Source organism: Bradyrhizobium sp. B117, from assembly GCF_038969555.1.
GTDB lineage: Bacteria > Pseudomonadota > Alphaproteobacteria > Rhizobiales > Xanthobacteraceae > Bradyrhizobium.
In genome coordinates, this window is the sequence record NZ_CP152414.1 from 6,479,697 (window position 1) to 6,593,719 (window position 114,023).

The 114,023-nt window shown below is 64.4% G+C and carries 104 protein-coding genes and 1 pseudogene (2 of these 105 cut by a window edge); 38 read left to right on the forward strand and 67 right to left on the reverse strand.

The window, feature by feature from the left end; all coding sequences use genetic code 11:
* The 10 genes from mqo to AAFG16_RS31645 form a co-directional block, all read right to left on the reverse strand.
* Positions 1-1,301: the 5' portion of a malate dehydrogenase (quinone) gene (gene mqo / locus AAFG16_RS31600; RefSeq protein ID WP_283080382.1), read on the reverse strand. It extends 238 nt beyond the left edge of the window; only the first 1,301 of its 1,539 coding nucleotides appear in the window; the start codon lies at positions 1,299-1,301; the stop codon falls past the left edge of the window.
* 42 nt (positions 1,302-1,343) lie between these two features.
* Positions 1,344-1,748 carry a hypothetical protein gene (locus tag AAFG16_RS31605; RefSeq protein ID WP_342731575.1) on the reverse strand — a complete coding sequence of 135 codons (405 nt, stop codon included), beginning with the start codon at positions 1,746-1,748 and terminating at the stop codon, positions 1,344-1,346.
* A 68-nt stretch (positions 1,749-1,816) separates the two neighbouring features.
* Positions 1,817-3,253, reverse strand: a complete 1,437-nt coding sequence (gene fumC / locus AAFG16_RS31610; RefSeq protein WP_342731577.1) for a class II fumarate hydratase — start codon at positions 3,251-3,253, stop codon at positions 1,817-1,819.
* A gap of 179 nt (positions 3,254-3,432) precedes the next feature.
* The gene (locus AAFG16_RS31615) at positions 3,433-4,095 is read right to left on the reverse strand and encodes a YoaK family protein (RefSeq protein ID WP_342731579.1); all 663 of its coding nucleotides are present in this window, start codon (positions 4,093-4,095) and stop codon (positions 3,433-3,435) included.
* 15 nt (positions 4,096-4,110) lie between these two features.
* The gene (fdhD, locus tag AAFG16_RS31620; protein WP_342731581.1) at positions 4,111-4,947 is read right to left on the reverse strand and encodes a formate dehydrogenase accessory sulfurtransferase FdhD; all 837 of its coding nucleotides are present in this window, start codon (positions 4,945-4,947) and stop codon (positions 4,111-4,113) included.
* A gap of 3 nt (positions 4,948-4,950) precedes the next feature.
* Positions 4,951-5,550: an HdeD family acid-resistance protein gene (locus AAFG16_RS31625; protein ID WP_342731583.1), complete on the reverse strand. Its 600-nt coding sequence runs from the start codon at positions 5,548-5,550 to the stop codon at positions 4,951-4,953.
* A gap of 227 nt (positions 5,551-5,777) precedes the next feature.
* A complete protein-coding gene (locus tag AAFG16_RS31630; RefSeq protein ID WP_283080388.1) occupies positions 5,778-6,278 on the reverse strand; it encodes a DNA starvation/stationary phase protection protein in 501 nt (166 codons plus the stop codon).
* A gap of 60 nt (positions 6,279-6,338) precedes the next feature.
* The gene (locus AAFG16_RS31635; RefSeq protein ID WP_342731586.1) at positions 6,339-6,902 is read right to left on the reverse strand and encodes a cytochrome b/b6 domain-containing protein; all 564 of its coding nucleotides are present in this window, start codon (positions 6,900-6,902) and stop codon (positions 6,339-6,341) included.
* Positions 6,899-7,954 carry a catalase family peroxidase gene (locus AAFG16_RS31640; protein ID WP_342731588.1) on the reverse strand — a complete coding sequence of 352 codons (1,056 nt, stop codon included), beginning with the start codon at positions 7,952-7,954 and terminating at the stop codon, positions 6,899-6,901. Before AAFG16_RS31640 ends, AAFG16_RS31635 begins: the two co-directional genes overlap by 4 nt.
* Positions 7,954-8,175 (reverse strand): hypothetical protein, encoded by a 222-nt coding sequence (locus tag AAFG16_RS31645; RefSeq protein WP_342731589.1) that lies wholly within the window; start codon positions 8,173-8,175, stop codon positions 7,954-7,956. The genes AAFG16_RS31640 and AAFG16_RS31645 overlap by 1 nt, the downstream gene beginning before the upstream one ends.
* A gap of 132 nt (positions 8,176-8,307) precedes the next feature.
* Between AAFG16_RS31645 and AAFG16_RS31650 the strand changes: the two genes are divergently transcribed.
* Both AAFG16_RS31650 and AAFG16_RS31655 read left to right on the forward strand, forming a co-directional pair.
* Entirely contained in the window at positions 8,308-9,189 is an 882-nt protein-coding gene (locus tag AAFG16_RS31650; RefSeq protein ID WP_342741003.1) for an SDR family oxidoreductase, read from the forward strand.
* A gap of 249 nt (positions 9,190-9,438) precedes the next feature.
* Positions 9,439-12,312, forward strand: a complete 2,874-nt coding sequence (locus tag AAFG16_RS31655; RefSeq protein WP_342731591.1) for a winged helix-turn-helix domain-containing protein — start codon at positions 9,439-9,441, stop codon at positions 12,310-12,312.
* A 220-nt stretch (positions 12,313-12,532) separates the two neighbouring features.
* Here the strand turns inward: AAFG16_RS31655 and AAFG16_RS31660 are convergent, their stop codons facing one another.
* Both AAFG16_RS31660 and AAFG16_RS31665 read right to left on the reverse strand, forming a co-directional pair.
* Positions 12,533-15,412, reverse strand: a complete 2,880-nt coding sequence (locus tag AAFG16_RS31660; protein ID WP_342731593.1) for a winged helix-turn-helix domain-containing protein — start codon at positions 15,410-15,412, stop codon at positions 12,533-12,535.
* 88 nt (positions 15,413-15,500) lie between these two features.
* Positions 15,501-15,710, reverse strand: a complete 210-nt coding sequence (locus AAFG16_RS31665; RefSeq protein ID WP_283080393.1) for a hypothetical protein — start codon at positions 15,708-15,710, stop codon at positions 15,501-15,503.
* Positions 15,711-15,937: 227 nt separating this feature from the next.
* On the opposite strand from AAFG16_RS31665, the gene AAFG16_RS31670 reads away from it, so the two are divergent.
* The 3 genes from AAFG16_RS31670 (at position 15,938) to AAFG16_RS31680 (ending at position 20,157) form a co-directional block, all read left to right on the forward strand.
* Entirely contained in the window at positions 15,938-16,276 is a 339-nt protein-coding gene (locus AAFG16_RS31670) for a hypothetical protein (RefSeq protein ID WP_342731596.1), read from the forward strand.
* A 327-nt stretch (positions 16,277-16,603) separates the two neighbouring features.
* Positions 16,604-16,831 (forward strand): hypothetical protein, encoded by a 228-nt coding sequence (locus AAFG16_RS31675; RefSeq protein WP_235547499.1) that lies wholly within the window; start codon positions 16,604-16,606, stop codon positions 16,829-16,831.
* Between the two features lie 428 nt (positions 16,832-17,259).
* On the forward strand, positions 17,260-20,157 hold the full coding sequence (locus AAFG16_RS31680) for a winged helix-turn-helix domain-containing protein (RefSeq protein ID WP_342731599.1): 2,898 nt from the start codon (positions 17,260-17,262) through the stop codon (positions 20,155-20,157).
* 26 nt (positions 20,158-20,183) lie between these two features.
* Here the strand turns inward: AAFG16_RS31680 and AAFG16_RS31685 are convergent, their stop codons facing one another.
* The 6 genes from AAFG16_RS31685 to AAFG16_RS31710 form a co-directional block, all read right to left on the reverse strand.
* Positions 20,184-20,885, reverse strand: a complete 702-nt coding sequence (locus AAFG16_RS31685) for a hypothetical protein (RefSeq protein ID WP_342731601.1) — start codon at positions 20,883-20,885, stop codon at positions 20,184-20,186.
* An 11-nt stretch (positions 20,886-20,896) separates the two neighbouring features.
* The gene (locus tag AAFG16_RS31690; RefSeq protein WP_342731603.1) at positions 20,897-22,168 is read right to left on the reverse strand and encodes an efflux RND transporter periplasmic adaptor subunit; all 1,272 of its coding nucleotides are present in this window, start codon (positions 22,166-22,168) and stop codon (positions 20,897-20,899) included.
* On the reverse strand, positions 22,165-25,347 hold the full coding sequence (locus tag AAFG16_RS31695; RefSeq protein ID WP_342731605.1) for an efflux RND transporter permease subunit: 3,183 nt from the start codon (positions 25,345-25,347) through the stop codon (positions 22,165-22,167). The genes AAFG16_RS31690 and AAFG16_RS31695 overlap by 4 nt, the downstream gene beginning before the upstream one ends.
* A gap of 79 nt (positions 25,348-25,426) precedes the next feature.
* A complete protein-coding gene (gene rpoH, locus AAFG16_RS31700) occupies positions 25,427-26,350 on the reverse strand; it encodes an RNA polymerase sigma factor RpoH (protein WP_283080399.1) in 924 nt (307 codons plus the stop codon).
* Positions 26,340-27,836, reverse strand: a complete 1,497-nt coding sequence (locus tag AAFG16_RS31705) for an ATP-binding protein (RefSeq protein ID WP_342731607.1) — start codon at positions 27,834-27,836, stop codon at positions 26,340-26,342. Before AAFG16_RS31705 ends, rpoH begins: the two co-directional genes overlap by 11 nt.
* Before the next feature lie 10 nt (positions 27,837-27,846).
* Positions 27,847-28,527, reverse strand: coding sequence for a response regulator transcription factor (locus AAFG16_RS31710; protein WP_283080401.1), 681 nt, complete (start codon positions 28,525-28,527; stop codon positions 27,847-27,849).
* 491 nt (positions 28,528-29,018) lie between these two features.
* Here AAFG16_RS31710 and AAFG16_RS31715 point away from each other — a divergent pair, with 491 nt between their 5' ends.
* Both AAFG16_RS31715 and AAFG16_RS31720 read left to right on the forward strand, forming a co-directional pair.
* Entirely contained in the window at positions 29,019-29,264 is a 246-nt protein-coding gene (locus AAFG16_RS31715; RefSeq protein ID WP_342731609.1) for a hypothetical protein, read from the forward strand.
* 286 nt (positions 29,265-29,550) lie between these two features.
* Positions 29,551-29,922, forward strand: a complete 372-nt coding sequence (locus AAFG16_RS31720) for a hypothetical protein (RefSeq protein WP_342731611.1) — start codon at positions 29,551-29,553, stop codon at positions 29,920-29,922.
* A gap of 93 nt (positions 29,923-30,015) precedes the next feature.
* On the opposite strand, the gene AAFG16_RS31725 is transcribed toward AAFG16_RS31720, so the two are convergent.
* The 8 genes from AAFG16_RS31725 to AAFG16_RS31760 form a co-directional block, all read right to left on the reverse strand.
* Complete coding sequence (locus AAFG16_RS31725; protein ID WP_342731613.1) at positions 30,016-31,140, reverse strand: mandelate racemase/muconate lactonizing enzyme family protein; 1,125 nt, start codon at positions 31,138-31,140, stop codon at positions 30,016-30,018.
* 39 nt (positions 31,141-31,179) lie between these two features.
* Positions 31,180-32,217 (reverse strand): tagatose 1,6-diphosphate aldolase, encoded by a 1,038-nt coding sequence (locus AAFG16_RS31730; RefSeq protein ID WP_342731615.1) that lies wholly within the window; start codon positions 32,215-32,217, stop codon positions 31,180-31,182.
* On the reverse strand, positions 32,214-33,173 hold the full coding sequence (locus AAFG16_RS31735; RefSeq protein ID WP_342731617.1) for a sugar kinase: 960 nt from the start codon (positions 33,171-33,173) through the stop codon (positions 32,214-32,216). Before AAFG16_RS31735 ends, AAFG16_RS31730 begins: the two co-directional genes overlap by 4 nt.
* Entirely contained in the window at positions 33,170-34,234 is a 1,065-nt protein-coding gene (ugpC, locus tag AAFG16_RS31740; protein WP_342731619.1) for a sn-glycerol-3-phosphate ABC transporter ATP-binding protein UgpC, read from the reverse strand. The genes AAFG16_RS31735 and ugpC overlap by 4 nt, the downstream gene beginning before the upstream one ends.
* Before the next feature lie 6 nt (positions 34,235-34,240).
* The gene (locus AAFG16_RS31745) at positions 34,241-35,245 is read right to left on the reverse strand and encodes a zinc-binding dehydrogenase (protein ID WP_342731621.1); all 1,005 of its coding nucleotides are present in this window, start codon (positions 35,243-35,245) and stop codon (positions 34,241-34,243) included.
* A gap of 7 nt (positions 35,246-35,252) precedes the next feature.
* Positions 35,253-36,080, reverse strand: coding sequence for a carbohydrate ABC transporter permease (locus AAFG16_RS31750; RefSeq protein WP_283080410.1), 828 nt, complete (start codon positions 36,078-36,080; stop codon positions 35,253-35,255).
* A 4-nt stretch (positions 36,081-36,084) separates the two neighbouring features.
* The gene (locus tag AAFG16_RS31755) at positions 36,085-36,972 is read right to left on the reverse strand and encodes a sugar ABC transporter permease (RefSeq protein ID WP_342731624.1); all 888 of its coding nucleotides are present in this window, start codon (positions 36,970-36,972) and stop codon (positions 36,085-36,087) included.
* Between the two features lie 61 nt (positions 36,973-37,033).
* Positions 37,034-38,332: a sugar ABC transporter substrate-binding protein gene (locus AAFG16_RS31760; protein WP_283080412.1), complete on the reverse strand. Its 1,299-nt coding sequence runs from the start codon at positions 38,330-38,332 to the stop codon at positions 37,034-37,036.
* A gap of 184 nt (positions 38,333-38,516) precedes the next feature.
* Between AAFG16_RS31760 and AAFG16_RS31765 the strand changes: the two genes are divergently transcribed.
* The gene (locus tag AAFG16_RS31765) at positions 38,517-39,551 is read left to right on the forward strand and encodes a LacI family DNA-binding transcriptional regulator (protein ID WP_342731627.1); all 1,035 of its coding nucleotides are present in this window, start codon (positions 38,517-38,519) and stop codon (positions 39,549-39,551) included.
* 15 nt (positions 39,552-39,566) lie between these two features.
* Positions 39,567-40,301, forward strand: a complete 735-nt coding sequence (locus tag AAFG16_RS31770) for an SDR family oxidoreductase (protein ID WP_342731629.1) — start codon at positions 39,567-39,569, stop codon at positions 40,299-40,301.
* 1 nt (position 40,302) lies between these two features.
* Here AAFG16_RS31770 and AAFG16_RS31775 read toward each other — a convergent pair whose 3' ends face one another.
* The 9 genes and pseudogenes from AAFG16_RS31775 to AAFG16_RS31815 form a co-directional block, all read right to left on the reverse strand.
* Entirely contained in the window at positions 40,303-41,748 is a 1,446-nt protein-coding gene (locus AAFG16_RS31775; protein WP_342731631.1) for a GntP family permease, read from the reverse strand.
* Between the two features lie 46 nt (positions 41,749-41,794).
* Complete coding sequence (yut, locus tag AAFG16_RS31780) at positions 41,795-42,811, reverse strand: urea transporter (protein ID WP_342731633.1); 1,017 nt, start codon at positions 42,809-42,811, stop codon at positions 41,795-41,797.
* A 48-nt stretch (positions 42,812-42,859) separates the two neighbouring features.
* Positions 42,860-43,810 (reverse strand): urease accessory protein UreD, encoded by a 951-nt coding sequence (locus AAFG16_RS31785; RefSeq protein ID WP_283080417.1) that lies wholly within the window; start codon positions 43,808-43,810, stop codon positions 42,860-42,862.
* Positions 43,807-44,451, reverse strand: coding sequence for an urease accessory protein UreG (gene ureG, locus AAFG16_RS31790; protein ID WP_283080418.1), 645 nt, complete (start codon positions 44,449-44,451; stop codon positions 43,807-43,809). Before ureG ends, AAFG16_RS31785 begins: the two co-directional genes overlap by 4 nt.
* A gap of 19 nt (positions 44,452-44,470) precedes the next feature.
* Positions 44,471-45,112 (reverse strand): urease accessory UreF family protein, encoded by a 642-nt coding sequence (locus AAFG16_RS31795; RefSeq protein ID WP_283080419.1) that lies wholly within the window; start codon positions 45,110-45,112, stop codon positions 44,471-44,473.
* 184 nt (positions 45,113-45,296) lie between these two features.
* Positions 45,297-45,866 (reverse strand): annotated as a pseudogene (ureE, locus tag AAFG16_RS31800) (urease accessory protein UreE); the annotation flags it as partial.
* 9 nt (positions 45,867-45,875) lie between these two features.
* Entirely contained in the window at positions 45,876-47,597 is a 1,722-nt protein-coding gene (locus tag AAFG16_RS31805) for an urease subunit alpha (protein WP_283080421.1), read from the reverse strand.
* 28 nt (positions 47,598-47,625) lie between these two features.
* A complete protein-coding gene (locus AAFG16_RS31810) occupies positions 47,626-48,075 on the reverse strand; it encodes an urease subunit beta (protein WP_283080422.1) in 450 nt (149 codons plus the stop codon).
* Positions 48,076-48,094: 19 nt separating this feature from the next.
* Complete coding sequence (locus tag AAFG16_RS31815; protein WP_342731639.1) at positions 48,095-48,397, reverse strand: urease subunit gamma; 303 nt, start codon at positions 48,395-48,397, stop codon at positions 48,095-48,097.
* A 183-nt stretch (positions 48,398-48,580) separates the two neighbouring features.
* Here AAFG16_RS31815 and AAFG16_RS31820 point away from each other — a divergent pair, with 183 nt between their 5' ends.
* Positions 48,581-49,675, forward strand: a complete 1,095-nt coding sequence (locus AAFG16_RS31820) for a HoxN/HupN/NixA family nickel/cobalt transporter (RefSeq protein ID WP_342731641.1) — start codon at positions 48,581-48,583, stop codon at positions 49,673-49,675.
* 5 nt (positions 49,676-49,680) lie between these two features.
* Here the strand turns inward: AAFG16_RS31820 and AAFG16_RS31825 are convergent, their stop codons facing one another.
* The 3 genes from AAFG16_RS31825 to AAFG16_RS31835 form a co-directional block, all read right to left on the reverse strand.
* Positions 49,681-50,316, reverse strand: coding sequence for a response regulator transcription factor (locus tag AAFG16_RS31825; protein WP_342731643.1), 636 nt, complete (start codon positions 50,314-50,316; stop codon positions 49,681-49,683).
* Positions 50,317-50,464: 148 nt separating this feature from the next.
* Positions 50,465-51,094: a response regulator transcription factor gene (locus AAFG16_RS31830; protein WP_342731645.1), complete on the reverse strand. Its 630-nt coding sequence runs from the start codon at positions 51,092-51,094 to the stop codon at positions 50,465-50,467.
* Between the two features lie 65 nt (positions 51,095-51,159).
* Positions 51,160-52,365, reverse strand: coding sequence for an ATP-binding protein (locus tag AAFG16_RS31835; RefSeq protein WP_342731647.1), 1,206 nt, complete (start codon positions 52,363-52,365; stop codon positions 51,160-51,162).
* 449 nt (positions 52,366-52,814) lie between these two features.
* Between AAFG16_RS31835 and AAFG16_RS31840 the strand changes: the two genes are divergently transcribed.
* Positions 52,815-53,318 carry a DUF1269 domain-containing protein gene (locus AAFG16_RS31840; RefSeq protein ID WP_283080428.1) on the forward strand — a complete coding sequence of 168 codons (504 nt, stop codon included), beginning with the start codon at positions 52,815-52,817 and terminating at the stop codon, positions 53,316-53,318.
* A 20-nt stretch (positions 53,319-53,338) separates the two neighbouring features.
* On the opposite strand, the gene AAFG16_RS31845 is transcribed toward AAFG16_RS31840, so the two are convergent.
* The gene (locus AAFG16_RS31845) at positions 53,339-54,049 is read right to left on the reverse strand and encodes a Bax inhibitor-1/YccA family protein (RefSeq protein WP_283080429.1); all 711 of its coding nucleotides are present in this window, start codon (positions 54,047-54,049) and stop codon (positions 53,339-53,341) included.
* A gap of 246 nt (positions 54,050-54,295) precedes the next feature.
* On the opposite strand from AAFG16_RS31845, the gene AAFG16_RS31850 reads away from it, so the two are divergent.
* The 12 genes from AAFG16_RS31850 (at position 54,296) to AAFG16_RS31905 (ending at position 67,944) form a co-directional block, all read left to right on the forward strand.
* Positions 54,296-54,487, forward strand: a complete 192-nt coding sequence (locus AAFG16_RS31850) for a hypothetical protein (RefSeq protein WP_342731650.1) — start codon at positions 54,296-54,298, stop codon at positions 54,485-54,487.
* A gap of 190 nt (positions 54,488-54,677) precedes the next feature.
* Positions 54,678-54,914, forward strand: coding sequence for a hypothetical protein (locus AAFG16_RS31855; RefSeq protein ID WP_342731652.1), 237 nt, complete (start codon positions 54,678-54,680; stop codon positions 54,912-54,914).
* Between the two features lie 69 nt (positions 54,915-54,983).
* Positions 54,984-56,108 carry an AI-2E family transporter gene (locus AAFG16_RS31860; protein WP_283080432.1) on the forward strand — a complete coding sequence of 375 codons (1,125 nt, stop codon included), beginning with the start codon at positions 54,984-54,986 and terminating at the stop codon, positions 56,106-56,108.
* On the forward strand, positions 56,105-56,704 hold the full coding sequence (locus tag AAFG16_RS31865; protein WP_342731654.1) for a hypothetical protein: 600 nt from the start codon (positions 56,105-56,107) through the stop codon (positions 56,702-56,704). Before AAFG16_RS31860 ends, AAFG16_RS31865 begins: the two co-directional genes overlap by 4 nt.
* A complete protein-coding gene (locus AAFG16_RS31870) occupies positions 56,705-57,190 on the forward strand; it encodes a DUF992 domain-containing protein (RefSeq protein ID WP_342731656.1) in 486 nt (161 codons plus the stop codon).
* An 81-nt stretch (positions 57,191-57,271) separates the two neighbouring features.
* Positions 57,272-58,342: an HlyD family efflux transporter periplasmic adaptor subunit gene (locus AAFG16_RS31875; protein ID WP_283080435.1), complete on the forward strand. Its 1,071-nt coding sequence runs from the start codon at positions 57,272-57,274 to the stop codon at positions 58,340-58,342.
* Entirely contained in the window at positions 58,339-61,089 is a 2,751-nt protein-coding gene (gene rbbA / locus AAFG16_RS31880; RefSeq protein ID WP_342731659.1) for a ribosome-associated ATPase/putative transporter RbbA, read from the forward strand. The genes AAFG16_RS31875 and rbbA overlap by 4 nt, the downstream gene beginning before the upstream one ends.
* Positions 61,090-62,202 (forward strand): ABC transporter permease, encoded by a 1,113-nt coding sequence (locus tag AAFG16_RS31885; protein ID WP_342731661.1) that lies wholly within the window; start codon positions 61,090-61,092, stop codon positions 62,200-62,202.
* A gap of 135 nt (positions 62,203-62,337) precedes the next feature.
* A complete protein-coding gene (locus AAFG16_RS31890; protein WP_342731663.1) occupies positions 62,338-62,895 on the forward strand; it encodes an HdeD family acid-resistance protein in 558 nt (185 codons plus the stop codon).
* A 338-nt stretch (positions 62,896-63,233) separates the two neighbouring features.
* Complete coding sequence (locus AAFG16_RS31895) at positions 63,234-63,488, forward strand: hypothetical protein (protein WP_283087016.1); 255 nt, start codon at positions 63,234-63,236, stop codon at positions 63,486-63,488.
* A gap of 59 nt (positions 63,489-63,547) precedes the next feature.
* Complete coding sequence (locus AAFG16_RS31900; protein ID WP_342731665.1) at positions 63,548-64,786, forward strand: efflux RND transporter periplasmic adaptor subunit; 1,239 nt, start codon at positions 63,548-63,550, stop codon at positions 64,784-64,786.
* Positions 64,783-67,944 carry a multidrug efflux RND transporter permease subunit gene (locus AAFG16_RS31905; RefSeq protein ID WP_342731667.1) on the forward strand — a complete coding sequence of 1,054 codons (3,162 nt, stop codon included), beginning with the start codon at positions 64,783-64,785 and terminating at the stop codon, positions 67,942-67,944. The genes AAFG16_RS31900 and AAFG16_RS31905 overlap by 4 nt, the downstream gene beginning before the upstream one ends.
* A gap of 88 nt (positions 67,945-68,032) precedes the next feature.
* Here AAFG16_RS31905 and AAFG16_RS31910 read toward each other — a convergent pair whose 3' ends face one another.
* Genes AAFG16_RS31910 through AAFG16_RS31920 form a run of 3 tightly spaced genes read right to left on the reverse strand, consistent with a single transcriptional unit; the run spans position 68,033 to position 71,792 of the window.
* Complete coding sequence (locus AAFG16_RS31910; RefSeq protein WP_283080439.1) at positions 68,033-68,383, reverse strand: phasin; 351 nt, start codon at positions 68,381-68,383, stop codon at positions 68,033-68,035.
* 28 nt (positions 68,384-68,411) lie between these two features.
* On the reverse strand, positions 68,412-69,275 hold the full coding sequence (locus tag AAFG16_RS31915; RefSeq protein ID WP_342731671.1) for an alpha/beta hydrolase: 864 nt from the start codon (positions 69,273-69,275) through the stop codon (positions 68,412-68,414).
* A gap of 9 nt (positions 69,276-69,284) precedes the next feature.
* Entirely contained in the window at positions 69,285-71,792 is a 2,508-nt protein-coding gene (locus tag AAFG16_RS31920; RefSeq protein ID WP_342731673.1) for an alpha/beta hydrolase, read from the reverse strand.
* Between the two features lie 130 nt (positions 71,793-71,922).
* Here AAFG16_RS31920 and AAFG16_RS31925 point away from each other — a divergent pair, with 130 nt between their 5' ends.
* From AAFG16_RS31925 to AAFG16_RS31945, 5 genes are all read left to right on the forward strand, one after another.
* Entirely contained in the window at positions 71,923-72,849 is a 927-nt protein-coding gene (locus AAFG16_RS31925) for an alpha/beta hydrolase (RefSeq protein WP_342731675.1), read from the forward strand.
* Positions 72,846-73,448 (forward strand): hypothetical protein, encoded by a 603-nt coding sequence (locus AAFG16_RS31930; RefSeq protein WP_342731677.1) that lies wholly within the window; start codon positions 72,846-72,848, stop codon positions 73,446-73,448. Before AAFG16_RS31925 ends, AAFG16_RS31930 begins: the two co-directional genes overlap by 4 nt.
* A gap of 101 nt (positions 73,449-73,549) precedes the next feature.
* Entirely contained in the window at positions 73,550-74,197 is a 648-nt protein-coding gene (locus AAFG16_RS31935) for a CoA transferase subunit A (protein ID WP_283080444.1), read from the forward strand.
* 3 nt (positions 74,198-74,200) lie between these two features.
* Positions 74,201-74,851 (forward strand): 3-oxoacid CoA-transferase subunit B, encoded by a 651-nt coding sequence (locus AAFG16_RS31940; protein ID WP_342731679.1) that lies wholly within the window; start codon positions 74,201-74,203, stop codon positions 74,849-74,851.
* Positions 74,852-74,862: 11 nt separating this feature from the next.
* Positions 74,863-75,321, forward strand: a complete 459-nt coding sequence (locus AAFG16_RS31945; RefSeq protein WP_283080446.1) for a MaoC family dehydratase — start codon at positions 74,863-74,865, stop codon at positions 75,319-75,321.
* A 174-nt stretch (positions 75,322-75,495) separates the two neighbouring features.
* Here the strand turns inward: AAFG16_RS31945 and fabI are convergent, their stop codons facing one another.
* Genes fabI through AAFG16_RS31965 form a run of 4 tightly spaced genes read right to left on the reverse strand, consistent with a single transcriptional unit; the run spans position 75,496 to position 80,721 of the window.
* Positions 75,496-76,284, reverse strand: a complete 789-nt coding sequence (gene fabI / locus AAFG16_RS31950; RefSeq protein WP_342731682.1) for an enoyl-ACP reductase FabI — start codon at positions 76,282-76,284, stop codon at positions 75,496-75,498.
* Entirely contained in the window at positions 76,281-77,495 is a 1,215-nt protein-coding gene (locus AAFG16_RS31955) for an acetate kinase (RefSeq protein ID WP_283080448.1), read from the reverse strand. The genes fabI and AAFG16_RS31955 overlap by 4 nt, the downstream gene beginning before the upstream one ends.
* Positions 77,496-77,500: 5 nt before the next feature.
* Complete coding sequence (locus AAFG16_RS31960; RefSeq protein ID WP_283080449.1) at positions 77,501-78,463, reverse strand: phosphate acetyltransferase; 963 nt, start codon at positions 78,461-78,463, stop codon at positions 77,501-77,503.
* A gap of 29 nt (positions 78,464-78,492) precedes the next feature.
* The gene (locus tag AAFG16_RS31965; RefSeq protein ID WP_342731685.1) at positions 78,493-80,721 is read right to left on the reverse strand and encodes a DUF3141 domain-containing protein; all 2,229 of its coding nucleotides are present in this window, start codon (positions 80,719-80,721) and stop codon (positions 78,493-78,495) included.
* Positions 80,722-80,974: 253 nt separating this feature from the next.
* On the opposite strand from AAFG16_RS31965, the gene AAFG16_RS31970 reads away from it, so the two are divergent.
* A complete protein-coding gene (locus AAFG16_RS31970) occupies positions 80,975-81,409 on the forward strand; it encodes a GNAT family N-acetyltransferase (protein WP_342731687.1) in 435 nt (144 codons plus the stop codon).
* 3 nt (positions 81,410-81,412) lie between these two features.
* On the opposite strand, the gene AAFG16_RS31975 is transcribed toward AAFG16_RS31970, so the two are convergent.
* The 8 genes from AAFG16_RS31975 to AAFG16_RS32010 form a co-directional block, all read right to left on the reverse strand.
* Positions 81,413-81,868 carry a hypothetical protein gene (locus AAFG16_RS31975; RefSeq protein ID WP_342731689.1) on the reverse strand — a complete coding sequence of 152 codons (456 nt, stop codon included), beginning with the start codon at positions 81,866-81,868 and terminating at the stop codon, positions 81,413-81,415.
* Positions 81,852-82,769: a DUF2950 domain-containing protein gene (locus tag AAFG16_RS31980; protein WP_283080453.1), complete on the reverse strand. Its 918-nt coding sequence runs from the start codon at positions 82,767-82,769 to the stop codon at positions 81,852-81,854. Before AAFG16_RS31980 ends, AAFG16_RS31975 begins: the two co-directional genes overlap by 17 nt.
* Positions 82,766-84,529, reverse strand: coding sequence for a DUF3300 domain-containing protein (locus AAFG16_RS31985; protein ID WP_342731691.1), 1,764 nt, complete (start codon positions 84,527-84,529; stop codon positions 82,766-82,768). The genes AAFG16_RS31980 and AAFG16_RS31985 overlap by 4 nt, the downstream gene beginning before the upstream one ends.
* A gap of 102 nt (positions 84,530-84,631) precedes the next feature.
* On the reverse strand, positions 84,632-85,612 hold the full coding sequence (locus AAFG16_RS31990) for an ABC transporter substrate-binding protein (RefSeq protein ID WP_342731693.1): 981 nt from the start codon (positions 85,610-85,612) through the stop codon (positions 84,632-84,634).
* A 110-nt stretch (positions 85,613-85,722) separates the two neighbouring features.
* Positions 85,723-87,618 carry a HAMP domain-containing sensor histidine kinase gene (locus tag AAFG16_RS31995; protein WP_342731695.1) on the reverse strand — a complete coding sequence of 632 codons (1,896 nt, stop codon included), beginning with the start codon at positions 87,616-87,618 and terminating at the stop codon, positions 85,723-85,725.
* A 90-nt stretch (positions 87,619-87,708) separates the two neighbouring features.
* Entirely contained in the window at positions 87,709-88,122 is a 414-nt protein-coding gene (locus tag AAFG16_RS32000; RefSeq protein WP_342731698.1) for a hypothetical protein, read from the reverse strand.
* Between the two features lie 22 nt (positions 88,123-88,144).
* Positions 88,145-89,380, reverse strand: a complete 1,236-nt coding sequence (locus AAFG16_RS32005) for a biotin/lipoyl-binding protein (protein WP_342731700.1) — start codon at positions 89,378-89,380, stop codon at positions 88,145-88,147.
* Entirely contained in the window at positions 89,373-89,789 is a 417-nt protein-coding gene (locus tag AAFG16_RS32010; RefSeq protein WP_283087017.1) for a hypothetical protein, read from the reverse strand. Before AAFG16_RS32010 ends, AAFG16_RS32005 begins: the two co-directional genes overlap by 8 nt.
* Before the next feature lie 165 nt (positions 89,790-89,954).
* On the opposite strand from AAFG16_RS32010, the gene AAFG16_RS32015 reads away from it, so the two are divergent.
* Together AAFG16_RS32015 and ppk2 are read left to right on the forward strand one after the other, a co-directional pair.
* Positions 89,955-90,410 carry a hypothetical protein gene (locus tag AAFG16_RS32015; RefSeq protein ID WP_283080459.1) on the forward strand — a complete coding sequence of 152 codons (456 nt, stop codon included), beginning with the start codon at positions 89,955-89,957 and terminating at the stop codon, positions 90,408-90,410.
* Positions 90,411-90,436: 26 nt separating this feature from the next.
* Positions 90,437-91,237 (forward strand): polyphosphate kinase 2, encoded by an 801-nt coding sequence (gene ppk2 / locus AAFG16_RS32020; RefSeq protein WP_283080460.1) that lies wholly within the window; start codon positions 90,437-90,439, stop codon positions 91,235-91,237.
* 69 nt (positions 91,238-91,306) lie between these two features.
* On the opposite strand, the gene AAFG16_RS32025 is transcribed toward ppk2, so the two are convergent.
* The 5 genes from AAFG16_RS32025 to AAFG16_RS32045 all read right to left on the reverse strand — a co-directional run bounded on the left by AAFG16_RS32025 (position 91,307) and on the right by AAFG16_RS32045 (position 98,749).
* On the reverse strand, positions 91,307-91,741 hold the full coding sequence (locus AAFG16_RS32025) for a hypothetical protein (RefSeq protein WP_283080461.1): 435 nt from the start codon (positions 91,739-91,741) through the stop codon (positions 91,307-91,309).
* A gap of 14 nt (positions 91,742-91,755) precedes the next feature.
* Positions 91,756-93,456: a transporter gene (locus tag AAFG16_RS32030; protein WP_283080462.1), complete on the reverse strand. Its 1,701-nt coding sequence runs from the start codon at positions 93,454-93,456 to the stop codon at positions 91,756-91,758.
* An 18-nt stretch (positions 93,457-93,474) separates the two neighbouring features.
* Positions 93,475-96,228, reverse strand: a complete 2,754-nt coding sequence (locus tag AAFG16_RS32035) for a decarboxylase (RefSeq protein ID WP_283080463.1) — start codon at positions 96,226-96,228, stop codon at positions 93,475-93,477.
* Between the two features lie 137 nt (positions 96,229-96,365).
* Positions 96,366-98,069 carry a SulP family inorganic anion transporter gene (locus AAFG16_RS32040; RefSeq protein WP_342731703.1) on the reverse strand — a complete coding sequence of 568 codons (1,704 nt, stop codon included), beginning with the start codon at positions 98,067-98,069 and terminating at the stop codon, positions 96,366-96,368.
* Positions 98,066-98,749 carry a YoaK family protein gene (locus tag AAFG16_RS32045; protein ID WP_342741004.1) on the reverse strand — a complete coding sequence of 228 codons (684 nt, stop codon included), beginning with the start codon at positions 98,747-98,749 and terminating at the stop codon, positions 98,066-98,068. The genes AAFG16_RS32040 and AAFG16_RS32045 overlap by 4 nt, the downstream gene beginning before the upstream one ends.
* A gap of 136 nt (positions 98,750-98,885) precedes the next feature.
* On the opposite strand from AAFG16_RS32045, the gene AAFG16_RS32050 reads away from it, so the two are divergent.
* Genes AAFG16_RS32050 through AAFG16_RS32060 form a run of 3 tightly spaced genes read left to right on the forward strand, consistent with a single transcriptional unit; the run spans position 98,886 to position 102,079 of the window.
* Positions 98,886-100,574 (forward strand): transporter, encoded by a 1,689-nt coding sequence (locus AAFG16_RS32050; RefSeq protein WP_342731705.1) that lies wholly within the window; start codon positions 98,886-98,888, stop codon positions 100,572-100,574.
* A gap of 11 nt (positions 100,575-100,585) precedes the next feature.
* Positions 100,586-101,470: a dienelactone hydrolase family protein gene (locus AAFG16_RS32055; protein ID WP_342731707.1), complete on the forward strand. Its 885-nt coding sequence runs from the start codon at positions 100,586-100,588 to the stop codon at positions 101,468-101,470.
* Positions 101,471-101,494: 24 nt separating this feature from the next.
* Complete coding sequence (locus AAFG16_RS32060; RefSeq protein WP_283080468.1) at positions 101,495-102,079, forward strand: invasion associated locus B family protein; 585 nt, start codon at positions 101,495-101,497, stop codon at positions 102,077-102,079.
* Between the two features lie 12 nt (positions 102,080-102,091).
* On the opposite strand, the gene AAFG16_RS32065 is transcribed toward AAFG16_RS32060, so the two are convergent.
* Positions 102,092-102,403 carry a response regulator gene (locus tag AAFG16_RS32065; protein WP_342731710.1) on the reverse strand — a complete coding sequence of 104 codons (312 nt, stop codon included), beginning with the start codon at positions 102,401-102,403 and terminating at the stop codon, positions 102,092-102,094.
* A gap of 246 nt (positions 102,404-102,649) precedes the next feature.
* Entirely contained in the window at positions 102,650-103,273 is a 624-nt protein-coding gene (locus AAFG16_RS32070) for a response regulator (protein ID WP_283080470.1), read from the reverse strand.
* A 293-nt stretch (positions 103,274-103,566) separates the two neighbouring features.
* On the opposite strand from AAFG16_RS32070, the gene AAFG16_RS32075 reads away from it, so the two are divergent.
* Positions 103,567-104,250 carry a helix-turn-helix domain-containing protein gene (locus AAFG16_RS32075; RefSeq protein ID WP_283080471.1) on the forward strand — a complete coding sequence of 228 codons (684 nt, stop codon included), beginning with the start codon at positions 103,567-103,569 and terminating at the stop codon, positions 104,248-104,250.
* A gap of 22 nt (positions 104,251-104,272) precedes the next feature.
* Here AAFG16_RS32075 and AAFG16_RS32080 read toward each other — a convergent pair whose 3' ends face one another.
* The 4 genes from AAFG16_RS32080 to AAFG16_RS32095 form a co-directional block, all read right to left on the reverse strand.
* Positions 104,273-104,728 carry a potassium channel family protein gene (locus AAFG16_RS32080; protein ID WP_342731713.1) on the reverse strand — a complete coding sequence of 152 codons (456 nt, stop codon included), beginning with the start codon at positions 104,726-104,728 and terminating at the stop codon, positions 104,273-104,275.
* Positions 104,725-105,870 carry an AI-2E family transporter gene (locus tag AAFG16_RS32085; protein WP_283080473.1) on the reverse strand — a complete coding sequence of 382 codons (1,146 nt, stop codon included), beginning with the start codon at positions 105,868-105,870 and terminating at the stop codon, positions 104,725-104,727. The genes AAFG16_RS32080 and AAFG16_RS32085 overlap by 4 nt, the downstream gene beginning before the upstream one ends.
* 134 nt (positions 105,871-106,004) lie before the next feature.
* On the reverse strand, positions 106,005-107,015 hold the full coding sequence (locus AAFG16_RS32090) for a glycoside hydrolase family 5 protein (protein WP_342741005.1): 1,011 nt from the start codon (positions 107,013-107,015) through the stop codon (positions 106,005-106,007).
* A 20-nt stretch (positions 107,016-107,035) separates the two neighbouring features.
* Positions 107,036-108,322 carry an O-antigen ligase family protein gene (locus AAFG16_RS32095; protein WP_283080474.1) on the reverse strand — a complete coding sequence of 429 codons (1,287 nt, stop codon included), beginning with the start codon at positions 108,320-108,322 and terminating at the stop codon, positions 107,036-107,038.
* Positions 108,323-108,541: 219 nt separating this feature from the next.
* Between AAFG16_RS32095 and AAFG16_RS32100 the strand changes: the two genes are divergently transcribed.
* Positions 108,542-109,678, forward strand: a complete 1,137-nt coding sequence (locus AAFG16_RS32100; protein WP_342731716.1) for a GNAT family N-acetyltransferase — start codon at positions 108,542-108,544, stop codon at positions 109,676-109,678.
* Between the two features lie 29 nt (positions 109,679-109,707).
* Here the strand turns inward: AAFG16_RS32100 and AAFG16_RS32105 are convergent, their stop codons facing one another.
* On the reverse strand, positions 109,708-110,928 hold the full coding sequence (locus AAFG16_RS32105; protein ID WP_342731718.1) for an NAD(P)/FAD-dependent oxidoreductase: 1,221 nt from the start codon (positions 110,926-110,928) through the stop codon (positions 109,708-109,710).
* A gap of 138 nt (positions 110,929-111,066) precedes the next feature.
* Between AAFG16_RS32105 and AAFG16_RS32110 the strand changes: the two genes are divergently transcribed.
* Positions 111,067-111,327 carry a hypothetical protein gene (locus AAFG16_RS32110; RefSeq protein WP_342731720.1) on the forward strand — a complete coding sequence of 87 codons (261 nt, stop codon included), beginning with the start codon at positions 111,067-111,069 and terminating at the stop codon, positions 111,325-111,327.
* Positions 111,328-111,407: 80 nt separating this feature from the next.
* On the forward strand, positions 111,408-112,754 hold the full coding sequence (locus tag AAFG16_RS32115; RefSeq protein WP_342731722.1) for a polysaccharide biosynthesis C-terminal domain-containing protein: 1,347 nt from the start codon (positions 111,408-111,410) through the stop codon (positions 112,752-112,754).
* Positions 112,755-112,762: 8 nt separating this feature from the next.
* Here AAFG16_RS32115 and AAFG16_RS32120 read toward each other — a convergent pair whose 3' ends face one another.
* Positions 112,763-114,023, reverse strand: partial view of a GumC family protein gene (locus AAFG16_RS32120; protein WP_342731724.1) — the 3' portion only. Its footprint extends 830 nt past the window's final position; the window shows 1,261 of its 2,091 coding nt (coding positions 831-2,091); its start codon lies off the right edge, out of view; the stop codon is at positions 112,763-112,765.

Sequence of the window (114,023 nt, forward strand, 5' to 3'; positions counted from 1 at the left end):
GGCGAAGCGCCGAGCAGCGCAACCAGCGAATGGTCGTCCGCGCCGACCAACTCGGTCCCGAACTCGAGCAGACCGCCCCGCTTCACGTCGGGCTTGATGATCTGGACGCGCTGACCCGCCACCTGCAGCCTCCAGTCCTTCGGATCGGCCTTCGGGAAGTATTCGTCGAGCGCTGCCAGACGGTGGCCCTCGGACTGCAGTACCTGCCCGACCAGATATTCGGTGAGGTCGAAATTGTCGCGCGCCACGGACAGCAGCGGCTTGACGTTCGCAGGACGAATGGACTCGAACAGGTCCAGCAGCGAGCCGTGCTTGAGGAATTTGCTCGAGAAGCCGGCATACGGACCGAACAGGAGCGAACGCTGGCCGCCGATCACGCGGGTGTCGAGATGCGGCACCGACATCGGCGGAGAGCCGACCGCGGCCTTGCCGTAGACCTTGGCATGGTGGCGCCGGTTGATCTCCGGATCGTCGCAGCGCAGCCAGATGCCGCTGACCGGGAAGCCGCCATAGCCGCGCCCCTCCGGGATGCCCGATTTCTCCAACAGCGGCAGCGCGCCGCCGCCGGCGCCGATGAAGACGAACTTCGCGCGAACCGACCGCGTCTCGCCGCTTGGGGTGTCGCGGACCTCGATCCGCCACCGACCGCCCTGCTCCCGGTCAAGTCCGGTGACGCAGCTGTTGTAGTGAACGGCACAGCCAGGCTGGCTGACGAGATGACTAACCAGCAGATGCGTCAGCGCACCGTAATCCACGTCGGTGCCGGTGATGATCCGGGTTGCTGCAACCGGCTCGTCGCCACTCCTTCCATCCATGACCAGCGGCGCCCATTCGGCAATCTTCTTGGGATCCTCGGTATGCTCCATGCCCTCATAGCAATGATGGGCCGACATCGCCTTGAACCGCTTCCGCAAGAATTCAACGTTCTCCGCGCCGTGCACGAAGCTCATATGCGGAACCGGGTGGATGAAGGCCCGCGGGTCCGCAATCGCCCCCCGCCCTACGAGGTAAGACCAGAATTGCCGCGATAGATCGAACTCGACATTGACCTGGAGCGCCTTGGAGATGTCGATGCTGCCGTCGGGGCGCTGCGGCGTATAGTTCATCTCGCAGTTCGCCGCGTGGCCAGTCCCGGCATTGTTCCAGGAATCGGAGCTTTCCTGCGCGCAATCGCCGAGCACTTCGAACATCTGGATCGACAGCGACGGCTCGAGCTCCTTAAGAAAGGAGCCGAGGGTCGCGCTCATGATGCCTGCGCCGATAAGGACAACGTCGATCTCGCGGTCAGAAGCTGCTGACATGGCTTTTTCCTTCATTGGGTGTTGTTATTCCGGATGGCTCGGTCAGGCCCGCACCGATTGCCGCGTCTTGGCGTGGAACGGCACCTCCACTCCGGGCCGCAGAATCACGTAGGCACGCCGCCAGGAGGAATCGTCGGTCAGCTTCCAGCTGTGGCCTGAACCCGCGGTGTCCTCGGCCAGCAGGACGTTACCGGGGTGGATCAGGAAGTGGTGACCGTCCCGCGTCTGGAAATCGAGCGTTCCGCTCAGCGTGATCACGAGCTGGCGGACCGGCGCGGTGTGCCAGGCGAAAGCGCCACCCGATTCCGTCTCCTGGAAGGAAACACTGGCGGCATCGATCTTGCCGGTGAGGAAGTCGCCACGCTGGCCCGGCTCTAGCTCGAGGTACCCTTCCTCGAAATGCGAGTTGTTGTCCTCTCCCGTCCATAGACGCACACAGCGGATCATGGTGTCTCTCCTTGCATTGACGTTGCTTTGCCTGCGCGGCGTCGTACAGGCCGGATCATGGTCCTCGCTCAACCGGCTTTCGCCCCGATAGCGAGCGGCACCTTGATCTCGGCAACGTAGGGCTTGACCATCTTGGCGGGATCCACGATGCGGTCGAACTCGGGTTCGGTCACGAAGCCGAGTTTCAGCGCCGCCGATTTCAAGGTGAGATCGTTGTCCATCGCGTAGTGCGCGATCCGCGATGCCTTGTCGTAGCCGATCACCGGCGCCAGCGCCGTCACGAGCATCAGCGACCTCTCGACATACTCCTGGATCTTCTTGCGGTTCGGCTCGGTCCCCTCGACAAGGAAGGTGCGGAAATTGGTGCAGCCGTCGGTGAGGATGGTGACGGACTGGGCGATGTTGTGGATGATCAGCGGCTTGTAGACGTTCATCTCCAGGTAGCCGCCGGCGCCGCCGAACCCGACGGCAACGTCGTTCGCCATCACCTGCACCGCGATCATTGTCAGCGCTTCCGCCTGGGTCGGATTGACCTTGCCCGGCATAATCGACGAGCCCGGCTCGTTCTCGGGAATGTGCAGCTCGGCAAAGCCCGCGCGCGGACCGCAGGACAAAAGGCGGATGTCGTTTGCGATCTTGTAGAGCGAGCCGGCAAGCGTACGCAGTGTACCCGAGAGCTGCACCAGCGCGTCGTGCGCGCCTTGCACGGCGAATTTGTTCGGTGCGCTGACGAAGGGCAAGCCGGTCAACCGCGCGATCTCGGCGGCGACAGCTTCAGCAAAACCCGGTGCTGCGTTGATGCCGGTGCCGACGGCCGTGCCGCCCAGCGCGAGTCGATAGACGCCCTTGAGCGCGTCATTGATGCGGGCCAGATTGTCGGCGAGCATGACGGCGTAGCCGGACCACTCCTGCCCGAGCGTCAGCGGGGTGGCATCCTGCATGTGGGTCCGACCGATCTTGACAATGTCGTCCCACTGGCTCGACTTCGCTGCGATCGCGTCGTGCAAAGCCGTGACCGCGGGAATGAGGCGCTCCGTCACGTTCAGCGCGGCCGCGACATACATGGCCGAGGGGAAGCTGTCGTTCGACGATTGCGACATGTTGACATGATCGTTCGGATGAACCGGCAGCTTGCTGCCGAGAGCGGTGCCAGCGAGCTGGCAGCACCGGTTCGAAATGACCTCGTTCACGTTCATGTTGAACTGCGTTCCGCTCCCCGTCATCCAGACGTGGAGGGGAAACATGTCGTGATGCTGCCCCGCGAGAATCTCGTCGCAGACATGGACGATCAGCTTGTGGACCTTGCCGCCGAGCCGGCCGCCGGCGACATTTGCGTTCGCGGCAGCCTTCTTCAGGATCGCGTAGGACTGGATCATCTCACGCGGCATCAGGTCGCTGCCGATGCTGAAATGCTCGAGTGAACGTTGCGTCTGCGCGCCCCAAAGCCTATCCGCGGGAACGTTCACCTCACCCAGGCTGTCTGTTTCTTTGCGAAAGTCGCTCATTCTTGCCTCTCGTGACAGTTCATGTCGGGTGCACCTGGTGGCGCTGGTGCAATTGTACGGGCCCGCACCGCGCGCACGCTTCCGCGAACGAACGTGCTTTTGCGGAATGGCATGGTGCGCACCGCGACATGCGAACGGGCCGGCTGCGAGTAAAAAAGGTTCGAAGCGTTGACGCAGATTCAGTGCCGATGGCCCGGATGCCGGCACAGCCAGAGGACGCATGCCGACAATGCGATCGGCAGAGCGAGGCTCCATGTTCCCAGCCACCTCGTCACACAACCCGCGAGGGCGGCCCCCATCAGGAACATCAGGCAAAGCGCGAGCATGGTTGCGGTACCGCGCGCTGCATCGCGATCGGACGTAGCAAAGCTCTGATCGATGGCGCGGAGCATGTTTCCGGTGACGGCGACCGAGAGATAGTTCAAGTCCCCAATCCGCCTGAAGCTCGCAGACTGCAATGCGACGCCAAAGGAGATGACGAGGATCACGATCTGATCGGGGACGTGATGAAACAACAGCATTGCCGCCGCCAGGCAGACGATCTCTCCGGCGAGACAGCGTAGCGGCGCCCGGGAGCGGACCGCCACGGCCGCGCCGAGGACGAAGGCCACGAGCGGAAGGGCATGGTGAAGCGCGCGGTGCCATTGCCCAAACTCGGCGTGGATCCCGAGGAAGACGACATTTCCGGTCTGCGAGCTCGCGAAAACGCCAAGCGACAGCCACGTAAAGGCGTCGAGGAAACCGCCCGACATGCTGAGCAGAGAGGCAACCAGCAGCGATCGTTCCGGAGCGACGGCTTCGACGCGTGTCTCGGCCAAGGGCTCGGTTGATGCGGCTTGCATCGCCATATTCGGAGGTCAGCAGCCGGCGCGCAGCGCGGCCTCTTCAGGCAGCAGAACGCGGCGCGGATGCGTGAATACGCCGTATCCGTCATCGCGGGCGACGGCGAGAAGCGTGATTCCCGCCTCATTCGCGGTCTGGATGGCGAGCGCGGTCGGCGCGGAGACGGCAACGACGACCGACGCGCCGATCATCGCGGCCTTCTGCACCATCTCTACCGAAACGCGGCTCGTCAGCAGAACGGCCCCGCCGCTGGCCGAGTTGCCATCGCGGACGATCGCACCGGCGAGCTTGTCGAGCGCGTTGTGCCGGCCAACATCCTCCCTGACCAGGGTAATGCCGCTGCGGGGATGCCAGAGGGCCGCCGCATGAACGGACCTCGTCTGTTGATTCAATGTCTGGAGAGGAGACAGCGCCTGCATGGCGTTCAGCAGGTCCCGCGCGTGGAAGGCAATACCGCGACCCTCAACCCGCGCGGGCGTACGGCGCGCCTGTTCGAGGCTTTCGATGCCGCATAGCCCGCACCCGACCGGTCCGCTGATGGTGCGGCGGCGCGCCGCCAGGGACGCGGCGCGATCGCCATCGAGCCACATCCGCACTTCCATTCCGAGCTCGTTCGAGATCAGCTCGATGCTCCTGATCTCGTTCGCGCGGTCGACGATGGCTTCGGTGAGGCTGAAGCCGACACCGAAGTCCTCCAGATCGGCCGGCGTTCCCATCATCACCGCATGGGTCGATCCGTTGTAAGTGAGCGCAATGGCGCTCTCCTCGGCAACCAGTCGCGACGTCGAGATCGTACGGCCGCCGCGCCAGGCGATCTCCTGGTGCCGGGTGAATGTCGAACCCGTCGTCATGGCTCACACAGTCGCCGGCTCGGTCGAATGCCGGGACGCCCGGTTTCTGAGCGCCAGCCCGAAAGCAATGAAGCCCCATCCCTGGAAAACCAGATCAACGACCAACATCGCACCGAGCAGCCACAAGCCGACGGCAGGCAAGACCGCAATCAGCATGACACCGACGCAGAACGTCACGACGCCGGCAGCCACGATCCAGCGCCAGCCCGCGGCAGGCCGCATATGGAAACCCGCCCAGATCCGCGTCGCGCCAGCGACGACCAGGAAAGCGCATACCACGAGCGACAACGTGAACGAAGCCAGCAGCGGATCGTAGAGGATGACGGCTCCGGCAGCGCCATAGACGATCCCGGCGAGCAGCCAGAACAGGAAGCCGCGCAGGCCGTGCACCGAAAACGCATGCACGATCTGGAAGACCCCGGCGACCGCCATGGAGGCCCCAATGACGAGCACGGAGGCGAGGCTTGCTGCCATCAGATTAGCTGAGGCAATGCCCCCAAGGATCAGTTCACCGACCCCCAGCGCAACGAACCAGCCCCATTTTCCGGTGATCGCGTGGATGGACCTTCCGAGCGACGCCTTCGAGTTCGACAAATCCGTCATGGCTTGACCCTTGTACGTATGGATGCGGTCAAGCGTACAGATATCTGCTCGGATTCATCTTTCGAGGATGCAGCAATATTGTTTGGTCCGCACGATACGGACGCGCGCGCAGCTTGATCGATCAATGACGATCAGCAAACAATAGACGGAGGCGAGGGTCGCCCTCGCCTCCGTGTCGTCGCAGCTATCGGCCGGGCTCGCATTCCGGCCGCATGACATGCCAGTGCTTACGATTCCGGGCCGCTTCGGCCGGTCTCGTAAAGGAACCAGATCCGCCGCTCGGTCTCATCGATCCAGTTCTCCAGCAGACTTGCGGTCGCGACGTCACCATATTCGTCACAGAGCTCGTGGACCCGACGCATTTCCCGCGTCAGCTGCTGATTATCGCTGCGCAGCTCGGCCAGCATATCCTGCGGATCGACATAGTCGGCGTCGTTGTCGAGAATGCGCTGCTCGCGCGAGATCTGGCCGATCGACCGGAGTGTCGTTCCGCCGATCTTGCGTGCCCGCTCGGCAATGTCGTCGGTCATGGCAAAGATCTGCTCGGCCTGCTCGTCGAGCAGGAGGTGATAGTCGCGGAAGTGCCGGCCCGATACGTGCCAGTGGAAGTTCTTGGTCTTCAGGTAAAGCGCGAAAACGTCAGCCAGCAGCGCCCTCAGCGCAGCTGGAATGTCCCGGTTCGCGTTGGCCCCGAGGTCCGTCGGGCTTTGGAGGTCTGCTTTGGTCATTGTCGTCATCCTTTGCGGTTGAAAAGCTTGAGCCGCGCGTTTCGCAGGCACGCGAAGCGCTCAATCTGCCGGCGTCGTCCTGTTGCGCCATGGAGCGAGCGCGATCGTCCCGAACACGCCGTCGCGGCGGATCAGCGCGTGGAACAGCGCTGCCGCCATGTGCAACAGCACGAGCGCAAAGAACGCGAAAGCCAGATAGTAGTGAGCATCCCACAGAAGCGTGTGCGCGCGGTCGCTCTGAGGCAGCAACGCCGGAATTCGAATTCCGCCATACAGGACAACCGGATAGGCCGCCGCCCAAAGCAAGCCGAGACCCAGCAGCGGCATGACGATCATGAGGCCATAAAGGGCTAGGTGCGACAATCTCGCTCCCAGCTTCATCGCCGGCGGAAGATCGGCCGGCAGTGGCGGTGCACCGTAACGGAGCCGCAGTGCCAGCCTGATCGCAACAAGGATCAGCAGAGTGACGCCGAGCGTCTTGTGGATCAGGATGAGCGGCAGATATGTCGGCGCCACGCTGGACACCATGCCAACGCCGATGAAGAGCATGGCAATGATGCACGCTGCCATCAGCCAGTGCAGGATCCGCTGGATCGGGGCGAAACGCCGGGGCGCGCTGTTCATGGCCTGGCCGCCTCGGTTCGCGGATAGTCGCCGGCTTCGGCCGCGCGCAAATCATAGGACTTGCGGTAGACCGACGAGCGCGCGGCCGGAAACGGATCGTCCGACACCCGGATTCCGCGCGGAAGCACGGTCGGATCGAAGTTGATGTCGCGGCAGGGCCCATCCCGCTCCGGTTCGATCCGCTGCACGACGAGCGTGCCGACCTGCACTGCGCGGCGGTCCGCGGGCCAGGCCTTGCTTGGATCCGCGGTCGGATCAGCGGGATCAGCGACAGTCGTGATCATGTTCCAGCGTTGCGGTCCGGCAACCCGGACCCGCTCCGTTATCTCCTGCTCGAGAAAATCGGGACCACGCTTTTCCAGCTCGGCTTGCGATATCGGAACGACCGCCGCGGTCGGCAGCAACGACCATCGCACCGCGTGCTCGGCGCCCTTCGCGTCCGTGAAGATGAAGCTGTTGAGCCCATGGTAAGGCTCCGCCGCATAGCTGGCGGTCCACGGCGCCGTCTTTGCCCAGGACGCGAAGGCAGCGAATTCCGGATTTGCCCCGATGAACGTTTTCATTGCCTCCGGATCCTTCTTGCCGGATGCAATCAGCAGGTCGTGAAACGCCTGCGGCGTCGACACTGCAAAGAACGGCGGATTGATCAGCGCCATTCGCCACTCTTCGCCGTCCGCCGCTGTGATCTGCAATCCCAGGCCCCGTACCCGCACTGTCGCGTCCACGGCATTCGGGTCAGCGGTGCCGAGATTGAAGCGGCCGAGCGCCGGATAGCTGCCTCGCTCGAACACCCTGGCGCGGGACAGTTCGGAGCCGTTTCCGTTGGCCTCGAACACGCCAGTAAAGCAGATTCCCTTGGCATGATTTCGCCGGTGTCCGAGCGGCGCGCCGCTCGGAGGCGTCAGCGCCGCGATCATCCGCTCCGGTGTCAGGCGCCCGGGCGAAAGCCAACCTGCCGTGTAGGCGAACGCGACAGCACCGCCTCCGAGGACGGCCGCAATCAACACGAGCGATCCCAGCCCCGAACGCGGCAGGTTACTTGACGGATTCATCACTTCTCCTTGCAGCGCGCGAACCGGTCCACCTCCGGCCACACGACCGTCCTGTCGAACGGCGCAGGTTTCTTGTAGCCGGCGGCCACAGCCGCGATCTTCTGAAATCCGCCGCCATTTTCGAGAAGGCACGCCCCGGCTTGTCCGGTCAGTACTGAGGCGAGCCCGCAGCCGCTTTCGGGCCTTCTTGAAATAATTCGTGCGAACTGAAAATCACCCACCGGGCGCGAAAGACCCGACTTGTGCCGGCGCCTATGTCAGATGCTCTTCGCGCAAGGACAGCGGTCGATCGGGGAATGATGAACGTGTCGCGCTGGCGCTCTCGCGGAAGCTGGAATGCGATTGGGAACCGAATGAGCAAAGTGATCGTCGTCACAGGAGCTTCAAACAGCATCGGACGAAACACCTGCAAGCAACTGGCACGGGCCGGCCACACGGTCTACGTGTCCATGCGGGAAATGGATCGCCACGAGGAGCGCGGCAGCGAGAAGATCAGCCAACACGGCATGGATCTCCGAGCCATCGCGCTCGATGTCGCTTCTGAAGCTTCCGTGAACTCGGCCATCGATGCCATCGTCGCCGAAAACAGCCGCCTCGACGTGATCGTGCACAATGCCCGGCAGGTCGTCTACGGTCCGGCGGAGGCCTTTACCCCAGACCAGCTCGCCGAGCTCTACGACACCAACGTGCTGGGTGCGCAACGGCTCAATCGGGCCGCGTTGCCACAGTTGCGCAAGCAGGGCCAGGGCCTGCTGATCTGGATCTCGTCGAGCAGCGCGCGTGGCGGCTCTGTTCCATTCCTGGGGGCCTACGCCTCGTCAAAGGCTGCCCTGGATGCGCTGGCGCTCGGCTATGCCGGCGAGCTCGCGCGTTGGGGCATCGAGACGACCATTGTCGTTCCGAGCGCACTCGGGCCCGGTCACTACATCCGCTCCGGCAGGCCGCTGGACACCATGCGGACCGAAGAATACGCGGATGGTCCGACGGCCGACGTGAGCGAAACCGCGCTATCGGGCCTTGCGGAGCTTCCGGCGAAGGATCAAACGCCGCGGGACGTTGCCGCCGCCATCGCCGATGTTGTCGATATGCCGTTCGGTCAGCGACCGCTGCGCGTCCATGTCGGTCCGGACGACGACGGAGCCGCAGCCGTCGACGCCGTCGCCGACAGCGTTCGCGCGGAACTGCTCCGGCGGATCGGACTGGAAGATATCCTCAAGCCCGCATCCATCGGATAGAAGGGCTTACCCTTCAAATCGAACATATCCGCGTACGAATGAGCGAGCAGCGCGAAGCGTCAGGGCGGCTCTCGCCTCGGAGACCCAGACGAAAGTGATACGGCCCAATCCTTTACCCTGATACAGCCGGATGCTACCTTTGAAGAGCCACTACGTTCACACGTCTTGGTGTGCTCCCAAGTCATCGAACGTGACGATTCGTGCGCTGGGTTGATATCTCGAATGGCCCTCCGCTGGCAAAGCAACAACATGACCGCCGTAGCTTGCCACTCCGCGCAAGACGAGTCCGCCCAGGAGATCTTCCTCTTTGGGCCGTTTCGGCTGGACCCTTCACAGCGGCGGATTGAAAGAGACGGGAGCCCGCTCCAACTGTCCAGCCGCGCATTCGACATCCTGCTCGCACTGGTGCGGCAGGCCGGCAACGTCGTCAGCAAGACGGATCTGATGGCCAAGACGTGGCCGGGCGCCGATGTCGAGGAAAACAGCCTGCGCGTCCATATCGCCGCACTCCGCAAGGCGCTCGGAGACGGCAACGGCGGCATCAGATATCTGAGCACGGTTTCCGGGCAAGGTTACTGCTTCGTCGCGGCAGTCTCGCGTCCGGATCAGAGGCCGTCTGCACCGGCGAGTCCCGCTTATGTCCACAATCTGCCAGCGCATCCCCGGCAGATGGTAGGACGCGAGCAAGCCATCCAGGACATCTCGGAAAAGCTGAGAGCCGAGCGCTTCGTCACGGTCGTCGGCCCGGGCGGCATCGGCAAGACCACGGTCGTCGTTTCCGCGGGCCATGCGCTGCTCGCGGAATTCGGCGGTCACGTCCATTTTGTCGGCCTCGGCGAGGCGGAGGACGACACTCTGGTGCCGGCGATCGTCGCATCTTCTTTCGGGCTGCAGGCGAGATCGAACGATCCCACCTACAGCCTCGCGACGTTCCTGCGCGACAGGCGCATGCTGCTCATTCTGGATTGCTGCGAGCGTGTCATCGAAGCCGCCGCGGCGCTGGCCGAACGGCTCTACCAGACAGCACCGGATCTGCACATCCTGGCAACGAGCCGGGAATTGCTGCGCGTCGAGGGCGAGTTCACATACCGTCTCCCGCCGTTGCCGAGCCCGCCGGAGAAGGTCGTTCTGACGGCTGCGAACGCCCTCGCTTTTCCTTCCGTGAAACTCTTCGTGGAGCGTGCGACCGCGGGAGGCGGCGAGTTCGCGCTGACAGATGCGAACGCATCTGATGTCGGCAACCTCTGCCGTCGGCTCGACGGCATCCCGCTTGCCATCGAGCTCACCGCCGGTCATGCGAGCACATATGGCGCGCGAGCGATGGCCCAACTCCTCGACCAGCACCTCAATTTGCTGTGGGAGGGGCGACGCACCGCACTGCCCCGGCACCGGACGCTGCGTGCTACCATCGAATGGAGCTACAATCTTCTATCCGACCCAGAACGTGAGATCCTCGGCCGGCTATCGGTGTTCGTCGGCAGCATGACGCTGGACGCCGCGCGGTCGATTGCCGCGGCCACGGAAGACGACGATACGATCCTGGCGGTCATCGACAGCCTCGTTGCCAAGTCGATGCTTGCGCTGAGCACCGGCTCGCAACCGACCCGCTACGGCCTTGCCGACTCGACCCGGGCATACGCGCAAGAGAAACTTGCCGCCAGCGGAGATACCGGCGCGATTGCGCGACGTCACGCCTGTTATTTTCTCGGTCTCCTCGAGAAAGTCGGCGATAGATCGGACCAGGACCTTGCGGCGGCGGCGGAGGAATTCGGCAACATACGCGCCGCATTGACGTGGTGCTTCTCGGATCAGGGCGACCGCAGGATCGGCGTAGCCCTCGCTGCAGCCTCGATACGGCTGTTCTTCAAGCTGTCGCTCCTGGCGGAGTGTGAACTCTGGGTGACCCGCGCGATCGATGCGCTCGACCAAACGAATGGAAGCATCAGGCACGAGCTCGCGCTTCATACAGCGCTGGGGGCCGCCCGCGTGCTCACAGGACAACTGGACGAGCTCGCTGCAAATCACCTCAACCGGGCGATCGAGCTGACAGAGGAGATCGGCGACATATCGGGACAAATCCGTCTGATCGACCAGTTGCACCTCCTGCAATTGTTCGCCGGCAAATACGACGACGCATTGCGCTCCGCCCAACGCGGCGAAGCCATTGCTCTCGCCATCAACGATTCCATGGCGGTGGCGCGCATGCGCCTGTTGCTCGGCATCTCCTGCCAGTATCTTGGCAAGTTTGGCGCTTCCCGCTCATACCTCGAAGCGGCGCTGCTGCAGCCGGGCCTGGAGGAAGAGTTCCGTGGCCGCCTCACCTTGGAATATCCCAAACGCGCTCAGATCAGCCTTGCCCGAGTCCTCTGGCTGCAGGGCTATCCCGATCAGGCGGCGCAAGTGGTGCGCCGGGCCATCTCGGACGTCATCGCGGCAAACCACCCGATCATGTTCTGCCGCGCCCTGCCATGGGCATTCGGCGTCTTCTTCTGGAATGGCGACATGGAGGATTGCGAAGACCATGTCGACAGGTTCATCGCGGAGGCTCGAAGGTACAACCTCGCCATCCTCCAGATGGTCGGCGAGGCCATGAAGGGAATTACGCTGCTGGCCCGGAACGAGACCGGTACCGGGCTCGCCATGCTGAGAGGCGCGATCGAGCAGCTGCAGAGCAAGAGCTTTGGTGCGGTGGTAGGGCTTCGCATGCCCCTTGCCGAGGCCCTGGCCGCGGCAGGTCAGAGTGAACAAGCGCTCGACACCATCGACCAGGCGATCGCCGAGGCCCGCCACCGCAACTTCATGATGGACATGCCCGACATGCTGCGCGCAAGAGCCGAAGTGCTGATGCAGCTGGACGATCCGGATCTTGCGCAAGCGGAGCTGAGCCTCATTCAGGCGCTCGACCTCGCCCGCCATCAGGGGGCGCTCGGTTATGAGCTTCGCGCGGCGATCGCGCTTGCAAGACTATGGCAGCGAGGCGATCGCCGCCAGGAGGCGCACGACATGCTTGCGTCCGTCTATCGGCGATTTAGCGAGGGCTTCCATACACGCAACCTCGTGACGGCAAGGGGCTTGCTCGCCGAGCTGAGCCTTCCGCGCTCGTGCTCTTTTGCGGCCAAATGACCGCCTACGCCGTGCAATTGCGATAGAGAGGGGCCGTCTCGAACGACGCGTGCGAACCGCCGGTCCATGCTGCGCTGGCAATGAGACGTCGGCGCGCGGCACAGGCGGCATCACGGGCGAAATTGCGGAACGTTCCAGGGCACGGGGATGCGGCGCTCACGAAGGCCGCGCCGGCATCCAATTGATGAAATCGGATGCCACTCCCCGGGGCATCCGTCGCCTACGATCCGACCTTGGTCATCATCGCGCGCGCACCGCGCAGGTCCGCTGTCTCGAAACCTTCGGTGAACTTGCCGTAGGCCGCGGCAAGAACATGGCGCGCCTCGACCGCGTGTCCTTCGCTCATCCTCAATCGCGCCACACTGATCGCAATCCTGAGCTCCCAGAACAAGGCGCCCTGGCTCCGTGCCACCTCGAACGCCCTGTCGAAGGCCTGTCCTGCGGCGATCGTCGAGCGATGCTCGCCAGGCAGCAGCAGCAATTCGCCCTTGATGCGCCAGAGCTCGGCGACATACCATCCCTCGTCCCTCGCCTCGCAACGCGCGAGCGTCTCGCCGGCGACCGCAAGCCCTTGCGACACCTCGCCCGCCTTTCCGAGACATGCCGCAAGTTCGCCGAGAGGAAGCAGAAAGCGCGGCAGGAAACGCGCCTCGCCCGCGAGCTCGAGCGCTTTGCGCAGCAGCGGCAATCCGGTCGCGAGGTCACCCTGGCGCGCGATCAGCAGGCCCCTGAAGGCGCGCGCCCATACGTTCCACAGGCGGATCGGGTGGCGCTCGGTGTGCTCGAGCAGCATCGTGCAATAGCGCTCGGCAGCATCGAGATCGCCGGCCAGGAACGCAATCGGACAGGCCCCCTGCCCGAGGACGCTGCAAAATGTGAGGGCGTGACCACTGGCCCGGCCTTCCTCTATGTTGTGCTCGACGACGCTCAAGGCCTGATCCGCCAGGCCAAGCAACCACAGGATCCGGGCCTGAAAGTAGCGGGACGAGACCCGCAGGTCGAAGCGGAAACGAATGACCTGGGGCCTTGCCGCGAGGTCCGAGAGACGAGACAGGGTTCGTCCGATGTGGTGATACGCCAGCCGCTGGTCGCCGAGAAAGTGCAGCGTGGTCGCAAGAAGCCGGTCAGCCATCATCCGGTCGACGGGATTGCCGGAATCGGCCACGAGGTCCGCGAAGCGGTGCGCGAATTCGAGCGCCCTGCGGAATTCGCCGTTGTTGAACTGATCGATGCAGAGACCCCAAAGCGCGCGCAGCAGGTAATCCCTGTCACCGAGCTGCTCGGCAAGCTGAAGGGTCTCGGCCCAGGCCGGGCCGGCCTCCCTCGCCCTGCCTACACCGTACATCAGCGACCAGCCGCGTGCGGCCGACAGCTGCATCCGAAGCCGCGGCGAGTCCGCGACCGTCGGATCGAGCCGTGAGAGGGCAAGTTCGGTCCGCTCGCGGCATTCAGCAAGGAGCGACAATTGTACCCAGAGCGGAACCGCGGCGGCGGTCAGGCCCGCCCCGACCTGCGAGTCTCCGTCGGGCGAGAAGGCCCAATCGAGGCTCGTTCGCACGTTGTCGATGTGTCGGCCGTAGAGGGTGAGCCACTCCGCCTGCGGCCTCACTTCGCTGTCGGCTTCGGCGCTGGCAAAGAACCCAGAATAGTACTTCGCCTGGCGGCCCGCCGCGGCGGGATATTCTCCGGCGGTGCGCAGCTTCTCCAATGCATAGGCGCGCGTGGTATCCAGCAGGCGATAGTGAGGGCTGTCGCCGCGAATATCCGCAAGAACGAGCGACTTTGCCACCAGCCTGGTGAGCTGGCCGGTCACGTCGCCGATGCCCGCGCCGGCGACGGCGATGACTGCGTCGAGCTGGAATTCGCCGGCGAATATGCCGAGCTGCCGGAGCAACCAGGCCTCGTCTTCCGGCAGGAGGTCATAGCTCCAGTCGAGCGTTGCACGAAGTGTTTGCTGTCTCGGCAACGCCGTGCGCCGGCCGGTGGTCAGAAATTTGAACCTGTCATCGAGCAGTGCCGCGATCTTCGGCGGGCTGAGCATGACTGCACGCGCCGCCGCAAACTCGATCGCGAGTGGAATGCCATCCAGCCGCCGGCAGATCGCTGCGATGGCGCCGATGTTCTCCTCGTCCGGCGCAAAGCGTGAACCCAGCGCCTTCGCTCTGCTCGTAAACAATTCCACCGCGCTGTACGCGGATGCGCCGGCGGGCTCTTGCCACGCTTCAGGCGGCACGCCCAAAGGAGGCACGCGATAGACATGCTCTCCCTCGATGCGCAGCGCCTCCCGGCTCGTTGCAAGGATAATCGTCCCCGAACAGCGGCCGACGACCAGTTCGGCTACCTGCGCCACGGCATCGATGACATGTTCGCAATTGTCGAGGATGAGCAACAATGGCCGAGAGCCGATCGCACGCGCGATCGCATCCGGCGAAATCTCCTCGCCCTCGAGCTTGGTGCCAAGCACGCCGGCGATAGCCGAACAGACGAGCCTGGGGTCCGACAGCGAAGCCAGTTCGACCAGCACTCGGTCAGCCGAGAAACCGGGCGGCGGCGTTCTGGCGGCTTCCAACGCCAGTGCGGTCTTTCCGATTCCGCCAGGGCCGACCAGGCTCACCACACGGTAGGCCGACAGCAGCCGCCACAAATGCGATATCGCGGTGGTCCGGCCGATCAGATCGAATGATGCGCTGGGAATGTTGATCGACGGCGGCAATTCGGTTGCGGCAGCCTGTAGCGGGGCATCCATATGCCGGTTCCGCCAAGCGCCGAGCAAACGATACCCGCGGCCAACAGTGGTTGACAGCATGTCGCGGTCAGCACCAAGCGCCTTTCGGATCGCGGCGATATGCACACGAAGTGCACTCTCCTCGACAAAGACGCCCCGCCAGACCCGCTCTGTCAGATCGTTCTTGGTGACGAGCTGGCCTTGCGCCTGAACCAATTCCGCAAGAATCTCAAAGGCGCGCCCCCCCAAAGGAATGAGTTCTCCGGCCGAGCGCAATTCGCGTCTGGCAAGATCGATTTCCCATTCCGCGCAAATATAGACGGGACGCTGGCCTGGCTCAGCCATGATTTGGACAGCCCCAAGCGGTTGCATCATTTTCTACCCAGCTTACCACCAACTCTTTCGAAAGACAGAGCTCACCGTGCCGCGCGGCCGCCGGCCTCCGTCCCGCAATGCGCGCTCTTCAGCAGCCGCGGCAGATCGATCCTTCCAGCATCTTTTCGAGTCGGGCGTCGTCCTTGTCGATGGTCGGGTCCGTGCCGAGCATCGGCCCCTTCATCGCGTGACCGCCAGTCTCCGATGAGGGAAGCGCGGTGCCCAGTGAGTTCGTTCCGGGCGTGGCGGCACTCGTACCGAACGTGCCGCCGCTCCCCATCGACATATGCGATCCCATGCCGCCTCGGGCAAACGCAGCGTCCGAGAGCACAACGCTGGCAAGGATACAAATTGCAGCAAATGATCTCATTGCTCACACTCCACATGTTCAAATGATCCGCCTCCAGAAACGGATACGAGGTGCGTTTGGCCACGCACAATCGCGCGAGGAGTCTAACAACGCTGACAGACTCTTCCCGCAAGAGTGATGCGGATTCGCCGGGACTTGCTGCACCGACGACCTACATGACTCTCATCAAAACAATCTTCGGGAACGCCATCAGCCGAGCAGCGATCGTCGCCGAGCGTCTCTCCGCACACGACAAGCAATGGAGAATCGCTATGAGTACATTCAAGATTCTGATCGCCGCCGCGCTGATCTCAACGGCAACGATTTCGTCCGCATCCGCCTCCTGGTCCTTCGCCGATCAGGAGCCGGCCGCCTTCGCATCGATGTATCCCGATCGCGACGTGCTGAATGGTGGTGCGCTGACGCCCGCCGGGCGAATGGGCCTCGAGCGGCCGGGCGGTGCCGCGCCCGTATTCGGCGCGGGTCACTTTCACAGCCGCAACTGGCATCGATGACGAACATCGCGACCCGGCATCTTGCGTCCTGTGAGGTGCAGCTGATAGCAGCGCCTTCGAACCCAAGAGTGCGACCGCGCCATGCCGCGCACCCCGCGGACCGCGAAACCCACCAATAGCCGATCCGCCAATTGCGGACCTTAACGGCGCTTCATCGGAAGTGCGTGACTGATCACGCGCTCGATCGCGTCGTGCCATCCACCGCGGCGATTTCGTGCAAAGACGAAAATGTTCGTTCGATCAACACTGCGGGTCCGACGCAGGCATGCACATGTCCGGTGAGCGGGCCGAGGCGTTCCCGGCATCGCTTTCTCAAGGAGACGTTCGATGACTACACTGAAGCTCTTGTCGGCCGGATTCGTGGTCGCAGCCATGATTGCCTCCCCCGCGATGGCTCGCGAAGGGAACGCGAAGCGCACCAATGTCGACGCCTACGCGTCGGCTCAGCGCGTCCCGGTTTCCTCCAAGCGCAGCTGCGCCCGTGCTCCCGACGTCGGCGCATACGCAACCGCTCCCTGGCGCCGGCCGCCGTGCGAGCCCACGTCGGGCTATTGAGTTCGCGGACCGGAGCAAAATTCGGTCAAGGCAAGACGGCGGCTCTCGATCGGGCCGCCGCTCTTGCGACGCGGATCGTCGGAAGCACGCGTGCTCAGGAATTCTTGCGTGGATGATGCCGAGCGATCTGCGCAAATGATGCTTCCGTTGATGGCATTAAGTTCCTACTCGTCCACTCTCATTGAGATACACGCCGAGCCGCGGTCACGAATTCGTGTGTCGAACACGCGCGCATCGGATGCCAGCATCGACGATGAACGATGCGCCGGCGACCGACCGGGCCTTCTTGACACGCCGACCAGCTCCCCTATACGACGCTTCAAGCGCATTCAGGCTTCCAAATTCTTGCCAGGGGTCGGTGATCTCAAGGACGGGCTCGTGATTTCCCTGAGATCACGGCTGCGACGTTGGTGCACGGATCTCTCTCTATGTCATCGCCGGTCGATCGAACCTACTCTTTCGGACGTTGGCTGATCGATTGCCAGCGAAGAGAGCTGCGATACAACGGCGTCACAGTGCCGATCGGAAGCCGCGCATTCGAAATTCTCGAGAAGCTGGTCGGCTCCGCCGGTCTCCTGGTCACCAAGGACGATTTGATCGGGAGCGTCTGGTCGGGCCTGACCGTCGAAGACAACACGCTTCAGGTTCATATTTCGGCGGTCCGCAAGGCGCTCGGCGAGGATCGCAATCTCCTCAAGACGGTTTCGGGACGTGGATATACGCTCGCGGGAGCCTGGCGAAGCGGGCCTTTGGATCACCCTGCAGCCGCACCTGTCACGGTGCCGGCCGAAGCGACCTTTTCCAACAACTTGCCGAGCATCCGCGCGCCTCTGATCGGTCGCGAAGATTCTCTGAGCCAATTGGCCGAATTGTTGTCCGCGTATCGGGCCGTGACCCTCGTCGGCCCCGGCGGCATCGGAAAGACGAAACTGGCAACCGAGCTCGCGCGCAGCGTCGCGGCCTCTTTCCACGATTCAGTGACCCTGGTCGAGCTCGCGACCCTACAGGATGCGTCCCTTGTCGCATCGGCGACCGCCCGCGCGCTCAAGCTGGCCTCGAATGACAAGGACGTTTCGGCCGCGAGCATAGCACAGGCGATCGGAACACGCCGTCTCCTCCTCGTCCTGGACAATTGCGAGCACGTGATCGAAGCCGCCGCGCAGATCGCGAGTGCCTTGCTGCGCTATTGCCCGAACGTCACCGTGCTTGCGACCAGCCGCGAAGGCCTCCGCATCGACGGCGAATATGTTGCGGCCGTTCCACCGCTGTCCGTCCCTCGTCCCGATATGGACGATACCGAGCTGCTGCTCCGGGAAAGCGCCGTGGAGCTGTTCGTCACGCGAATACGGGCGCTACGTACGAGCTTCGTTGCGGGCGCAGAGGAGCTTCGGAAAATAGCCGCCATCTGTCGTCGGCTCGACGGGATTCCGCTCGCATTGGAATTTGCCGCAGCCCGGGCCGCCAATCTCGGGGTCGACACCGTCTTGCTTCGGCTGGACAAGCGCTTCGAGCTCCTGAACGGCGGCCGCCGCGACCAGTTGCCGCGACACCAGACCCTGCGCGCGACACTGGATTGGAGCTATGACCTCTTGTCGCCGGGGGAGCAGAACCTGCTTTGCCGGCTCGCCGTGTTTCCGGCCGGATTCACGCTCGATGCGGCCATCGCGATGATGGACGACTCATCGTCGCGCTCGGACGTCATCGAGACCCTGTTCAATCTGGTTGGGAAATCGCTTGTGTCGCTGGACCCCTCCTTCGAGGGGCGATGGCGTCTGCTGGAGAGCACCCGTGCCTATGCCCTGGAGAAGCTGGCGGACGCGGGCGGCGTCGAGCAGGCCGCCAGACGCCATGCCGGCTTTCTCAGGCAGATCATCGCGCCGCTCGGCGACACCTCTCCCGCTCCCGACGACATCTCCCGTTTTGCCCAGGAAATCGGAAACGTGCATGCGGCGCTCGATTGGGCGTTCTCGACCGATGGAGATACCGCGCTCGGCATCGAGCTGACGGCCGGCTTCGTCCCGGTATGGATGCAATTGCTGTCCTTCGTGGAATGCTCGACGCGGATCGAGCGCGCCCTTGCGCATTTCAGTCCCGAGTTCACCTGCGTTCCGAAACTCAAGGCGCAGCTCTATGTCGCCCTGGGATTCGCACTCCTGAACACGACGGGATCGGCTGATCGCATGAAGGCGGCGCTGAGCATCGGCCTTGGACTCGCCGAGGAATTGTCCGACCTCGAGCTTCAGCTGAAGGCGGTCTGGACGTTGTGGAGCTACAATCTCAATTCGGGCCAATATGCCGCGGCCAAGGAGGTCGGCGAACGCTACCTCGCGATCGCGCTGCGCACTGAAAATCCTGCCAACGAGACGGTGGGTCGCCGCCTGATCGGCGCCGCCGCGCATTTCTTCGGCGCGCAGGAGGATGCACGGCGCGAGCTGACCCTGTCGCTTGACCATACGGTTCGCGGATTGGACGGCAGCGCAAACCAGATGTGGTTTCTGCTGAACCAGAGCGTTCTGGCCAAGGCCATGCTCGCCCGCGTCCTGCTGCTGCAGGGAAAGATCGTCCAGAGCAGATCCCTCGCCGCCGAGTGCCTCCAGGACGCCGAGCGCGAGAAGGACAAGCTTGCGGTCGCCTACGCACTCCGGAATGCCGTCTGCCCGATCGCGCTAATGACGCATGACCTCGCCGCTGCCGATCAGGCGATATCCTCCCTCCTCGAGCTCGTCACACGCGAGGGAATAGCTTTCTGGACCAGCTGGACGTCCTGCCTGAAGGGACAATTGCTGGTGCTGCACGGCAAGCATGACGAGGGAATAGCGCTGCTGCGCAACGGCTTGAAAGCGCGGACCGAGAACGGATGGTTGATGCGGAACCCCGAGTTTCTTGGATCGCTCGCCGAAGGCCTGCTCGCGAGCGGCGAGGCTGCACAAGCTCTGGCCGCGGTCGAAGAGGCCTTATCCATGTCGCGACAAGGCCGCCAGTTGTGGTGCCTTGCGGACTTGTTGCGGATCAAGGGTGAGGTTCTCCTGGCCAATGCCCCATCCAATCTGTCTCGATCCGAACTGCTGTTCGCCGAGGGACTATCCGTCGCCAGAGAGCAGCAATGCCGCTTCTACGAGCTGAAGGTTGCGGCGGCATGGGCAAGGGTCATGGCGGGATCGAACCGTAAGCGGACTGCACTTGATCTCGTCGGACCGCTCAGCGCTCTGTTCGATCAGGAGATCGATCTTCCCGCACTCGCCCTTGCCCGCGCTCTGGCTGAAATGCCGGGCATATCGCCTTCGACAAGCAACAGCGACAGGCCCGCGTCGACCGCCTGCCACTAATGACCCGACGGCCTTGCAGCTTCGCTTCAGCATCCCGGCGGCAGGATCGGCGACACTCCGGGCGTTGGCGCCGCGCCTGAGGCGTTGGCCGGCAACACCGTCGCTGGCGACGCCAGACTCATCGAGACGCCTTCCATGCAAGCCGAGCTGTTCGGGCTGGGCACGACAGCAGCATTCGGATCTATGCCTGTGCCATCGCCGCTGTTGGTGTCCGCCATGATCGTGCCGGGCGCGGGGCTAGCCGGCACCTGCGGAATCGAAAGCGGCAGAGACGCAGCGCTTACCACCTGCCCTCCCGGCGTCGAGCTGCATGCCACCGTCGCACCTGTTCCCGCCGGCGCAGCCGCGGAGATTGTCCCAATGGCGCTGCTGTTCTGTCCTATGACCGGCAGGATCGGGACTGCGATGCCTGGTGTCGGAAGTCCAGTGGACGATACTGTCGGAGTCGCCGGCACCGGCGCCGGTGATGTCGATGGCGGCGCGCAGGTGACCACCGTCCCCGGCGTCGTCGGATCCGTGGCGAGCGGGACAGGCGCCAGCGTCGTATCCGGAGTGCCCGGCACGGTACTCGCGGAAAACGGCCCCGGACTGTTGAGCGGCGAGATCACGACGGCGCCCGGCACCGTCGGCAGATCCATTGCCGTAGTGCCAGTCGTTGCGACCTGTGCCCGAACGGGAGAGCCGCCGAGCAGGAGCGCCATCACGATGGCGAACACGATCCGCATCATCTTTCCTATCCCTAACTCACTTCGGTTTTGCGAACGCTGACCTTGCTGCCCTCCGCCAGATTGACCGCAGGATTGAGCACGACCTGATCACCGGGCTGCACGCCGTCGCGCACTTCCACCGTGGTGCCGAAATCCCTGGAGATCGAGACCCGTTGAAAATGAACCGTGCCGTTCCGCACGACCACGACATGAAGACCATTCTGATCGAAGACGAGCGCGTCAGACGGGATCGTCATCGACGGCGTCCTGCGCGGGATCGACAGCTCGACCGTGCAATAGATGCCCGGACTCAGCAAACCATCGGGATTGGGGACGTCGATCTCGGTCAGCAGTGTCCGGCTCCCCGGCTGCAGCGCGGTTGCGATCCGCGTGACCTTGCCTGCAAACGTGCGCCCCGGAATCTCGGGCACGCGGATATCCGCATCGACGCCCGGGCCGACGCCGAAAGCCTCGTCCTGCGGCACGAAGACTTGGGTTCGGATCACGTTGGAATGCATCAGCGTGAACATGAAGGTCGATCCGGCTTGCACCAGGCTGCCATTGTCCACGTTGCGTTGGGTGACGACGCCGTCGAACGGCGCCACCACACGCTGATAAGCCTTCTCCTGCTCCAGGACACGGATCTGCGCTTGCTGCGCCGTGATATTCGACTGGGCGACGCCCACCGCCCCCTGCTGCGCGCGCAGGGTAAGACGGTCATTGTCGCCCTGTTGTGCCGTCAGCCAGCCCTGCTTGACGAGATTGCTGTCGCGCGAATTGGTAACGTCGGCGAGCTCCCGGCTCGCCTGCGCCTGCTGAAGCGCAGCCTGGTCCTGCGCGAGCGTCGCCTGCGCCTGCGCGATCTGCTGGTCCAGTTCGGGCGCGGTGATTTCCGCGAGGAGATCGCCCTTTTTGACCCTGTCGCCGATGTCGACATAGCGCTTTTCGATATAGCCGCTGGTCCGGGCGAAGATGTTGGCCGCCTCGAACGCCGTCGTCGTCGCCGGCAAGGTCACCTTCATGAGCTCGCCGCTGGGCCGGACCGTCGCGACCCGAACCTCGGGAACGTTGGTTCGAACCCGCTCAGTCATTGCGGCAACGTCACGCGCGGCCTCATAATGCCGCCAGCCGCCAATGGCGAGACCGCCCGCAAGCAGCAGGAGCGCACCGGCGCCAAGCAGCGCGCCGCCGTAACGGCGTCCGGATCGTTCGCCCTTGCCCGGCAGCTCCACGATCCGCAGGCTTTCCGCCCCGGGGCGGTCTTTCGCCTCCTCGTCGTCGGTTCTTGCGCGAACATCACTCATTCCGGTTGCTCCTCGAATACGCCGTGGCGAGGCTTGCCGTCGTTGCCTTTGCGCAGCATCGCGAAGAGATACGGCACGATTAGCAAGGTGGTGGGGGTCGCAAACAGCAGTCCGCCGATGACCGCCCGCGCAAGTGCGGCATTCTGCTCCTCACCCGGTCCGCCGATCGCCATCGGGATCATGCCCACGATCATCGCCGCCGCGGTCATCAGCACGGGCCGGATCCTCGTCCGGCCGGCGCTCAACGCAGCCTGGAACGCCGAGTGTCCCTTCAACTGCTCGTCCCGCGCGAAGGTCACGAGCAGGATGGAGTTTGCGGAAGCAACGCCGATCGCCATGATGGCTCCCATCAGCGACGGCACGTTCAGGGTCGTGCCGGTGATGAACAGCATCGTCACGATGCCGCAGAACGTCGCCGGCAGCGCCAGGATGACGACGAAGGGATCGCCGAAATTCTGGTAGTTCACCACCATCAGCAGGTAGACGAGGATGGCCGCGAACACCAGACCCATCCCGAGATCCCGGAACGACTGATGCATGCTCTGGATCTGTCCCAGAACCTGAATCGAATTGCCCGGCTGCAACTGCTTCTGCAGGGTCGACGTCACCTTCTCGATGTCAGCCGCAACGCTACCGAGATCGCGACCCTGCACGCTCGCATAGACGTCATACACCGGCTGGACGTTGGCCTGGTTCGAATTGGTGGGAACGGTGCCGCGCTTGAACGTCGCGACATTGCTGAGGAGGCCGGGCACCGTCTGTCCGCTTGCGGCAAGCGAGGCCGACACCGGCGTGTTGCCCAGGGCGTTCAGCGAGTTGGCCCTGTATTCGGGTGTCTGCACCGCAAGGTAATAGGGAATTCCGGACGTCGGATCCGTCCAGAAATTCGGCGACACCTGAGCGGACGAACTGAGGCTGACATTGATATTGGTCGCCACCGTGCTGGCATTGAGGCCCAGCTGTGCGGCGCGGGTGCGGTCGATGTCGGCATAGAATGCGGGAGCATCGACTTCCTGCTGCAGATGCGCATCCACGACTCCGGGGATCGCCGCGAGATTCTTCTGCAGCTCCTTGGCCACCGCCAGGTTGTTGCTGCCGTAACCGACGGTGCGGACATCGATCTGTGCCGGAAGGCCGAAGTTCAGGATTTGCGTCACGATGTCCGCAGCCTGGAAATAGAAGGTGTCCTCCGGAAACGCCGATGGCAGCACCTGTCGCAACTTCCTGATGTAGTCCGCTGTCGGCTTGTGCCCCTCCTTCAGCGACACGAGGATGGTGCCGTCGTTCACCCCGATCGTGGAACCGTCGGTGAATGCGAGATTGTAGGGACGCGCGGGGAGGCCGATATTGTCGACGATCAGTGCCCGGTCACGCTCCGGAATGACTTCGCGGATCTTGTCCTCGACCGACTGGAAGATCGCCTCCGTTCGCTCGATGCGCGTCCCCGCCGGCGCGCGAACGTGCAGCTGAATCTGGCCGCCGTCGATCAGGGGATAGAAGTCCCTGCCGACATAGAGGAACATCGTAGCCCCGAGCGCCAAGACCGCTACGGCGACGACAGGGACGATGACCCGACGCCGCAGAAGCACCAGCAGGAGATTGGAATAGCCGTCGCGCAGACGCTCGAACCCGCGCTCGAACGCGGCAGAGGCGCGCGCAAAGATGCCCGACGGGCGCTCGCCCTCGCCATGACGTCGCTCGCCCTTCAACAGCAAGCCGATGGTGATCGGCGTGAGCGTTCGCGACAATCCGTATGACGCGAGCATCGCGAACACGACCGCGAGGCCCAGCGGCGTGAACAGATATTTGGCCGGCCCCTCGAGAAACACGACCGAGGTGAACACGCAACTAATCGCGAGCGTCGAGACCAGCGTTGGAATGGCGATTTCAGCGGCGCCGTGCAGGGTCGCGTCCGGCAGCGGCATGCCTTCCTCGGTCCAGAGCCGGTGGGTGTTCTCGATCGTCACCGTCGAATCGTCGACGAGGATGCCGACCGCGAGGGCAAGCCCGCCGAGCGTCATCGTGTTGAGGGTCTCGCCGAGGAAATACAGCACGATCAGCGACGACAACATCGCCAGCGGGATCGAGATCAGGACGACCAGCGTCGATCGCCACGACCCCAGGAACACCAAGATCATCAGCGCCGTGAGGCCCGCCGCGATCGCGCCTTCGCGCAGCACGCCATCGACGGAATGGGTGACGAATATCGACTGGTCGAACAGCTCGTTGATCTTCAGCCCCGCAGGTGCCGACGCGCGGATCGACGCCAACGCCGCCTTCACGCCATTGACGACGGCAAGCGTGGAGGCATTTCCGTTCTTGATGACGCTGAGCAGGACGGCGCGATGGCCGTCCTCGCGGACGATGTTCTGCTGGACCTGGGCCCCGTCGCGGACTTGGGCGACGTCCTTCAGGAAGATCGTCGCGCCGTTCGCGAACTTGACCGGGATCATGTTGAGATCCTGGATCGTGGCCGGCGTCGCGTTGGTGCGAACGGTGTACTGGGTGTCGCCGATCTTGGTCGTGCCGGTCGGCAATGTCAGGTTCTGGGTGTTCACCGCGTTGACGATGTCGAGCGGTGTCAATCCCCGCGACAAGAGCTTATTCGGATCGATGTCGACCATGATCTGGCGGTACTTGCCGCCGGCAGGCGTGGGCAAGGTCACACCCGGCACGGGTGCCAGTTGCTGGCGGACCCGGTAGATGCCGAAATCGTAGAGTTGCTGTTCGTTCAGGGTGTTCGACTCGAGGCTGAGCTGGAGCACCGGCACGCTCGAGGCATTGAACTGCACGATGATCGGCGGCTGGATGCCGGGTGGCATCAGGGCGCGGATGGCGTTGGTCGCAGAGACGATCTGCGAGATCGCGAGATCGAGATTGACGTCCGGCTGGAAGTAGATCTTCTGAACCGACAGACCGTTGAGGGTCTGCGCCTCGATATTCTTGATCCCGCTGACATTGGCACTGATCGAATATTGGCTATAGGTGCTGACTCGCTGCTCCATCTCCGGGGTCGAAAGCCCAGTGTAGCTCCAGATGACCGTGACGACCGGGATCCGGATCTCCGGAAAAATATCGGTTGGCATCGAGCGGATCGCGATGCCGCCGAGAAACAGGATCAGGGCCGCAAGCACGTAGAATGTATGCGGAAGCCGCAGCGCGAAGCGAACAATTCCCATGGTGGTCTGCCTGAAGCAAATGACGCGAGATCGTCGGACAGGTGAGGGCGGTCGGACCTCCGTTCAAATGAAAAGGAATTCAGACGCTGCATGCGGCAGCGTGCGATGCTTCCTGCGCGGCGAGCACGACGGCGTGCTTGACCTTGGCGAACGCGCGGATCTCGATCTGTCGAACCCGTTCGCTGGAGATGGACAATTCGCGGGCAAGTTGATCGCGCGGAACAGGACATTCCGTCAGCCGCCTCGCTTCGAAGATGCGACGTTCCCGCGCAGCAAGCCCGCTCAACGCAACGCGCAAAGCCTTGGTGCGCTGCTCCGCCTGCTCGTGATCGACGAGCACCGTCTCCGCGTCGACCGCCCCATCGACCAGAAGCGCCTCCAACTCGGTTCCATTGTCCTCGTCACCGACGCGCGCGTTCAGCGACATGTCGCCATTGAGCCGCGCGTCCATCTCGATCACCTCTCGCGCCGTCACCTCCAGCTTCCCGGCGATCACCTCGGCGAGGTCAGGTGTAAGCCCCGTCATCATGCCGCCTGAGGCCTTCCTGATCTCGCTGCGGAGCTTGAAGAACAGCTTCTTCTGCGCAGCCGTCGTTCCGATCTTCACCAGGGACCAAGACCGCAGGATGTATTCGTGAATGGCAGCCTTGATCCACCAGATTGCATAGGTTGAAAAGCGCGCGCCGCGGCCGGGTTCGAAGCGTGACGCCGCGACAACGAGGCCCAAATTCGCTTCGGCGATCAGATCGACCAGCGGCAGGCCGTATCCCTGGTAGCCGCGCGCCAGCTTCGCGGCGAGCCGAAGATGGCTGGTGACGAGTGCATCCGCCGCGCCGCGGTCCCGCGTTTCCTGCCAGCTACGCGCCAGCTGCTGCTCCTGCCCCGGCTCAAGCAGGTCGAAGCGCCTGATGGCCGCAGAATAGGCGCTGAGGAACGGCGTCAACATCGCTGCGCCCGGCGCGGCAACGGGATCGCGCCTCGCAATTTCGTGGCTAGTCTGCATTCGACACTCCCACACTCATGTCCGGCTGATTAATCGCGAAAGCATCGCGCATCGTTTGGCTCGTCCTATCTGGGTCGGCGTCTCCATGCCGTGACGTCCGCGACCGGCGGGTGACGGACTTGCCCGCTCCTCGGGTCCAGGCAAGGATCTCGACGCGCCCTCCGGGCGCCGGACCGATGATCAGCCGGAAGCCATGCAGCTTGACGATGGCCGCCACCAGGCTCAACCCTAGTCCGACGCCCGGCGTATTGCGCATCCTGTCGGAGCGGTAGAACCGCCGCAGCACCGCCTCGCGTTCCTGCTCGCTGATGCCCGGACCGGTGTCACTCACGCTGACGAGCGCGGTGTCGTCCTCCGCCTCCAGGGCGAGTTCCACCCGGCCGCCTGACGGCGTGAACTTGATGGCATTGTCGACGAGATTGGCGACCGCCTCGAACAGCAGGTCGCGGTCACCCCACACCCGCACATTGCGCTCGACGACGACACCGAGCCCAATGCGCTTGTCTTCGGCGATGGGCTCGTAGACGTCGAGGACCTCCCGCAGGATCTCGTCGAGCGCGACGTCGCCGAAGCCGGCCGTGCGGCGGTTGTTCTCGATCTCGGTCAGGCGCAGCAAGGCCGTGACGATCGCCAGCGCCTGGTCGATGCCGGCGATGGCGTTATCCGTAACCTCCTGGAGCTGCTCCAGCGTTGCCGCATGCGTTCGCCCGCGCTCCAGCGCCAGGCGGACGCGCGTGAGTGGAGTTCGCAGATCATGGGCGATATCGTTGCCGACGCTGGCAAGCGCACAGATCATCGTCTCCATCTCGTCGAGCATGCCGTTGACGATCCCGGCCAGCCGCGCAAAGGAGTCGTCCGTATCGCCCTCCGGAAGCCGCTCGCGCAGCTCGCCAGCCACGATGCGCTGGACCCGCTGGTTGACCTCCTCCACGCGTCTCTGAGCACGAAGGCTCAGCCACGCACCTGCGAGCAGGCAGAGGCTGAAGGCCGGCAGCAGGCCCAGGGCCAGGGCCTCGCCCACCACGCTCGATATCTCGCGCGTTTCATCGACGTTCCGACCCATCACCAGGACATCGCCGCCCTCAAGACGCGTGCCGACCGCCCTGACGACCGGAACGTGGCCCCCCGGCTTTTCGATCAGATCGAGCCGCACGCCCTGTACCGCTCCGTCGAGCCGGAGCCCGTGCGGCACACGATCGACGTTGCCGGCAAGGCGGGCGCCGGCAGCGTCGAACAGTCCCGCGTACTGCACGCCCCTGGAATCCTGCGCGAGATGATCCGCGATCGCGCTGAGGCGGCGCGCCGGCGGCAGGTCGGCCATGAAGCGAATCTGCGTGGTGATCATGCGATCGGATCGCGCAACCAGATAGTCGTCGAGCTTGAAGTAGACAAACGCAAACAGGGCGACCACGAACACCCCGAAGGCAGCCGCCACGGCCAGCGCCCAAAGGAACGTGCCCGAGCGTATCAACTGAATCTGGTGCATCGCCCCGCCCCTATTGCCGCGAACGCAGGACGAAGCCGGAGCCGCGTACGTTGTGGATGAGCTGCACCTCTCCGGGACCGTCGACCTTGTGGCGAAGCCTGCCCATATGGACGTCGATCAGGTTCGTGGTCGCCGGCACGAACTTGTAGTTCCAGACTTCCTCGAGCAGCATCGCGCGGGTCAGCAATTGGTCGTTCCGGCGCATCATGTATTCGAGCAAGCGGAATTCGCGCGGCAGCAGGTCGAGCTCGCGCTCGCCGCGTCGTGCGGTGCGCTCGATCAGATCGAGCTCGAGCGGCCCGACATGCAGAACGGTTACGCGGCAGTCGATCGGACGGCGCAGCAAGGCCTCGATCCGCGCGACCAGCTCGACCAGCGCGAACGGCTTTGTGAGATAGTCGTCTCCGCCCATGCGCAATCCGCGCACCCGATCGTCCACCGCACCGAGCGCGCTCAGCACGAGCACGGGGGTTCTGACCTGATCCTTGCGCAGCGCTTCGATGACCGTGAGCCCGTCCATCCCCGGCAGCATCCGATCGACGATCATGGCATCGGGGCTCGACGCGCGCGCCCGGTTGAGACCGTCAACGCCGTCGCCGGCCCACTGCACCTCGAAGCCGCGATCGGCGAGCTCGGCAACGATCGGCTCGGCGGTCTCGGCGTCATCCTCGATCAGGAGAATCCGGTTCATGATCCTCGCTCCACGATTCGCGCGGCGCTTCGGCGCGCCGCGGGGAAGCTCGGACTCGGCGGCGCGCGCTGCCATGTTCAGTGCCCGCGCACATCGGACGCACGGCGTCGAAGCCGCCTGATGCGGGCCGCCCGCTGCAGCAAGAGGTAATGCTGCGGCGCGCGCGGTGCCATTAAATTGCGGTTCATGTTGTCGGCTGTGCGTGTCGCCAACAACACGAGCGCACGAATTGCGCGTGTTACAATTGTAATGATCATCTTGCGGGCTCCGCTCTGAACTGCGCTGCGTCGAACATATGTTGTCAACGCGCAAGCGGTCGTCCGGGGGGCCACGGATGTTATGGATTCGCACGATCGTGCTCGCGACGCCGCATCGGCTCACAGGCGATTGAAATGCGGTGAGCAATTCGTGCATTTGAATCGCAGCCCATCGCTCACATCTCAATGGCGGGCCGGCTTGGTTCGGCCTGGCGTCATCAATGGAGAAAGCGAATGACCACGTCCAAACTGTTGTCGATGGGATTGATTGCCGCTGCAATGCTGGGCGGACCCGTCATGGCGCGCGAGCACCATCGCGTCGTGCGGCAACCCGCGGTGGAAGCCGATACGGTCGCGACCAACGCGCAGTTCTATTATCCGGGCGAGCGCGCCTGCGTTCCCGCGCCGCGCGTCGGAGCCTTCGCGACCGCGCCGTGGACCGGAAACAACGTACCGTGCGAGCCGGGCACGGGCTACTGATCGCGCCAATGCGGCCGGCCGCCTAACTCCGCCGGACACTGCTGATGGACAGGGAGCGGGCTGCAGGATTCAGCCCGCTCCTTTCGGTGCGTCGTGGGCACGGGTCGCGCGATCACCTGCGCGAGCGTCGCGCCTCATGTCTGACGCCGAATTCAGTTGGATTACCGCGCCCCGCGCCTACCTCTCTTTCATCACTCGCTCGATCATCCGCAGCCACGCGCGCAAGGCGCGACGCGGCAGCGGGCATCACGGATGGCCGGGCAGCTCAACACGAGAGGAGTTCTCCATGACACGTACGATCATGATTCTGGCGACGGCAGCACTCGCCTCCACCCTCGCCATCGGCGCAGCCAACGCGCACGGCGGCGGTGGCGGTGGCCACGGCGGCTTTGGCGGTGGCGGTTTTGGTGGCGGACATGCGGGCTTCGGCGGCGGCGCGCATTTCGGCGGCATGGGCCATGAGGGAGGATTTGGCGGCGGCGCCCGGTTCAGCGGCGAGCACCTCGGCTTCGGCGGACATGCCGGCGGCCTCCGCCAGCACGCGTTTCACCACTTCGGCCGCTTCCATTCCGGATATGGGCTCTACGGCGCCTATCCGGATTGCTATGACTGGTACGAGTTCCATCCCGGCCAGCCGTTACCGTTGAGCTGCAGCTAACCCCGCCCGCTCAACTCCCATCGGTCCGGACCGACCGCCGCCGGCGCCAGGCGTTTGTTGCTGCCATGCAGCACCCTGGCGCTGCCGGGGCTTTCACAAACTGCGGTGACGTGCAATCGAGGCCAGATCCGGTGCCAACCCAAGCCCCGGCTCTTCGCCGAGGCTGACCGTGCCGTCCGTCACATCGGCGACGGCACCGCAGAACAGGTCGCGCAGCGGATTGTCGTTGATGTCCACCTCGAGCCAGCCGTCGCCTCCGATACCGGCCAAAAGATGCGCCGAGGCAAGCAGCCCGATGCCGCCACCGAGATAATGCGGGCAGAACGTCTTGCCCGATTTCAGGACGTCGCGCGCGAGGCCGGCGCAGGCGCTGAGTCCGCCCCATTTCGCAATGTCGGGCTGAACCACGCCGAGCACGTCTTCTGCGAGGACCTCGTCGAAGTCTTCGACCCTCGAAATGTTCTCGCCCGCCGCGATCGGCATCTTCGCGGCTATCCGCAGTCTGCGCCACTCCTCGCGCGGCCGATCGGCGCGGATGGGCTCCTCCAGCCAGCGCAGATCGAATGCGGCCAAGCGCGGCAGCATTTCCAAGGCCTGCGCAACGGACCACCCCTGATTGGCATCCGTGGCGAGCATGCCCGCGCCGACGATGGCGCGCAGCGCAGAAAGGTTGGCGAGGTCGGTTTCGGCGCCGAAGCCGATCTTCAGCTTCAACGCGCGATGGCCGCGCTTGAGCGCAGCTTCGGCCGTCTGGGCGGCGCCGCCGGGATTGATGCCGCTGGCGTAGACCTTGATCGTGCTCGACTGTCCGCCGAGCAGCCGCCACAGCGGCAAGTTCCGACGTCGCGCGAAAAGATCCCATAGTGCGAGATCAATGCCCGAGATCGCCTGCGCGAACGGGCCGGGCTCGCCGCATTGGAGCGCCAGCACTTCGGTGCCCTTGGTCAGGATCTCGAAAATCTCAGCAGGACCGTCGAATTTGCGCCCGACGAGCCCCGGCGCAAGGACCTCGTTGATGAGCCGGGCGCGATGCTCCGCGCCCGGAGCCGGAAAGTTGGACCAGGCCTCGCCCCATCCCTCGACGCCGTCTTCGTCGACGGCGCGAACGAAGACGGCGGGCCGGTTGAGCATCTTGCCGAACGAGGTGACCACCGGCGTTGCCAGCGGATAGCGATAGCAGAACGCCTCGATCGAGCGGATGGTGAAGCTGTCGGTCATATTGCAGATCCTGCGAGATTACGCGGAGCCGCTACCATCTCAGTAAGCGCGCGCGAAGTCACCTTCCTGCTTGATATCGGTGAAGACGGGAAAGCGCGCCTTCCATGGCGTGCCCTTGGCCGTGGTCAACTGGTTGAGCCGCTCCAGCACGCCGAGGCCGTCCTTGCGCAGGCTGGCCGAGACTGCTGCGCGGTCCGGAAAATTCTTCAGGACGGCATCGAGCCAGATGGTGCGGCCCGCCAGGAACCCGCTTGCACCTGCGGCATAAGAATAGTCGAGGACGCGCTCGAACTTTTCGGGGGCAGCGCCGCCCGACAGCAGCACCCAGGGGATGCTGCGTTCGCGGCAGATGTCACCGATCGCGTCGAACTCTCTCTGCGCGGCCTTGGCCTCCGCGCTGTCGTCACGGGCTGGCAGACCGTTGGCTGCAAGCGGGCTCTCCAGCTTGAGGAGATCGACGCCGTATTCCGGTTTTGCAAATTCGCGGACGCTGTCGATGACGAGACCCGGCAGCTTGCCGGGCGATTCCACGTAATCGGCCGTGTGATTGGCGCTACCGAGGAACGGATAGACCAGCAGTTCGAGAACATAGGGAATGTCGTGGCGGGCGCAGTCTTTGCCGATCTCGCGCACGAACTTCTTCTGATGCTCGTTCACCGCGGCATCGGCGTCCGGCCGGTACCAGGCCAGCACCTTGACGGCGTCGCCGCCCATGGCGCGGATCTTTTCCACGCTCCAGTTGGTGATGGCGCGCGACTTCCGGCCGCCCACGGTTTCCTCGACGCGATGCTCTTCCAGCGTCATGATCAGGCCGCAGCGCGGCGGCAACAGGTCGATCGCGGCGGGCACCGCAAAGTTCGGATCGAACAGCATCGAGCTGCAATGCGGCGCGAGGTTCTCGACCAGGAGACGCTTGGCCGCAGTGACGTCGGAATACTCGACCTGCTCCCGCGTGATGCCTTTGGCTTTCGCGATCGCATCGAACAGTGGCGGCCGCTGATCCAGCGCGACCATGCGAAAGTGGCCGTCCGCGTCAGCAAGCCGGGCCAGGCCGCGGTTCTTTCCAATCGTTCTCATGGCTTCGTCCTCATGAATACAAGACACTCGTTGATATCGGGGATTCCGTTGCGGCCGCCGGCGTGGCGGCATTTCATGGCGGCCGTGGCCGCCGAAAACGTCATGGCGGCGCGCACGTCGAGGCCAGCGCCGATCGCCAGCGCATAGGCGCCATGGAAGACGTCGCCAGCGCCTGTGGTGTCGACGACGTCGACGGCGAAGGCTGCCTGCCGATGCTGCTGGCCGTTCTCATACCAGCTCACGCCGCTCTCGCCGCGCGTCACGGCAATGACGCGGCAGCCGAAGCGCCCGAGCGCCGCCAGGGATTGATCATCGGCCGAACCTGCAAAAGATGCGAGTGCAGGCTCGGAGAAGATCGCGTGATCAGTCAGCGGCAGCAACCGCTCGAACACCTCTGCATCGGCCATGTCGCCGTCTAGCACCGTCGGGATGCCACGCGCGCGCGCCTCGCGGAACAACGTGGCGGCGCCCTCGACCCAGCGCGGATCGGCCAGCACGGACGACGCACGCGCAACCGCTTCAAGCGGAAGCCAGTCCGCGGCCTCCGGATAGAGGCCGCGGAAATTGACGATCTGCCGCTCGCCCGAGCTGTCGACAATGATGCCGGAGACCGACGAGCGGCCATTGGGAAACAGCCGGAAATTCTCGACATCGACACCTTCGGCGATGAAGGCCGACTTCATTTCATGGCCAGCGGCATCATTCCCCGCCCGTCCCCAGAACGCGACGGACGCGCCGAGCCTTGCCACCGCCACGCTCGCATTGGCGGCCATACCGCCGCCAAGCGTGCCGTACGCGACGGCCTTGATCTTCTCGCTTCCACCCGCGAACGGCCGATCGACGCGCCAGATCTGGTCGAGCGCTGATAGCCCAAGGCAGATCACGTGCACGGGCTTCGCCCTGGACGCGACGTCCGCCAGCGCTGCGAGATCACCAATGTTGGCTGGCGCGCTCACCGAAGGACCAGTCCGTTGGCAGAGTCAAACAGATGTGTCTTGCCAGGCTGCGGACGCAAACTGATGCGATCGCCGACCTTCGGCCGCAGCGCTGGGTCGACCCGCACGATGGCGGAGGCGCCGGCAAGATCGAAATGAATCAGCGTGTCCGAGCCGAGCGGCTCGACCAGCTTGACGTCGATCGCAATACCATCGGCAGCGACGGCAAAATGTTCGGGGCGAATGCCCAACACGGCCTTGCCGGCCTTACTCAGGCGGCTTGCGGTCTCGCCGTCCAGCGGCACCACCGTTCCATCTTGCGAAAGGATCGCACGCTCCTGGCGCCACTCGACTGGGAAGAAGTTCATCGCGGGCGAACCGATGAAGCCGGCGACGAACTGGTTGGCCGGCCGCTCATAGACCGCCTCGGGCGTGTCATATTGCTGGATCGTGCCGCTCTGGAGCACCACGATCCGGTCGGCCATGGTCATGGCCTCGATCTGATCATGGGTGACGAAGACCATGGTGGTCTTCAGCTCCTGCGACAGCGCCTTGATCTCGGCGCGCACCTGCCCGCGGAGCTTGGCGTCGAGATTGGACAGTGGCTCGTCAAACAGGAACGCCTTGGGGTTACGCACGATGGCGCGGCCCATGGCGACGCGCTGGCGCTGGCCGCCGGAGAGCTCCTTCGGCTTGCGGTCGAGGTAAGGCTCGATGTGGAGCAACGCGGCGGCGCGCTTTACCCGGGCGTCGATCTCCGCCTTCGGCGTGCCGCGCAGCTCCAGCGCAAACGACATGTTGTCGTAGACCTTCATGTGCGGATAGAGCGCGTAGTCCTGGAACACCATGGCGATATCGCGCTGCGCGGCCTGCACGCCGTTGACGCGTTTATCGCCTATATAGAGGTCGCCTGACGAGATCGGCTCCAGGCCCGCGATGATACGCAGCAAGGTCGACTTGCCGCAGCCGGACGGGCCGACGAACACGACGAACTCGTGGTCCGCGATCTCCAGATTGAGATCGGGGATCACGGTGAAATTGCCGTAGCGTTTGACGAGGTTGCGGATCGAGATCGAGGCCATGATCGCTCAGTCCAGCGCCAGCACAGGCTTGATCAGCTCGCCCTTGGCGAAGCGGGCAAAATTTTCGGGCAAGGCCTGTAGGCCGAACTCGCCGTCGACCAGGACGCGGTATTCGTCCTTGTACTTGCGCAGCAGCTCGACATTCGGTTCGAAATCCGAGACGGGAAAATAGAAGGTCCGGATCATGTAGAAATCCTTGCGGCGGAAGACCTTGCCTTCCTCGATGGTCCAGGGCGCCGCGTTCTCGCCGACCAGCACCAGCGCACCACGCGGCAGGACCAGCTCGATGCCGAGATTGCGCGCCGCATGCGCGCCCGAGCACTCCATGATGAGGGCAAAGCGCTTGGAGGTATCGCCGACCGGGTGCGCCTTCGCGCCGAAGGACTGCGCGATCTTCAGCCTCGCCGCGTTGGGATCGGCGACGAAGATGTCGCTATAGCCGAGCGCGCGGAGCGCCAGCACCACGCCGAGGCCGACCGGCCCTGCCCCCATGACGAGGACCGGACCTGCCTCACGCGCTGGCACCACCCGACTGACGAAGCGCACGGCGTGGCCTGATGTGCCGATGGTGTCGAGCAGCAGCGGCGCAAGGCTGTCCTCGATATCATCGGGCACCGGCAGGAGGCAGTTTTCCGGCACCGGCACATATTCGGCGTAGCCGCCCGGCCTGTTCCAGCCGATCAGGCTGGAGACTTCCAGGCACATCTGGGTGTCGCCGCGCTCGCAGGCGGCGCAACGACCGCAATGAAGCGGGATATAAACGGCGCAGCGGCGGCCATGCAGCCGGTGACCGGGCTGCTCGACGACACCAAAAATCTCGTGACCTGCGGTGAACTCGGCACCCTTGTGCCAGAGCTTGAAGTCCGAGCCGCACAGCGCGGTGCGCGAGACCCGCACCAGCACCTCGCCGGTACCGATTTCGGGCATCGCGACACGCTCGATGGTGATGCGGTCATTGCCGTGGAAGACCGCGGCCAGCATGATCGAGTTCGGACGGGGAGATACGTTCATCAGATACCTAGCCTTTCACCGCGCCGAGCGTCAGTCCGGACACCAGCCAGCGCTGAACCAGGGCCGCCAGCACCAGCGGCGGCAACGCGATCAGCGTCGCCGCGGCCATGAGGGCGCCCCATTGCGTCGAGCCTTCGCCGATGAAGTTGAAGGCCGCCGCGATCAGCGTCTTGGTGTCGCCGTTGGAGAGCACCAGCGCAAACAGGAAATAGTTCCACGAGAACACGAAGGCGAGGATCGCAGACACAGCGACGCCAGACGCCACCAGCGGCAGCGCGATGCGCCAGAGGATGCGCGTGACGCTGCACCCATCCACCTGCGCCGCCTCGAACACGCTGCGCGGAATGCCGTCGAACGACGGCAGCAGAACCCAGATCACGATCGGCAGCGTGATCACGGCATGGCTGAGGATCAGCGCGGTGTAGGAGCCGATCATGCCGATTTGCCGGAACATGACGTACCACGGCAGCAGAAACAGTGTGCCCGGCGCCATGCGCGCGGCAAGCGTCAGGATCGCCGGCCACGAAATCCGCGTCCAGGAGACGGCGAAGGCGGCGGGAATTCCAAACAGCAGTCCCAGCGCGGTCGAGCCGACCGTGACGATGAGGCTGTTGAGCGCGTAGCTGAGGAACGGCGTGGTCTTGGTCAGCTCGACATAATTCTCCAGCGTCGGCGTGAAGATCAGCGTCGGCGGATAGGCGGTGACCTCGAAGGACGGCTTGAACGAGGACAGCACCATCCAGACCGTCGGCGCCATGATGAGCACGCCGGCGAGCACGAGCTGGATGGTGTTGAGCCAGCGGATCCAGCGATCGGTGGTGGCTGCGTCGGTCATGAGGTCACCACGCCACTGCGCCGCGCAGGCGGTTGAAGGCAAGCACGGCGCCGAACACGATCGCCGTCAGCGTCAGCATCAGGGCGCTGGCATAGCCGATGTTGAAGAATTCGAAGCCGACCCGGAAGCCGTAGATGTTGAGCGTGTTCGAGGCGTTGCCCGGGCCGCCCTGGGTCGTGATGTAGATGATGTCGAAGAAGCGCAGCAGATCGACGCTGCGCAGGATCGCCGCGGTGACGATGGTCGGCAGCAGCAGCGGCAGCGTGATGCGCTGGAAGGTCTTGAATGGGGATGCGCCGTCGATCTGCGCGGCCTCGTAGACGCTCGGCGGCAGCGACTGTAGCCCGCCCAGCACGATCAGGGCGACGTAAGGCGTCCACTGCCAGCTGTCGATCAGCGCGACGGTCGGAATGACCCATATCGGCGAGGCCAGCCAGTCCGACGGCGGCAGGCCGAACAACTGCAGGATGTAGTTGGCGGCGCCCAGCGACGGGTCGAGGATCACCAGCCACATCATGCCGGCCACAACAGGCGGCATCATGAAGGGCGAGATGAACAGCGAGCGCACGATGCCCGGCAGACGCTTGGCGTGGAACAGCACCAGCGCCAGCCAGACGCCGAAGACGAGCTGGAGCACCAGGGACAGGACGAACAGCGCGATCGTCACCAAAAGCCCGTGCCAGAACTCGACGTCGGAGATCAGCTTCGAATAGTTGGCGAGGCCCGCGAAGGATTGCTTGCCGGTCGAGGAAAACGTCTGGAAGCCAAGCCACATCGTGTAGATGACCGGAAACGCGATCATCGCAACCGTGAAGATCACGGCCGGCGCCGAGAGCGCCGCCAGCTCCAGTTTCTGCCGGTCCTGCGTGAGTGTCGCAGCCGTGTCCGACATGCGTTCGTGCCCTCGATCGAGTTAGGTGCCGGCAGGCGGCTCGCCTGCCGGCATGAGGCCGTTAGTTCAGTGCGATCAGCGCATCGAGCGCCTTGTCGGCATCCGCGCAGGCCTGGTCGATCGGCTTCTGCTTCAGGATCAGATCCTGCACGGCCTGACCGATGAACTCGCGCGATTGCGGATTGGCGACGATGGGATAGCCGACTTCGGACGAGCCCTTGGTGGCGAGCACGTCGAGCGCCGCCTGCCACTCCTTCCGCACCGGCTCTTCATCGATCCACTTGCGATACTCGGGATCGTTGGCGACGGACGGACGCGGCGGCGCAATGCCCTGGAGCGCCATCTTCTTCTGCACCTCGGGGCTGGTCGCCCACTGCACGAAGTACCAGGCCGCATCCGGCTGCTTGCTGTGGGAGGAAACTGCCATTCCCCAGCCGATCGTGGTCGGCACCTGACCGGCCTCGCCGGCCGGGAACGGCAGCAGGCCGGTGTCCTTCAGGCGCGCGCCGCCTTCCATCACCGTGCGCAGCTCGTTCGACGATTCGAACGCCATCGCGGCGCGGCCGCTGCGATAGAGCGCGGAAATCTGCTGGAAGCTGTAGTTGACGACGCCGGGAGGTCCGAAGTCGCGCAGCAGCCGGCTGTAGGTGTCGAGCGCCTCCTTGCCCTTGGCGGAGCAGAGGTTCGACTTGCCGCCAGCGATGTACGTGCCGCCGATGTTGTGCAGCATGTTGCTGAAGGTGTAGGCGACCGCCGGCTTGAGGCCGCGCGAGACGAACGGCGTCACCGCGCTGTCGCAAGCCTTGATCTTCTCGGCCGCAGCCTCGACGTCCTTGATCGTCTTCGGCGCATCGAGGCCGCACTTCTTGAAGATGTCGGTGCGGTAATAGAAGATCGGCCCTTCGAGATTCATGGGCATGCTGGTGAGCTTGCCGCCAAAGGTCGCGGCCTTGAGCAGGGCCTGGCTCAACCCGCTCGGATCATAGTCTTTGGCGACCTCGTTCTTGGCCATCACGGTGAGATCGGCATACCAGCCGGCGGCGGCGAACTGCTCGCCCTCGCGCGAGGGCAGCGTCATGAACACGTCGACCTCGTCGCTGTTCGCGTTCATGACGGTGACCAGGCGCTGACGCATCTGCTGTTCCTGATAGCCGTCGACCTTCAGCGTCATGCCGGTCAGCTTCTCGAAATCGGCCTTGTAGGTCAGCAACGCCTGCGAGACCGGATTGTTGTTGGCGAGAAAGGTGACGGTCTTGCCCTTGAACTTCATCCAGTCGAAATCGGCGGCGTGCGCCTGCGCACTGGCCGCAATCGCGAGAGCGGGCAACGCGACATGCGTCGCGAGCATCCTGGCTTTCATTGAATTCTCCTCCCGGCTGGCCGCCTTAAACTGGCAGACCCTTTTTGAATACGATCTGAAAACGGTTACAACTTAAGCCACACCATCGCCGTGTCAAGCAGTGGACAACCTATGCAATCTGCGGCAGATTTACGAGATTGTTGCTATCCAGCGGCGGCCTGAGCCGAAATGTAACGTTACATTCATGCGCCTGACCAACGCCAAGTCTGTGAAACAGGGCATCCGCGCCGTGGCGGCCCGCGCCGGCGTCTCGACGGCATCGGTCTCGCGCGCCCTCAACAATCCCGACGCGGTGAGCCCATCCTTGCGCGCGCGCATCGAGCAGGCGATCGACGCGCTCGGCTACATCCCGCATGCGCCGGCGCGCATTCTCTCGTCACGCCGCTCGCGCACGCTCGGCGCGATCGTGCCGACCATCGACAACACGATGTTCGCGCGCGGCATTGCCTCGCTTCAGCAATATCTGTCCTCGGTCGGATACATGCTGTTCCTCACCACCAGCGGCTACGATCTCGACGTCGAACTGCAGCAGGCGCGCAATCTGATCAGCCGCGGTGTCGACGGTCTCGTGCTGCGCGGCGACTGCCATCACGACGGATTGCGCAAGCTCCTCGCCGACAACGCGGTGCCCTTCATCAATGTCGGCATCTACCAGCCTGACCGGCCCTACCCTTGCGTCGGCACCGACAACGAAGCGGCCGCCCATCGCGCCGCCGCGCATGTCATCGAGCTCGGCCATCGCCGGATCGGGATCGTCTCGGCACTCCAGCGCAACAATGACCGCGCCAGCGCGCGCGTCGCCGGCTTCCGCCGCGCGCTCGCCGAGAACGGTCTCGAGCTTCCCCCGCAATGGCATGTCGAGGTGCCCTATACGCTGGACGACGCGCGTGAGGCGGCCCGCCATCTCCTCAATCTCAGGGATCGCCCGACCGCCGTAGTGTGCGGCAACGACGTCATCGCCTATGGCGTGCTGCTGGAGGCGGAGCGCGACGGGTTCTCCGTGCCGCGCGATCTGTCGGTCGTCGGCTTCGACGACCTCGACTGGAGCCGCCATTTGCGGCCGAGCCTGACCACGATCCACGTTCCGACCGGGGAAACCTGGCAGCGCGCCGGCGAATATCTGGTCCGCAGCCTCGCCGGCGAGCAGACCATCATGCACCGCGAGATCGACTTCTCGCTGGTGGTCCGCGAATCGACGCTCCGCCGCCGAAATCCCTGAAGTGAGACCCTTCCGATGAACTCGAACTTCTCTCTCGCAGCCGGCTTTCATGCCGTCGTGATCGGCGGCGCCGGCGACATCGGCGCCGCGATCAGCAACCAGTTTTGCGAGCTCGGCGCCACGGTCACGGCAACAGGCGCCAACGATGCCGATCTTGGCCGCACCCTGCTCAAGCCCCGCGCGGGCCTCACACTCGCGACGCTCGACGTCACCGATGATGACGCTGTGACGTCATTCGCCCGCCAGCACAAGCGCGTCGATGCGCTTGTCAACTGCGCCGGCATTCTCGTACGCGACAAGGAATTTGAGATCGAGACCTTCATGAAGGTGCTCGACGTCAATCTCACCGGCACGTTCCGGACCTGCATGGCGTTCCGTCCACTGCTCGCGGAGAGCAAGGGCTCGATCGTCAACATCGCCTCGATGAATGCGACGTTGGCGCTGCCGCGAATCCCTGCCTATTGCGCCAGCAAGGGCGGCGTCGTGATGCTGACCAAGGCACTCGCCCTCAAGTGGGCCGAGGAGGGTATCCGCGTCAATGCGGTGGCACCCGGCTACATCGAAACCGCGATCAACGCCGCCGGCCGCACCGATCGCGCACATCATCAGCGCATCGCCGACCGCACCGCCTTCAAGCGCTGGGGACAACCAAAAGACATCGCCGGCGCAGTCGCATTCCTCTGCATGCCAGCTTCGCAATATGCGACTGGTACGGTGGTCGCGGTGGACGGCGGATTTCTTGCGGGATGAGTCAGAACGATCCGAACATCGACCCCAGGATCAGGACGACCACGAGCGCAATGATGCAGCTGACGATCACGGTCATCACCATGTCGAGATAGCTTTCACGGTGGGTGAGACCGCTGATCTGCAACAGCAGGAGCACGGTGCCGTTGTGGGGAAGCGCGTCCAGTGTGCCGGCGCTCATCGTCGTGATGCGATGCAACAAGTCCGGAGCGAGGTGATGCTCGGTTGCCAGGCGCATGAAATCGTCGCCAAATGCATTGAGCACGATGGCCATGCCGCCGGAGGCGGTCCCGGTCAGCCCCGCCAGCACATTCATCGAGACGGCCAGCGAGACGAGCGGTCCGCCTTGAATCGAGAAGACCGCGTCGCGAACCGTCGCAAATGCCGGTAATGCGGCCACGACCGCGCCGAAGCCGACAAGGCTCGCGATCATCAGCATCGGCAGGGCTGCGGAATTCGCGCCGGCGTCGAGACTTTCACGCACGGATGGCAAGCGTCGCAGGTTGACGAGAAGGACGGTCAGGTTTGCCGCAATGAGCGCGACGATCACCGACCAGACGCCGGACACGGCCCCGATCGTCGTGCCGCCCCACTGCTCCTCGGACAGAAACGAAAAATCGAGCCGCGGAAACACAACAAGCGACATCAGGAAATTCGTGCCGATGACGACGACGAGCGGCAGCACGGCCAGCGCGAAGCTAGGCCCGCTTTCAGCCGGCTTGCCGTGCGGCAGCTCGGCCGGATCGAAGTCGCCTGCCGGCGCCGCCTGCTCGCGCACGATCTCGCTCACGACAGGAGTGAAGCTCGCCCCGCCGCCGTATCCCTCGCCGGCCTTGCGAGCGGCCGTCTCGGCCCGGCCAAGCCACCACATCCCGAAAACGAAGATGATAATGGATGCGATGATACTGAGCCCCGGGGCCGCGAAGGTGGTCGTGCCGAAGTACGGCATCGGAATGGCGTTGTTGACTGAGGGCGTTCCGGGCATCACCGACATCGTGAACGTGAATGCACCCAGCCCGATCGTTGCCGGCAGCAGACGGCGCGGGAGATCCGCGGCCCGAAACATCTCGTGGGCCATCGGTACCAGCACGAAGAATGCGACGAACACGCTCACGCCGCCGTAGGTCACGATCGCCGAGGCGATCACCACCGCCAATATCGTGCGGGTGGTTCCCAGTCTTTTCGTCAAACCCTGCGCGATGGCGCTGATCGAGCCGCTGTCCCCCATCAGCTTGCCGAACAATCCGCCCAGCATGAACATGGGAAACCATTGGGCGACGAACCGCGCCGCCCCGCTCATGAATGTTTGCGTCCACTGAGCTAGCAACGGTTCGCCCGAGAATGCGGCCGCGATGAGCGCCGCCAGCGGAGAGACCAGCAGCACGCTGACGCCCCGGTACGCGAGCCACATCAGCAGCGCTAGTCCGATCAACACCCCAAGCAATCCCATGGTGCACCTTCCAGCAATTTCGGAGCGATGATCGCCGCGTTGCGGATCAAGCTCCCGCGACAGGCTTTTCGACGTCGTTTGCGACAGGAGCGACCGTCTCCAACCGCTGTCGCGGCAACAGGAACAGCCACGTCACCAGCACGAACGGCGCGGTGAGCGCCGGGATGGCAAACGGGGTCAACGCCACGTTCAAGGCCGCCTGGGCGATCACCGTAAACACCGTCGCAAGGGCTGCGTAGGCCGCGACGCGCCAGCTCGGTCGATAGAAGACGGTCCCAAGCGCGATCGCCGTGAGAACCGGACTGAACCCAAGCAGACCACCGGTGATCAGATCGCTCTCGGCGCCGAAAAGATGGGCCGTCAACACAGCCAAGACCGCTCCCCCGAGTGCGAAGGCGGCTGCTGCGAGCGAGCTCACGGCGAGTCCCGCAAGCAGGAGCAGCGCCGCTATGCCGCTGGCTTTCAGAAACACCTGGGAGATGCTCAGGACCACGCCATTGGCGAGGTCGATCAGCTGGAGCGGGCTCGCCTTGTAGGGTTGGAAGGCGGCCACGACTGCGCCGGACGGCAGCGCCGTTCCCGCAAGCCCGGAAAACCCATACGTGGCCAGCAGGAGAAGCCACGTCGTGAGCACGAACGGAAATGTGAGCGCGCCTCCCCACGGCTTGACGACGTTCGTGGTGGCAAGCATCACGACCACGGAGACGGCCGCTCCCAGGATCACGTACACCCACAGCAGCGGTCCGGGCGCCAGGAACGTCGCCAGCGCGAGGCCGACGAGAATGCCGTTGAAACCATAGAGACCGGAATGAAGCGGCTCGCTTTCGACGTGAAGCCATAGCGCGGTCAGGTTCGAGACGATAACCGCGAGCACGCCGGCGATCGCGACCTGGGGCGTGCCGGCAGCGTAGGAGCCCCAGGCGATCGCGGCGAGGAAGAGCGCCCCGCTCAGCGGATTATCCTGGAACATGACCTGTCCAATGCCGCGCAGATTGGTGTCCAGGAACCGCAACGCGCCTGACGACACCGAGAGGCTTTCCCAGTTGGCCAAGATCTTTTCCATTGCTGCCTCCTCGAACTTGTCCGGCCGGCAAGCCGTCGGCAGCGCTCGCTACCGCCACAAATACGGCGGCGGCAGCGCGGCACCGACGACCTCCTCGCGGACTATCCCCCAGAATTCGCGTACCTTGGCCTTCACCTGCGCCGTTTCCCGGCCGAGCACCTTGAAGATCAGGCCGGCCTCATTCGGCAGGCGACACGCGCCGAAGGCGATGCCTTCCGCGAGGTCGACCGCCGCCTGCATGCGTTCGTGGATGCGCTCCGCCCTCTCCATCGGCGTGCACAGGATCACGTTGGCGAGTACGTCGAAGGAGTTCATCACACCCGTCTGCCGCATTTGGTAGCGCTGCGGCTCGATCACGAGCTTCTCCGCGAACAGGGATCGGCCATCGGGCCGCGCGGCCGAGGTCGATATCGACAACACCGTTGCGCCAAAGCACTCGTCGGGATGATGGTGCTTGCGGCCGGGCTGAATGATTTCCGAGAACAGCAAGGTCGCCGACGGCGCGATGCAGATCTGCGTGTCGCTGAGAAACCGCGAGTGCCGGTGCGGAATCACGGGATCGGGGAGAAACTCCAGATAGGCATCGTCGGCGAGCGTGATCGTCTGACTTTGCGCCGCGTAGTTGGCGTCCATCGCATGAATCTTGGTGGCCGACTGTGACGTCAGATGAACCTGCGCAGCTGGACCAAGGCTGATGTCGAGACCGAGCCGGTCTCCCTGCAACACGCAGCCGGTGGTGGTGATGAGGAACACGCTCGCCAGGCCTGGGATCGCTTCGTCGCAGTAGAGCGGCCGCTGCACCATATAGGGCGCGCGGCGTTGCAAATCGGTCAGGATGGTCTGGCCGGCGCGCTGCTCGAAGCCCAGGCGCAGGAACCCGGTCTTTCCGACAGTGCCGCTGCGCATCTGCGGCGGCTCGTCCTGAAAGGACGCAAATTCCGGCATCGATGCGCCGAGAGCCTCGGCCCGAGACCAGGGATGGAACGCTGCCGGTATCATGCCAACCGCCGTTCGCGCGGATTGATGTCGAACAGGAACTCCCGCTCGATCAGCCCCACCAGCTCCGGAATGCCTTCGCCCGTCTTGCAGTTGGTGAACAGGAACGGCTTTGCGCCGCGCATCAGCTGCGAATCCCGCCTCATCACCTCGAGGCTGGCTCCGACGTGAGGGGCAAGATCGGTCTTGTTGATGACGAGGATGTCGGAATAGGTGATCCCGGGCCCGTTCTTGCGCGGGATTTTGTCGCCCGCGGCGACGTCGATCACATAGATGAAATAGTCCACCAAGGCGGGCGAGAAGGTCAGGGTCAGATTGTCCCCTCCACTCTCGATCAGCACGACGTCGCTATCGGGGAAGCGCCGCTCCATATCCTCGACCGCGGCGAGGTTCATGCTCGGGTCTTCGCGCACGGCGGTGTGGGGGCAGGCGCCCGTCTCCACGCCGATGATGCGCTCGTGGAGCAGGATGCCCTTGAGTGTCCGCTGAACGTGCTTGGCGTCCTCGGTCGTCACCACGTCGTTGGTGATGATGAGCACCTTGATGCCGAGCTCGAGCAGGCGCGGTGTAATGGCTTCGACGATCGCCGTCTTTCCCGACCCCACCGGGCCGCCGATACCGATGCGCGTGATACTCTTCGACATGACGGGACTCCATTCGACGTCAGTTCATGAACAGGCGCACATGCGCTCTCGTGTGGACAGCGGCCAGAATCTCGGCGAGGGGCGCAAAGCCGGCCATGTCCGACAGCCGCGCCGTCGCGGCGATCGCGTACATCGCCTCCGCCTGCCCGGTGAGCTCGTAGAGAATCCGCTGCGTTTCGATGTGGCTGATCTTCATCAGCCGCAGCGCCGCACCGAGGATCGTCGTCGCCACCCCATACTGGTGCACGACGAACGCCTCATAAGCCGGCAACTCCTGCACCGCGAAATTGATCGCCAATGCGATCGGGTAGCAGCCCGGAGTGACCGCCTTCGCAATGCATTCACGCCAGGTGCAAAGCAGCGGCGCGCCGACCACCTCGACACCCATGTCCGTGAACTTCCGGCCCATGCGAACCGACATTACCCGCGCTTCGCCCGAGAGCTTGCGCGCATAGACCTGCGCGTCGATGCGCGCGAGGGTCTCGATGTCTCCGGCGAGGGCCGCGCGATGCGCAGCGATCAGGGCGACGCAGTCACCGCGCGCCGCCTGTTCCAGCGCCGTCAGCGCAAAGGCTCGCAGAGTGGCCACGTCAGTGACGACGCCCTGCTGAACGGCGGATTCCAGTCCGGACGAAAACGAGAACGCGCCGACGGGAAACATCGAGTCGCCAAACTGGAGCAGCCGCGAGAGCGATGCGGCGGTCCTCGGTGCGCCCGCATTGTCATTTGCGGTGATCACGCGCGGAGCCGGCCGTTACCGGCGAGGTTCGTTGGTGAGGAGCGGTGGCCGGGTGAGCGTGGACATGCGCCTGCGAATGTCCGTTGATCTGCCCAGCCTCCGCCGCGTCGTGGACGTGGCTCTCGTGCGCGTGAGAATGCACCGGCCCTTCGGCGCCGCCGAACAGCCGGCGGGATTCATGCGGAGCGAGGTAAGGAACGACTTCGCGTCCGGAGACGAATTCGTAATGGATGCCCTCAAAGTGGTGCGTCTTCATGACGGAGGCCATCACCTTGCGATCGACGGTGAGCGGGACATAGACGCACGTGCCCTTGACCAGGGCCGGCCAGTGCTGGTTGCCCATGGCGTGGCCGAGCTCGACGCAAGTCCGCATCGCGAGGTCGGGCACTACGGCAGTCAGCTCGTCCAGATGCACGATCATGACGTCCCGAAGCTCGATCCGCGCCACCAGCGCCGCATGCGTCCGCTCATCCCAGAGCAGGATATCCCCGTCGCAAAGATGCGTGTGGCGATCGAGAGAGACCGCCACCTGCGCGCCTTTGGCCGTGGTCTTGCGAAAACGGCTCTTCTGCGCCTCCCACTGGTCGATCTCGACCAGATCTATCTCGGCGTCCGACAGCCGCCCTGCCCACACCGGATCGGCGGAATTGCCCAGGACGCTTTCGATCATGATCATGGCCGATCCTCAGCTGAAGAAATATTTCTGGTTCAACGACACTGTCGTCAGCGGCGGAACGGTCGCGTGCTTGCCGTCCACGGTCACGGCGAAGGTCTCCGGACTGACCTCGATCTTCGGCGTGCCGGTATTGCGAACCATGTTCTGCTTTCCGATCTTGCGCACGTTCCGCACCGGCATCACCTGGCGGCGCAGACCCAGCCGTTCCTTGACGCCCGCGGCATGCGCGGCGCCGGAGACGAAGGTGATGCAATTGGCCGCCAGCGCATCGCCATAGGCGCCGAACATGGGCCGGTAATAGGTCGGTTGCGGCGTCGGCAGCGAGGCGTTCGGATCGCCCATCACCGCCCAACTGATGAAGCCGTTCTTGATCACGATCTTCGGCTTGGCGCCAAAGAAGGCCGGCTCCCACAGCACGAGATCGGCGATCTTGCCGACCTCGACCGAGCCGAGCACGTCTGCGATGCCATGCGCGATTGCGGGATTGATGGTGATCTTCGCGACGTAGCGCAGCACCCGGAAATTGTCGTTGCCCGGCGCGTCCTCCGGCAGCTTGCCCCGTCCGGTCTTCATCGCGTCCGCGGTCTGAATGCAGCGCAGCCAGCATTCCCCGATCCGTCCCATCGCCTGCGAGTCACTCGAGAACATCGAGATGACGCCGAGGTCCTGAAGGACGTTTTCCGCGGCGATGGTTTCAGCGCGGATGCGACTCTCGGTGAACGCGACATCCGAGGGGATGTCGGGGCTGAGGTGGTGACACACCATGATCATGTCGTAGAGCTCCGCCTGCGAATTGATGCCGTAGGGGAGCGTGGGATTGGTCGACGACGGCAGGACGTTGGGAAGCCCGGCGATCTTGATGATGTCGGGCGCGTGGCCGCCGCCGGATCCTTCGGTATGGAACGAATGAACCGTTCGCCCCTCGAACGCCGCGATCGAATCGTCGATGAAGCCGGATTCGTTCAGCGTGTCGGTGTGGATGCAGACCTGCGTATCGGTCTCATCGGCGACCGTGAGCGCGGAGCGAAGCACAGCCGGCGTGGTGCCCCAGTCCTCGTGGCATTTGACGCCGACCGCCCCCGCCTCGATCTGTTCAACCAAGGCCGCTTTGCCGTGGCCGTGTCCTTTGCCGAGAATGCCGACGTTGAGCGGCCAGTTCTCGAACGCGCGCAGCATCATGCTGATGTTGCCCGGCCCCGACGTGACCGTCGTGGCGTTGGATCCGTCCGAAGGACCGGTCCCGCCCCCGATCAAGGTGGTCGTGCCGTTCGAAAGCGCGGCCTCGGCCTGCTGCGGCGAGATGAAATGGATGTGCGTGTCGATGCCGGCGGCCGTCAGGATGAGATGCGAGCCCGAGATCGCGTCGGTCGCCAGACCCAGCTCCAGGCCGGGCGTGACGCGATCCATCGTCTGGGGATTGCCGGACTTCCCGATGGCACAGATGCGCCCATCCTTGATGCCGACATCGGCCTTCACGATGCCCAGCATCGCGTCGATGACGGTCACGTTGGTGATCACGAGGTCGGGTGCGCCGCCCGCCCGCGTCACCTGATTGTCCATGCCCATGCCTTCTCGCATGCTCTTGCCGCCGCCGAAGACGATTTCGTCGCCGTAGCCGCCGCGCAGGTCGCGCTCGATTTCAACGAACAGACCGGTATCGCCCAAGCGGATCCGGTCGCCTGTCGTCGGCCCGAACAGGCCGACATATTCCTGCCGGGAGATGGTCGCCATCACGGTCCTCGTTCAAGAAATTGCCACATCACGCCTTGGTCTGCGAGGAACGAAAGCCCCGTTCCGTGGCCAGCGCCACCGCCCTGGATTTCACCGTGGCGGCGTTCTTGCCGGCGGTCGGACCATCGACGAGATTGTTGAAGCCATAGACGGCGCGCTTGCCGCCGTAGGGAACGAGCTGAACCTCGCGCTCGTCGCCGGGCTCGAACCGCGTTGCGGTCGAGGACGGAATGTTCAGATGCAGGCCGAACGCCGCGGCGCGGTCGAATACCAGTGCGGGATTGACCTCGAAGAAATGGAAGTGCGAGCCGACCTGAATGGGGCGATCTCCGGCATTGCGCACCTTGAGCGCGGTCACCGGTCGATCGGCATCGAAGGTGATCGCCGCCGGGCTGCACACATAGCCGCCAACCGGTACACTCGACGTGGCCGGATCGACATCGGCGGCAATCTTGGGGCCCAGTTTTGGTCCGGCCATGTCGACCTCCTCCAAGCGTTCACTGGATCGGCGTATGCACCGTGACCAGGCGGCTGCCATCGGTGAACACGGCCTCGACCTGCACCATGGCGATGAGATCGGCGACGCCATCCATGACGTCGGCCTTGGTGAGAACGGTGCGCGCCTCGTTGGTGACGTCCTCGATCGTCTTGCCGGCGCGCGCGCCATCGAGGGCCGCCGCCGAAATCACGGCGACCGCTTCGGGATAGTTGAGCTTGAGGCCTTTGGCCCGTCGTTTCAGCGCCACGTCGGCCAACATGTGGACGAGCAGCTTGTCGAATTCTCGCGGGGTTAGCTGCATGGGATTCTCCCGAAGCCCGGCTCCCAAGGACCGCAATCACGTTGGAACAACTCTCCGGCAAGAATCATCCGGTGTTCTACTCAGTCGGAGATCGGGAAATACCAATGGGCCGATGTCGTCATGCTCGGCTCTTGCCTTGGTCAGTATGATGGCCTTTGATGAAGCTCACACCGAGGTGCGGCCATGGTGGCCCAGGCGACGAACCAGGCGACGAAGCGGTCTTTGCGAGGTTTCGAGCTCGGCACCGCCCTGCTGTTCGGCGGGCTCATCTTCGCCAATGCCGCGGCGTGGCTCTGGGCATTCGCGCTGTTCGCCGACCGTCCAGTGGTCATGGCCACCGCCCTGCTCGCCTGGGTGTTCGGCCTGCGTCACGCCGTCGACGCCGATCATATCGCCGCGATCGACAACGCGGTGCGCAAGTTGATCCAGGCGGGCGGTGCGCCGAAATGCGCCGGACTTTATTTCGCGCTCGGCCACTCCAGCGTGGTCGTGGCGGCGACCATGCTGCTGTCGGAAACCGCAATCGGCTTTTGGAGTGATGACAGCCCGGGCAGGCGCATTGGCGGCCTGATCGGCACTTCGGTTTCGGCCGGGTTTCTGCTGCTGATCGCGCTGATCAATCTTGCCATCTTCATCGGCCTGTGGCGCACCTTCCGATCTGTACACCGGAAGGCAAGCCACCATATGGAACACCTCGACGCTGCTCCCGGCGCGGGCGTACTTGCGCGCCTGCTCAACCCGGCGTTCCGCATCGTGACCAAGACCTGGCACATGTATCCGCTCGGCTTCCTGTTCGGGCTCGGCTTCGATACGGCAACCGCAATCGGCCTGATGAGCATCTCTGCAGCGGAAGCGGTTCGCGGCGGATCAGCCGGGAGCGTCCTGGTGTTTCCGGCATTGTTTGCCGCCGGCATGGCACTGGTCGACACTGCCGACAGTGTGTTGATGGTGAACGCCTATCGATGGGCCTTCGTCGATCCGCTGCGCAAGCTCTGGTACAATCTCACGATCACCGGGGCGTCGGTCGTCATCGCACTCTTCATCGGCGGGGTGGAGGCGCTCGGCCTGCTCGGCAGGCAGTTCGAGCTGTCAGGCCATTTGTGGTCGGCCATTGCCGGTCTCAACGAGAGCCTTGCGGATCTCGGCTTCATGGTGATCGGCCTGTTCGGGTTGGCTTGGCTCGTATCCGTCGCGCTGTACCGCGCATTCGTTGCAGATCGCGAGCCTCAGCGGAGCACGCGACGTCTCGCCTGTGCCGAGGCGCGCGACGTGGCGTGATGGCCTCAGGGCGCGACCAGCTTCTTGCGAATGGCATAACGGACGAGCTCGGCGGTGGATGACATCCTGAGCTTGCGCATGGCCGAGGCGCGGTGGGTCTCGACGGTCTTCACGCTCAGCTTCAGGATCGTGCTGATCGACTTGTTGGTATGCCCTTCCGCGATCAGCTGGACCACGCTCTGCTCGCGCGAGGTCAGCAGCATGTCGACCCGGTTCTGCTTGTTCATCTGGTAATCGTGAAGCAGCTTCTCCAGCAGGATGCTGGTGAAATAGGGCCTGCCGTCGAGCAGAGCCTCGATCGCGAAGATCAGGTGCTTGCGGGCGTCCGACTTGAACAGGAAACCGCGCACCCCCGCCAGGATGGCCTCGGTCAGAAGCTCCTCGCTCTCGTGCATCGTCAGGATCAGGACTTCGGCACGAAGATGGAGCGCCTTGAGGCGGCGACTGACCTCCAGGCCGTTCATGATCGGCATGGAATAGTCCACGATCAGGATATCCGGCCTGGTTTCGAGCGTCAGCGCAACCGCTTGCTCGCCGTTGGTCGCCTCTCCGCTCACGATCCAGTTGGAATGCGTTTCGACGATCGCGCGCAGACCGGAACGCACGACTTCATGATCGTCCGCAATCAAGATGCGCTTCACGGCATCGTTCCCGTTTTCCCGCTTTGCCCGCGAGGCCGTCAACGACGCTGGCGATCATAGGGGCAGCGGCCGCGGGCGTTATCCAGCAAAACCCTGATATTCCACGGCGAAGGTCCTGACGCCGGAACACCGCATCGATGTTCCAGTCTCAAGCCTCGACAAGTCCGGCCCGGACGGCGTAGCGAACCAGCCCTGCCGTCGAGTTCACCTCGAGCTTGCGCATCGCGGCCGCCCGGTGGGCTTCGGTCGTCTTGACCCTGAGGTTGAGGATCGCACTGATCCCCTTGTTGCTGTAGCCTTCGGCAACCAGCTTGACCACCAATTGCTCCCGCGCCGTGAGCTCGTCGTGGCGCTTGCCATCGGCTGCAGGCCCGCGATCGAGTTCCGCCGAGCAGCTTCTGTTGCAGAACGGCCTGTGCAGCAGCAGCGATTCGACTGCAGCAAGCAGCAGCTTGTTGGCATCGGACTTCACCAGGAATGCGCGCGCCCCGGCCTCGAACGCCTGCTGCGCCAGCAGGCCCGAATTGTGCACCGTGAAGATCAGCACCTCGGTCTGCAGCGGATAATCCCGGATCCGCCGCGCCACCTCGACGCCGGTCATGCGCGGCATGGAGAAGTCGACGATGGCGACATGGGGCCGGCTCTCGATCGCGGCGGCCACCGCCTTGCCGCCATCGTTCACCTCCGCCACCACCTCCCAATCCGCCCGCTGCTCGATCACCGCCCGTAATCCCGACCGTACCGCCTCGTGATCGTCGGCAATGAGAATTCGCTTCATGGCAGAACGCTCCGGTATCCTTTCACGGCGTTTCGGTCCGGACCCCGGACCTGGCACCGCGGGGGCTAGTGTTCTTTCCTCGACCGGGTCCCTGCGCGGGCCCTCGTCGTTGTCGTGTCTCTTCGCCGATTGTCCCCTGTCGCCAGGCCATAAGGAAACGCTGCGTACAAGACCGTGCCGGATTGCGGCGCTGCCCGATTGGGATGGATGTCGAGCGTGCCGCCAATCTCGTGCAGCCGTGCCCGCATCGCCGGAATTCCAACCCCGATCGATGCCGTCTTGGTGCCGCGCCGGCCGGGCTCTGCCGGGAGACCGCGTCCGTTGTCGCGGACCGTCATGTGGAACCAGTCGTCGGCCACATCGATGATGATCGCCACCTCCGTCGCCTTCGCGTGACGGAAAACGTTGGTCAGGGCCTCCTGGACGACGCGCAGCAACGAGCGCTTGGTTTCGTAGAGCAACCGATCGACCTCCGGCACGATGTCGACCGTCACCCGCAACGACGTGCGCGCCGCAAATCCTTCCGCGTATCGTTCAATGGTGGCCTTCAGGCCCTCTCCCGCCAGGTTCCGGGGGTGCAGCAGATAGGCAAAGGCGCGGATCTCCCGGAGCGCCTCATCAATCGACGCATCGATCTCGTCGCAAAGCTGCCCGGCCGAGGCCGTCTCGCCGAGATGGCTCCGGACCCGCATCAGGCCAAGGCTGGCGGCAATCAAATGCTGACAGGTCGAATCGTGAAGGTCCGACGCGATCCGTTGCTGGATGCCTTCCTGGATGGACAACAGGCCGACATCCATGGCGAGGCCGTCGTCGCATTCGATGACGCTCTCGCGGGAACCGTTGCGTATGGCACGATGGCTACCGATCAGTCTGACCACGCCGCCGACCGATGGATCGACGACCGGCATCACGATCGTTTCCATGTTCCGGGGCGAGCCGCCGAGCGCGAGACGCTGCCGGATGCGGATCTCGGCGCCTTCGGCGAGACACGCCCGAAGCGTCTCGCAGACGGCTCTGGCATCATCTCCGCTCATGCAGTCGAAGACATCCATGTTGCGGACGTCCTTCGACGAGAGGCCGAGATGAGATTCGAATTCAGGATTGATCGCCTCGTAGGCGAACCGCCCTTCAAAGGACGGGCGGACGACGAACAGAAGATCCGTCGAAAACTTCCAATGGAGCGCCTCGATCGACTCGTCAGAACCTATTCGCAGCCAGTTCCCGAGGCTGGTTCGAGGCAACTCGGTGGGGGGACGGCCATGCGGTTTCACGGTACGCGCTCACTCTATTCGGGCGCCTTTCGGCACCGAAAGTACGTCGAGGGCCCCCACCCGCAAAACATCCACAACCCGGCTCCGGAAAGCCCGCGCCCCCTGGAGCCAACTGACTATACACCCCGAACCGGGCTCACACCAACAGGTAGCATTGCGATGGGAATAAAATCTCGAATTCGTGACGCCCGCTCTGCGGGCGCACGACTATGCAGCTTGTGCCACGATCGCATGCGGCGCCCGGGTTCGGCCAGGAACGAGTAAAAGGCAGCAGATACGGATTTTTCGAACTGAGGTCCCTAAGCGAAATACGCGCCAGGCGCGAGCTCGCCCATCGGGACATTCATCCGCTGCCTCCAGGGTTTCATCCGATCCCGAAAGCGACGCTCGCGCGATAAGCTGAAAGGGGCTGTTCCGGTGCCTATCCTTCGACCCAACGGGAGGTGTCCATGTCGGATCTTGTCGCGATCGTGTATCCGTCCGAAGCGAAAGCCGAGGAAGTGCGTCAGCGACTGCTGAAGCTGCAAAAGGAATATCTGATCACCATCAGCGACGCCGTGATCGCGGTGAAGACGGATTCGGGCGGCATCAAGCTCAATCAGCTCGTCAACACGACCGCCATGGGCGCGATGACGGGCAGCTTCTGGGGTCTTCTCATCGGCGTCCTCTTTCTCAATCCGATCCTGGGGGTCGCGGTCGGCGCGGCGTCGGGCGCACTTGGCGGAGCGCTTTCCGACTTCGGCATCGATGATGCCTTCATGAAGAGCCTGTCCGCCAACCTCAAGTCCGGCAACGCGGCCCTTTTCGTGCTGATCAAGCACATGACCGCGGACAAGGTGATCAAGGAGATCAAGGACGCCGGCGGCGTGGTGCTCAAGACCTCGCTCGACGAGACCAAGGAAAAGATCCTGCGCGATGCCCTGGAGAGCGCTGTGGATCGGCCGGCGGCCTGAGCCGCCGTCCCTCCGCGTCTTTAGCGCCGGCCGCCGGCAAGGCGCAGCAGCATCAGGAACAGGTTCAGGAAGTTGAGATAGAGCGACAACGCGCCGATGACGGACTTGCGGCCTGCGGAGGTATGGTCATCGGCGCTGTCATACATCGCCTTGATCCGCTGCGTATCGTAGGCCGTAAGGCCGGCAAACACGCCGACGCCGACGATCGAGATCAGCCAATCGAGCGTGCTCGACGACAGGAACAGGTTGATCAGGCTCGCAATGATGATTCCGATCAGCCCCATGAACAGGAAGGTGCCGAGGCCGGAGAGATCGCGCCGCGTCGTGTAGCCGAAGATGCTGAGCGCGCCGAAACTCGCCGCGGCGACGAAGAAGACGCGGGCGATCGACGAGCTGGTATACATGTGCAGCAAGATCGAGAGCGATATGCCGATCAGGGCCGCATAGATGAAGAACAGCAGCCGCGCCGTCGGTACCGACAGCGTATTGATGCGCGAGCCGATGAAGAACACCAGCGCGAGCGGCGCCAAGATGAACAGCCACATCCATGGACTCTGGAGCAGCGCGGGACCGGTGATCTCGTAGGTCAGCCAGGCGACGAGCGCGGTCAGACCGACACCTCCAGCCATGTAGCCGTAAATCCGCAGCATGTAGTCGTGCAATCCGGCGTCCACCGCGCTCGCACTGCCGGCCGTCTGCGGAGTGGTCAGGTTCTGGTCGAGATTGGACATGGTTGGCCTCCTCTGGATCTTACAGAGGACAGCGACGCTATCGCTCGTGCCGGCCGAGCGACATCGGCCAATCACCCGAATGGTGCAGGCGGTAACCACCCGCGCGCTGCAACCGGCGAAGGGCCAAGCAGCCACCACCAGGCTCACGTTACCGATCCGCAAGACCATGGCGCCTAAGCCTTTCGGCGTAGGCGCCTTACGCCTTTGTCACTTGGAAGCCCGCGCCCGTCTGCCCTAATCCGGGGCATGCGCTTCTTCTTCCACATCGCTGACAAATACGGTGTCTGTCCCGATCGCATCGGACAGGACTGCATCGATCAGGATGCGGCCGTCCGGCATGCCCGGCATCTTGCCGCCGAACTCGCCAGGGCCGGCGAGTTCTTCCGCGGCAGCGTCGTGCTCGTTGCCGTGCGGCCGGCCTCCGCCTCCTGTTCGTGAGCGCCTGGGCGCCGCCTCTTTAGTCGCAGCGCCCTGACGGCGTTGCGCGTCGACTGCGCCTGCCGATTTCCTGCCCTCACCGCCTACAGAGAATCCCCGATGTGCGCACACCACACGCACTTCTAAGATTGCCTGCCGTCGGAGCCGTCTCGATCCGAGGCATGGTCCCCTGAGTGCATGGAGGCGGGCAATGAACATTCACGCCATTGGTCGCGGCCTGATCTTGGCCGGATTGGTGGCCACCGCCATCCCATCCCTCTCGATCGCGCAACCGAAGGACACTGGCGCGGCGGCACCAGCGCAGACAGGTGCGGCTGCGCCGGAGGAGGCAGTTCCCAACACCAACACCAATCCGTTCAAGCACCGCTACTGGCGTCATCGCGGCGGCCGACACCCGCATTATGGCAGCCGTCGCGTCCGTACCTGATGCCATTGCGGAGGCGCCCCACGGCCGGCAGCGGCATTGCGCCGGAGATGCCTGGCGATGGATCGACCGATGAGCGATTCCAGGATGGGACCAGATCGATTCCGCGAGGTCGTTCTGACCGCTGCCGAACGGCCGGACGGCGCCGAGCAACCAAGGAGCATGCTCGCCGTCGGCCTCTCCCTGCTCGCCGCGGGCGTTGCCCTGTTCCTGATATGGCAGACAGTCTCCAGCCTGCTCATCGTCTTCGCCGGCGTGCTGTTCGCGGCCTTGCTCGACGCCGCCGCGCGAGCGCTGGCTTCGATCGTTCCGATCAGCCGCGCCTGGCGTCTGACGCTCGTGCTTCTGCTGCTGTCCGCACTCTCAGGCTTTGGCATTGCCTGGGGCGCGGGCAAGTTGCCGGAACAGACGCGTTTGCTGCTGAAAGTCATGGATGCCCAAGTCGACGTGCTCCAGGAGCACTTGCTGTCATATGGCGTGGACCTGCTCGGCCCGGAATGGGGCCGCGACTTCGCTCAATGGCTGTTCGCCGATCAGGGCCGGTTCTTCAGCCACGCTCAATTTCTGCTCGGCGGGGCATCGAGCTTCCTGTCCGCCGTGCTCGTGATCCTGTTCCTCGGCATCCTCTTCGCCTTCGATCCCACCGGCCATCGCGAAAGCCTGGTCATGCTGGTCAAGCACTCATACCGCGCCCGTGCGCGCGCCGTGATGGATGAGATGGGCAGCATCATGCGGCTCTGGTTTGTCGGTCAGTTGATCCGCATTGCCCTGATGACGTTGTGCGTCTGGATCGCACTCTATCTCATTGGGCTGCCCGGGCCTTTCGTGCTGGGGCTTCAGGCAGGCCTGTCGAACTTCATTCCCTATCTCGGCCCGATCGTTGCCGCGATCCCGATCGCGCTCGTGGCAATGCCGCTCGGCGCATCGCTGCTGATCTGGGCCGTCGTGATCTACACCATCATCCAGTCGATCGAAGGGTATGTGATCGGTCCCCTGATCCAGCGCCAGGCGGTCGAGATTCCGCCGGCCTGGACATTGGTCGCGATCGTCCTCCTCGGCTCCCTGTTCGGCGTCCTCGGCATCGCGCTCGCGATGCCGCTCGTCGCCATCGGCCGGGTCGCGATCATCAGGTTCTATGTCGAGGACTATCTTGGCGACGATCCGAGGCCGGCAACGATTGCGAGCGATCAGTCATGAGCGGAATTGACGCGCAGCAAAGCGATCTCCCCGAGACCGCCCCGACGCGATCGGGGACGGCTCAATTCATGTGGCAGCAGCTTCCCTATCTGGTTGCGCTGCTGCTCGCCATCGCGGGCGTCGCCTATACCAACGTCTCGCACCAGCCTTTGACCGGCTATTGGGAATTTCTGGCGCTCGCCATCGGCGTCGTCTGCGTCGTGACCAAATGGCCGGAGACCGATGGCAGAGACAACCAGTTCCGCCTGATCTGGACACAGGCGCTGCACTGGATCGCAGTCCTGGTCACGATGAACATCATGCTGATTTCCGGCGTCCAGCAATTGCTGCCCACGCCGGCAACCGGCCTCGTCCTGCTGACCTTGCTTGCGCTCGGTACGTTCCTTGCGGGCGTAAGCCTGCTGTCGGTGCAGATCAGCTTTCTTGGCCTTGCGATGGGCGCGGCCGTGCCGGCGATCTCCTGGCTGAAGCAATCCATCTTCTTTTTCCTGCTCGGCGCCGTGCTGCTGATCGGGCTCGCCATCTCGTTCTGGCTGCGCCAGGACCGCAGGCGGCCGCACGTCGCCCCGCGAACGAGCAACCAGGCGGAGGATTGAATGCACAAGTTCCGGCATGTTGCAGCCATCGCTGCGTTGACATGGTTTTGCGGTGTCGCACCACCCGCGCAGGCCGAAACATTCCGGGTCGGCAGGCTGTTGTGCTGGTCGACGCCGCGCGTCGGACTGGTGCTCGGATCGGCGCAGTCGCTGCGCTGCACGTTCTACAGACGGCACCCGCAGCGGACATATATCTACGAGGGACGGATCAGGCGCGTCGGCCTCGACATCGGCGTAACCAGCGCCGGCACCCTGTCCTGGGTCGTGTTCGCCAAGAACTCGCGGATCGGTCCCGGTACCTTGCGCGGCCAATATGTCGGTGCAAGCGGCAATGTCGCGTTAGGTCCTGGCCTCGGCGCCAACGTTCTGATCGGCGGCTCTCGCCGGAGCGTCATGCTTCAGCCGCTGTCGATCGAACGGTCGATCGGACTGAACCTCGCCGCTGGCGTGACCAATCTGACGCTGGGACCGCGGGGGCGAGGATGAATCGCGCTCGCGATCCTGCGCGGGATCGACGGAGCGGATGCGGCTATTTCCACCCCGTTGCGCGACAAAGCGGCCCGGCTCATGACACCTAATCGAAAACGCTGGCTGATCGCCCTCGTTGCCGTCGCACTCTGCGTCGGCGGCTACTTCGCTTGGCAGGCGTTTAGGGGCGACAGTCTTCCAAGCGGATTCGCCAGTGGCAACGGCCGCATCGAGGCGGTCGAGATCGATATCGCCACCAAGACACCGGGGCGCATTCGCGACATCCTGGTGCGCGAAGGCGATCTGGTCTCGGCCGGACAGGCGCTGGCGCAGATGGATACGGTGCAACTCGAGGCGCAGGCCCGCCAGGCACAGGCCCAGCTGCGACGTGCCAAGATCGGAATCGAGACGGCCAAGAGCCTCGTCACCCAACGTGAGGCCGAGAAGAAAACGGCGACCGCGGTGATCGCGCAGCGCAGCGCGGAGTACGATGCAGCCGACCGGAGGCTCCAGCGCTCCGAACAGCTGATCAGGACCAGTGCCGTGTCCCAGCAGGTGCTCGACGACGACCGCGCGACCGCCAACGGCGCACGCGCAGCCGTCGCGGCGGCGGAAGCCCAGCTCGCCGGCTCGGAAGCCGCCATCGGTGCGGCCGAGGCGCAAGTGGTCGATGCGGAGGCTGCGGTCGAGGCGGCGAAAGCCTCGATCGAGAGCATCAAGGCCGATCTGAACGACTCGACGCTTCGCGCGCCACGTGACGGGCGTGTCCAGTTCCGCGTCGCCCAGCCTGGCGAGGTTCTCAGCGCCGGCGGACGCGTGCTCAATCTCGTCGATCTCGGCGATGTCTTCATGACCTTCTTCCTGCCGACGGCACAGGCTGGCCGTGTCGCGATCGGTTCGGAGGTCCGGCTCGTCCTCGACGCCGCGCCGCAATGGGTCATTCCCGCCAGAGCGACGTTCGTCGCCAGCGTCGCTCAATTCACGCCGAAGACGGTCGAAACCGAGGTGGAACGCGAGAAGCTGATGTTCCGGGTCAGGGCGCACATTGCGCCGGATCTGCTGCGGAGGAATATCGAGCAGGTCAAGACCGGCCTGCCGGGCCGCGCCTTCGTTCGCCTCGATCCCTCCGCCGAATGGCCGGCGCGGCTCACCGAAAATCTGGTCAAATGAGCGACAGGCCCGATCCACCGCCGGTGATACGGCTCGAGGCGGTCGGGCTGTCCTACGGCACGACGCGCGCGCTTGACGGCATCACGCTCGAGATTCCGCCGGCACGCATGGTCGGCTTGATCGGCCCCGACGGCGTCGGCAAGTCGAGCCTGCTGTCGATCGTCGCAGGGGCGCGCGCGATCCAGCAAGGCCGTGTTCTCGTGCTCGGCGGCGACATGGCCGATGCCGCTCACCGGCGACAGACCTGCCCGCAAATCGCCTACATGCCGCAAGGTCTCGGCAAGAACCTCTACCCGACGCTGTCCGTGTTCGAGAATGTCGATTTCTTCGGTCGTCTGTTCGGTCACGATCGGCACGAACGCGAGGAGCGAATAGGCCAGCTCCTGAGGGACACCGGCCTTGCGCCGTTCGCCGGCCGGCCGGCGGGCAAGCTGTCCGGCGGCATGAAGCAGAAGCTTGGCCTGTGCTGCGCGCTGATCCACGATCCAGACCTGCTGATCCTCGACGAGCCGACCACCGGCGTCGATCCGCTCTCGCGTCGCCAGTTCTGGGAGCTGATCGAGGGCATTCGGAAAGATCGCCCCGGCATGAGCGTCATCGTCGCCACCGCCTATATGGAGGAAGCGGCACGGTTCGACTGGCTCGTGGCGATGGACGATGGGCGGGTGCTCGCAACCGGCACGCCAGCAGAGCTGCTGCGGCAGACAGATACCGACAATCTCGATTCCGCCTTCATCGCCCTGCTCCCGGAGGAGCAACGTCGGGCCCACAGGGAGGTGGTCATCCCGCCTCGCGGAAGCGACCAGGGCGACGACGTCGCGATCGAAGCCGAGCGGCTCACGGTCAGGTTCGGCGACTTCACCGCTGTCGACCAGGTGAGCTTTCGCATCGCCCGCGGCGAGATCTTCGGCTTCCTCGGCTCCAACGGCTGCGGCAAGACCACGACGATGAAGGTGCTCACCGGGCTGCTGCCGGCCAGCGAGGGTGAAGCGCGCCTGTTCGGACACGAGGTCGACCCCAGAGACATGAATGTCCGCAGCCGCGTCGGCTACATGTCGCAGGCATTCTCGCTCTATAGCGAGCTGACCGTCCGTCAGAACCTGGAGCTGCATGCGCGCCTGTTCCGCCTTGCACCGGATACGATCGACAACCGGGTCCGCGAGATGGTCGAACGCTTCGATCTCGCTGGGGTCATCGACGCCCTGCCCGACGCTCTGCCGCTCGGCGTCCGCCAGCGCCTGTCGCTTGCGGTCGCCATGATCCACGCGCCCGATATCCTGATCCTGGACGAGCCGACCTCCGGCGTCGATCCGATCGCACGCGATGGCTTCTGGCAGATCCTGTCCGACCTCTCGCGGCACGACAACGTCACGATCTTCGTCTCCACCCATTTCATGAACGAGGCGGAACGCTGCGACCGCATCTCGCTGATGCACGCCGGCAAAGTGATGATCAGCGACACCCCGGCGGGAATTGCCGCCCGGCGCGGCGGCGGCAATCTCGAACAAGCCTTCGTGGCCTACCTGGAGGATGCAATCGCGGCAACGAATCCGGCCGGGGCATCGCCAGCGCCGCAAATCACGGGCGAGACGGCTGAGAAGGCGCACGGCGCCTTGCGCGTCTTCGATCCGCGCCGCATGTTCGCCTATACCCAGCGCGAGGCGCTCGAGCTCAGGCGCGATCCGATCCGCGCCACACTTGCGATCCTCGGCAGCCTGATCCTGATGTTCGTGATGGGCTACGGCATCAACATGGACGTCGAGAACCTTTCTTTCGCCGTCATAGACCGCGACGACAGCACGATCAGCCGCGACTACATGCTCCAGATCGCAGGTTCACGCTATTTCACCGAGCTTGCGCCGATCACCGACTATGACGATCTCGATCGCCGCATGCGCAACGGCGAGCTCAGTCTTGCGATCGAGATTCCGCCCGGATTCGGCCGCGACGTCGCGCGCGGCAGCAACGTCAAGATCGGCGCGTGGGTCGACGGCGCAATGCCGTCCCGTGCCGAGACGGTGCGCGGCTACGTGCAGGCGATGCACGCGACCTGGCTGGCACAGCGCGCCCGGCAGCTCCATGGCAGCGCCGCCGCCACCGGCGACTTCCAGATCGAGGTCCGTTTCCTCTACAATCCCGCCATCAGGAGCATCGTCGCGATGGCGCCGGCCGTGATCCCGATCCTGCTCCTGATCATTCCCGCCATCCTGGCGACGCTGAGCGTCGTGCGGGAGAAGGAGCTCGGATCGATCATCAACTTCTACGTCACCCCGGTGACGCGGCTCGAATTTCTCGTCGGCAAGCAGCTTCCCTATGTGGCGCTGGCGATGCTGAATTTCCTGCTCTTGACCACCTTTGCCGTGTTCGTCTTTCGCGTCCCCTTCACGGGCAGCTTCGCCACCTTCGCCTCGGCCGCGCTGCTGTACGTCATCATCACGACTGCGATGGGCCTCGTGATCTCGTCGTTCATGGCGAGCCAGATTGCCGCGATTTTCGCGACGGCGCTGCTTACCATGATCCCGGCCACGCAATATTCGGGACTGGTCGATCCGGTCTCCTCGCTCCAGGGCGCGGGCGCCGTCATCGGACGAATCTATCCGACCTCCCACTTCGTCACCATTACGCGCGGCACCTTCTCGAAGGGTCTCGACTTCGGCGATCTGTCCGAACCCTTCCTCGCTCTTGCCGTCACGGTCCCGGTGCTGCTCGCGCTCGGCGTCGCGCTTCTCAAGAAGCAGGCAAGCTAGATGCAGATGGGCAATGTCATTCAGCTCGGCATCAAGGAGCTCCGCGGGCTCCTCCGCGATCCCATGATGCTCATACTGATCGTCTATGCCTTCACGATCTCGATCTATACCTCTTCCAGCGCACAACCGGAGACCCTCAACCAGGCCGCGATCGCCATCGTCGACGAGGACAGCTCGCCTGCCGCGTCGCGCATCATCACGGCGTTCAGCCCGCCCTATTTCACGATTCCCCGGCTGATCCCGCAATCCGAGATGATGGCCCGCATGGATTCGGGGCTCGACACCTTTGCGCTCAACATCCCGCCGAATTTCCAGCGCGACCTCCTCGCGCAAAGATCGCCCGCCGTCCAGCTCAATGTCGATGCAACCCGGATGTCGCAGGCCTTCACCGGAAGCGGCTACATCCAGTCCATCGTCACCGACGAGGTCAGCGAATTCCTGTCCCGCTATCGCTCGGCCGCGCCGCTGCCGATCGATCTGGCGCTCCGCGCACGCTTCAATCCCGAGCTCAACAGGACCTGGTTTGGAGCCGTCAACAACATCATCTCGTCGGTCACGATGCTGTCGATCATCCTGACCGGGGCAGCCCTGATCCGCGAGCGCGAGCACGGCACGATCGAGCATCTCATGGTCATGCCGGTGACCCCGTTCGAGGTCATGGCGAGCAAGATCTGGTCCATGGGGCTCGTCGTCTTCCTTGCAGCCAGCATGTCGCTCGTCTTCATCGTTCAGGGACTGCTGGCGGTCCGGATCGACGGCTCGATCCCATTGTTTCTGATCGGCACGGTGCTCTACCTCTTTGCGACCACCTGCATGGGCATCTTTCTCGCCACGTCCGCCGGCACGATGCCGCAGTTCGGTCTCCTGTTGATGCTGGTGCTGATGCCGCTGCAGATGCTGTCGGGGGCCACGACCCCGAGGGAGAGCATGCCTGAGATCATCCAGAACATCATGCTCGCCGCGCCGAACACCCATTTCGTGATCCTTGCCCAAGCCATCCTGTTTCGCGGCGCCGGTCTGACCGTGGTGTGGCCGCAGTTCGCTGCGTTGCTCGCGATCGGCGGAGTATTGTTCGTTCTGTCCCTTCGTCGCTTCAGGCAATTCCTGCAATGAGACTGGACGGTGCAGCCGTCTCCGAAGATCCGCACATTCCCGGCCCATGGCTCAGGGTTTCGTCGGATGTCGACAGCGCGGGTTCGCCACTAGCATCCGGAGCGTGCAGATCATCTCGGATCTGGAGGGATGGCGATGACGGTGTTTGACAGCCGCTCCCGCATCGAAGCTCTGGGGCCTCCGCCACTCTGGGTTTGCGCACTGCTCGGCATTGTCTTTATCGCGGCCGGCGCCCTCGCGCTCGGTGACGTCGTGTTCGCGACCATCATCAGCGTCAAGCTGATCGGGCTCACCGCCATCGCCGCCGGCGCGTTCGAGATCGCGCACGCGTTCTGGACCAAGGGATGGGGCGGATTCCTCTGGCAGGTCCTGCTCGGCGCGCTCTATCTCGCCTTCGGTCTGCTGCTGCTCACCCAGCCCGCCTCCGGCGCGCTGATCCTGACTAATTTGCTCGGCGCGGTGCTGTTCGCATCGGGCGTCATCCGATTCGTGCTGAGCTTTGCCCATTGGCGGCAGAACGGCTGGACGATGCTGATCTCCGGCGCTTTCGCGATCGTCGCGGGCGTGCTCATCCTGTTCGGCTTCCCGACCATCAGCGCCTGGGCGCTCGGATTCCTGCTCGGCGTCGACCTGATCGCGCACGGCCTGGCATGGCTGGTCTACGCGCTGCAATCGGCACGGACGACCGCATAACAAAGGAGAAGACGTAATGGACGTTTCCAGCCGCCGCGCCTTCCTCGGCTTCGCAACCAATGCACTTGCTGCCGCTGCGATCGGCGCTGCCGGCGCTCGCCTCGTCGGCGTCGCGAATGCGATGCCGGCCGATCCCGCTCCCGGGCGTGGCAGCGAGCCCTTGGATGACGTGACACCGGCACAGTGGGGGCCAGGATGGGGTCCGGGTCCAGGCCCGGGATGGGGGCCGGGTCCGGGATGGGGCCGCCCGCCGCCACCGCGCCGGCGGCGCCGCTGGGTTTGCTGGTGGCATCGCGGGCGCCGTCATTGCGGCTGGCGCTGGAGATAGACGCAAGGTGATGGAGGACATGGTGCGCAACAAGAGCCAATGGGTCCTCGCCGCCGTGCTGGCAGCGCTGCTGGTGGCGGCGAGCTGGTTTTGTCTCTCGGTCTGGCGAGCGACTCCGGCGATGCCGACCTACGGAAACGTCATCCTGGCCGTGGCGGCGATCCTCGTTCTGGTGTCCGGCTGCGGCCTGATCGCGCTGATGTTCTACAGTCAGCGCAAGGGCTACGACGAGCCGGCGCGCAGCAACCGCACCACGCGGGACTAACGCTGTCTCCTGGTCGATGATCGAGCCGACAGGCCTTAAGCCTGGAGCAAGGAGCGAGCATGAACCTTGCTGACGTCCCGACCAGGCTGCTGGCGGCAAGCCTCCTGATGCTGGCAGCCGCCGGAGCCGCGCGGACACAGCCTGCTCCGTCCGCGCCCGCCGTCGGCGTCGTCGAGGCAACGCAGCGGCCGATCACCGAGACCGCCGAGTTTCTCGGCCGGATCGAGGCGATCAATCGGGTCAACATCGCCGCCCGCGTCACCGCCTTCCTGGAGCAGCGCCTGTTCACCGAGGGCGCCGAGATCAAGAAGGGCGATGAGCTCTATCGCCTGGAGCGCGGCCCGTTCGAGGCAGACGTCGCCGCCAAGCAGGCGCAGGTCGCGCAGCTCGAGGCAACGCTGGAGAATGCCAGGCTGACGACCGAGCGCGCGCGCACCCTGCTCGGCGGGCCGGCCGGTCAGCAATCGACCTACGACGCCGCGATCGCGAACCAGCGCAGCCTGGAGGCCCAGGTCAAGGCCGCGCAGGCACAGGTCGAGGCCTCCCAGATCAACCTCGACTACACCGTGATCAGCGCGCCGATCGACGGCAAGATCGGACGCACGGCCGTGACCGAAGGCAATATCGTCAGTCCGAGCTCGGGTGTGTTGACCACGATCGTCAGCCAGGATCCGATGTATGTCACCTTTCCCGTACCGCTGCGTCAGGGGCTGGAGCTGCGCGAACGATACGGCCCGCAAGGCGGCCTCGAAGCGGTTGCCATCAGGCTGCGACTTCCCGACGGACGCATGTACGGGCAATCAGGCAAGCTGAATTTCGTCGACAACAGCATCGCGCAGAACACCGACACGATCACCGTACGCGGAGAGATCGCCAATCCGATCCTGCGCGCTCCATCAGCCGCAGGCGTGACGGTTCACGAGCTCACCGACGGCGAATTCGTCACCGTCGTGCTCGAAGGCGTCCAGCCGGTCGAGGTGCTGGCGATCCCACGCTCGGCAGTGCTGTCCGATCAGCGCGGCGATTACGTCCTCGTGGTCGGCGCCGACAACAAGGCCGAGCAACGCCGCATTCAGCTCGGACAGTCGACGCCGACGATCGCTTCCGTCATCAACGGGCTTGCAGCCGGCGAGAAGGTGATCGCCGAGGGCTTGCAGCGGGTCCGTCCGGGACAGGCGGTTGCGCCCGAGCCGGCAAGCGCGCTGATTCTGTCGAGCATGAAGGCTCCGGCGGGCGGCGCGGCTTCACCGGCCGATCATGGCACGTCCGCTCCAACGCGCCCCGGCGGCCGGCCATGATATCGAGCGTTTTCATCGACCGTCCCCGGCTTTCGATGGTGATCGCCTTTGTCATCACCATCGCCGGTGCGCTGGCGCTCACGCAGATTCCGGTGGCGCAGTTTCCGGACATCGTGCCGCCGCAGGTCACTGTCGCCGCGACGTTCCCCGGCGCCTCCGCTGAGGTCGTGGAGAGCAGCGTCGCGCAGCCGCTGGAAGCGCAGGTGATCGGCGTCGACCGCGCGCTCTACATGAAATCGACCAGCGGCAATGACGGCAGCTATACGCTCACGGTGTCCTTTGCGCTCGGCACCAATCCCGACATCAACACCGTCAACGTCAACAACCGCGTGCAGAGCGCCCAGTCGCAATTACCCACGGAAGTGCAGCAGCAGGGCGTGACGGTGCAGAAGCGATCCTCCTCGATCCTGCAGTTCCTGGTGCTCTACAGCGCGGACGGCCAGCAGGACCCGCTCTTCATCACCAACTACGCCATCATCAACGTGCTCGACGCGATTGCGAGCACGCCCGGCGTCGGTCAGGCGAACCTGTTCGCCAAGATGAATTATTCGATGCGGATCTGGTTCGACACGCAGCGGCTGACCAGTCTCAACCTGACCCCGTCGGACGTGATCGCCGCGATCCGCGCGCAGAGCGTCCAGGCTCCCGTCGGCCGCATCGGCGCGCGGCCGATCAGCGACGACCAGCAATTCCAGTTCAACGTCCAGACCCAGGGCCGGCTGGCAACCGTCGACCAGTTCGCGAGCATCGTGCTGCGCGCCAATCCGGACGGATCGTCACTGCTTGTGCGCGACGTCGCCCGTGTCGAGATGGGCGCGCAGAATCTCGATAGCGAAGCGCGGATCGACGGGCGCGCAGCCGTTCCGATCGCGATCTATCTCGCGCCGGGCGCCAATGCGGTGACGACCGCACGCGCCGTGGCGGACACCATGCAGCGTCTCTCCACCCGGTTTCCCCTGGGGCTCAGCTATCTCGTGCAATACGACTCCACGACCTTCGTGCGGGACACCATCGCCGAGGTGCTGCGGACCCTGGGCGAAGCGTTCGTCCTCGTGGTGGCCGTGGTCTATCTGTTCCTCGGAAGCCTGCGTGCGACGGCGATTCCGGCCGTCGCCGTCCCGGTGAGCCTTGTCGGCACCTTCGCCGTCCTACTCGTGTTCGGCTATTCCGCCAATACGGTGTCCCTGCTCGCAATGGTGCTCGCCATCGGCATCGTCGTGGATGACGCCATCGTCGTGGTGGAAAACGTCGAGCGCGTCATGGCGGAGGAGCCTCGGCTGTCTCCGGCCGAGGCCAGCAAGAAGGCCATGAGCCAGATCACCGCGCCGATCATCGCAATCACGCTGGTGCTGCTCTCGGTGTTCGTGCCGATCGCATTCATTCCCGGCATCTCGGGCACGCTGTTCCGCCAGTTCGCGGTGACGATCAGCGCCGCGATGATGATCTCGGCATTGAATGCTCTGACGCTGTCGCCGGCGCTCTGCGCGCTGCTGCTGCGGCACAGCGGTCCGCGCCGCGGCATCATGGGCCGCGTGCTCGGCGGAATCGACTGGGTGCGCGACCGTTACAGCGGCGCCGTTGGCCGGCTGGTGCGTGTGGCCGCCCTGTCGCTGCTGCTGGTGGCGGTCTTTGCCGGCGGGATCTTCGGCCTGTCGCTCGTGACCCCGACGGGGTTCCTGCCCGAGGAGGACCAGGGCGCCTTCTTCACCTCCGTGCAGCTGCCAGACGGCGCCTCGGTGGCGCGGACCAGCGAGGTCACCCAGCAGGTCGAGGCCATCCTGAAACAGATGCCGGCGGTCGACCACGTCCTTGCGGTGATCGGGTTTTCCCTGCTCGACGGCGCTTCCGAACCGAACAGTGCGCTCGTGGTGGCGCGGCTGAAGCCGTTCGCGGATCGCAACACGGCGGCGGATTCCGCACAGGCGCTCATCGCCAAGATGTTTGCAGCCGGCGCACAGATCCGGCAGGCCAACGTCCTGCCGTTCAACCTGCCGCCGATCATCGGGCTCTCCACCGGCGGCGGATTCGAATATCAGTTGCAGGCGCTGGAGGGACAGAGCCCGGCCGCGATCTCCAGCGTCACCAATGCGCTGATCGGCGCGGCCAATGCCGATCCCCGGCTCACGCGCGTGTTCTCCACGTTCACCGCGACAAATCCGTCGCTCTACCTCGACATCGACCGCCGCAAGGCGCAGGCGCTGGGCGTCACGATCAGCGACATCTTCACCGCCCTCCAGGCCACGCTCGGCGGAATCTACGTGAACAACTTCAACCTGTTCGGCCGGACCTGGCAGGTCAACCTCCAGGGCGCGGCGTTCGACCGGGCCGACATCTCCGACATCTGGCGGATCTATGTGCGCAACAGCACCGGCCAGATGGTCCCCTTGAGATCGCTGGCCGGGCTCAAGATCGTGACGGGCCCGCAAGTCATCACCCGCTACAACAACTATCGCTCGGTGACCGTCAACGGCAGCCCCGCGCCGAACATCTCATCGGGCACCGCGATCGCCGCGATGGCGCAGATCTCGGACAACGTCCTGCCGTCCGGCTACAGTTTCGCGTGGACCGGCACCGCCTATCAGGAGCAGCAGGCCGCCGGCCAGACCGGCATCGTGCTGATGCTCGCCGTGCTGTTCGCCTATCTGTTCCTGGTTGCGCTCTATGAGAGCACGGTGATCCCGATTCCCGTGCTGCTGTCGGTCGTGGTCGGCGTGCTCGGATCCTATCTCGGCATCAAGCTCGCGGGCCTCAATCTCGATCTCTACGGCCAGATCGGGCTCGTGGTCCTGATCGCCCTCGCCGCCAAGAATGGCATCCTGATCGTCGAATTCGCCAAGGAGCAGCGCGAGGCCGGCGTCGCGCTCGACGAAGCCGCCATCCAGGGCGCCCACATGCGCTTTCGCGCCGTCATGATGACGTCGGCCGCCTTCATCCTCGGCCTGTTGCCGCTCGTGATCGCGACCGGCGCCGCCGCGCTCAGCCGGCGCGCGGTGGGCACGGCCGTGTTCGCCGGCATGCTGGCCGCAAGCTCGATCGGGATCTTCCTGGTGCCGATGCTCTATGTCGTCTTTCAGCGCATGCGCGAGCGCGCGAAAGCGGCGCTCAAGCGCGCGCCGCTCCGACACGATCGCGACAGCAGAGCGACGACCGACAACTGAACCATCGTGAGCCGCCGGACCTCGCGTCTGGCGGCTCTGAGTAGATTGCCGCGGTCAAGTCCTTCGCCCCGCGCTGACCATAGGCGTGTCAACTCTTCGGGGCGAACAGGCCGCCGGCCGCCTTCATCGCCGACTCGCCCATCGTCCTCGCCTGATCTGTCAGGGCCCGCATCTGGTCCTGGAAGAAATCGGCCTGGAGCTTGAGTGCGTCCTGCATGTCCTTGGCTTGGATCAGCTTGTCGCCAAGGTCGAAGGTCGCGGAGACGTTGCGCTGCATGAAGCTGGAGAATTCCTTGGCCTGGTTCGCGATCGGCAGCGGGGAGGAGGCAAGTCCCTTCTCCAGCATCTCGAAATATTCCGCATTGGCCTTGCGCAGGCGGCCGAGCGCCTCGGCCAAAGCCGTACGGACACCTTCGGCGGAGGAATTGATCTCAGGCATGACGTCTCTCCCTTCGAGGAATTGGCGGTCAGGCGGCGAGTCCGCCGAACCAGGCTCCGAAATAACCGGCATAGAGCGCCGGTCGTTCCAGGTTCATCGAATGGCCGATGCCGGGGACCACCACCAGGCGGCAGTCCGGCATGGCTTCGGCCATGGCGCGCAGATCGGCCGGCGCAATCCAGCCGTCCCACTCGCCCCACAATACGAGGTGCGGATGCCGGATCTCCGGCATGCGCCGCTCCAGCTCGCGGCTCTCCTTCTCGCGCGTTAGGTTGACCGGCGTTCCGATCCAGATCCCCTCCGACACGCCGAAGGTCTGCTCGATGATCCGGTCGAACAGCGCCTGGATCTCGCCGAGCCCCTCGCGAAAGCGCGGGACCATGTTCGGCGCCATGCTCTCCGGGACGAACAACGAAGATGCGGCGGTCGCCATCACGGACCGCGTCAGCTCCTTGCTCGCCATCATCGCCCTGAACAGCCCGATCTGGTCGGCGTTGAACGCCATGCCGAGCGGCGTCACCGGATCGAGCGCGAAGACGCGGCCGAAGCGCTGCGGGTGCATCAACAGCATGCGCGCGGCGATGATGCCGCCGGTCGAATGGGTCGCAAGGTGGCAGTAGCGGACATCGAGCGCATCGAGCGCCGCCAGCATGTCCTCGGCATGCTGCTGCATGGAGTAGTTGGAATAGTCCGCAGTTGGCTTCGGCCGGTCGCTGTCACCGCAGCCGCGCCAGTCGATTGCGATGACGCGAAGGCCGGTCGGAAACAAGGGCGCGGCGAGCTCGATCCAGTCCTTGCTGGCGAGATTGCCGTGGATGAAGACGACGGTGACGTCGCCTCGCCCCCACTCCCGCCAGCCGAGCTGCACATCACCCGCCTGCACTCTCGGCATGGGCGGGCCCTACTTGTTGAGACCGGCCGTCGGCGCCGCGCCGGGCGGCGTCGGCGCCACCGGCAAGGCCGATACCACCGCGCCCTTGATCATGCGGTCGGTGCCTTGCGGCGACGAGGTGTCGACCGTTCCCTTGGTCACGAAGTCGACGACATCGGCGGAATACTCCACGGGGTTGTCGGTGTGGATGAAGTGCCCGGTCTCCGGATAGATCTTGAGCATCGGCCGATTGCCGGCATTCGTCATTCGCGTCATGAACGGCGTGATGACGTCGCGGCCGAGGTCGGTCAGCCCGTTGAACGCGGGTGTCGGAATGAACGGCTCCTTGTCGCCGAACGCGAGGAAGATCGGCGCCTTGATCTGGGTGACCCGCTCATAGAGGTTCTTCGGATCATCCTGCTGCAGCTCGGCGCCGATGGTGTAGATGTCGAAGATGAAGACGTTGCACCACTGGTCGAGCTCCTTCGGGTTGCCCTTGGTGAGCCCGACGCGCTGCTCGGTGTGAAGGCGGGCATATTCGCTGTCGCTGAAGAAGTAGCCGCTCTTCGCAGCCGACACCACGCCGGTGTTGGGGTCACGCTTCCTAAAGTAGAAGAAGTCGCGGATGTTCTGCTCGTCGCGCGCCTTTTCCGCGGCGAGAATGCCGGTCTGGTCCCAGACCTGCTTCCACTTGTCGAAGTCGCGGCCGAGGCCGTCCTGGAACAGCGGCGCCTTCTTGTCCTTGGCGATGGTGATCTCACGCGGATATTCCTCGAGGCCCGACGGCGCTTCCAAAGCGAGGCCCTGCACCGCATCCGGCCAGGTCAGCGCATAGCCCACGACGAACTGACCGCCGAGCGAGTGACCGAGATAATAGGCCTTCTTGACGCCGAGCTGGTTGACGACGAGGTCGTAGATCACCTCGCGCATGTCCTGCATCGTGCGCGCCGGGCTCTTGTCGAGATTGCCGGGCCCCGACATGCCGTAATGCGGCAGGTCCGGCACGATCACGCGCAGGCCGCTGCGTAGCGCGTATTGCATGATGTTGCCGTAGTGACCGCCGAACGCGCCCTTGCCGTGGATGATGACAAGCACCTTCGGATCCTTGCCGGTGCCGGCATACTCGTCCATGTAGCCGATTTCCCAGGAGTTGCCGCTCTTGTCCTTGGCGTTGGCGAATTTGACCGGATAGGGATAGGTCACATACGCCTTCCAGAACGACTTCTTGGGATCGATGTTCTGGGCGACGTCGGCCACGCGGTAATTCTTGTCGACGAATTTCTGGGCGCGGTCGAGCGCCGCCACGTCGTCCATGAAGGCGACGAACTTCGGATCGTTCTTGCGCTGGTTGATGATCGGGAACACGCCGTAATGCGCGACCGGGCTCTCCTGCGCGATCAGGTCCGCACCGGGCACGCGATCGACGGCCTTCTGCGCCAGCTTGAAGTTGAGCCAGAGATCGTTGGTGATGTGCATCACCAAGGTACGGGCCTGGATGCGGCCGAGATACGGGTTGATGTTGTGCGTCTCGCCGACCCGGTTGCGCCAGACGAGGTCGACTGCATCATAGAGCTTGGCGCGGTTGGTGACGTTCAATCCCGCCTTCTCGTTCGGCGGATCCCAATAGAAGATCTCCGGCTGCACCGCTGGCCAGTTCTGGGTCGTGCGGAAGGCAAAGTCGTAACCGGTCATGCCGAGGATCGACCAGCCGAATGCAACGCCGGGGACCGGATGCTTTTCCTTGGGCAGCTTGTAGTAGTCGCCATTGGTGGACTGCCAGACGGGATCGGACTCGATCGCCGCCGTCATCATCTGGAACGTCCAGTTGCCGACGGGGTCCTCGCCATCCGACTGCGTGGTGCCGCCGATCGGCATCAGGGCGTTGATGTATTCCGGATGCATCACGCCCCAGACGTAAGTCTGCGTGCCACCCATGGAGACGCCGGTCACCAGCGCGACGCGCGCGACCTTCAGCTCGTCACGCAGCAGGCGGTAATTCGCCTGCACCATGTCGTAGTAGCTGTACTGCGGAAACTTGATGCCGAGGCCGTCCGACGGCTTGCTGGCGCCCCAGGTGCCGAGCGGGTCGACCATGATGACGTAATAGCGATCGGTGTCGATCGGCCGGCCCGGACCGATGATCGGCACGCCGCCCGACAATGCGGCGCCTTTCACCCACTGCTCGTACATGTCGGTGGAATCGCCGGAATAATAGGAGTTGATCACGACGGCGTTGGTGATCTCGCCGGCCGCGTTGCGCCGGGCGTTGCCGATGGCGATGTAGGCGGTGCGCAGCTTGCCGGCGCCGAGCGACTCCAGCGTGACACCGCCCTCGCCGCCGTTCTCCCATTTCGAGGGATCAGACAGGTCATACTTGCCGCCAAGGCGGAAGTTGGCGATCTCGTAAGTTTTCTTCAAACCGTCATGCTGCACCTGCGACGAACGCCGCGTGAAGGGTTGTGCGATTGCGAGCGCCGTGCCGACCAGCAGCAGGACCAGACTGATCAAGCAGCGCTTGACGATATCTCTCGCGATCATGACGGAGTCCTCCCTCGCGCATTTTGGCGAGACGCTAGGCAAGGCAGCCGGGCGAGCTTTGATCTAACTCAATGGAATGTGCTTGCCGGGGTTGAGGATCGCGCAATCGAAACCGCCGCCGGCCAGCGCAATGCCCTTCCTCAGTCATGGCTCATACCGGATACGCTATGAGCTGGACGGGCCGGCGAATGCCCCCGTCTATGTGCTCGTGAACGGGCTTACGCAATATGCCGAACTCTGGTCGGCCTATCGCGAAGCGCTGCTGGCGCGCGGCTTTCGCGTTGCGACCTTCGACCTGCTCGGCCAGGGCGCATCCGACAAGCCGACGCTCTTCATCAGCCAGGACGACCAGGTCACAGCGCTACGCCTCCTGATTGACGAGCTCGGCGACGGCCCGGTCTTCCTGAGCGGTATCAGTTTCGGCGGCCTGATCGCGCTGCGCTATGCCATCGCGCATGGCGCGCGGCTGTCCGGGCTCGTGCCGATGAGCTGCTTTGCCGAGCTCACACCGCAGCTTCTGCTGCTCGGCAATGCCTTGCGGACCGGGCTGATCCTCGGCGGCACAAGCTACCTCCAGGACCTCTTGCTGCCGATGAACCTGTCGGACCAATGGCTGAAGCCGCTGCTGGACAAGCTCGACGGCGTCAAGCGCCAGGGCTGGCTGGTCAACGACGTCTACGCGCTCCAGAACCTGATGGAATCCTTCCTCGACTTCGAGCCGCTCACACCGCGCCTGTCCGCCATCACGGTTCCGACCATGATCCTCAACGGCGAGTTCGATTTCCTGACGCCGCGCAGCCTGCACGAGACCCTGCGCGTCGAAATTCCGAACAGCTCGCTGGTGATCATGCCGAAGGCCTATCACGCCTTCACGCTGGAGAAAGGCGCGCTGACGGCCGATCTGCTCGCGCGCTTTGCCGACGACGTGCTGGCCGGGCGCTGGCAAGGCAATCAAGCGGTCTGGATCGCACCGGATGAGCCCGGCGGCGAACTCACGCCGTTTCCCGCCGGCTACGATCATCTCCGCGCCATCCCGGTCAAGCGAGCGCCGTCATGAGCGGCTTCCTCGGTCCACTCGATTTCGACGGTCGCACTCCGCCGCGCCAGCAGACGCGGGTGGCGGCATTCCTGATCTCGGCGCATGGCGCCCTCGCCCGGCAATTCGCATTCACGCTGCCCATGAGACTCGACGCTGCCTGGCAGACCGAATTGAACGCGCAGTTCTATCGCGAGAGCGAGATCGTCTCGCTGCTGATGCGTGCCACCTCCTGGATCCCCGATCTTGCCCTGGGATACATGGCCGCATCCTGGGAGGCCGCCTGGTTGCCGGCGCCCATCGACGGGATCGCAGATCCTCGCCTCGCGCAGGCGGTCCACCTCGCAACACTTGCCCATGCCGTTCACGCCGGCATCCGACCGGCTGCGCTGCTGCCGGTCGAGGCCAATGCGCAGGATCCGTTTGTCATGGCATTGCGCCGCATCGAGTTCGAGAGCAGCCGGCTGTTGCAGGCGCAGATCCTGTTCCTTAAGGGAGCGGACCTTGCGCCATATCGGGACGCCGTGAGCGCGGCGCTCGAGCAGCGCCACGCCGGCGTTCGCAAGCTCTGGCGCGAGACGCTCGCGGGCATCGGCGTGGATGCACCCGGAACGGAATGACCGGAAGTCTTGATGCAGATCAAAGGAGGGCAACCGGCCGGCGCCAACATCCACGTACTGTAGCCTTTCTGCCCATCGCCGGCCGCCCGGGAGTTTCAATCATGAAGGCCGTCTCCGTCGAAGAAGCCGTTGCGATGATTCCGGCAGGCGCCAGCGTCATGGTCGGCGGGTTCATGAGTGTCGGCACGCCGGAGCGCCTGCTCGACGAGATCGTGCGGCAGAGGAAGACCGGGCTGACGCTGATCTGCAACGACGCAGCCACGCCCGGCAAGGGCGTCGGCAAGCTATTCGATGCATCGCTGGTCTCCCGTTTGATCGCGACGCATATCGGTCTCAATCCGAAAGCGCAGCAGCAGATGCTGGCGAACCAGATCGCCGTCGATCTCGTTCCGCAAGGCACCTTCGTCGAGCGCATTCGCGCGGGCGGATGCGGCCTCGGCGGCGTGCTCACGCCGACCGGCGTCGGCACGCTGGTTGCGGAGGGCAAGCGCCAGATCGAGGTCGACGGCAAACCCTTCCTGCTCGAGACCGCGCTGCGGGCGCAATTCGCGCTAGTGCACGCCTTCCTCGCCGACTATCTCGGCAACCTCGCCTACGCGCTGACCTCGCGCAACTTCAACCCGATCATGGCGATGGCCGCCGACACCGTCATCGTCACGACGGAGAACATCGTGCCGGTCGGCGTCATCGCGCCCGATCATGTCATGACACCGGCGCCGCTCGTCGACTATCTCATCACCAACGGGTGAGCCATGGATCCACAGACCATCATCGCCCGGCGCGTCGCCCAGGAGCTCCGCAACGGCAACCTCGTCAATCTCGGCATCGGCATCCCGACGCTGGTGGCCAATTACGTGCCGTCCGACCTCAAGGTCTTCTTCCAGTCGGAGAACGGCCTGATCGGCACCGGGCCGATCCCCGAGCAAGGGATGGCGCATCCCCTGCTGACGGATGCCGGCGGGCGCCCGATCAGCGCGCTGCCGGGCGCCTCTACCTTCGACAGCGCAATGTCGTTCGGATTGATCCGCGGCGGCCACGTCGATATCACCGTGCTCGGCGGCCTCCAGGTCGATGCGCACGGCCTTCTCGCCAACTGGATGATTCCCGGCAAGATGGTGCCGGGCATGGGCGGCGCGATGGACCTCGTGAGCGGCGCCAAGCGCGTCATCGTCGCCATGCAGCACGCCGCCAAGGGCAAGTCGAAGATCGTGACGAAATGCTCGCTGCCGCTGACCTCGGCGCGCCCTGTCAACCTGGTCGTGACCGACATGGCCGTGATCGGCTTCCCCGACGGCAAGGCAACGCTCCTGGAAACCGCGCCCGGCGTCAGCGTCGGCGAGGTCCTGGCGCTGACGGAAGCAGAATTGGCCATTCCCGATCACGTTCCGGAAATGAAGCTCTGAGCAGGGTGACCATGCGGATCTTCAGCGACTTCCACGAGATCAAATCCGCGGTCGGCACCGAGATCGGCGCGAGCGACTGGATCGAGATTACCCAGGAGCGCATCAACCTGTTCGCCGAGGCGACCTGCGACGAGCAATGGATCCATGTCGACCAGAAGCGCGCGAGCAAGGAGATGCCCGGCGGCAAGACTATCGCCCACGGTCTGCTCTCGCTCGCCCTGGCGCCGCTGTTCATCCGCTCGGTGATCGGCCTTAAGGGCCTGCGCAACACGCTGAACTACGGCGCCGACCGGATCAGATATCTCGCGCCCGTGCCGGCAGGCTCGAAACTGCGCGGCCGCGTCACGGTCGCCGAAGCCGAGGACGTGCCGCCCGACGGATTGCGCGTCAACTATCACCTCGTGATCGAGATCGAGGGCGGCAAGAAGCCCGCCTGCGTCGCCGAGCTGATCGCCCTGCACTACCGCTGAAACAGAAAAATTCGAAAACAACCCCATGCACAGTAGCCACGGGGTTGATCGCACAGCATTTTTCTGATTTAGCGAAATCATCATTGACCCGTCGGGCAAAACAGTGGCAATATGCCATGATCAGCCCGAGCGTCCAGACGGCCCAGCCCCGCGTGACGACGCGCGGATGCGCGATCAATCGATGATGTGATAGCCACCATCGATGTAGAGCACACCGCCAGTGATCAGCTTGGCGCCGTCAAGCGCGAGGAAGGCGGTGGCGTTGCCGACATCGTCGATGCTGACGAGGCTGCGCGAGGGCGCCTTGGATTGCGCCTTGTCCATCAGCTCGTCGAACTCCGGAATGCCCGAGGCCGCGCGGGTCGCAAGCGGTCCCGGCGAGATCGCGTGGACGCGGATGCCCTTCGGACCCAGTTCGGCGGCAGCATAGCGAACCGAGGCTTCGAGCGCGGCCTTGGCGACACCCATGATGTTGTAGTTCTCCACCACCATCTGACTGCCGTAATAGGTCATCGTGAACAGCGTTCCGCCGTTCTTCATCAGCGGCTCGGCGAGATGCGCCATGCGCAGGAACGACCAGCAGGAGACGTCCATGGTCTTGAGGAAGCCGTCGCGACCGACGTCGACAACGCGGCCATGCAGCGCTTCCTTCGGCGAGAAGGCGATGGAATGAAGCAGGAAATCGAGCTGGCCCCACTCCGACTTGATCCGCTCGAACACCGCTTCGGTCTGGCCTTCGACCATGACGTCGAGCGGCATGAAGATCGGCGCTTCCAGCGCCTGCGCCAGCGGCTCGACGTGCTTTTTCGCGCGGTCGTTCAGATAGGTGACGGCGAGATCGGCACCGAGCGCCCGAAACGCCCTGGCGCAGCCCCAGGCGATCGACTGATCGTTGGCGATGCCGACGACGAGGCCCTTCTTCCCCTTCAGGGCGACCTTGCTGTCCGGAAACACTGGGATCATGACACCCTCTCATGTCTGGGGTTTGGCGAGTGGCCGTTCATCAAGAGCGCCAGCGTGTGCTGCGCGATCATCAGCTCCTCGTCGGTCGGCACGACATAGACGGGGATGCGACTTGTCGCCGTCGAGATCAGCCGCGCGTGGCGCGCGTTCTCAGCCGCATCGAGCGTCACGCCGAGCCAGCCGAGCTGCTCCGCCACGCGGGCGCGGATGCTGCTCGAGTTCTCGCCGATGCCGGCGGTGAAGACGAAGGCGTCGAGGCCCTGGAGCGCGGCGGCGAGCATGCCGGCGTTGAGGCCGATGCGATAGACGAAATAGTCGACCGCCAGCCTCGCCTGCGGATCGGGGCTTGCCTCCAGCTCGCGCATGTCATTGCTGACGCCGGAGAGACCTTTCAAGCCGCAATCGCGGTAGAGGAAATCCTGCACCTTCGATGCCGCCATCCCCTTCTCGGAGATCAGGTACAGCACCACGCCCGGATCGAGCTGGCCGGGGCGCGTGCCCATTGGCAGCCCGTCGAGCGCGGTAAATCCCATGGTGCTCTCGACGCTCTGTCCGCCCTTCATCGCGCACATCGATGCGCCGCTTCCGAGATGAGCGACGATCACCCGGCGCTTTGCGATATCGGGCGCGATCTGCGGCAGGGTCCGGGAGATGTACTCATAGGACAGCCCGTGGAAACCGTAGCGCCGCACGCCTTCAGCGTGAAGCTGATGCGGGATGGCGTAATGATCGGCCAGCGGCCCATGCGTGCGGTGAAACGCGGTGTCGAAGCAGGCGACCTGCGGCACCTCAGGGAAATTGGCCAGGATCGAGCGGATCGGCGCCAGATTGTGCGGCTGATGGAGCGGCGCCAGGGCGACGAAGCGCTCAAGGCGCGCCACCACGCCATGGTCGACCAGGACCGGCCGCTCATAATCCGGCCCGCCATGGACGACGCGATGCCCGACCGCCAGCGGATGGATGCGAACCTCGTTCCGCAGCCATTCGCCGGCGACGTTCATCGCCGCCGGAACATCCGCAATTGCCTCGATCGGATAGGCACGGTCGGCCATGGGATCGCCGCCTGCCCCACTCGCGCGCAGACGCGGGCGGCTGCCGATGCCATCCACCTGCCCTTTGATCAGCCGGCGCAGCGTGCCCTCACCCTCGGCCGCGAAGACCTGGAACTTGACGCTCGACGAGCCGGCGTTGACGACGAGAATGCTGTCCATGGCGGTCACGCCGGTACTGTCGGCGCCTTCTGGCGCCTTGCGTGGGCATAGAGCGCAGCGACGGCGCAGGACGCCATCCGTGCCCGCGGAGTGTCGGCGCGCGAGGTCAGGACAATAGGCACGCGCGCGCCGAGCACGATGCCGGCGCCATCGGCCTTGGCGAAATAAGCAAGATTCTTGGCAAGCATGTTGCCGGCTTCGAGGTCGGGCACGACCAGGATCTGCGCGCGGCCGGCGACCTCGGATTTGATGCCCTTGATGCGTGCGGATTCGACGTCGATCGCGTTGTCGAAGGCCAGCGGCCCATCGAGCAGGCCGCCGGTGATCTGCCCGCGATCCGCCATCTTGCAGAGCGCGGCCGCCTCGATCGTGGAGGGGATTTTCGACGTGACCGTTTCCACCGCGGACAGGATGGCGACGCGCGGCGATTTGCCGAAGTTCGCCTGGGCGTACAGATCGATCGCGTTCTGGATGATGTCGCGCTTGGCGTCGAGATCGGGGAAGATGTTGATCGCAGCGTCGGTGACGAAGATGGTCTCGGCATAGGCCGGCACGTCCATGACGAAGACATGGCTGATGCGCCGATCGGTCCGCAGGCCCCCGACCTTCGCCGTCACGGCCCGCATCAGCTCGTCGGTGTGCAGGCTGCCCTTCATCAGCAGCTCGCCCCGCGCGGCGTGGATCAGTTCGACGCCCTTGGCTGCGGCATCGTCGCTGTGCGCGGCATCGACGACCTCATAGCCGGAAATGTCCAAGCCGAATTTCGCGGCCGTATCCCTGATCTTCCGCTCCGGCCCGACCAGCAGGGGCCGGATGATGCCGGCCACGGCGCTGTCCACGGCGCCCCGCAACGATGTCTCGTCGCAGGGATGCACGACGACGGTCGGCGTCGGCGGGATCGCCTTGGCAGCGGCGATCAGACGATCGTACTTGCTGGGAGACTGCGTGGCCGTCGCATCTGGTGACATGATGTTGCTCCCGGTCCCTGCAATTCTGGCTACGACGCCTTCGCCCTTGGATCAAAAGGGGCAACATTCGACGCCGTCTCGGAAGGCTCGCTGATGTCGAGGCCGAACAGGCCGGCGACCTGCCGCAGCCGTTTGGCCCGCTCGCCGGTGACGTCCTCGCTCGCGGACAGCACCTTCTCGATCGCCTCGAAAGCGCCGCGGCGAAGATTGACGTCGTCAGGCAGCATCTTCGGGATGGCGGCCAGCGCCGCGGCGCGATCGAGCAGCAGCATGAAGAACTGCTCCCGCACCAGCATCTTGAACTCTGGCAGGGTCATGCGCGCGCCGGCATGGTCGCGGCGGACCTGGCGCAACGCCTCGATGCTGCGTTCATCGACCATCCCGCGCGCCGAGCCGACATAGAGCAAAGCGCGCAGCGCAGCTTCCCGCAGACCGCCCTCGCCGATCCGCGATTTCAGTTCAGCGATGCGCCTCTCGAGCATGACGCGGTGCTCGGCGGTCATCTCACGCCGCTGGGATGGCGCAGAGGCGGGATCGATCCCGACCGCCGCCTGCAGCGCCGGCGAACCATAGACGCTGAGGAAGATCGCTTCGCTCAGCGCCTCCTGCGTGTCGCGCCAGCTGTCCAGGGCGTGAACGATCTGCTTCGAGATCTGCTCCTGGAACGCCAGGAACGGATTGTCCGCCGCGACCGGCTTGCGCTCCTCCTCGGCCTTCTCGGCCAACGATTTCACCGTCGCCATATAGGGATTCCGGCTGCTGAACAGCTCGTATTGCAGCCGCAGCGGATGCATGTTGTGGGCCCACTCGGCCATCTTGGGCGTCACCATGCCCTTGATCCAGGGCTGGAGGAATTTCTGATAGGCCTTGAGATTGATCTCCGAGACGCGCTTGGCGGTGGCAAAGCGCCGCTCGTCCTCGGGCGAATTGCCGCCCATGGCGCGGATGTCGTCGAGCGTCCGCGCCTCGCAGCGCATCACCCATTGCCCAACCACCAGCTCCGAGCTCGCGGTCTCCTTCCCCTTTGCCTCGAAGGTGGCCTCATAGAGCCCGGGCGGCAAAACGTCGATCAAATCGATATTGCCGGAGAACTCCGCATGCTCCTTCTTGGCGATGCCGCCGGAGACGAAGATGCCGAGATGACCGATGCTCTCGTGCACGGTGTAGACGATGGTCTGGCCATAGGCCCTGATCTCGTCGACATCGGCGTAGCAGTCCAGGATCCAGTCCAGCGCCTGCTGCGGCGGCGTGATGTTGTCGCCCTTGGAGCAGAACACCACGATCGGCGACCTGATGCTGCGCAGGTCGACCCTTTGGCCGTCCGACATCTCGATCTTGCCGGCCGCGAGATTGTTGCCGACGAACAGCTCGTCGACGATGAACTGGATCTCCTCGGCGTTGAGGTTGACGTGGCCCCCCCACCAGCGCTCGAATTCGAGATAGCGATCCGCCTCGGTGTCGACCTTGGAATAGACGTTGTATTGCTTGGTCCACAGCGTGTTCGACGGGTTCTGGTTTTCGAAGTTCTGCACCAGCCAGGCGCCATCGAACTTGCCGGCGCCGAGATCGCTGGTGAGCGCGGTGAGCCAGCTCCCGCCGAGCAGGCCGCCGGAATAGCGCATCGGATATTTTCCGTGCACGCCGGCCCAATAGGCAAGCGGTGCGCCGGCGATGATCAGCGGACCGAACAGCTCGGGACGCAGCGAGGCCAGGATCATGAGGGCCCATCCGGCCTGGCAATTGCCGATCACGCAGGGCTTGCCGTCGGCGTCGGGATGGCGCTCGATGACCTCTTCGATGAAGATGGCTTCGGCACGCGCGATGCGCTCGATGGTCTGCCCGGGCATCGGATCCGGCAGGAACCCGATGAAATAGCAGGGATGGCCTGCCTTCATGGCGACGCCGATTTCGCTGTCGGCCTTGAAGCCGCCGATGCCGGGGCCGTGGCCCGCACGCGGATCGATCACGACGAACGGCCGCCGGTTCATGTCGATCTCGACATTGGCGGGCGGAATGATGCGCACCAGCGCGTAGTTGACGGGATCGTCGAGCTTGCGCCCGTCCATGATCAACTCGGCGGAATATTGCAGGACATGCGGCGCGGTCTGCGCGACGTGTTCCCGGTACTGATCACCGCGGCGGCGCATGATGTCCAGGAACAGGACGCTGCGCTGTCCCGCATCGATCATGTATTCGACCGCCGAAGCGACGAGGCCCGACATCGGACCGCCCGGAATTTGCGCTTTTTCGATAGACATGTTTCGACCTCTCCGTCGCGTTCGCCAATTGACGGCGGTGGGCCAGGAGGAACGTTGATCTAGGTCAAGATGACCTGCACGCTTGAAAGGCTCTTGTCCTGTAACAGGCTTACGAGGCGCGGTTTGCTTGACGCGCCAATAGCTGCCGGGCGACATGGGCATGTCACAAATTGCTGATTACAGCGCGCAAGCCGCGCTGAAGGACGGCATTCCAGTCGAGATTCGTGCGCTTCGGCCGAGCGACGAGGCGGACATGCTCGCCGCGATCGAGCGCACCGGCCCGAGCTCGCTGCAGAGCCGGTTCTTCGTCATGAAGCGGCACTTCTCGGAGAAGGAGCGCGCCTATTTCATGGACGTCGATTTCAGCAATCACGTCGCACTGGCCGCTTGGGTCGAGGAACACGGTCGTCGGATCATCGTCGGCGGCGGCCGATATGTGGTCACACATCCCGGCGAGGCTGAGATGGCCTTCGTCGTGGTGGATGCCTGGCAAGGCCGCGGGATCGGTTCCCTGCTGCTGAAGCATCTCATCGACATCGCGCGGGAACAGGGGATGCGCGAGCTCACGGCCGAGGTTCTGGCCGACAACGCGTCGATGCGGCGGGTGTTCGCGAAGTCAGACTTCAGGCCTGGGCGAAGCGATGATCCGAGGACAGTGCGTCTGACCCTCGCCCTAGGGCCCGCTTGAGCCTCATTTCAAGGCGATCGTGATCTGACTGATATTGGCGGCGAGCTCGAGTCCCGCCTTCGGGCCTTGCAGCACGATGGTCACGCCCTTCTCGTTGCGGAGGTGAACGCCGTTGACGCCGCCGACCAGCGCGAAGCCCCCGCCGACGGAGCTGTAAGTGCCGGCGAAGTCACCGACATCGCGGATGCCCGAGGCCCAGCCGTCAAAACGGCCGATCGTCGCGCCGGCCGTGATGCCGAAGCTGAGACCGCTGATCCTGAACGGATAGGTCTTGCCGCGATAGGTCAGCACGCCGCTGCCGGCGCCGCCGCCGACCAGGAGGCCGGCCTTGACGATCTTGGCGCGGACGTGCCCGGCCGCCTGCGCAAAGGACGGCGTCGGCGCGGCGAGCCCGAGCGCCAGCAGCAGGAGCGCGATCAGGCGGGAACGATGCGTCCGCCGTTCAGGGTTTTGCTGCATCGACCTTCTTCCAGGTTTGGTCGGGATCGAACAGCGTGGTGCGCTCGGCAAGGAACTCGGTGCGCGGGCCGAGATCCTTCTGGTAGACGACACCGTCGTGATTGACGAGGAAGGTCATGACGCCGGAATTGCCGTATTCCGCCGGCCAGGCGATCAGACCGAAGCCGCCGATCATCTTGCCCTTGACGACATAATTGAGCGCGCCGCCGCGCGCATTCGGGCCCTGCCCCTTGAGGATGTGGAAGTAGTAGCCGTGATAGGGCGCGGGGCCGACATCGCCGGCGCGATAGCCTTCCTTCGACGCCTCCGCCGCCAGCGCGCCGAGCGGGCTCGGATCGCTGTCGTCGCGCCAGAACAGGCCGTCCTTCTTGCCGGGCGAGGAGACGATACGCTGCGCATAGACGCCGGCGCCCTCACCGCGATCCTTGTCGGCATATTCGTTCTGCGCATCGACATAGGCGAGCATGGTCTGAATCGCGTCGAGCTCGTTGCGGCCGATGCGGCGGCGGAGCACCTCGATCCGGCCCTCGTTGGTGTCGAACGCCCAACCGGTCTTGGTGTTGACCAGCGGAATCGGGAACGGGAAGTCGTCCGGCCCGAGCATCAGCGTCGCGGTCTTGTTGCCCTCCGCCTTGATGCCGTGCTTGGCGTCATACATCGAGGTGAAGCGCGCCCGGATGTCGTTGTCCGCGACCTCGTCACCGGAGGAGACGATGTCCTCGGCGTCCCTGCCGAGCACTTTCAAAATGTCTTTCGGGCCGCTCTTGACCGCGGCGGCAAGCGCGGCCGCGGCATCTTCCGGTGTCTTGTAGGATTCCTGCGCGAGTGATGCCGATCCGAACAGCGCGAGCGCGACGATGCCCGGCAGCACCGCACGATGGAACGATTTCAGACCGGTCATTGCGCCACCTCCGCAGGAATCTTCGCGCCGCCGGCGAGCCAGTCGCGGTAGGTGCGGAATGTCAGTCCGAGTTTCTCGTAATAGACGCGCAGATAGCCGTCGCTGCCGCGGGTGACGGCATCAGGCATCACCTGCGCGACCTCCTGCGCCATCACGCCGACATAGGCCTTGTCGCTGCCGACATAGCTGAAGCGATAATAGCCGAGGCCGTTCGAGAGATGGCCGAGCAGAACGATGTCGTGCTTGAGCGCGATGTCGGAGCGCCGGCCTCCGCCGCCACCGCCGCGGCCGCCTCCTCCAAAGCCACCTCCGCCGCCGCCACGCATCGCCATGCCGCCACCGCCGCCGCCACGACCGGCGAAGCTCGCTCCGCCGCCGCCACCGCGCGGCATGCTCGCCATGCTGGCGCGTCCGCGCGCGGATGCAGCGGCGGCCGAGCGGCCGGAGGAAACATTCATCGCGCCGCCGCGATTGCCGCCACCACGATTGGCCGCCGCACCGCCGCCGGCGCGGTTCGCGGCCTTGGCGCGATCGCCGCCGCCCTTGCCGGCGTTCTTGGCACGGTCACCGGCGCCGGCCCGATCGCCGCCGCCGGGCCGATCGCGCGTGCCTGCACTCGGGCGATCTCCGCCCGGACGATCGCCGCGATTGCCGGCGCGATCACCGGCTCCGCCACGATCACCAACGCGGTCTCCTGCGCGGTCTCCTGCGCGATCGCCGGCGCGGTCACCCGCACGGTCTCCTGCACGATCGCCTGCACGATCTCCTGCACGATCGCCTGCACCTTGGTTCGGACGCAGCACCTGGTTGCCGTCACGGCCGCGGAAATCCATCCGGTCCGAGGCGCCGGCCTTGATGTTGGTGTTGCCGAAGCGCTGCTGCACGTTGACGTTGTTGTAGCGCACGCCGCCGCGATGCGCCGGATTGTGCTGCCAGCCGTTGGCGATGTTGGTGGTGCGATGATTGACGTAGACGTTGCGGTTGCCCCAGTTGCAGCCGCCGCCCCAGTAATTGCCCCAGCGTCCGATCGCCCAGGCGGTGCCGAAGGCGAGGCCGGCCGCGACCACGCCCGCGCCGATATAGGACGGATAGCCCCAATAATACGGCGGATATTCCGCATAAGGCCAGGTGCCGTAGACCGTCGCCGGATCGTAATACGGCACGTACATCTCCGCGGGATTGGCCTGCTGGATCACGACGACCTGCTTGCCTTCCTGCGACTGGACGCTGACCTTCTGCTGCCTGGTGGTGGTGAGCTTCTTGTTGTCATAGGCCTTGTTGCGCAGGCGCTGGATCGCATCCATCACATCGGGCTGCTGCGCGAGGAAGGCATCGCCGAGCTTCTTGGTCCAGTCGAGCTGGTCGCTCATCATGGCCAGGACGTCGGGTGTGCTGGCGAGCGCCTTGACGCTGTCGTCCCAGCCCTGCTTCTCCACCTCGGTCCTCAGCGCATCGCCCTTCAGGCTCTTGCGCTCCTTCAACCAGCGATCGGCCTGCACCACTTCGAGCGGATAGGTCGAGGCGGCCAGCACGTTGGCGAGCAGCTCGTCGGGATAGAGCGCGATCGGTGCGACCAGAGCCTCTAACTGCTCGGGCTTCAGCAGCTCGGCCGACGGCGCCGGCGGCGTTGCAGGCTGTGCCTGCGTGCTGGGTGCTGTCGGCGCGTTCGGCGCCGCCGGTGTGGTGGCCTGCGCCATCGCAGCGGCGGGCATCGCCACCACCAGCGCAAGGACCATCAGGATCTTGCCGCAACGAACCATTGCAATCCTCCCAAGACTTCCGACCGCGACCATCGGGCCGAGCGATGGACATTTATTGATCGAGATCAACGAAACGGCGCCCTACGCCGTTGCGGCGCCGCGTCATTCGATCAGCTCGGCATCCAGCAGCAGCCGGTTCGGAACGGTCAGCGCGAGGGCATGGGCCGTCTTGATGTTGATGACGAGCTCGAACCTGGTGGCGAATTGCACCGGCAAGGTCCGTATCTCCGCGCCACGCAGGACGCGGTCGACATAGCCTGCGCCGTCGCGAAACTGCTGAGTGAGATCGGCGCCGTAGGACATCAGCCCGCCGTTCACCGCGTAGAAGCGGACGGCGAAGATCGCGGGCACGCGGCGCTGCGCCAGCAGCGCAATCGCCATCTGGCTCTGGGTTCCGAAGAAGCCGCCATCGGGCAGCACGACGAGGCCACCACCGCTGCGCGCCGCGGCGTCGATCACCGCTGCGATCTCAGGTCCGCTGCGAACGCTGGCGCCGGTGACCTGAAGGCCGAGACGGCCTTCCATCTGATGCGCGGCCTGAAGATAGAACGGCGCGTAAGGAGAGGAGTCCGGATTGAACAGGAGCGCGGCACTGGTCATGCCGGGCGCCATGTCTTTCAGCAGGCTCAGCCACTTCCCGCTCATCGAATGCTCATAGAGCGAGAAGCCGGTGAGATTGCCCGTCGGCCGCGCCAGATTGACGACGAGGCCTGTTCCGACGGGGTCGGAGAGCCCCACGAAGATGATGGGAATGTTCTGCGTGGCATCGCGCAGCGCGCGCGTCGTGCCGGTGCTGGTCGAGAGCAGCACGTCCGGCGCGCTGGCGATCAGTTCGCGCGCCTCTACCTGCTGCCGTGCCGGGCTCGGGCCCGGCCAGCGCACCTCGAGCCGGTAGTTCTGGTTGGCGATCCAGCCGCGATCGGCGAGCCCTTGCTGAAAGGCATCGACACGCATCTGCGCGCCCGGATCGCCCGGGACATTGCCGGTCAGGACACCGACGGACGGCATCCTGCCTTGCGCCCTCGCCAGCACCGGAAACGCGGCCGCTGCGCCGATCAGCGACATGAACTCACGGCGTCTCATGGCCACCCACCACCCCGATCCCTGCCCGCCCCCGCCCGGTCATGACGCAGCGGCGAAAGGAAACGGCCTCGCCGGACCCCAAGGCTTGATCGAGATCAAGGTAGCGGCTGTCAGTCGAGGAGCGGCAGGCGGATCGTGAACAGCGCGCCGCCCCATGGCTGGTTCTCGACGCTGATCGTGCCGTAATGGGCCTCGACGATGGTCTTGACGATCGCAAGCCCCATCCCCATGCCTTCCGGCTTGGTCGTGAAGAACGGGTTGAACACGCTGCCGAGATCGGCGGACGCGATCCCCGGACCGGTATCGGCAACCCTGATCTCGGCGTAGCTGCCGGCGCGCACCGTCCCCACGCTGACCTCGCGCTTCTTCATGCCGGCATCGGACACCGCATCCATCGCATTGATGATCAGGTTGAGGACGATCTGCTGGAGCTGCACAGCGTCGCCCCTGACGTGCAGATGGACCAGAGCAGGCGTATAGGTCAGCACGATCCGGCGTCCATCGGCGACGGCCGCGACCAGGCCGATCGCCTCGCGCACCGTGTCGTTGAGCTCGATGTCGCCGACCTCGAACGGCGTCTTCCTCAGCACCCTGCGCAGCCTGCGGATCACCTCGCTGGCCCGCTGATCGTCGCGCCTGATGTCGGCGAGGATCTGCCGGATCTCGTCCATGTCGGGCGACGGGTTCTTGAGCATGAGCTCCGCCGTCTCGGCATTGGTCAGGATCGAGCCGAGCGGCTGGTTCAATTCGTGGGCGATCGACGTCGTCAGCTCTCCGACAGCCGAATAGCGATTGGCGTGCGCGAGCTCGGCAAGGCGCTGGCGCGATTCCACTTCGGCGAGCCGGCGGCGGCGGCGCTCGTGCAGAAGGCCGCTGATGAGACCCGCCTGGACCAGGAAGACGGACGTGATCAACAACATCTGCCAGCGATAGCGCTCCCAGATGTTGGGCTCGCGAAACAGGATCTCGCTGCCGGCAGGCAAGCGGCTCTCGCTGATGCCCCAGCGCCGCAATTCCCGCCAATCATATCGCGGCGGCGCAAAGCCGATCGGCTCGTATTGGACGTTCTTGGGTTTCTCGCCGCCGAGAACCCGGATCGCCGCGTTCACGGTCCGGGAGCTGGTTTCCGCGACCAGATGCATCGGGCCCCCGACGGTGCTGCCGCCGAAGAACGGCTCCTGGTAGGAGAAGATCGGCGCATTCGCGACCGCATGCAGGCTGCGCAGGGCGATGTCGCTCTCGTGGACGATCCCGGCCGCGTCGACCGACATCAGGCCCCAGAAAAGCGCGGTGTGCGGCGGCAAATTCGATGCGCGCTTCAGGATCTCCTCGAACGGCAGGTCCGAATACCAGACGAGGTCGACCCGCTCGCCCAGAGGTTTCAGCTCCTGCTTGACCTCCTGGACCCAGAACTGCTCGAGCGGCGAGGCACCGATCACGATCGCGACTGTCCTGGTGTCCGGCAGGAGCTGCAGGATGTTGTCGAACGCGGCCATGAAATCGTTTCGGATCGCGATGACGATGTCGTTGTCGGTGAGATCGGCGCGATTGATCAGCCGGTACTCGACCGCGGAGAGAATCAACGGCGCGTCGGGGAACAGCCGCGCACGATATCGCTGCGCGAAGCGGGCGGCCGGCGCACCGATGCTGAGTACGATGTCGGGCATGGCACCCTGATAGAGCGAGTGCAGATACTCGACGAAGGGCGCCTCGGGACCGGGATTGTTGAAGCGCGCCGTGAGCAGCGCGTGCTCCTGGATGTCGAGTGGCCAGGGCGATTTCTGCTCGAGCTCCGCCTTGATGCTGCGCGCGAACTCGCTCCACGGCCGGAACTCGCGGCCGAAGGAATGCAGCACCAGCACGCGCTTGAGTTCGCCGCGCAGGCTCCGCTCGGCCGCACCGGCTGGCCCGGACGACATGCACGCGGCGACAAGCAGGACGAGACAGAGCAGCGAAGCCGCTGCGTGCCGCGGCCTGACCTCGTCAGTGCACATGCGCCAGCTCATGCTCCAATCCCCGCAGCGTCCGAACGGCTGCTTGCCGGGGAATTCTAGCGGGAATTGCGGGACACGGACAGGGTCGCACGCACCTTGTCGCTATTTCGTCGTACAGCGGTGATAGCGGATTTCGATGTCATCCATGCCCGGGAACAGCCGAATGAGGCTGTTGGCATCCAACTCCTTGAGACTGAACTGGACGTTCGACAGCATGATATCCGTCGCGCACGTCGCGACCATGTTGACGTATGGTCCGTTGTCCTTCCTGGCCTTGATCCGGCAGCGCGCGAACTTGCCGACGATCTGGTCGCCGTTGATGATGAATCCGCCGCCATAGACATCCGACTTGTCGGTGAATCCGACCTGGGCGCCGTTGAGTGCGAACACTTTTGTGCAATTGTCGGGATCACTGACCCATGCGCCGTTCAGGTCGAGTGCATTGGCGTGGCTTGACGTCTCAAGCAGCGAAGCCAGCAGGATTGCGCCAAACGCAATCATTTTGTGCAAGTTCATTTCGAGATCCCCTTCCGCGAGCTCAATGCCCGCTCAGCACCAGCGTCTGGATCGGCAGCAGCAAGGCCTGGATGCGCAGCAGCAGCGCGTGGACGAGGCCGGTGGCGTCGACGACGTGGAGCGCGAACTTCCGGCCGCTGGGGGTGTCCTTGGCGGAGATTTCTTCGTGATTGCTGGTATAGGCATTGACGACGCAGCTCGAGCCTGGCGTGACGCCGTCGAGCCCGCCCTTGTAGAGCGGCTCCAGGAACACGAGGATCGTGCCGGGCTTCACCGCGTTCTGGGCCTCGAGCAGTTGCTGTCCGCCTTGGAACTGACCGGCGGCGATATAATCCTGCACCGTTGTGATCACCATCGGGATGATAACCCACGGCTTGGAGATGCAGGTCGCCTCCGCGACCATACCCGGCTTCATCACCTGGGCCTCAATCTGACCGAAGCCGGCCTGCAGGACGTTTCTACCGGCACCATCCGGAATGAGCACCCCTGCCGGCCGCAACAATTGATTGACGACATCACCGGTGCGCAGCAGGAATTGCTCGACCCGCCCGTCAACGCCGGCGCGGACAATCGTCTGATCCAGATTCACCTGCGCCTCAGCCAGCGCTGCCTCGGCACTCGCCTTCTCGGCGGGCAAGAGCGTCGAGACGCGCAAGACCGCCGATTCCTTAACTGCATTTGCGGCGTCCACGCCAGATTGGCGCTGGTCTACGAGCACCTGCAGCTTTTCGATGTCCCGCTGCGGCACGATGCCGGGATTGCGACGCTGCAACTCGCTCTTGACGTCCAGCTCGTCCTTGGCCTGCTGAAGGTTGGCTTTGGCTTCGCCGATCTGCGCGTCGGCCTTCACGACGTCGGCTTTCGCTGACATCATCGTGGCATCGACCTCGGCTATCTTTCGCTTGGCAGTCTCAACAGCCGCCTCCTGCTTGGCACCGTCCAGCCTGAACAGCACGTCCCCCTTCTTCACCGCTGCGCTGACGCCGACATTCACCTCGGCCACGCGGCCGGCGACGCCGACCGGCATGACCGGCACGGTGCGGAAATAAAGCGTCGCGCTCGATGTCGACGGATGGAAATAGAAGATCATGGTGATCAGCGACACCGTCAGCATCAGGCATCCCGTGATGCCCCAGCGCAGCTCGTACCAGACCGAGAAGAAGGTGATCTCCTTTCCGAAACGCTTGCCCTGGACGTAGCGGCGATAGAGGTAATCGGGCAGGATCGTCACCAGGGAGCAAATCATGAGCTCAAGCATGGCTGTGCTCCTTCCTGGCGACGTCCGGCTTGTCCGCCGGAGCAGGCGCGGCACCGGCCTCCATCGGCGCTTCGTCCTGGCCCGGCGCCGCGTCGGCAATCTTTTCGACGGAATCGGCGATGCTGCGCAGCGGCGTTCCGAAATCGGGGAGATCGATCAGCGCAAGCAACAAACCTGCAACCCAGAAGATGTGCATGTGCGTGAACAGCGAGATCAGGCCGAGCACCGCCACGAATTCGAACTGCAGTTTCTGCGATTTGTGCGCCATTCGTTCGGGGAGGCTGTGCAGCTTCCAATAGAGCGTGCCGACCCAGAAGATGACGCCGATCAGGAAAATCCCCATCACCACCGTCAGGGTGTCGGTCCCGCTCCCCGGCGCGAGATAGAACGGCAGATGGTGCGGGGCCATCGGATGAAGCTGGTCGCTCAAACGTCTCTCCCGGTCAGCGGACGTGCACTTGCGGTACTGTGTTCAGGCGCCGTCGCAATTTGCTTGATTTGAATCAAGGGAATGCCGGCCGCCGGACCTAGCGTCCGCAAAACGCCGATTGCACAACGAAAGGGAGCCGCAGCCATGCCCGGCCTCGACGATCTCATTCCAAGCGCCACGCAGATCCGAAAAGAGACCGCTCTCAAGGAAGCCCAGAAGGCGGAGGAATATGTCCGCCTCGCCGCCGCGGCGGAGGCCGAGAAGCTTGCCCTGATCGAGCGCCTGAGCAAGCCGTCCGGCAAGACCGAGGAGGAGAAGATCAAGCTCGCCTCGACCATCATCCAGCGTGCGGTGCGAAGCGGTCTCACCGAAGTCATGGTGTACCGCTTCCCCAATACGCTCTGCACCGACAAGGGGCGCGCCATCAACCAGATGGAAAAGGGCTGGGAGAATACGCTGACCGGCATTCCCAAGGAGATCTTCCAGCTCTGGACCGACTATCTGAAGCCGCGCGGCTATCGCATCGCCTACCAGATCATCGATTTTCCGGGCGGAATGCCCGGTGACATCGGCGTGACCATTTCATGGGGCGAGGAGTAGCGCCCGCAAACAGCGAAAGGACGGGCATGGCCAAGGATGAAACTGCGGAGAAGATGAAGCGGAAGGACTACGAGAAGGAGCTCGAAAAGCTCCAGGTCGAGCTGTGTCACCTCCAGGAATGGGTCAGAGCCGAGAAACTGAAGGTGATCATCATCTTCGAGGGGCGCGATGCCGCCGGCAAGGGCGGAACCATCAAAGCCTTGACCGAAAAGGTCAGCCCGCGCGTGTTCCGTGTCTGCGCCCTGCCCGCGCCCTCTGACCGGCAGAAATCCCAGCTGTTCCTGCAACGCTACATCGAGCAATTCCCGGCCGGCGGCGAGATCGTGATCTTCGACCGCAGCTGGTACAACCGCGCCGGCGTCGAATATGTCATGGGCTTTTGTTCGTCGGCCGAGCACAAGCGCTTCCTCGAATTGTGTCCGCTGGTCGAGAAATTCGCCGTGGACGCCGGCATCATCCTGATCAAGCTCTGGCTCGAGGTCGGGATGGAGGAGCAGGAACGCCGCTTCATGGCGCGCATCGAGGATCCGCTGCGGCAGTGGAAGCTGAGCCCGATGGACACCGAGTCGTTCGGACGCTGGTACGATTATTCGCGTGCACGCGACATGATGTTCGAGGCGACCGATACCAAGCATGCGCCGTGGCGACTGATCCGCTCCGACGACAAGCGGCGCGCACGGCTCAACGTCATCTCGCACATCCTGAGTACGATCCCCTACAAGAAGGTCAAGCGCGAGAAGGTCAAACTGCCGCCGCGGTCGGACAAGGGACGCTACAACGACCAGGCGAGCCTGCGCGGACTGAAGTTCGTCGAGGAACGATACTGAAACATGCAGATTGAAATGCGAAACGGGCTGCGGTGACGCAGCCCGTCTGCTTGAGGATCCGCTCCGGACCTATTTCAGCTGGATCGTGACGCCGCCGACCGCGGCCGACACCTCCGCGCCGACCCGGGGACCGCTGAGCTGCAGGATCACGCCATTGGCGTTCTGCAACTGTACGGCACCGGCGCCCGCTGCGACGGCACCGCCGGCGCCGCCCACCGCATAAGAGCCTTGGATCGACGCCGGCCCGTTCAGGTTGAGCGCACGGCCGACGAACTTCGTGGTCGACGCCCCGACCGTGAAGCCGACGCTCATGCCGGAGACGGTGAAGGGATATTTCTTGCCTCTCAGGAGCAGAACGCCCTCGCCGCCGCCGACGCCGACGATGAATCCACCCTTGGTGAAGACGACGGCGACCTGGCCGGTCTCCGCACGCGCAGTGGAACTGAAACCGGCAACACTCGCCAGCGCGGCAACCAGGACGGCACCGAAGGTCAATTTTCTCATGACGTTTCTTTCTCCTATTGAGCCAGGATCATCGCGAAGTAACCGAACACCGTGAGCAGGATGCCCGAGACGGCATAGCCGACCGGGAAGCCGATCCACGGCACGGAGCTCTGGATCTCGACCGCGGCCTCGCGGCATGGGCCGGAATGCGAGCGCGCGCCCGCAACGCCGCCCATCAGCACGGCCGGGTTGATCTTGAAGACGTGATAGCCGATCGCCCAGACGATGAAGGGCGGGATGGTGCAGGCAATGAAGCCGACGAGGAAGATCTTCAGCGCCACCGCACCGGTGAGCTGCGCCAGCAGGCCTGCGCCGGCGTTGATGCCGACGATGGCGACGAAGACGATGAGGCCAAGATCCTCCAGCACGTTGCGGGCCGCGTTCGGCGTGTTGCCGAAGAAGCGAAGCCGCGACACCACCGAGGACACGATCACGCCCGACAGCAACAGGCCGCCGGCATTGCCGAGGCCGATCTTGGCCCCGAACGCCGGGAACTCGATCATGCCGATCAGGAAGCCGATGATCATGCCAACGGCAAGCGTGAGCAGATCGGTCGAGGTGTTGGCGCGCGCGATGCGGCCCCACATCTCGCCGAGCTCGTTGACGGCGGACTTCAGGCCGACCACCGAGACGATGTCCATGCGCTCCAGCTTGGTCTTGAGACCGGCCGGAATCTGCACGCCGCCGCGCTCGACCTTGGTGACCTGCAACTGGCCGGCGATCGCGGTGTCGCGGAAGGACTCGAAGGTGCGTCCCACCATCTCCTTGTTGGTGACAAGAATCTCCGCCTGGTCCATGGGGATGCCCAGCGTCTTGGCATCGGCGACCTCCGGACCGATCAGGCCCATCTTCTCGGTGAGGTGCTCGGTCGAACCGCCAAGAGCGACAACGTCGCCCTTTTGCAGCACGAATTCGGGATCGGCTCCTTGCGGCACGCCGTTGCGGCCCACATTGACGATCCGGTATTCCGGATTGATCGCGCGGAACTTGGCGATGCTCACGCCGACCGTCGCCGGATTTTCCAGCCGGTAGGCCCGCAGACCGAACTGGCGATAGCCGGTCAGGCCGCCGCCTTCGAGATCCTTGACGCCGAATTCCGTCTCATACTGCTTCGCGGCGGCCCTGGCATCGACGCCCCACCAGCGCGGCAGATATTTGCAGATCAGGATGATGCCGACGGTACCCCAGATGTAGGTGATGCCGTAGGACAGCGCGATCATGCCGGAGGCTTCCTCGGGCTTCATGCCCTCCGGCAATTTGACGACACCGGACGTAATCGCCTGCTCCGCGGAGCCGATCGCGGCCGACATGGTCTGCGATCCCGCAAGCATGCCGCCGGCCGCTCCGGTCGGCAGTGCGAACAGTTTCGCGCCGATGACGACAAGGGCGAGGCCGATCACACTCGACACCAAGGCCAGCAGACAGAATTTGAGGCCGTCGCCCCTCAGGCTGTTGATGAATGACGGTCCGACACGCAGGCCTACACCATACATGAAGAGATAGTAGAACAGGCTCTTGGCGAAATTGTTCAGCTCGAGCTTCACGCCGTAAGTAGAGGCCCACACCGACAGGCCGGCGCCGACCACGATGGCGCCGGCGACCATGCCGAGGCCGTAACCCTTGATGCTGGCCCGGCCGATATAGACGGCGAGACCGACGACGAAGAACAGCAGCAGATACGGGTTCTGCTGGAGGAACGTGAAAAACGCGTGCATGGTCGTCCCCTCCAAGTCCTATGACGCGGCCTTGAGCTTGGGCTGCGCACCAGGCTTCGGCCGGCCGAGCTTCGCCAAGGCTTCCGTGCGCACAAGCTTCAAGCCTTCCTTGGCGTCGTAGCCATGGATCTCCTTCACATCGAGCTTGCGCATGAAGTCGATGGTTTCCTGGGTGATCACCTGGCCGGGCACCATGATCGGGAAGCCCGGCGGATACGGGATCACGAAGTTCGCCGAGACGAGTTCGGGGCCGGCCTTCAGACGCCGATCGATCTCGGGATCGTTGAGGCGGATGTGCTCACAGCCGGCGACGTCATAGGCGGCATAGAAGCCGGTGCGGATATCGCCCTCGTTGGTCTTGCTGCCGGCATCGCCGCGGAAGCTCGGATGGAAATGCGAGAAGTTCGGCAGGTCGGGCACGTCGGTCATCAGGCTCTTGACCCGCGCCTCGAAGGTCTTCTTCGCGTTGGCGCCGCCCTGCGCGAGCCCGCGATCGACCTCGCCCGCGATCTCGGCGAGGACGCGCACGAGATGCGCGACGTCGCTGCGGGTGTTGTTGATGTTGGACTGGAGCAGAACCGAGTTGCGCGAGGTCTTGTTGACCTGGATGTTGTACTCGTTGGCCAGGATGCCCTTGAACTGGGTGCCGTCATAGCCGGCCATGCCGCACACCAGCGTCATGCGGGTCGGATCGAGGCAGAACTCGTCCTCGTCGAGGCTCTTCAGCGTATTGACCCAATTCACGCCGGCCGCGAGATAGTCCGTGAAGCCGCTCTGGCGATACTGCGCCGGCACCATGGCGTCGGCGCTGAGCACGCGGAAATATTTCGAGATCAGCGGATTGTTGTTGACCGCCTGGCGGATGGCGAAGGCGATCTCCATGGCATTGGCCACGAGGCCGTAACCCTCAAGCTCCATCTGCCGCCGCGAGATGTCGAGGCTGGCAATGAGCTGCTGGTTCGGGCTGGTGGAGGCGTGCGTGAACACGGCTTCCTTGAACTGCTGCTCGACGGTGTGGAATTCGACGTCCTTGACCGAGAGCATGGAGCCCTGCCGGATCGCCGACATCGACTTGTGGGTCGAGTTGGTCTGGTAGACGCGCAGCCGAATCTGCCTGGGATCGGGAATGAGCCGGGTCTTGAGCAGTACCTCGTCCGACGGGTTCTTGCCGAGCTCGGCCTGCTGCTTCTCATAGGCCGCGACCGATTTGGGATCGCGCATCCAGGCTTCGATCTCGTTGGCCGCACCCATCGCGGTGCGCCGGCGCAGGAACGGCGAGAAGCGCGCGAAGCCGAACCAGGCCTCGTCCCACAGGAAGATCAGGTCCGGCTTGATGGCGAGACATTCCTCCATCACCCGGCGGGTGTTGTAGATGTGGCCATCGAAGGTGCAATTGGTGAGATCGACCATCTTGACGCGGTCGAGCCGGCCGTCGGCCTTGGCGCCGAGCAGCGCCTGCTTGATCGTCTTCAGCGGCACCGCGCCGTACATCGAATATTCCGTCATCGGGAAGGCTTCGACGTAGAGCGGCTGCGCGCCGGCCAGCACCATGCCGTAATGGTGCGACTTGTGGCAGTTGCGATCGACGATCGCGATGTCGCCGGGCGCGAGCAACGCCTGCACCGCCATCTTGTTCGAGGTCGAGGTGCCGTTGGTGACGAAGAAGACGCGATCGGCGCCGAGCGCCCTCGCCGCCTTCTCCTGCGCCTTTTTGATGTTGCCGGTCGGCTCCAGCATGCTGTCGAGACCGCCGGTGGTGGCGCTGCTCTCGGCCAGGAACAGGTTCGGGCCGTAGAACTCGCCCATGTCGCGGATCCAGTCCGACTTGAAGATGGACTTGCCGCGGGCGATCGGCAGCGCGTGGAAGGTCCCGATCGGGCGCTGCGCATATTTCTTGAGATTGTCGAAGAACGGCGTGTCGTAACGATCCTGGATGCCTTCGAGGATCGACAGATGCAGCTCAAGCAATTCCTCAACCGAATAGAAGATGCGGCGGACGACGTTGGCTTCCGGATTGCCCGCAAGTTCTTCAACGTCGCGGTTCGAGATCATGTAAAGGTCGAGCTCGGGCCTGACGCGCTTGATAATCTGGGCGAGCCGCAGCGCGGACGCGTCGGTTTCCTCGTTGAGACCGGCGGCAGCCATGATCGAGCGCAGCACCGGCGCATCGTGCCGCGAGCGCAGGCCAAAGCCCTCGTTGATGATGACCGCGGCGATGTTGGGGTTGAGCATGGTCGCGCAGAAGGCATCTTCCAGGCTGCCGACGATGACGGGCTCATAGACGAAGGCGTCGACCGGCCGCCGCAGCTTGCGCCATTCGGCCGCCAGCGCCGGCCAATGGCTGGATGATACGCCCGTCACGATCAGGGTTTCGAAATAGGGCCGGCGTGTGGTGTGCGCGCCGAAGCTCGGCGGCACCAGTTCGGCGACGTCGCCATTGCCGTCGTCCTTCGCGCTCCAGTCGCCGGCATGCTGGCGGAAGGATCGCGTCGACAGCGCTTGGGCGATCCTTGTCGCGAGGGTGAACGAGGTTGCTCCATCGCCCGCGGCCGCGGCCTCCCGCAGCGCCGCCATCAACTGCATACCAGGATAACCGTGAAACTCCTCGGTGACCGAGAGATCGGCCAGCGCCGCGTCGAAGGCCGCGCGATTGCCCACCCGGGCCCAGGTCTTGGCGGCCTCGACCAGATCACGCCAATCGTCTGCCCGCGCGCCGGGTCCGGAAAAGAACTGGTCAATGCGCTTGTGCGCGGCCTTGGGCTCTTTGGACATGACTCTCTCCCGCTTCCTTTGGGGCAAAGGTGATGCGGGATCGTGAGTGCGGCTCCGCTCGCTCCATTGATCCAAGTCAACGGTCGCATGCATTCTGACGCGCAATGCCACGCCGTTCGCATCGCAACAGGACGGCGTCAGGCCGTGCGTTGCGCAGTTGCCGCCTGATCGTCGCCGAGCAAGCTGTCGAGCGACCGCAGCCATTGGCCGCTATCGGTCTTCTCCGCGAGCCCTTCGGAACGCAGGAGGTCGCGGAGCTGCGCATGCGCGCCGACGATGCAGAGGGTCACTTTGCGCGACGCAAGTTCGTCATGCAGCTCGTGCAGCATCCGCGCACCCGCCAGATCGATATAGGGCGAGGCCGAGAGATCGCAGGCCACCAGCCGGACGCCAGACGATTTTTCCAGCGCGACCCGGACGGTTTCCAGGATCGTCTCAGCATTGATGTAGAGCAGCGACGCCTCGGGGCGGAAAGCGATGATGCCGACCAGCGGCTCGACGTCTTCATGCCTTGCGCTGTCCGAATAACGGCCGCTGCCAGGCAAGCGGCCGAGGAAGGCAACGTTCGGCCGCGAGGCCCGCGCCAGCAGCAGGAAGATCGAGGCGATCGAGGCCAGCAGGACGCCCTGGAGGATGCCGAGCAGGAGCACGGAGACCAGGGCAATCGCCGCCGCGTAGAAATCGATCCGGCTGACCTGCCACATGCGCAGCAGCGCACGAACATCGACCAGCCTGTAGACGGCAGCGAAGACGATCGCCGCCAGCACCGCCTTGGGCAGATTGGTCAACAATCCCGTGAAGAAAAGCAGGCACAGCCCGAGCGCTACCGAGCAGATCACCAGCGCCAGCGGCGTGCGCGCGCCGGCATTGTCGTTGACCGCCGATTGCGACAAACCGCCGGCGACGGGATAGCCGTGACCAAAGGCCGCAGCGAGGTTCGCCGCGCCCAATCCCAAAAACTCCTGGCGAACGTCGAGCGGATAACCATGCTTGGCGGCGAAGCTGCGGGCCGCCGACACGCCTTCGATATAGGCCAGCAGCACGCAACCCGCCGCGAGCGGAAAGAGATCGTCGAACTCCAGCAGGCCGAATGTCGGGATGCCGAGCGCTGGCAGCCCCTCCGGTATCTTCCCAGTAACGGGCACACCGAGGGCGGGAAGGCCGAGGACTGTTGCCACAATGATCGCGAGCGCAACGATGGTGATGCCGACCGGCTTGCCCGGCAAACGCCGCTCGCCGACGAGAAGCAGCAGGAGCGCGACGGCGCCGATGCCGAGCACGAGCGGATGGATGGCGCCGACCTGCCCGGCCAGCTTGATGGCGCGATCGAAGAAATTGTGGCCGCCGCCGGGAACGCCCAGCAGGCTCGGCAGCTGGCTCATGATGATGGTGAGCCCGGCTCCGGCCTTGAAGCCGACCAGGATGCTGTCGCTGACGAGGCGGACCAGCACGCTGAGCTTGAACAGCCAGGCGATGAAGCACAGCACCGCCACGGCAAAGGCCGCAAGGCTTGCGATCTGCGCATAGCGCACCGCATCGCCTCCGGCGAGCGCGCCGACGGTTGCGGCGATCATCAGCGAGATTGCCGAGGTCGGCCCGATCGCGAGCTGGCGCGAGGCCCCGAGCAGGGCATAGCCGATACCGCCGAGCATGTAGCCGTAGACGCCGACCTGCGGCGGCAGCCCGGCGAGCGCCGCATAAGCGAGCGAGACCGGAATGGCGTAGGCGGCGAGCGTGATGCCGGCGATGGCATCGGACGGCAGCCATTCGCGCCGATAGGCTGCAAGCCATTCGGCCGGTGGAAAGAACCGCGTCCAGGCTGGGTCGGACGGTGCGTTCATCGCCCCTCCTCCGCACGTGGCATCGCTTCGCAGCGCAAGAGGACAACCAGCAGCGCGACCACGGGAATGCCGAGCGCGAGGTTGGGAAGGGTCTTGGTGGCGAAGGCACCCGCGGCCGCGCCGCAGCCGAACACCGCACACAGCGCGAAGAAGATGGCCGACTTGCGCAGCGTCCCGAGCGGCGCTCCGCCATGGACGACCGCAAAGAGGTTCTCGACGAACTGACGCATGTTGCCGGTGATCATCACCGTGCTGCAAACGGTTCCCTCGACCTTGACGAACATGGCCGCCTGTATCGCGGCGACCATGGAAATGCCGAGCGTTCCGGCGAGGTCCGGCAGGCGGTTGTGCAGGATGCCGATCGTGATCAAGAACAGGATCTCGACCAGGATGCCGAGTGCGCTGGCCCGATTCCCGGCAGCACGGCGCAGCCAGGCGGCGACCACGATACCGACGGTGAAGGCCAGGATCGGCGGCACGAAGTGCAAGGCCTCCGCCCAATTGCCGGCCATCGCATAGACCCAGAGGAAGATCACGTTCGCGGTCTGCGCATTCGCCATCACGCCATGGATGATCCAGGTATAGGCGTCGATATAGCCGCCGGTGAAGGCGAGCAGCATGACGATCTCGACCGTTTCATCGCGGCGCACTGCGCCGGCAGCGACGTCCAGAGTACTCATGTCGGCAATGAGGGCTGTCGCAAACACTTCATCATCTCATAGGCCTTGCCTCGCCCGAGCCGGGGCTTGATCTGGATCAAGCAATCCCGCCGCGCCGCCAATCAAATCGCGGCAAAGCGCCGGGGGAAATGCGACCATGGATACCGTCAGGTGGATCATCGCCACCGCACCGGAGATCTTCCTGCTGCTGGCCATTGCGATCGGCACCATTCTCGGCCGCATCAGGATTCGCGGCTTCTCGATCGGCACCACCGCCTGCGTCCTGATCGTCGCCGTCCTGATCGGACAGCTCGGCAGCTTCTCCTTCCCGCCGGTCCTGCGCGCGATCCTGTTCAGCCTCTTCGTCTTCACCATCGGCTACCGGTCAGGACCGGAATTCTTCGCCTCGCTGAGCGTGCGGACCCTGGCGCAGGTCGTGCTGGCGCTGGTGATCGGCGCGACGGGTCTCGTGCTCGTGCTGATCTTCGCCCATGCGTTCAAGCTCGATACCGGAACGGCCGCAGGTCTCACCGCCGGCGCGCTGACGCAATCCTCGGTGATCGGCACCGCCTCGGGCGCACTGGCGCAGCTCGGCCTGCCTGCCGACGTGCTCAAGCAGCAGGAAGCCAATATCGCGGCCGGCTATGCCGTGACCTATGTGCTCGGCTACATCCTGACGCTGCTGTTCGTTCCGTTCGTCGCGCCGCGGCTGATGCGGATCGATCTGAAGGCGGAGGCGAAGAAGCTCGAGGCGGAGCTTGCCGGCGGCGTGCCGGCGAAAACGGACAACCTCTCCTATCGCAAGTTCCAGGCCCGGGCCTATCGCGTCTCGGCCGCAGCGGGTCGCACAGTCGAGGCCATCGAGACGGAGATCGGCCGCCGTACCATCGTCGAGCGGATCGTCCGCCGCGGCGCCGACATCGCGCCGCACCGCGACACCTTGCTCGAGGCGAACGACGACATCGTCCTGACCGGCCCGACTGCGGCCATCGTCGCGGCGGAACCCGCAATCGGCGAGGAGATCGACGCCGACGCGCTGTTAGAGAGCCTGCCCGGCAACGTGATCGAGGTGCTCGTGGAGAACCGCAAGCTGCATGGCCGCTCGATCCGCGAGGTCGCCGAGATCGTCGGCGACAGCGCGCGCGGCGTGTTCCTGCGTGCTCTCACGCGGATGGGCCGCGAGGTGCCGCTCGGGCCCGACACGCGTGTCTATATCGGCGATGTCATGACGCTGGTCGGCAGCACCAACAACATCGCGCGGGCAACAGTGCAGGTCGGCCACGCATTGAACGCAAGCGATCGCACCGACATCGCCTTCCTTGCCACCGGCATCGCCGTCGGCCTTCTGGCCGGCCTTTCCAGCGTCAAGGTCGGCGGGGTCGCCTTGACGCTCGGTGGTGGCGGCGGCGCGCTGATCGCGGGCCTCGTCTGCGGCTGGCTGCGCTCGCGCAAGCCGACCATGGGCGCGATGCCGCCGGCGGCGCAGCAGACGTTGAGCGACATCGGCCTTGGCGGCTTCATCGCGGCGATCGGGCTTGGCAACGGCCTTGCCGCCTGGTCGGCGATCCAGGCCCATGGCATGCTGCTGGTGGGCATGGGCATCGTCGTCACGCTGATCCCGATGACGGTCGGAACGCTGGTCGCCTATTACCTGCTGCGCATGAACCCGGTCGTGACCTGCGGGGCGCTGGCCGGGGCCATGACGGTCGATGCCGCCGTCACCGGCGCCTGCGATGTCGCCGAGAGCCAGACGCCGGTGCTCGGCGTTGCCGTGCCCTATGCGATCGGCAATGTCGTGCTGACGGTGCTCGGCCCGATCGTCGTGGCCGCTACGTTTTCGAGATGAAGGAGGGCGCGATGCATCGCTTGCCTGCAATTCTGCGCTCGTTCGCGACGGCCCTCCTCGTCCTTCTCATCGCCGGATTGCCCGCGCGCGCCGAGGACGAGATCCGCATCCAGGAGGAGATCTGGGCGCTGCCGCTGCCGCTGCCGATGTTCGCCTACCTGGTGCGTCCGGTCGGCGACGGCCCGTTCCCGCTCGTGATCATGAATCACGGCGTGTCGCTCGTTCCGAGGGATCGCAGCTTCTTTCCGCTGGTGGAATTCCGCGATGCCGCCAAATGGTTCGCAAAGCGCGGCTATCTCGTGGTGGCGCCGGTCGGCAGCGGTTATGGCGCGCAGGCGATCGACGTTCCCGATCGCGCGCTGTTCGGCCCGTTCTTCTCCAAGGTCGGCAAATGCACCAATCCCAATTTCCATGATGCGGGCCTTGCCGTTGCCCAGGTCGATCTCTGGATCATCGACTTCCTGGCGGCCGAGAAGCGGATCATCCCGAAGGACGTGATCGTGGTCGGCCAGTCCGCCGGCGGCTGGGCCGCTATGGCGCTGTCGAGCGTGAACCCGCCGCAGGTGAAGGCGGTCATCACCTTCGCCGCCGGCCGCGGCGGCCGGGTCGGCGGCAAGCCGAACAACAACTGCGCACCCGACAAGCTGGTCGACGTGACCGCGGATTTCGGCCGCACCTCGCGCGTGCCGATGCTGTGGATCTACATCGAGAACGACACGTTCTTCGGGCCCGAGCTGTCCAAGCGCATGCATGCCGCCTTCACCGCCGCCGGCGGGCGCGCGGAATATCACCTGATGCCGCCATTCGGCCATGAGGGGCATTTCTTCATCGGCTCGCCGGATGCGATCCCGCTCTGGTCGCCGCTTGTGACAAAATTCCTCGATGCGCAAAAGTGAACCCTGAACTTCGGAGACGCGACCATGCCTCGCCCTCTTGATTGTCTTTCCGGCCTGTTGGCGATTGCGCTCATCTGCACCGCGACAAGCTCAGGCAGCGCCGCACCGAAGACGGCGCAAGCCGAAAAGCCCGCCGAGTTTGCAACGCGTGGTCAGCGCGAAGCGAAGGACATCACCTATGGCGACTGGCAAAAACTCTGCTTCAAGGCCGGCGGCGCGCCGACGCTGTGCCGGACCTCGATCACGGGCAAATTCCCGACCGGTCAGATCGCGGTGCGCGTCGACCTGATCGAGCGCGAGGACGCTCCCGCCGCCCGGCTGCAATTGTTCGTGCCTGTCGGCATGTACCTGCAACAGGCGCCCAAATTGACCATCGACCAGGGCACGCCGTTCCGCGTGCCCTATACCTGGTGCGCCACCAATCTCTGCATCGCGGCCGACGTGGCGGCGCCGAACACGGTCAAGGAGATGGCATCAGGCAAGGCGCTGACGCTCGAGCTCGTCGATGCGAACCTCCTCGCTCTCACCACCGCGGTGCCTCTGGGACAGTTCGCGTCTGCCCGCAGCGGCGCGCCGGCGAAGACGCTGGAGCAGTATGTCGACGAGTGAGCGCTCGCGGCCCTAAGCCGCAGCCGCGCGCGTCACCGACTCGATCAGGGACTCGGCGGAAAACGGCTTGGTCAGGTAGGCGACGCAGCCCGATGCGATCGCCGCGGTGCGGTTCGCCGGACTGTCGTTCCCGGTGATGTAGATGACCGGCGCGGTCACACCCTTCTCCGTCAAACGCAGGCGAAGTTCGATGCCGGATTTTCCGTCGAGATTGATGTCGAGCACGATGCACATCGCCCTTTCGAATCCGCCGTAATCGAGCAAGGCGCCCGCCGACTCGAACAGGGTGGCGACGAAACCGTGAGCGCGGAGCAGCCTGGACATGCTCGTCCGGACGGACGGATCGTCATCGACAATGAAGACGGACTGGCGCGTCGGCACGGCGACCTCTCAGGCGGCATCAACGGTGATGGCCCTGCGGGGAAGGCGATACGACCGGGCGTTCCCCCGCGCATCGGGCAACAAGCTGCAACTACCGCGCCTGCATCGCAGCACCGCGCCAACGCCTTTTCAATTGTCCCTTCGGGAAGTCACACCGGGAGAACTGTGCAGGGCGCGGCGACAACTCCGTTAATCGTCGTTCGCATCGAGCATTCCGAGCCGTTCAGCGATCGAAACGAGCTCCGCAAGCGAATGAACCTGCATCTTCTCCATCACCTGGTGGCGGTGCGCCTTCACGGTGCGTTCGGTGGTCCCGAGCTCGTACGCGATCTGCTTGTTGATCCGGCCGCGCACGATGAGATCGAACACCTGCCGCTCGCGCTGCGTCAGCGTTGCGAGGTGCATACGGAATGTCTCCAGTCGGCCGCGATGCGCGCGCGCGACGCTCTGGCGCGCCAGCGCGCGCTCGATCGCGTCGATCAACTGCTCCGAGGAGATCGGCTTGGTCAGGAAGTCTTCCGCGCCCGCCTTGATCGCCCGCACGGTGGTCGGCGTGTCGGCGAATCCGGTCAGGAAGATGATCGGCAGGGTCGAGCCCGATGCGACCAATTGAGTCTGCAAGTCGGGGCCGCTCAATCCCGGTATCCGCACGTCGAGCAGGATGCAGCTCGCCTGCTCGTCGTCCGGCCCGGCATCCAGCAGCTCCTTCGCCGACGCATAGGTCGCGACCTCATAGCCCGCCAGCTTCAGCCGACGCTCGATCGCCGTCCGAAAGGATTCATCGTCGTCGACCACGTGAACGAGGCCTGGCACCTACCACCTCTTGCATTGAGGACCGCTGATGGTCTTCTCACTCTACAAAGCCGTCTTCATCCGTTTGAGGATTGAAATGTCTGCTTCGCAATGAGTCAAATTCGAAGGACGCAATGCTTCTCATCCTGTGCACCGGGCAATCATGTTGTCCCTTGGTACAATGGACCTAGGGACAATGGATTGAAATACCGCCTTGGTCGAAAATCAACTTCAGCGGGAGTGGGATAGCGCGGCGCATTCCAGCTACAAAAATAGTTAGCCTCACAGACCAATTCGGCGATGAGGAGTTGGCCATGCTTGTTCGCATCACCACGGATTCCGTACCGCGCCCCAACTCCCTCCGCGACCTCGGCATGACCAGCGATTCAAATGCGCTGGTCAATTTAAGCGAATTTTCGTACCGAAAAGGCACCGAAATCTACGGCGAGAAGGAACCGGCCGAATACGTCTACCAGGTCAAGTCCGGTGCGGTGCGAAGTTACAAGCTGTTGTCGGACGGCCGCAGGCAGATCGGCGCGTTCCACCTCGTCGGCGACATCTTCGGGCTGGAGAACGGCCGTGAGCACCGCTTCACCACCGAAGCGATCGTCGACACCACGGTCCGCCTGGTCCGGCGCCAAAGCCTCGAAATGGTGGCCGAGAGCGACGCCATGGTCGCCAGGAACCTGCTCAGCATGACGACGACCAACCTCCAGCACGCCGAGGATCACATGCTGTTGCTCGGCCGCAAGACGTCGCTGGAGCGGGTGGCCGCGTTCCTGCTTGAGATGGACAAGCGCCTCTCCGCATGCGACGTCATGGCGCTGCCGATGTCGCGGCGCGATATCGCCGATTATCTGGGCCTGACGCTGGAAACCGTGTCCCGCGCCTTGTCGCGGCTGCACGAGATCGGCGTTCTCGGCTTTATCGGCAACACGCAGCGCCAGATCGTGCTGCTGGACCGGCACCTGCTCGCGCGCCTCGACCTGCAGTCCTGAACGGGTCCGCAGCGCCGGCGCATCAGTTCCGCGGTGAACCTGCGCCGGACGCTTCGGTCAGGCCGAGCTGCTCCAGCGTCTTGAGCAAGACCTCGAACAGGATGGCGGCCGACCAGCCGAACAGCAGCACGCCATTCATGGCCGTCAACGGCCCGATGAGCCGCCATTGCTGCACCGGCGTGATGTCGCCATAGCCGAGCGTGGTGTAGTTGACGAAAGCAAAATAGAGCAGATCGCTACCGGCCGCGGCGGCCTGGACGATGCCGTAGGTCGCGGCCCACACCAGGATCTCCAGCGTGTGCGCGATCTTCAGCACCACGGCGGTCGCGATCATCACGCCCATCAGGTGCAATCTCGGCCGTTCAGTATGCCGCCGACCCGCGCTGCGGGCGATCGCGACGGCGGCGACCGTGACCAGCGCATGAAGTCCGATATTGATTACGCTCACCAGGGTGCCGACGAGGATCTGCAGCATCATCGCGGGCGACCAGCCCTCAACTCGCGGCCCGACTGCGAAGCCATCTCCGCCGCGTCGCCCGTAGCCCTGTCGATCTCAACCGGCGCGGTGCGCTCGACGCGGATCCAGGCCGCCGCGAGTTCCCAGGCGACCGACAGGATGATCGGGCCGATGAAGAGGCCGAGGATCCCGTGGCTCAGCGTTCCCCCGATCACGCCGATCAGGATGACGAGCGTCGGCGTGGTCAGCCCCCGCCCCATCACCAGCGGTTTCAGGATATTGTCGAGCAGACCGACGACGGCGAGATAGAGCGTCAGAAGCAAGGCCGTGGTCACGTCCTTATCCGTCCAGATCCAGATGACGACGGGGAGGAGCACGAGGAAGGGGCCGATCTGCACGATCGACAGCAGGAGCACGATCACCGCGAGCAGGCCTGCGATCGAGAGCCCTGCGAGCTTGAAGCCGATCCCGGCGAAGAACGCCTGCACGATCGCCACGCCGATCACGCCCTGCGCTACCGCGCGAATGGTCGCGCCTGCGAGCTCCAGAAAATGCTCGCTCTGCTCCGGCACGACGCGGACCAGGAAGCCCCTGATGGCCGCGACGAGCTGCGGCCCGAACGGAAGCAGCAGCCCGGCGACGAAGACCGAGAGCAGGAACTGGAGCATGCCAATGCCGGTATCGCCGGCAAAGGACAGCATCATTCCCGCAATCGGCTTCAGATAGGGCGCCACCTCACGCAGCACCGCGCGGATATTGGTATAGGCCAGATTCCAGAACTCATAGAGCTGCGGACCGACCAGCGGCCAGCCTTTGATCTGCTCGGGCGCGGCGTGAAGCCTGAGCTCACCGCTGCCGATCTGCCCCGCGATGTCCTTGATCGCTTCGACGGCACCGAGGCCGAGCCAAGCCGCCGGACCGATGACGATGCCGAGCGCCACAAACGTCAGCAAGGCGGCAGCCGTGCGGGGCCGGCCGCCGAGGCATCTGGCGAGCCAGCTGAACGCCGGATAGAACGCCGCCGCGAGCACCGCGCTCCAGGTCAGGATCGGCACGAACGGCTTGATGATGATGAAGGTCCACAGAACCAGCAAGGCGAGCAATCCGAGCCGGATCACAAGCTGGATCACGTCCGGAAATACAAGCTGGCGCGGTTTCTTCAAGGTCGAAGCCTGTCTCTCGGGGCGGGCACACCCATGCGAAGAGTAGTGCCCTGCCCGCCGCGGCAAGCTTGATCCAGATCAAGGTGAATGTTGCGCCGCTTGTCCAGGCGCCGCCCGCGGCGGCCCTGCTCCCGTCAACGCGGCGGCGGAGATAAGGCGCGCAGGATGTCCGGCTTCCAGGCCTGACGAACGCTGTCGAAGGCCGCGAAGTCGTGGTCGAATTGCCAATAGGCCCAGGCCCAGCCGAGCTTCTCGGCACTCCTCGCCATGAACGACAGGTATCTCACGCGGCTGTCGGATGGCGCCCGCTCGTACACGCCGAACTCGCCGAGATAGACCGGGCGCTTCTCCTTCTCCGCCCAGAGCTTCATCTTGTCGAAATCGGCAGCAGCCTTGGCTTCGTCGTCCGGGCTGCCCCAATCGAGCGGCCCGATCCGCGAAAACGTCTGGGACCACGGCGCGCCCTGATGGGTGAATCGTATCGGCGCGTAGTAGTGAAACGTGACGATGAGGTTCCTGTCGTCGGTCGGCAGCGCCAGCTCGTCGACGCGGATGTCCTCGGTGTTGAGAATGGCGGCAACCACCTGCCGCTCGGGATTGGTGCGGCGGATGATGGCGAGACACTCATTGAGGAGCGTGTTCCAGCTCGCCGACGTCATCTGCCCACCGGGCTCGTTCAAGACCTCGAACACGAGTCCTGGATATTTTCCGGCATAGCGCTCGGCGAGCTGCCGCCAGAACGCCCTGAGCTTCTCGGCGCATCCGGAAACGTCGCTCTGGCAGACGTGAGTATCGTGCTCGTCGAGGACGGGGATGAGGCCCCTTGCGAAAACCTCCTCGATCACGGCATCGAGCCGCCGCAGGACGATCTCGTCCAGCACGTTCCCGGGTCCCATGAACTTGAAACCGAAGAAATTGATCCTGACGTGCGAGAAGCCCGCCTTCTTGATCGCCGTCAGATTCTCCAGGCGGAACGGCGCGTTCTGACCGCCTTCCCAGATTCCATCGTAGCCGAGAATGTTGATGCCACGGCCCAATCGCGGCATCTCACCGGCAGCGGCAGGCCCGACCAGCAGCGAGGCAAGGCAAAACGCGGTTGCTGCAACAGACGAAATTCTCGGCCAATGGGCCCGGATGGCGATCATCATGCTTGCCTTGGTGAGGGCTAAAAGTCGGTCTGCGGCACCGGTCTGCACGTTGCGAAGAAGAGCGCCAGGAGGAGCACCGACGTGAACATCGTCGAACGAAGGAACATCGTCTCGGTGAAATTGGACTGAAAGCTGAGGACGACAAATCCGATGATCAGGGCGCAGTGAGACCGGTCGATCGATCGCGTGGAGATCAGATGGAGAATCTTGGTCGAGAACAGGAAGACGCTCGTGGCAAAGAGCGCATATCCCAGAAATCCCGTTTCGATCAGGATCGCGATGTAGCCGCTGTGGTAATTGTCCAGGACCCAGCCGTGGTTCTGCTCGAAATAATCGTAGAGCGACGGGACCGTCCAGAACCCGTTGATGCCGAATCCAAGCAGCGGTGCGTTGTCGAGATGGCTGATGGCATACTGCCAGATGAAGGTTCGCTCGGTAAAATCGATGTTCGCATCGCCGATATGGATGGCGTCATAGCCGGTCACATAGAAATAGAGGATCAGGAAGCCGGCCAGGACGCACATGACGAACGGCAGCACCGCATAGATCTTCATGCAGCGGACCGACCACATCGAGGTCAGGAGCAGCGCGCAGGCGGCGAGCGCAACCGCACCAGCGCCTCGCGATTCCGACGCGAGGACGCAAATTGACGCCAGCAGGAACACGACGAGGAAGGAGATCCAGCCCTGCCCCGTCATCTTGCGATAGCAGGAAAAGAACATCAGGTAGGCGCCGACGAAGCCGAGCGTCTGCTTGGATTCATAGATGCCCTGCCACTGCCCCTCGTGCATCCAGGTGTGATCGATCCCGATATCGGGCACCGCGATCGCGAAGAAGGCCGATGCGGCGACCGATATGAAGAGCCCGAGGACCGTGGCCCCCACAATCTCGTCGATTTCGATACGCGTGATCAGACAGAACGCGCCGAATGTCGTCATCGCCAGCGCCGCACTCTTCATGAATGCCGCGGCGTTCAGGCTGGACCACGACACGGAGACGACGGCGAGGCCATAGAATGCGACCAGAACGATCAGATCGGGATTGAGCTGCAGCCGCAGGCGCGGACGCACGAATGCACTTGCGTAGATGAGGACGGCCCACATCAGGATCGCAATGGCCTGTTGCAGATTGCCCAGCTGCTCCGGCAGCAGCGCGGTGTTGAAATTGCCCATCGACGCGACCACGTTGACGGTGATCGAACCGAGGATGGCGGTCCTGGCAAGCTTCTCGACGCTGGCGCTGCGCGTCTTCCAGAACGCGCTCTCGAGTGCCTCGGAATCCACCTCGGTCTGCAGGCTGGCCATGAGACGACTTTCCTAAAGCGCGGTTAACAATCCGCTAGCGCGTCGCGATTCCCCGCGCCCGCGCGGCCCGGCGACTTAAGAGTTTGGTAACGATATGAATCCCGCCCGGCGCATTAATGCAAATTACACGCCTCCAGTGTCTCGCCCGTAACGACCTTGCTATAAAGCGCGGGTCCGGCTCGATCGACCGTCCCGATTTACCTGGTTTTCCGGTTGCGTATGAACAGGCCCAGCACCAATTTCAATATCGCCATCGAGCAGGCGTTCGACTTCCTGTCGCCGGACTACGCAGAGCTGTTCGACAGCTCCGCCGCCACCGCGTTCCAGCATCCGGTCTGGCTGCATAGCCTCTACACCGGGCTCGCCGCCCATGCGGGGGCAACTCCTCTGATCGTCGTGGCGCGCCATCGCGCAACGGGCGCGCTTGCGATGGTGCTGCCGATGCTGCGGGTCCGGCGTGGACCGATCCGGACCGTCGAATTCGCCGACCTGCGCGTCTCCGACTATCTGGCGCCGGTTTGCAGCCCCGAGGTATTTTCGCAGCTGCTCGCGGACGAGAGTGCATGCGCGGAGATCAGGTATCTCGTCCGTCCGTTCGATCTGCTCCGGATGACCAAGCTTCCGGACGGACGGCTTCCGATCGAAACGCTTCTGGCTACGCCGCGCCGCGTGTCGATGGAGACCAACGCCTACGCGACCGTTCTCGTCGCGCCGTTCGAACAATGGCGGGCCAGCGCGCTCGATCGCTCCTATCAGAAGGAGCTCGCAAAGAAATATCGCCAGCTCCAAAAGAAGGGCACGCTGAGCTTTTCATGCTGCAACGACAGCGCCTCCGTCCTCGAAGCGCTTGACGTGATGCGGAAGTTTCGCGGCCCGCGGTTTCAGTCGCAGGGCGACGGAGACCTGCTCCAGCGCCCCGAATATTACGCCTTCTATTCCGGCGTGGCGCTTCGCGGTCTCGGCTCTTTTGTGCGGCTCTATGCCATGAAGATGGACGGCGAGGTGATCGCCGCCGTGCTCGGACTGCACCATCAGGGCAGCTTCCTCGTCATCATGAGCGCCTTCGACATCGACGGATACAAGAGCCAGTCGCTGGGCGCGCTCATGTTCGAGCAGGTGGCGCGGGATTGCATCGAGCGCGGCGATCAGATGCTCGACTTCACCATCGGTGACGAGCCGTACAAGAAACTGTTTGGCGGGCAGCCTTCGCCGATGTGGGCGGTCACGCAGGCCGGCAGCACCGCGGGCGCCCTATCCCTGTTCGCGCTGAAGCAGGCCCCCTGGCTCAAGCTGGCCGCCAAGCGAATGTCGGAGTTCAGGCTCTTGCCGACTCGCACCTCGACGCCCACGCGCTGAACGAGGCGGGACGTCGAACGACGCAGAGCTCAGGCGCGCAGCGCGCTTCGGACCTGCGCGAGCCAGCCCGGCCGCATTTGATCGACGCGATGGGTGAAATTGCGCCGCAGGAAGTGCAGCCGCCGCCGCACATCCCAGCCGATATCGTCGCGGGACGTCAGCGCCTGGCGGAAGCGCGCCATCTTCAGCGATTGCTGGTCCGCCGCGACCTTGTCGCGATCGGAATAGAACTCCGATATATTCTCCTTGCTCATGCCTGCGGTCATGAGCCACCGCGGCGCATATTCGGTGCAAAGGCGCTCGACGTCGACCAGCAGGCGGGCAACGCCGGTGCCGGCCGCAGGACAGTTGGTCTGGAACGCATCGCCGATCAGCACGACGCCATCCTGGAGGTGTCCCTCGACGACGGACAGATCCATCACCCAATTCCGGACCCGGTCCGTCACGTGGAAATCGCCGAGATAGGGCCGCAGTCCCGGCAGCAAGCGCAGAAGCGTCGCTTCGGTATCGCGACGCAGATCGCGCATGACCGGATCGGCCGGGTCGCGGAACATGAAGAGATTGGCCCGCATGCCGGCCCGCACCGGAAACAGGCTGAGATAATCGACGCCGTCGGCGGTGCGCTCGCCGTAGCAGGTCAGCGCGTTGAAATCGAACGGCGTGCCGTCACGCCGGGCAATCGTGAAGCCGAACGAGACCGAGTGGCCCGCCGCCAGCACGCGCCGCTTGATGCCGAGCTTGTAGCCGAGAGCTCCCGCCATCCCCGTCGCCAAAACGACGAGGCGCGCCTTCAAGCGCCGTCCGGAGGCGAGCTCGAGCTGCTGCACGTCATCGCTGCAGCTGATTGCCGCGACCTCGTCGACGATCAGGCTGGACGGCTGGGGGATCTGGCCGCGCGCCATCGCGACGAGATCGGCATAAGGAAGCCCGTAGGCTTGCCCGACGCTGACGTCGACCAGCTTGCCCTCCCTGATATTGAGCACGCGATCGTATGGACACGCGACACTCTCGAGGCCACCGATGAAGCCCAGCTTCCGGAACATCTCGAGCTGGTGGCCGCCGATCTTCTCGACGCGGAATTCGTCCGGATAGACCGCGCGCTTGTCGATGAGGGCGACGCGATGCCCTGCCCGCGCGAGCACCGCCGCGGCGAGCGATCCCGCAAGGCCGCCGCCGACGATCGCAACGTCGAGCATCGTCGCAGCCCCGGTTGCTGCGGCCGGCTCGGTCACGCTTTGATCCGCCGTCATGGTTCAGGCTCCCACGGTTAACGGTGGTCCCATTTGTAATTCTCTCGTGCAATTCTCTCGCCTGATGTCGCATCGCGGGATCAAACGCGATCATTTCTGCCGATCGAGGTTAATGAACTGGCGCACTGATCCAGCTCCATGATGTCGCGGCACGCGCTTTGCTCGGGATATCAGGCAAAGCTCGGACTCGGCCTGAACGGCGCTCTTTCCGGCAACCATTTCCGCATCCAAACGGCTGATCTCGTCGTCAAGGCCGTCGATGCGGCGCTGTGGCGCCATTTCGGTCGGGTCAGGGCTTTGCGCGAACGGGACAATCGGGACGGCTGTGTTTCACGGTGGCGCAGCCGGCGTCGTCGCGACATCGTCACGGGCAGCAATATCCTGGAGGTCTCTCATTAACACTCGCGGTTTTTCGGCATGCTAGGCTATCTCCGCTATCGGACCACGTCTCTTCAGGGGAGAGTTGCCCCTCAGCTTCCATGATCGAATCCATCGTCCAGTTCATGCGGCGCGACGTGACGCGCGGTGTTGCCGGGACCATCCTGCTCAAGGTTGGTAGCGGCGCGCTGGCGTTTGCGTTGTTCTCGCTGGCGGCGCGGACGATGTCGCCCGACGGGTTCGGCATCTTCGCGACCTGGCTTTCGGTGGCGCAGATGGCATCGGTGGTGGGACTGGTCGGCCAGGAATCGCTGCTGGTGCGATTCCTCAACGAGTACCGGGTGGCAGATCGGCCCGGCCTCACCAAGGGCGTGCTGCTATCGAGCCTGAAGATCTCCTCCGCGGCGATGCTGATCGCGATCGGCGCAATCGCAATCGTCGCGAGCCTGCGCGGCGACGGGTGGCTGCTGATCCTCGCGGTGGCGGCCTACACCGCCGTGAATGCGGGGCTGATGCTCGGCAGCCAGATCGCACGCTCGCTGGTCAGCATCCTCATGGGCGAAGGAAACAGGGAGTTCTTCTGGCGGGTCAGCGTCGTGCTGTTTCTGATCGCCGTCCTGACCGGTCATCGCCAGCTCGATCCCGCCGAACTGATCGTCGTGATGACGATCGCGATGTCGATCGGCCTCGGCGCGCAGATCATCGCGATCAGGCGCGCGCTGCCGGATTTCCGCGGCACGGCGGCGCGTTCCGAGACATCGCGCTGGAGGTCGAGCGCGCTTCATTTCTGGATCGCGTCCATCCTCGAAGCCGCCAACCAGTATTTCGACGTCATCCTGGTCTACTGGATGCTGGATCCGGCGACCGCCGGCATCTATTTCGCCGCATCGCGCCTCGCCAACATCTTCGCCATGCTCTCGGCCGCGCTGTACAGCTTCGGCGCGCGCCGGCTGCCCTCGCTGTACTTCAGCAAGAACCATCAGGAGTTCGAGCGGACCTTGCGGCTGATGGCGGAAGTGACCGCGCTCTGCGTGATCAGCGGACTTCTGCTGATCTGGGTTGGCGGCCCCTATCTCCTCAACCTGTTCGGGCCTCATTTCGCCGCACAGCACTGGGTCCTGATCGTGCTTGCGATCGGAACGGCGTTCCAGGCAGCGGGCGGTCCATCGGCGGCGATCTTGCAGCTGACCGGCTATGAGCGCGAATATGTCCCCGTCGTCGCCGCGAACGTGGCGCTGCGGCTCGTGGGATTTCTCGTTCTCATTCCCTGGTTCGGCGTGCTCGGCGCTGCGATCTCGGCGACCGTGTCGCTGGCGCTCGCGACCATCGCCCTCAACATCCTCTGCCGCCGGCGGACCGGGGTCGATCCTTCGATTCTCGGATTGCTGCGCTTCTCTGCATCGAAGCGCGGCACTTACGCCGTCCGCGGTATAGACTCCGCCGAGTAGGCATCTATTCAGCCGGCCAGACCCAGCACTTCGCCCCGGCGCGGCGCCGAGGGATCGGCGGGCACGTGATTGACGACGATCCCGGTCGGCACACCGCCGAACCGGGAAAGCGCAGCCGTTGCCCTGCGCATCGCCGCTGAGTCCACAGCGTCCTCGCGCGCGACCAGAACGACGAGATCGGCATGCGCGGCCAGAGCTGCCGCCTCCGGCTGCAACGCCAGCGACGTCGCGTGAACGACGATCAGATCGAACTCGGAGCGAATATCGTCCGCGGGCGTCGCATTGGGCTGCTTGCCGGCGCCGAGAAGCTCGTCGACGCTGCGGACATCCGCCGTGGTGGTCATGCCGTCGGCTTGCGCTTTGGCGTTGGCAGGACGGGCACCGCCGAGATCCGGCTCGACCCGGATCAGGACGCTCAGCTTCCCGCGGTTCACCGCCCACCGGTTCAGCGAGCGCGCGACGGTGTTGCTGCCGGCGCGCTTGCCGACCGACATCACGAGCGCGACCTTGCCCCGCGGTCCCGGTGACTTCTCCAACCGCTCGAGCAGCGGCCGGAGATAGGGACCGAGGTCGAGTTCGGCGGTTGCGGACAGCGGACCTTGCCAGATGTTTCTGGGGCCTTCGCCCGACATCAGCGCGGGAACGCGGGCCCATACCGGCGGGCGTGACCAAGCCCCCGCCTGGCGCTCAGCCGGTTCGACCTCGCGCGCGCGAACGTCCGAAACGGGTTTGTCCGATCCGTGTGCCGTTGCGGCGACGATGGCCGTCGATGTCAGCAGCGAGCCGATCGCGAGCGCGGCGAGCAGCAAGGGCAGCGGCGGAAGCGTCGAGCGCAGCGGCGGAACGGCGGATGAGGCAATCTTGGTCTGCGAGCTCTGCAACAGGCGCTGCTCGTTCGTGGTCTTGGAGCGCGACAGAAACTGCTCGTAGATGTTCCTGTTGGCCTCGGCGTCGCGCTGCAGCTCCTGGAGCTTCACCAGCGCCTGACCGTCGACCAGCAGCTGCGACTCAGCCGCCTTCATCTGGCTTTCCAGGGCCTTCTGCTGATCGCGCTGCGCTTCATATTCCGACTTGGCGGTGTCGATGCCCTTGGCCCGCTCCACCTCGATCTGCCTGTTGAGATCGTTCAGCTGGCTGTACGACATCACGAGGTCGGGATGGCGGTCACCGAACACGGCCCGCTTCTGCGCAATCTGATCGTTGAGCGCCGAGCGCTGGGCGCGCAGCGCGCTCAGCAGATCCTGCTTCACGGGGCTTTCGACATTGCCC

Bases quoted from the DNA above. Each gene is read 5' to 3' on its own strand.
- AAFG16_RS31605 (WP_342731575.1), bottom strand. From the start codon at position 1,748: ATGATCCGCTGTGTGCGTCTATGGACGGGAGAGGACAACAACTCGCAT.
- fumC (WP_342731577.1), bottom strand. From the start codon at position 3,253: ATGAGCGACTTTCGCAAAGAAACAGACAGCCTGGGTGAGGTGAACGTT.
- AAFG16_RS31615 (WP_342731579.1), bottom strand. From the start codon at position 4,095: ATGCAAGCCGCATCAACCGAGCCCTTGGCCGAGACACGCGTCGAAGCC.
- fdhD (WP_342731581.1), bottom strand. From the start codon at position 4,947: ATGACGACGGGTTCGACATTCACCCGGCACCAGGAGATCGCCTGGCGC.
- AAFG16_RS31625 (WP_342731583.1), bottom strand. From the start codon at position 5,550: ATGACGGATTTGTCGAACTCGAAGGCGTCGCTCGGAAGGTCCATCCAC.
- AAFG16_RS31630 (WP_283080388.1), bottom strand. From the start codon at position 6,278: ATGACCAAAGCAGACCTCCAAAGCCCGACGGACCTCGGGGCCAACGCG.
- AAFG16_RS31635 (WP_342731586.1), bottom strand. From the start codon at position 6,902: ATGAACAGCGCGCCCCGGCGTTTCGCCCCGATCCAGCGGATCCTGCAC.
- AAFG16_RS31640 (WP_342731588.1), bottom strand. From the start codon at position 7,954: ATGAATCCGTCAAGTAACCTGCCGCGTTCGGGGCTGGGATCGCTCGTG.
- AAFG16_RS31650 (WP_342741003.1), top strand. From the start codon at position 8,308: ATGAGCAAAGTGATCGTCGTCACAGGAGCTTCAAACAGCATCGGACGA.
- AAFG16_RS31655 (WP_342731591.1), top strand. From the start codon at position 9,439: ATGACCGCCGTAGCTTGCCACTCCGCGCAAGACGAGTCCGCCCAGGAG.
- AAFG16_RS31660 (WP_342731593.1), bottom strand. From the start codon at position 15,412: ATGATGCAACCGCTTGGGGCTGTCCAAATCATGGCTGAGCCAGGCCAG.
- AAFG16_RS31665 (WP_283080393.1), bottom strand. From the start codon at position 15,710: ATGGGATCGCATATGTCGATGGGGAGCGGCGGCACGTTCGGTACGAGT.
- AAFG16_RS31670 (WP_342731596.1), top strand. From the start codon at position 15,938: ATGACTCTCATCAAAACAATCTTCGGGAACGCCATCAGCCGAGCAGCG.
- AAFG16_RS31675 (WP_235547499.1), top strand. From the start codon at position 16,604: ATGACTACACTGAAGCTCTTGTCGGCCGGATTCGTGGTCGCAGCCATG.
- AAFG16_RS31680 (WP_342731599.1), top strand. From the start codon at position 17,260: ATGTCATCGCCGGTCGATCGAACCTACTCTTTCGGACGTTGGCTGATC.
- AAFG16_RS31685 (WP_342731601.1), bottom strand. From the start codon at position 20,885: ATGATGCGGATCGTGTTCGCCATCGTGATGGCGCTCCTGCTCGGCGGC.
- AAFG16_RS31690 (WP_342731603.1), bottom strand. From the start codon at position 22,168: ATGAGTGATGTTCGCGCAAGAACCGACGACGAGGAGGCGAAAGACCGC.
- AAFG16_RS31695 (WP_342731605.1), bottom strand. From the start codon at position 25,347: ATGGGAATTGTTCGCTTCGCGCTGCGGCTTCCGCATACATTCTACGTG.
- rpoH (WP_283080399.1), bottom strand. From the start codon at position 26,350: ATGCAGACTAGCCACGAAATTGCGAGGCGCGATCCCGTTGCCGCGCCG.
- AAFG16_RS31705 (WP_342731607.1), bottom strand. From the start codon at position 27,836: ATGCACCAGATTCAGTTGATACGCTCGGGCACGTTCCTTTGGGCGCTG.
- AAFG16_RS31710 (WP_283080401.1), bottom strand. From the start codon at position 28,527: ATGAACCGGATTCTCCTGATCGAGGATGACGCCGAGACCGCCGAGCCG.
- AAFG16_RS31715 (WP_342731609.1), top strand. From the start codon at position 29,019: ATGACCACGTCCAAACTGTTGTCGATGGGATTGATTGCCGCTGCAATG.
- AAFG16_RS31720 (WP_342731611.1), top strand. From the start codon at position 29,551: ATGACACGTACGATCATGATTCTGGCGACGGCAGCACTCGCCTCCACC.
- AAFG16_RS31725 (WP_342731613.1), bottom strand. From the start codon at position 31,140: ATGACCGACAGCTTCACCATCCGCTCGATCGAGGCGTTCTGCTATCGC.
- AAFG16_RS31730 (WP_342731615.1), bottom strand. From the start codon at position 32,217: ATGAGAACGATTGGAAAGAACCGCGGCCTGGCCCGGCTTGCTGACGCG.
- ugpC (WP_342731619.1), bottom strand. From the start codon at position 34,234: ATGGCCTCGATCTCGATCCGCAACCTCGTCAAACGCTACGGCAATTTC.
- AAFG16_RS31745 (WP_342731621.1), bottom strand. From the start codon at position 35,245: ATGAACGTATCTCCCCGTCCGAACTCGATCATGCTGGCCGCGGTCTTC.
- AAFG16_RS31750 (WP_283080410.1), bottom strand. From the start codon at position 36,080: ATGACCGACGCAGCCACCACCGATCGCTGGATCCGCTGGCTCAACACC.
- AAFG16_RS31755 (WP_342731624.1), bottom strand. From the start codon at position 36,972: ATGTCGGACACGGCTGCGACACTCACGCAGGACCGGCAGAAACTGGAG.
- AAFG16_RS31760 (WP_283080412.1), bottom strand. From the start codon at position 38,332: ATGAAAGCCAGGATGCTCGCGACGCATGTCGCGTTGCCCGCTCTCGCG.
- AAFG16_RS31765 (WP_342731627.1), top strand. From the start codon at position 38,517: ATGCGCCTGACCAACGCCAAGTCTGTGAAACAGGGCATCCGCGCCGTG.
- AAFG16_RS31770 (WP_342731629.1), top strand. From the start codon at position 39,567: ATGAACTCGAACTTCTCTCTCGCAGCCGGCTTTCATGCCGTCGTGATC.
- AAFG16_RS31775 (WP_342731631.1), bottom strand. From the start codon at position 41,748: ATGGGATTGCTTGGGGTGTTGATCGGACTAGCGCTGCTGATGTGGCTC.
- yut (WP_342731633.1), bottom strand. From the start codon at position 42,811: ATGGAAAAGATCTTGGCCAACTGGGAAAGCCTCTCGGTGTCGTCAGGC.
- AAFG16_RS31785 (WP_283080417.1), bottom strand. From the start codon at position 43,810: ATGATACCGGCAGCGTTCCATCCCTGGTCTCGGGCCGAGGCTCTCGGC.
- ureG (WP_283080418.1), bottom strand. From the start codon at position 44,451: ATGTCGAAGAGTATCACGCGCATCGGTATCGGCGGCCCGGTGGGGTCG.
- AAFG16_RS31795 (WP_283080419.1), bottom strand. From the start codon at position 45,112: ATGTTTCCCGTCGGCGCGTTCTCGTTTTCGTCCGGACTGGAATCCGCC.
- AAFG16_RS31805 (WP_283080421.1), bottom strand. From the start codon at position 47,597: ATGGCGACCATCTCCCGGCAGGAATATGTCGGCCTGTTCGGGCCGACG.
- AAFG16_RS31810 (WP_283080422.1), bottom strand. From the start codon at position 48,075: ATGGCCGGACCAAAACTGGGCCCCAAGATTGCCGCCGATGTCGATCCG.
- AAFG16_RS31815 (WP_342731639.1), bottom strand. From the start codon at position 48,397: ATGCAGCTAACCCCGCGAGAATTCGACAAGCTGCTCGTCCACATGTTG.
- AAFG16_RS31820 (WP_342731641.1), top strand. From the start codon at position 48,581: ATGGTGGCCCAGGCGACGAACCAGGCGACGAAGCGGTCTTTGCGAGGT.
- AAFG16_RS31830 (WP_342731645.1), bottom strand. From the start codon at position 51,094: ATGAAGCGAATTCTCATTGCCGACGATCACGAGGCGGTACGGTCGGGA.
- AAFG16_RS31840 (WP_283080428.1), top strand. From the start codon at position 52,815: ATGTCGGATCTTGTCGCGATCGTGTATCCGTCCGAAGCGAAAGCCGAG.
- AAFG16_RS31845 (WP_283080429.1), bottom strand. From the start codon at position 54,049: ATGTCCAATCTCGACCAGAACCTGACCACTCCGCAGACGGCCGGCAGT.
- AAFG16_RS31850 (WP_342731650.1), top strand. From the start codon at position 54,296: ATGCGCTTCTTCTTCCACATCGCTGACAAATACGGTGTCTGTCCCGAT.
- AAFG16_RS31855 (WP_342731652.1), top strand. From the start codon at position 54,678: ATGAACATTCACGCCATTGGTCGCGGCCTGATCTTGGCCGGATTGGTG.
- AAFG16_RS31860 (WP_283080432.1), top strand. From the start codon at position 54,984: ATGAGCGATTCCAGGATGGGACCAGATCGATTCCGCGAGGTCGTTCTG.
- AAFG16_RS31865 (WP_342731654.1), top strand. From the start codon at position 56,105: ATGAGCGGAATTGACGCGCAGCAAAGCGATCTCCCCGAGACCGCCCCG.
- AAFG16_RS31870 (WP_342731656.1), top strand. From the start codon at position 56,705: ATGCACAAGTTCCGGCATGTTGCAGCCATCGCTGCGTTGACATGGTTT.
- AAFG16_RS31875 (WP_283080435.1), top strand. From the start codon at position 57,272: ATGACACCTAATCGAAAACGCTGGCTGATCGCCCTCGTTGCCGTCGCA.
- rbbA (WP_342731659.1), top strand. From the start codon at position 58,339: ATGAGCGACAGGCCCGATCCACCGCCGGTGATACGGCTCGAGGCGGTC.
- AAFG16_RS31885 (WP_342731661.1), top strand. From the start codon at position 61,090: ATGCAGATGGGCAATGTCATTCAGCTCGGCATCAAGGAGCTCCGCGGG.
- AAFG16_RS31890 (WP_342731663.1), top strand. From the start codon at position 62,338: ATGACGGTGTTTGACAGCCGCTCCCGCATCGAAGCTCTGGGGCCTCCG.
- AAFG16_RS31895 (WP_283087016.1), top strand. From the start codon at position 63,234: ATGGAGGACATGGTGCGCAACAAGAGCCAATGGGTCCTCGCCGCCGTG.
- AAFG16_RS31900 (WP_342731665.1), top strand. From the start codon at position 63,548: ATGAACCTTGCTGACGTCCCGACCAGGCTGCTGGCGGCAAGCCTCCTG.
- AAFG16_RS31905 (WP_342731667.1), top strand. From the start codon at position 64,783: ATGATATCGAGCGTTTTCATCGACCGTCCCCGGCTTTCGATGGTGATC.
- AAFG16_RS31910 (WP_283080439.1), bottom strand. From the start codon at position 68,383: ATGCCTGAGATCAATTCCTCCGCCGAAGGTGTCCGTACGGCTTTGGCC.
- AAFG16_RS31915 (WP_342731671.1), bottom strand. From the start codon at position 69,275: ATGCCGAGAGTGCAGGCGGGTGATGTGCAGCTCGGCTGGCGGGAGTGG.
- AAFG16_RS31920 (WP_342731673.1), bottom strand. From the start codon at position 71,792: ATGATCGCGAGAGATATCGTCAAGCGCTGCTTGATCAGTCTGGTCCTG.
- AAFG16_RS31925 (WP_342731675.1), top strand. From the start codon at position 71,923: ATGCCCTTCCTCAGTCATGGCTCATACCGGATACGCTATGAGCTGGAC.
- AAFG16_RS31930 (WP_342731677.1), top strand. From the start codon at position 72,846: ATGAGCGGCTTCCTCGGTCCACTCGATTTCGACGGTCGCACTCCGCCG.
- AAFG16_RS31935 (WP_283080444.1), top strand. From the start codon at position 73,550: ATGAAGGCCGTCTCCGTCGAAGAAGCCGTTGCGATGATTCCGGCAGGC.
- AAFG16_RS31940 (WP_342731679.1), top strand. From the start codon at position 74,201: ATGGATCCACAGACCATCATCGCCCGGCGCGTCGCCCAGGAGCTCCGC.
- AAFG16_RS31945 (WP_283080446.1), top strand. From the start codon at position 74,863: ATGCGGATCTTCAGCGACTTCCACGAGATCAAATCCGCGGTCGGCACC.
- fabI (WP_342731682.1), bottom strand. From the start codon at position 76,284: ATGATCCCAGTGTTTCCGGACAGCAAGGTCGCCCTGAAGGGGAAGAAG.
- AAFG16_RS31955 (WP_283080448.1), bottom strand. From the start codon at position 77,495: ATGGACAGCATTCTCGTCGTCAACGCCGGCTCGTCGAGCGTCAAGTTC.
- AAFG16_RS31960 (WP_283080449.1), bottom strand. From the start codon at position 78,463: ATGTCACCAGATGCGACGGCCACGCAGTCTCCCAGCAAGTACGATCGT.
- AAFG16_RS31965 (WP_342731685.1), bottom strand. From the start codon at position 80,721: ATGTCTATCGAAAAAGCGCAAATTCCGGGCGGTCCGATGTCGGGCCTC.
- AAFG16_RS31970 (WP_342731687.1), top strand. From the start codon at position 80,975: ATGCTCGCCGCGATCGAGCGCACCGGCCCGAGCTCGCTGCAGAGCCGG.
- AAFG16_RS31975 (WP_342731689.1), bottom strand. From the start codon at position 81,868: ATGCAGCAAAACCCTGAACGGCGGACGCATCGTTCCCGCCTGATCGCG.
- AAFG16_RS31980 (WP_283080453.1), bottom strand. From the start codon at position 82,769: ATGACCGGTCTGAAATCGTTCCATCGTGCGGTGCTGCCGGGCATCGTC.
- AAFG16_RS31985 (WP_342731691.1), bottom strand. From the start codon at position 84,529: ATGGTTCGTTGCGGCAAGATCCTGATGGTCCTTGCGCTGGTGGTGGCG.
- AAFG16_RS31990 (WP_342731693.1), bottom strand. From the start codon at position 85,612: ATGAGACGCCGTGAGTTCATGTCGCTGATCGGCGCAGCGGCCGCGTTT.
- AAFG16_RS31995 (WP_342731695.1), bottom strand. From the start codon at position 87,618: ATGAGCTGGCGCATGTGCACTGACGAGGTCAGGCCGCGGCACGCAGCG.
- AAFG16_RS32000 (WP_342731698.1), bottom strand. From the start codon at position 88,122: ATGAACTTGCACAAAATGATTGCGTTTGGCGCAATCCTGCTGGCTTCG.
- AAFG16_RS32005 (WP_342731700.1), bottom strand. From the start codon at position 89,380: ATGCTTGAGCTCATGATTTGCTCCCTGGTGACGATCCTGCCCGATTAC.
- AAFG16_RS32010 (WP_283087017.1), bottom strand. From the start codon at position 89,789: ATGGCCCCGCACCATCTGCCGTTCTATCTCGCGCCGGGGAGCGGGACC.
- AAFG16_RS32015 (WP_283080459.1), top strand. From the start codon at position 89,955: ATGCCCGGCCTCGACGATCTCATTCCAAGCGCCACGCAGATCCGAAAA.
- ppk2 (WP_283080460.1), top strand. From the start codon at position 90,437: ATGGCCAAGGATGAAACTGCGGAGAAGATGAAGCGGAAGGACTACGAG.
- AAFG16_RS32025 (WP_283080461.1), bottom strand. From the start codon at position 91,741: ATGAGAAAATTGACCTTCGGTGCCGTCCTGGTTGCCGCGCTGGCGAGT.
- AAFG16_RS32030 (WP_283080462.1), bottom strand. From the start codon at position 93,456: ATGCACGCGTTTTTCACGTTCCTCCAGCAGAACCCGTATCTGCTGCTG.
- AAFG16_RS32035 (WP_283080463.1), bottom strand. From the start codon at position 96,228: ATGTCCAAAGAGCCCAAGGCCGCGCACAAGCGCATTGACCAGTTCTTT.
- AAFG16_RS32040 (WP_342731703.1), bottom strand. From the start codon at position 98,069: ATGAACGCACCGTCCGACCCAGCCTGGACGCGGTTCTTTCCACCGGCC.
- AAFG16_RS32045 (WP_342741004.1), bottom strand. From the start codon at position 98,749: ATGAGTACTCTGGACGTCGCTGCCGGCGCAGTGCGCCGCGATGAAACG.
- AAFG16_RS32050 (WP_342731705.1), top strand. From the start codon at position 98,886: ATGGATACCGTCAGGTGGATCATCGCCACCGCACCGGAGATCTTCCTG.
- AAFG16_RS32055 (WP_342731707.1), top strand. From the start codon at position 100,586: ATGCATCGCTTGCCTGCAATTCTGCGCTCGTTCGCGACGGCCCTCCTC.
- AAFG16_RS32060 (WP_283080468.1), top strand. From the start codon at position 101,495: ATGCCTCGCCCTCTTGATTGTCTTTCCGGCCTGTTGGCGATTGCGCTC.
- AAFG16_RS32065 (WP_342731710.1), bottom strand. From the start codon at position 102,403: ATGTCCAGGCTGCTCCGCGCTCACGGTTTCGTCGCCACCCTGTTCGAG.
- AAFG16_RS32075 (WP_283080471.1), top strand. From the start codon at position 103,567: ATGCTTGTTCGCATCACCACGGATTCCGTACCGCGCCCCAACTCCCTC.
- AAFG16_RS32080 (WP_342731713.1), bottom strand. From the start codon at position 104,728: ATGATGCTGCAGATCCTCGTCGGCACCCTGGTGAGCGTAATCAATATC.
- AAFG16_RS32090 (WP_342741005.1), bottom strand. From the start codon at position 107,015: ATGATCGCCATCCGGGCCCATTGGCCGAGAATTTCGTCTGTTGCAGCA.
- AAFG16_RS32095 (WP_283080474.1), bottom strand. From the start codon at position 108,322: ATGGCCAGCCTGCAGACCGAGGTGGATTCCGAGGCACTCGAGAGCGCG.
- AAFG16_RS32100 (WP_342731716.1), top strand. From the start codon at position 108,542: ATGAACAGGCCCAGCACCAATTTCAATATCGCCATCGAGCAGGCGTTC.
- AAFG16_RS32105 (WP_342731718.1), bottom strand. From the start codon at position 110,928: ATGACGGCGGATCAAAGCGTGACCGAGCCGGCCGCAGCAACCGGGGCT.
- AAFG16_RS32110 (WP_342731720.1), top strand. From the start codon at position 111,067: ATGATGTCGCGGCACGCGCTTTGCTCGGGATATCAGGCAAAGCTCGGA.
- AAFG16_RS32115 (WP_342731722.1), top strand. From the start codon at position 111,408: ATGATCGAATCCATCGTCCAGTTCATGCGGCGCGACGTGACGCGCGGT.